This window comes from Actinomyces sp. ICM47 (assembly GCF_905369875.1).
Taxonomy (GTDB): Bacteria; Actinomycetota; Actinomycetes; order Actinomycetales; family Actinomycetaceae; genus Pauljensenia.
The window spans coordinates 1-82,982 of record NZ_CAJPJE010000005.1; the positions used below are offsets into that span (position 1 = coordinate 1).

Consider the following 82,982-nt stretch of genomic DNA (forward strand, 5'->3'; position numbering starts at 1 on the left):
ATCATGAGGATCTGGAACGGGCCGATCATGGCCACCATCCACACGCCGGGGAGCGTGTTGTACAGGTCCAGCTGCACCATCATCTTGAACAGCGAAAGCATGATCGACTCGAAGGGGAAGATCATGGCGGACAGGACCACGAAGTACATGATGGTGCGCCCGGTCCACCCACGCCTCGACAGCATGTAGCCGCCAATGCACGACAGGATGACGTTCGAGGAGACAGTCAGGGCCGCAAGAATCGCGGAGTTCTTGATGGATAGCAGGATGTTGGTCCGCTCGAAGAGGACGTAGAAGGAGTCCAGCGACCACTGCTGCGGCAGCATGGTCGCGCCCTGACCGAAGACGGATTCGCCGGGTGCCTTGAAGGCCGCCATAAGGGGCAGCACGAGGGGGCCGACCAGGATGAGGGCGACGACGACGAGGAGGGCGTAGCGGGCGACGAGGGCGCCACCGCGCATCTGACGCGAGGCAACGTTGCGCCCCTGGCGCTCGAGTCGGCGTTCCTTGCGCCACTCGGCGAAGCGCTCACCGAAGGTCGCGGTGCTCGAAGTTGCGGTGCTCATGAGTCTTCAGCCTTCCTCTGCAGGCTCTGCGAAGCGATGATGAAGCCGAAGGTGATGAGGAATAGGCACACCGACGCGGCATCGCCCTGTCCCAGCGACCCGAAGGTCGGGTCGACGATTCGGTCTCGGATATACATCGTGAGGGTCTTCGTGGGCGAGGCGGAGCCACCCAGCAGGTAGACCTCGGTAAAGATCTTCAGGCAGCCGATCGTCGTCAGCGTGGCGACGAGGAACATCATGACCTTGACGCCCGGAACGGTGACGGTCAGGAAACGACGGATCGGCCCGGCGCCGTCGAGTTCAGCGGCCTCGTACAGTGACTTATCAACGTTGGCGAGGGCCGACAAGTACAGGATCATGTAGTAGGGCAGGCCCTGCCACAGAGTGATGAGCATGGCGCAGAAGAGAATCAGCCACTGATTCGACAGGAATGGAATCGGGTCGAGTCCCCAAGATGCCAGCATGTTGTTGATGGGTCCGCGCTGGTCCAGCAGGTAGCGCCACGCGAGCGAGATGACGACCAGGGAGGAGATGGCCGGCAGGTAGTAGAGGGCCCGGAAGAAGCCGATGCCGGGCACGTGCGACTTGACGAGGAGGGCCAGCAGCAGGGGCAGGAGCACCATGAGCGGCACGACGCACACCGCGTAGATGAGGGAGTTCCTCAGGGCTTCCCAGAACTCTGCGTCCCCCAGGACGGCCGCGTAGTTGTCGATTCCAACGAAGCGGCCGATTCGCCCCATCGGTTTTGTCTTCGTGAACGACACGTAGACGGTCGTTATAAAGGGATAGATGTAGAACGAGATGATGGCGAGGACCGGCAGGGTGACCCACAGCCAGGGAACCCAGCCGGGGCGGAATCGGGCGGCGCCATTGAGGGAGCGCGACTGCGCGCTCGTACGTATCGGCATACCAGTGTCCTTCATGAGGGGCGCGCGACCGTGAGCCTGCGGCGTTGCGCGAGGTGAGGGGTGCGTCGGGGGTCGAGGCCTGGCCTCGACCCCCCGCGTTCAATCAGTCGTCGAGAGCCTTGAGCTTCTCGTTCATCTGATCCTGCGCGGTCTTGAGGGCGGTCTTGGGATCAACCTCGCCGCGGATAGCCTTGTTGACGTTCTCGATGAGGGCATCCTTCACGGCGCCAGTCGCGTAGAAGACGTCGGTGTAGGCCTCGGCGTCCTTGGCGGCCTTCGCGGCTTCCTCGTAGGCGGCCTTGAAGACCGGGTCGTCAGCGATCTCCGGCGGGTTGGCGACGAGCTTGTCCAGAGCATCGGTGGCCGCGGGGAAGATGATCGCGCCGCCGTCGTGCGTCCAGGCGTACTCGTTCTCGGCGTTGGTGATCCACTCGGCAAACTTCATGGCCAGCGGAGCGTTCTTGGTTGTGACCGAGACTCCGATGTACTGTCCCTCGAAGACGGGCTTGATGCCGGGGTTGGTCGGGAAGGGACCAACGCCGGTGTTCTCGTAGACGGTCGCGTTGTTGCTCTTGACCGACTTCAGGAACGAGGCGTTGGGGGTACCGAAGGCAAGGTTACCGTCGGTGTAGGCCTTACCCGGGTCGGGTTCACCGGTCAGGGAGTCCTTCGGAATGGCACCGGCAGCGTAGAGGTCGGAAAGCTTGGTGACGTAGTTGATCGCAGCCTCATTGTCGGCGAAGTTGAAGGCGGTCTTATCCTCGTTGAGGAGGGTGACGCCCATGCCGTGCAGCTGAGCGACCATGTACCACTCGGGTGAGCCGTAGATGCCGTAGTCACCCTGCCCGTCGGCCCCTACCTTGGCTGCGGCGTCGAAGAGTTCGTCCATCGTTGCGGGCGGCTTGTTCTCGTCGAGACCAGCGCGCTTGAAGACTTCCTTGTTGTAGGTGGTGATGTAGGGGCCGAAGTACCAGGGCAGCGCCGTGTTGTGGCCACCCGCACCCAGGGCGGTGGAATCCCAAATGGATGGCACGAACTTGTCGCCGATGCCGGGGGCCTTCACGTCGTAGTCCATGAGGAGGTTGGATTTGGACAGCGCGAGGATCGTGGAGGAGGGAACGTTGACGACGTCCGCCATCTTGCAGTTCGAGGCCTGGGCCGTGATGGTCTGGTCGAACTCGGCACCGCCGCCCTGGTCGGTCCAGTTGATTGTGACGCCGGGGTTGGCGTCCTCGAATTCCTTGATCTTGGCCTTGAAGAAGTCGCCGAAATCATTCTGTAGGCCCTGGGTCTGGAAGGTGATCTCGCCTTCCACCTTCGAGGTGTCGATTGCTGAGCCGTCGATGTTCCCAGCGGGAACGTCACAGGCGACGTCGGGTGCTGGGATGGAACCGGAGGCGGATCCACCGCCACCGGAGCCGCCACTGTCGCAGGCGGCAAGGCCGAGGGTGCTAAACATGGCAAGGGCAACGATGCCGGCGGCCATCTTCTTCTTCAACATGCGAAACCTCCATTGGTCCGTTTTTGTTGGTCGATCGATGGGATCGAGTCACTAACTATCTCGTGTTAGTTGATGTATGAATCATAGCGACTTCGTGTGTGCTACGCATCATTTGTCAGAACGCTGTCGTATCGTTATCAAGACGCAACATACGCGGCACAGGCTTAATCACCCCTAACCTGGGCAATCACCACACGGACGTCAACGTCGCGCATGCGCCCGGCAACTTCGGGCCGCGCATCGGGGCCGCACGAGCGGGTCCCGATGCCGTCCTGGAAGACGTCGAGCCACAGAAACAGGCGCTCCGAGTCGGGCAGGTCCTCCCAGTGCGAGGCCTGGGCCAGTTCGCGCTCGCTCCACCGGCTGACGCTCCATCCCAGGGGCGAGGCGGGGAGGATGAGGAACTCCCCGGCCTCGCCACGAAGGGAGAGGGCCTCAAGGCCCTGGCGATGCCCGCCTTCCTGGGGACGCACGCACACATCCCACAGGTCGCAAGCATCGCCGCTGCCGCAACCGCGAGCGCCCGGCACGCTCATGTCGGCGTATCCGATCATGGTGTCCCCCAGCCAGGTGGCGTGCCACGTGGATCCCGGCAGCTCGAGGCGCAGGCCGAGACGCGGGACGCGGGGCAGCCAAGTGCCGTAGGGCACGACGCGCAGGGAGACGGACAGCGCGTTCGGTCCCTCCCCACCGAGGCGCACGGGCGCGTATTCCCAGGTGAGAGTGACACCGAACTGGGCTGCCGGTGGTGCCCAGCGTTCGACGACGCGGCGAACGACCCCGTCCTCTTCGATAGAGACGAGGCGCCGGCGCAGCAGGTGCAGGCGCGCGCGCTCCCAGCGCATGGCGTGCGAGGTTCCAGCTTCACCGCGCCCGACGCCCAGGGGTCCCAGGTCCGTGGCGTCGACACCCCAGTAGTCGATGGGACCGCGGCCTCGGTCATTGTCTGTGGGCGCGCGGAACACGCTGAGGTCAATACGCACGGGCATGTCGCCGATCCGCGCCACGCGCCCGCTTTCGTCGAGAGCATAGGGTGAGTTGACCTCGTCAACGCAGGGGAAGAGTAAAGCGTCCGCGAGCGCGCGCAGGCGATCCCGCTCCCCCACCGAGCCGGAGTCGGCTTCCGCAATCGCGTGGGCAAGCGCGGGAGCGTCGGGGGCCATCGCCGCCACCCACGCCCAGGTGCCCGCGTAGGGGCGAGACAGGGCGTCGACGAGTCCGTCGCACACGAAGTTGCCGTCGTGGACCTCCTCTCCGAAGTCACCGCCGTAGGACAGGGCGCGGCGTCCGTCCGGCAGGGTGCGCCACAGGGCATGGTCGCGCCATTCCCAGACGAATCCGCCGGCGTGGCGGGGATGGCTCATCTGCGCGGCGTAGCCGAGCGCGCCCGCGGGGCCGGTTCCCATGGCGTGCAGGTATTCGCACATGAGGTAGGGGGCGCGGCGGATGCGTTCGCGCGCCGCGTCGTCGACCTGCGCTGCCACGTGCGTGGGCACGGCGACCTCTGCGTGGAGATCGCTATCGTCAAGGACGGCGGCGACCTCCTCGAGCGTCGGGTACATGCGCGAGTAAATATCCGTGTATTCCAGGGCATGGTCGCCCTCGTAGTGGACAAGGGCTCGCCCACCCGTGCGCTCGTGGATCCAGCGCGCGCAAGCGGCCAGGTTCGCCCCGGTACCCGACTCGTTGCCCAGGCTCCAGCTCATGATCGAGGGGTGGTTCTTGTCGCGCTCGAACGCGCGCATCGTGCGGTCCAGGTAGGCGTCGGCCCAGCGCGGGTCGTCGGAGGGGTTGTCGATCCACTCCCCCGACCCCTCGAAGCCGTGCGTCTCGATGTCTCCTTCGAGCATGACCCACAGCCCGATCTCATCGGCCAGGACCAGCAGACGCGGGTGCGGCGGGTAGTGGGAGGTGCGGATCGCGTTAATGCCCATGGACTTCATGAGCGCCAGGTCGGCGCGCGCCCACTCCTCGTCAAAGACGCGGCCCTCGTCGGCGCGCACCTCGTGGCGGTTGACGCCGTTGAGGCGCAGGGGCTTCCCGTTGGCCGCCAGGACGCCGTCCTCGATGGAGACGCGCCTAAATCCGATGCGCAGGCGTCTCTCCCCATCGACGAGGCCGTCTCCCCCATTGATGCTCACGCGCGCCTCGTAGAGGGCGGGGTCCTCCGGGTTCCACGGGCGCACGTCTCCCACCTGGAGGCGGTCGGAGCGGTAGCGCCCGTCGTCGCCTTTCTCGAGGGCGAGCAGGCAGGTGCCGAGGCCGTCGATTGCGAGGCGACCGACCAGGGAGGCCTCGCGGGCGCCGAGCACCCGGGCCTCGACGGTCGCATACCCGACCCCGGCCTCGTAGTCGGTGTCGATCCAGAGGTCTTCGATGCTGCCTGGGGCGAGGCGGCGCAGACTGACGGATCGGAAGATGCCGGGTAGCCACCACTGGTCCTGATCTTCCAGGTAGCTCCCGGGGCTGAACTGGTGGACGCGCACGGTGATCGTATTCTCTCCGGGGTGCACGCGGTCGGTGATGTCAAACTCGTGGGCGAGGCGCGAACCGCGGACCATGCCCACCCACGCGCCGTTGACCCACACGCTCGCCTGGCTTTCGACGCCGTCGAAGCGCAGGGCGACCAGGTCGTCCTCCCACCCGTCGGGCAGCTCGAAGGTGCGGTGGTAGTCGCCGACGGGGTTCACCTCGGGCGGGTAGGGCGGGTCGACCGGGAAGGGGAAGTCAACGTTCGTGTAGGCGGGGCGGCCGTAACGCCCGTTGCCTCGCAGCACCCAGTGACTAGGCACGTCGATCGTGTCCGCGTCGTCGCCGACGGCTGGCTCATCCCCGGGTTCTTCAACATTCGCCCAGGGAGTCGGGTCGGTGCGGTGGTAGACGAAGGACCAGGTACCGTCGAGGCTCAGAACGCCGGGATCATCGGCCAGATGCGCGCGCGGCGGCAGGAGCGCTCCCGCACCGGGGGCATAGGAAGGTAGTATCGATTTCACGTCTGCGTGCCTTTCGGATGTCATCGTCGAAACTCCGATCGTCACCTATAAGACTAACACGTTATAGTTATTGTGTTTCTTCGAACACATACGAGGATTGGGAGTCCGTCATGGAGCGCGCAACCCGGGCCGATGTCGCCCGCGCAGCAGGCGTCGCACCCTCCACTGTTTCACTCGTCCTCAACGGTCGCGGCCGTGATGTCAAGATCGCTCCCGCGACCATTGATCGCGTCAAACAGGCCGCCCAAGACCTCAACTACATCCCCAATGCCGCCGCACGTTCGCTGCGCCGCGGCAAATCCCACCTCATCGCGCTCCTCATGGCCGAACTGCCCGACGACCCCTTCGTGCCCGTCGTCCACACGGTTCTCACGACCGCGATGATCGACATCCAGCGCCGTGGCTACCTCCTCCTCCCCCTCTTCCAGGCTGGCGACGGCGCCTCCGACGCCGAAGTCATCCGCGGGGTCCTGGGCGACACTCAACTGGCCGGCATCATCCGCGAGACCACGTCAGCTGAGGCCTTCACCTCACGCCTCCTCACGAACCTCGGGATCCCCGTCGTCGCGATGTCCATGATCGAGGCCGACCCCACCGGCTCCGAGTCCTCCCTCATCCGCATCGACGAAGGCGCAGGCGTCCACGACATCATCTCCTCCTGCGCCCTCGTCGACCCGAACACCGGCATCGGCTCGGGCCGGGCCGTCTTCCTCGCCGGCCCCAACACCAACCACGCTCGCCAACACCCCATCGCACGCGCCTTCGGCACCAACTTCACCTTCTATTCCCTGCCCGACTGGGAACCCGCCACCGCCTACCAGGCCACCCTTCGCCTCCTGACCGAGAACCCCGACATCTCTCTCATCGCCGTTGCCGACGACTCGCAGGCACCCGGCGTCTTCCAGGCCGCCGCCGACCTCGACCTGTCAGTCCCCGCCGACCTGTCCATCCTCGGATTCGGCAACCAGGACCACCGCAGTGCCGAGGCCCTGGGGCTGACCACCGTCGACTGGCCCCTCACAGACATGACGTCAGCAGCCGTCGCCTCCATCATCAACGTCATCGAAGGACGCCCGCCCACTGCTTCCCTCCTCCCCGCCTCCCTGGCCGTCACCGAGGAAGCCACCCAGGCCTCGTCCCAGACGATCCCCGTGGCCACGATCCCCACGCGCCCGGTATGGCGGGCATCGGTCGCCCGACGGCGCTAACGCGCCCGCCGACCCCGGCGGCATTTCCGCGAAGCTCCGCCGACTACCACGTCAGCACACGCACATACCTCTCCCCCTCCCCCGCCTTCGAGCAACGTTTCTTCTCCCACTAGGCGACCGCACTCCGCGCGCGGCACCGCGAAAGTACCCAGGCCTCGTTCTAAATTCCCCCGACTATCCCCGTAGAATCAACCCATGGACCGCCACGAGCTCACCGAACGCGCCCTGCCTTTCCTCCTGCGACGGCTACACGACGCGGGGATTTCCGCGACGTCCCACACGGACGAGCACACGGGTAGCACCCACCTGGAAATCGACGGGTGGAGGCGCATCAACGTGGAGAACCTCATCGACGAACTCGCCCAGACGGATCCCTCCAAGCACGAGGTCAGAATCGAGCGATGGGTGGCGTTCATCATGGAGTCCGGCCGCATCGCCGAACAGTCCATCACCGACCCCGACGAGCTACGCCAACGCGTACGCACCCGCATCATTCCGGCGGACCTGGCCGCCGACCCCCACCTCAGCTACGCGCGCCCCTTCCCCGGTGGCCTCGTCCTAGCCCTGTGCCTCGACTTTCCTAACACCGTCACAACCGTCACCAACGAGCACCTCGACAAGTACCCCCTGAGCCTCGACGAGCTCTACCACTGGGGGCAGATCAACACCGACAACGAAGCCATCGACGAGCACACCGCCTGCGGCCCCTTCACGGGAATCGCTGGGGAATCACTCTTCATCGCATCGAAGGCCGCGCACATTGCTTCCCTGGTCTCCACGCTCCGCATCGATGCGCCCCACGGACTCTTGTTCGCGATCCCTGATCGTTCCGTCCTCTTCTACGCACCCGCCGACCCGACCGTCATCACCGAGCAGTACCTCCGCCTCCTCGACTACCTCCGCATCGACTTCATGCGGCGCCTCCGGTCCACGCCCGCTCACACGCTCAGCAAGGACCTGTTCTACTGCTCGCCCGACGGCTCCTTCGGTACCATCACGCGAAGCGACCACCCCGACGTGCAGGAACTTTTCACAACGCCGGATCTGGACGCGGATCGTCTCGTGGAACTCGCCGTGAAAAACATGAACTTCTTCGAGGGATTCCGCACCCGCTTCTATCCCTCGAACATGTGACGCCTGCGGGCGGCCCGCGACAACTGCGCGAGACCAGCACCCGTCAGCACACTGCCACCATGAAGGCCGAACCGGGCCACGGCCTCGTCACACTCACAAACGATGAGGCCATGGCCCGGTTAACCGTCACCCCTGGAGGTGGCAGGCCCTGTAGATCCCCGTCAGCATCGCGAGGCGCTGTTCGAGGGAGGCGTCCTTGGGGACGCAGACCTTCGCACCGAGGTACTCGACACCGCGCGCGATCGCTGCCTGCGCGCAGCGTCCGATCTGTTCGGCGTCCATGAGAGAGGTCGGCTCGTCGGCCTGGGCGGGCAGGTGCCCGTCGATCCAGGAGTAGCCGTATTGAGTTTCCTCCGGCCCGGCACCCGAGAATACGATGCCATCAAGCACCCCGCGTTCCCCGGCCTCGCGAACATGCTCGAAGGCAGTCTCCGCGCTGCGCCCCTCCACGGCGGAGCGGCCCCAGTTGAGGTGAATGCCGATGCCAAGCTCGGCGACGATGTCGATCTCATCCGCGAGAGACAGGAAGCCCTTCTCGGGGTTCTGCTCGGGGATGTACGCGTCGCAGTGCTCAACAACGAGCGTCGCGCCGCACCAATCCCAACCCAGGACGTCCTCGAGAGAACGCTTGAATGCGTCGGCGTTCGCCAGACGCGTGGGTGCCGAGTGCAGCTGCACCCGCCCGACCAGTAGGCGACCCGCCTTGTCGCACAGGTCGTCGAGGTCGTCGCAGAGGCGTCGGGTAAAGGCGAGGGCCGCCTCGCGTCCCGCCTCGTCGGGCGAGGCCAGACCGAAGGTCTCATCCTTCCAGACGTTCTGCATCGTGCCGGGGATCGCCGTGATGGTGTTGAAATCCCAATGCGGCGACAGGTGGCTGGCCAGCACGTCGAGCTGTGTTGCGAGCTGCCCGGGGTAGGGAATCTCGACACCGGAGACCCACGGCTGGTCGGCGAGGAGCTGGTAGTAGTCCGCCTCGAGTTCAGGTGCCGGGTGCGACGCGTAGGCGCCAATGATGAATGGACGTGCCATGATGATCAGCCTTCCTTGATGATCTCATCGTTACCGTCTTCAGGACGAACATACTGCGGCCCAATCTTCTTTTGAAGCAGGCGCGGCACGTTCGCACCGATCGACACCATGACGACCGCGGCAAAACCGAAGGACAGGATCGCCAGGGCGAAGCCGAGGGAGAACTGCGCGGCGATAGCAGCACCGAGAACCGGGCCAACCGCGCCACCGAGGGCACCCACGTTGTAGCAGAAGCCGAGACCCGCAGCGCGCTTGTCAACCGGGAAGTAGGACGAGACCCACTTGGGCAGCAGGCCCGAGACGCCCTGGCCGAACATCTGCTGGAAGAAGAGCATGCCCGCCACGAGCGCCACGTACTTGCCGTTCTGCATGAACAGGGGGAAGACGATGATCTGCGAGAGCAGCAGGGAGATGGCGTACTAGCGGCGCATGCCGAACTTATCACCCGCGAAGCCAGCAATGATGTAGCCGCAGCGTTACCGAGGCCAGCGAAAGACACCACGTTGGCAACAACCGTCTGGTCCATGCCCACCCCGCGCAGGTAGGTGGGGAGCAGGCCCTGGATGGGCCACGTGTACATGAAGGAGGCGAAGATCGTCAGCATGATCGCGATGCCGATGATCCAGCGTTTGGAGTCGAACTGGATGATGAGGTAGATGAAGATGACCGCACACAGGGCACCGAGCACGCTCACGGCCACGACGCCGCCGACCTGCTGGGTGAAGATCAGGAGTAGGGCGACGAACGCGATGGCTACAACGACGTAGTTGAGGATCTTGCGTTCCCCGCCGAAGAGCACCTGAAGCATGTCGTTCTTTTCGACGTGCCCGTTCTCCTTGGCTTCGCTCCAGTCGGCGGCTTCGGGCAGGGTCTTTCGCATGTAGATCGCGACGACGATCGGGATGATGCCGGTGAGGAACAGGGCGCGCCAGCCCCATCCGGGGTGCATCGAATCGACCCATGTCACGAAGTACTTGTCGACCTGGGCGGCGGCGATGACGCCGAAGGCATAGCCCGACAGCAGGAAGCCCGAGGCCTTGTTGCGCATGTGCTTGGGCCACGACTCGATGACGTAGGCTGCGGAGGCCGAGTATTCGCCGGCCATCGCGAAGCCGATGATGAGTCGCAGGACGAAGAGGACCCAGAAGTTCGGCGAGAGCGCGCAAGCGATGGATCCGAAAGCGAACATGAAGATCGACAGGATCATGGCCGGCTTGCGCCCGTAGCGGTCGCCGATGGCTCCCAGGACGAGGCCACCGATCCATCGGCTAATAAACGCGGCCGAAATCAGGGATGCGCTTTGGACGAGCGACAGGTCGAATGCTGCCTTGATCGCGGGCAGGGCAAAGGAGATGAGGACGAAGTCGTAGCCGTCCAGCAGCACGCCGATCCAGGCAGCGAAGAACGCCTTGCGGTCTTCTTTGGTCAGGTATCGGTACCAGGGCTTTGTCGGAAGCGCCTGTACGGGGGACGTACTCATGATGAGTGCCTTCCTGAAATTTCATCGTCGAATAACGAGGGGCTTGAGTCCAGATGTCTAACTAGCAAGTTGTCAGACAACTTGCGATAATGTTAGCTCTCTCTCATCCTAGAACCAACAGCAAGTTTCACCTTAACGTGCATATTGCCAACAAAAGGTCGCAATGATAATCTGTCTGACAACTTGTTAACTGTGACCAATCACATGCTCCAATTCGTGATGATGCGAAGCGAAACTAACAACTGACAGAAAGGTGTCAAACATGAGCATCGACGCAGGTCACCCGGGAATCTCCTGGGCCTTACAGTTCCGCGCACTCATCGACGGCTCACTGCTGCGCCTGCGTAGCCCCGAGGGCATCGGCTGGGATCTCTTCATCCGAGCGGGTGCGCTCTTCCTCGAAGGATCGACCTCCTCCATGTCCCTCGCTCTCGACATGGAGGACACCGCGTACCTGACCGACGGGACCTGGCACAGCCTCGCGATCACGGCGACGGCCGCCGGTTCCAAGATCTTCCTTGACGGCTACCAGTGCTTCTCAACCTGCGCAGACCTCTCTCCCGCCGGAAGCAGCCCCGAAGCTGCACTCACCCTCACCCCGGGCGCTGGCATCGAAATCCGATCCTTCGCGGAGCACGGTGCTGTCCTCTCCGCAGAAGAGATCCTTGCTCTCTCCCCCGCACCGACTCCCCTCATTGAATTCGCCGCAGCCCACCTGTCCGACTACGACGTCACCGAGCTGTCCGAACTCACCTCGGGCACCGTGTTTGCCCGCTACCGCGTACGAGGCCCCGGACAGCACGGCACGATCCTCGCCGCGGGCGGGTCCGGGCGCGAGCAGCTCAACCTGTCCGTGACGGAAGAAGGCATCGAATACCGAGTCCTGGGCCGCAGGGGCCAGTGGCGCACATTTACGGCCCATGGGCACTGGGACCAGGGGCACTGGCACGACGTCGTGGTGCGCGTCGGTCACGGCGCGGTCCAGATCTACGTGGACGGCTACCTCGAAGCCCACCTTCCGGGCCAGGTGTTCTTCGCGGGCGTCGACGGCCTCGACGAGGTCGTGATCGGGCAGGACACCTCCGGGTCGCGCCTCTTCGGCGAGGTTCGCAACGCTGCGGTCTACTCGTCGATCCTCAATGACGCGCAGATCAAGAAGCTATCGTCGGTCGTACCCCTCGACACCCAGTGTCTCTTCGACGCCGGTTTTCACGACTCGATCAGCTACCGCATTCCCTCGCTGATCACCCTGGCCTCGGGGGTCGTCGTCGCGGGAGCCGATCAGCGAGAGACCATCGCGAACGACTCTCCCAACTCGATCAACTTCACGGTCCGCCGCTCCTTCGACGGCGGGCACACGTGGGGCGATCTCCAGACAGTCATCACCTACCCCGGTCACGGGGCAACAGGCGCGTCCGTCATCGACTCCTGCGTCGTCCAAGATCGCCGAAACGGACGCCTCGTCGTCCTCATCGACCACTTCCCGGGAGGCATCGGTCAGCCGAACGCCGAGGCCGGCCTCGGCGTTGACGAGAAGGGCCGCTACATCCTGCACGACGCCGAGGGCGCGACCTACACGTGGATGGAGGACGGAGCCATCACGGACGCACACGGACACGAGACACCGTTCAAGGTCTCGGAGCGCGGTGACGTCACCGTCACCGAGGGTGGGGAGGAAAAGCCCGGCGGCAACGTCTTCCTGGCCGACGGCGAGGACCCGAACCAGACGCTGCTGACCAAGCGCACCTGCTACCTGCAGATGGTCTACTCCGACGACGACGGCGAGACCTGGGAGGGGCCTTTCAACCTGAACCAGGACGTGAAGGAAGAGTGGATGTCCTTCTGCGGGACCTCCCCGGGCACGGGCGTGCAGCTGCGCAGCGGACGCCTCGTGATCCCGATCTACTACAACGGCGACCACAAGCGTCACTTCTCCGCGTCCGTCGTCTACTCTGACGATGGGGGTGCCACGTGGAAGCGCGGCAAGTCTCCCAACGACGGGCGTATCTTCGAAGGCCGCCGGATTGACTCGCGCACGCTCGACACCGAGGCCGCGGCGACGCACGAGGCCACGCTCATCGAGCGCGCCGACGGTTCGCTCCTCATGCTCATGCGTAACCAGCATCCGAGCGGAAAGGTGGCCGCAACCGTCAGCACGGACGGAGGCGAGACCTGGGGCGACGTGTATTTTGCGCGCGAGATCACGGAGATCTTCTGCCAGCCCAACGCCGTGCCCTGGCCGACGGAGGACTGCCCTGAGCGGGTCGTTTTCGCCAACGCCTCACAGATGCGGCCGTATCGAGGCCGTGGTGTCCTGCGCCTGTCGGAAGACGGGGGCCGCACCTGGATCGCGTCGCGCACCTTTAACCCGGCGCACTACGTCTACCAGTGCATGACGATCCTGCCCGACGGAGCACTGGGCCTTCTGTGGGAGCGCGAGATGCAGGGCCTGTATTTCACACGCATCCCGCTGGAGTGGATCGAGGCCGCCAAGATCTGACACCGCCGTGAGGAGGCCGCCTGCCGTTGGCACCTTCCCCGGCCTACGGCAGGCAAAAACCTCCTCAGCGTCCCACATATGTGAGGACCGAAGAAAGAAAGAGGGCGGGCACCAACCGGTGCCCGCCCTCCGCGTACGTATTTCAGGCGTTCACAGCGCCAGGTGTTCCTTCACGACGTCCGCCAGCGAAGAGGCCACGGAGTCGGCCTCCTCCTGGGTGGCAGCCTCGACCATGACGCGCACGAGGGGCTCGGTGCCCGAGGGGCGCAGAAGAACGCGGCCGGTGTCGCCCAGGCGCGCCTCGGCGGCGGCCACAGCGTCCGCAACGGCCTGGTTCGTGGAAGCGGCCGCGCGATCCACGCCGCCCACGTTGATGAGGGTCTGCGGCAGGCGCTGAACGAAAGAGGTCAGGTCGGCCAGGGAGCGGCCGGATTCCTTCACCATGCGCGAGATGAGCAGCGAAGAGAGAATGCCGTCGCCAGTCGTTGCATGGTCGCGGGCAATGATGTGACCGGACTGCTCGCCTCCCAGGGAGTAGCCGGAGGCCAACATTTCCTCAAGGACGTAGCGGTCACCGACGCCGGTCTGTACGGTCTTGATACCGACCTCACGCATGGCGAGGATCAGGCCGAGGTTACTCATGACGGTCACAACGAGTGTGTCGTTGGCGAGAGCGCCGCGGTCGCGGGCATTGACGGCCAGCGCGCCCATGATCTTATCGCCATCGATGAGGTTGCCCTCACGGTCAACGGCCAGGCAGCGGTCCGCGTCGCCGTCATAGGCGACACCGAAATCACAACCGGCCTCGACGACAGCGGCCTGCAGGCCTTCGGGGTGCGTCGAACCAGCGTTGCGGTTAATGTTGCGGCCGTCCGGCTCGGCGTTGATGACCGTGATATCGGCACCGAGTTCACGGAACACGGCTGGCCCGAACTCGTAGGCGGCACCATTCGCGCAGTCGATCGCGATCTTCATGCCGCGCAGATCGGTGCCTGTCGCCTCGATCAGGTGCGCGATGTAGGATTCGCGGGCCCACGCATGGTCCGCATTGACCTCACCGACGCCGTCGCCGGTAGGACGTTCCCACTCAGTGTTCACAAGCGCCTCGATCTGATCCTCGACCGCGTCCGCCAGCTTGTAGCCGCCGTGCGCGAAGAACTTGATGCCGTTGTCGGGCATGGGGTTGTGAGACGCGGAAATCATGACGCCCAGGTCCACGGTGTCTTCCGTGGCCGTCAGGTGGGCGACGGTCGGGGTGGTCACGACGCCGATGCGCGTGACGTCCATGCCGGCGCTGGCAAGGCCCGCAGCGAGGGCATGATCCAGGAATTCCCCCGAAATACGCGTGTCACGACCGATGATCGCGCGGGGCTTGGAACCATCCGCGCGCCGATCACAACCGAACTGGCGGGCAGCGGCCTCGCCGAGCTGTAGCGCGAGGTCCGCGGTGATGTCAACGTTTGCCAGTCCTCGCACGCCATCCGTGCCGAACATTCTGGGCATAGTATCTCCGTTCAGTGGGTCAAACGACTGGTCTAAGCGTACCGCTACTGCGCCCGTCACCTTGTACGAGGCCGGGGCCATAACTGCGTCAGCGCTCACATCCTGGGCAGGGTTGACGGGAGACGAAAGTCGCGCCCCGCAGGAGCGGGGCGCGACCAACAGAAAAGATGCTGAATGAAATCAGCGCTTCGAGAACTGCGAAGCCTTGCGGGCCTTCTTGAGGCCTGCCTTCTTACGCTCGGTGGCGCGGGCATCGCGGGTCAGGAAGCCAGCCTTCTTGAGGGCCGGACGGTTAGCGTCGCGGTCGATCTCGTTGAGGGCGCGCGACACGCCGAGGCGCAGGGCACCGGCCTGGCCGGAGACGCCGCCGCCATTGATGCGGGCGATGACGTCGAAGCGGCCGTCAATGTCGAGCAGGACGAAGGGGGACTTCACCAGCTGCTGGTGCAGCTTGTTGGGGAAGTAGTCCTCGAGGGTGCGACCGTTGATGGTCCACTTGCCGGAGCCGGGGACCAGGCGAACGCGGGCGACGGCCTCCTTGCGGCGGCCCAGGCCCGCGCCGGGCGCAGTGATGGACTGACCGGCGCCGGCGGGAGCCGACTCGGTCTCGGACGTGTAGGAGCTGGGGACGACTTCCTCGTCCAGCTCAGCGGAAACGATGGTCTCAGCCACGGTTCTCCTCAGGGTCAAAGGCGTTCAGTGACCAAAGGTCACTGAGCCACCTGGGTCAGTTCGTAGGGAACCGGCGACTGGCCGGCGTGGGGGTGCTCCGGGCCAGCGTAGACGTGCAGCTTCTTGAACTGCGCGCGGCCGAGGGAGTTGTGGGGAAGCATGCCCTTAACGGCCTTCTCGACGGCGCGCTCGGGCGTCGCGGCGAGGAAGTCACGGTAAGCGGTCGCGGTCAGGCCGCCGGGACGTCCGGAGTGGCGGTACGCCATCTTCTGGTCCAGCTTCTTGCCGGTGAGGGCAACCTTGTCCGCGTTGATGATGATGACGTAGTCGCCCATGTCCATGTGAGGGGCGAACGTCGGCTTGTGCTTCCCACGGAGGAGGGCAGCGGTCTGAGCTGCCAGACGACCGAGGACGACGTCGGTGGCGTCAATGACGTACCACTTCTTGTCCGCGTCCCCAGGCTTGGGTGAATAGGTGCGCACGGGCGTAACCTTCAATTCTTGTTTGGTCATGGGACGCCGCGCCGGTTTTTCCGGGGGCATCCACGATGAAACGGTTCGCGCGAGGCGTCAGCGAGCGCTCCTAGCGAGTGGGAGACACTAGGTACTCTGCCAACGCACAGCACTTGCCATATTATCGGCACGCGGGCCGACGGTCAAAGCGCGACGGACACTGTGTCACATTCCTCAGCACTTATCACCGCAGCATGCATCGCGCCTGGCCCGGGCCTGCTTGGCGCGCGCGGCCCACTGGGAAGGCTCGGGGTAGTCAACGCCTTCGAGGGTAAGGCCATGGGCCGGCGCGATGGGTGCGGCGTCCGCACGGGAGCGGGCGCGCAGAATCTGCGCCGGGTAGTCGGTGTCACGTACCCCCTGCCCCACGAGGAGGAGGGCACCGACGAGGGAACGGACCATCGAGTGGCAAAAAGCGTCGGCCTCAACACGGAAGACGAGGGACCCCTCGGCGTCTCGTTCGGCGCGCAGGGTCCGCAGGGTACGAATCGTCGTTGCACCCTCGCGCGGACGGCAGAACCCGAGGAAGTCGTGTTCCCCGAGGAGGCGCGCCCCGGCCTCGTTCATGGCCGCCTCGTCCAGTGGATCCTCGACCCACAGTCGATCCCAGCGCCCGAGCGGCTCGGGGTGATCCGACACGCGGTAGGCGTAGCGGCGGCCGAGCGCGGAGAATCGCGCATCAAAACTCGCATCGACGACTTCTGCCGAGAAAATGCGCACGTCGCAGGTCCCGCGCGCGGCGGCCAGGTCACGCCCGCGTGCACGCTCGCCGTAGCGCCCCGAGAGGATCTTGTTCAGTCTGCGCACGATGAACGAGGCCGTGGTCGCCTCCGCGCTCTGCCCTCCCCTGGGCGTCAGCCGCGCCCAGGCCTCGTCGCTGAGGTCGACGTGACAGACCTGATGGCGCGCGTGCACGCCCGCGTCGGTGCGCCCGGCGACGGTCGTCGTCGTCTCTTCACGCGAGGCCATGGCGAGGGCCGCTTCGATCTCCCCCTGGACGGTACGCAGGCCCGGCTGGGCGGCCCACCCGCGAAAGTCAGTGCCATCGTAGCCGAGGTCTAGGCGCAGGCGGCGTGTCACAGTTCCCACGCCCGAACACCACCGATGATTCCCGCGTCGTTGGGGACGACGATGACGTCGTCGCCCATGAGCCGCAGGTTCGAAGCCGTGATTCGCTTCGAGTTACCGCCACCCAGGTACAGGCGATCCCACATGTACATCGGGCGCAGGCCGTCTACGACGCGGCGGATGCGGCGCGACCAGTGCACGTCGCCGAGGCGCAGGCGCTCATGCTCGCCGATGTAGTCGTCGTAGGTCAGGCCCCAACGCACGGGCCCCTGGGAAACCTCGACGTGGGGGGCCAGTTGGCCGCCGTCGAAGACGGCGTTGCCCAATCCGGTCCCCAGGGTGATGATCATTTCGAGGCCGCGGCCCGTAATCGCGCCCGCGCCGGCGACCTCGGCGTCGTTCAGGACCTTCGTCGGCAGGCTGAGCGCCTGCTCGATCGCGCGGCCCATGTCGAAGTGATCCCAGCGCTCGACCAGCTCGGGAAGCACGCGCGAACGCGGCCCATCGCGGGTGATGTAGTGAGGGGTCGCAATGACGACGCCGTGACGGATCATGCCGGGCATGCCCATCGTCACGCGGGTCGCGGGCGGCAGCTCCTTCGCGAGGCCCACCGCGGTCTCCACGAGCAGCTCCGGGGGCAGCGGGTACGGTGTCGGTACGCGGTGTGCCGGAGCCATCATGGTTCCGCGCTCATCCACAACAGAACCCTTGATGCCACCCCCGCCGCAGTCAATAGCCAGCGTCATCTCACGTGTCATGGCTTCAGGCTACCGGATACGGCAAGGGCCGGATACCCCTCGCGGGGTATCCGGCCCTTACTCGAGTCGATCAGTGACCAGGCGTCACTTCTCCTCGGCGGCCTGCTCGGCGGCGTCTTCAGCCTTGCCGGCCTCCTCGGCGACTTCCTCTGCCTCGTTGGCCTTGGCGAGATCGCCTTCCTCGCGAGCCTCTTCAGCGCGCTCGGCGGCAGCCTCAGCGGCTTCCTCAGCCTCGGCCGCAACAGCCTTGGCTTCGGCGGCCTTCTCAGCCGTCTTCTCGGCGGCCTTGACGACGGCCTTCTTTTCGACCTTCTCCATGACGAGCTCGATGCGCATCAGGGGGGCGTTGTCACCCTTGCGGTTGCCGACGCGGATCAGGCGGGTGTAGCCGCCAGCGCGCTCGGAATCCATCGCGGGAACGAGTTCCTCGAAGAGGATCGCGACGATGCCCTTGTTGGGGATCTTCTTCAGGACCGTGCGGCGAGCGTGCTGGTCGCCGCGCTTGGCCTTGGTGATCAGCTTCTCGACGTAGGGGCGCAGCATCTTGGCCTTCGCCTCCGTGGTCGTGAGGCCGCGGTGTTCGATGAGCTGAGCCGCCAGGTTCGACAGAATCAGCTTCTGGTGTGCCGGGCTTCCGCCCAGACGAGCACCCTTCTTGGGGGTGGGCATGTGTTTCTCCTACGGATTCAATGCGTCCATCGGACGCACGGGGTCACATGGACTGGTCGTCCGAAAAGATCGCGGCGGACTCCGAGTCGCCGAAGCTCGGCATCACCGAGTCCTTCAGCGTCATACCGAGAGCCGCCAGGGACTCCTTGATCTCTTCAATCGACTTGGTACCGAAGTTGCGGATGTCGAGCAGGTCGGCCTCCGAGTGAGCAACCAGCTCGCCGACGGTCAGGATGCCGCGGCGACGCAGCGCGTTGTAGGAACGCGACTGCAGGTTCAGGTTCTCGATCGGGAGAGCCAGATCGGCTGCGAGGGTGGCGTCCGTCGTGGACGGACCCACCTCGATGCCTTCCGCTTCCTCGTTCAGTTCACGCATGAGGCCGAACAGCTCCACCAGCGTCTTGCCGGCCGAGGCCAGGGCATCGCGCGGGGTGATCGCCGGCTTGGTCTCCACGTCGATGACGAGGCGATCAAAGTCGGTGCGCTGCTCGACACGCGTCGCCTCGACCTTGTAGGTCACCTTGACGACGGGCGAGTAGATCGAGTCGATCGGAATGCGGGAAATCTCGGCCTGCGGATCCTTGTTCTGAGCGGCGGAGACGTAGCCGCGGCCACGTTCGACGGTCAGTTCGATCTCCAGCTTGCCCTTCTCGTTGAGGGTGGCAAGATGCAGATCGGGGTTGTGGATCTCGACACCCGCGGGAGGCGTGATGTCTCCGGCGAGAACCTCGCCGGGGCCAGCCTTGCGCAGGTACATGACGACAGGCTCGTCATTCTCGCTGGACAGGACGATCTGCTTGATGTTCAGGATGATCTCAGCGACATCTTCCTTCACACCTTCGATCGTGCGGAACTCGTGGGGGACGCCATCGATGCGGATGGACGTCACCGCTGCACCCGGGATCGAGGACAGGAGGGTACGACGCAGGGAGTTACCCAGCGTGTAGCCGAACCCGGGCTCGAGGGGCTCCAGGGTGAAACGGGAGCGCAGGTCGCTGACCTTTTCTTCGGTCAGGATGGGTCGCTCTGCAATGAGCACGTCTATTCCTTTCTGACCGGTGCCCGCTATATGACACCGGATGTGGGAACCTGCGTGAGCAGGCTAAGGGAGTGTGAACGCGAAGGTTCAGACGTGGGGAGGGACACGCCCTCCCGTCCACAAGTCAGCCGCGGCGGCGCTTCGGCGGGCGGGTGCCGTTGAAGGCCTGAGGCGTGACGTCCTGGATCGAGCCGATCTCGAGGCCGGCGGCCTGGAGGGAACGGATCGCGGTCTCACGGCCGGAGCCGGGACCCTTGACGAAGACATCGACCTTCTTCATGCCGTGCTCCTGGGCGCGACGAGCCGCCGCCTCGGCCGCGAGCTGCGCGGCGAAGGGGGTGGACTTACGCGAACCCTTGAAGCCAACCTGGCCGGAGGACGCCCAGGCGACAACCGCGCCGGTGGGGTCCGTAAGGGAAACGATGGTGTTGTTGAACGTCGACTTAATGTAGGCGTGGCCGTTGGTGACGTTCTTCGAAATCTTGCGACGCGGCTTGCGGGCACCGCCCGAGCGCGAGGTCTTTGCTGCTGCCATTTCTGGTTCAGTTCCTTCTTGTCGCGGAAAGCTACCCCGAGGGGGTGGGCTTCCCTAGGCCTTACTTGGCCTTCTTCTTGCCTGCAACGGTGCGCTTGGGGCCCTTGCGGGTACGCGCGTTGGTCTTGGTGCGCTGACCGTGGACCGGCAGGCCACGACGGTGGCGAAGGCCCTGGTACGAACCGATTTCGATCTTGCGACGAATGTCGGCCTGAACCTCACGGCGGAGGTCACCCTCAACCTTGAAGTTTGCCTCAATGTAGTCACGAAGCTTGACGAGATCCTCTTCCGTCGCGTCCTTGACGCGAGTGTCCGGGCTGACGCCGGTGGCGGCGAGGGTCTCTGCCGCGCGGGTGCGGCCGACTCCGTAGATGTATGTGAGCGCGATCTCGAGCCGCTTCTCGCGGGGGAGGTCGACGCCGGCAATACGTGCCATGGTGATGTTGCTCCAGTTGTTCATCGGAGGTCGTCATCGCTCAGTCCGGGCGAGCAGCCCGGCCCCGGCCTCCGAACCGAGGGTCGCCCACGGGTGGGCGCTCAGAGTGATGCTGTGGGGCGTGATGCCCCGCGGGTCGCAGCGGGTCTCAGCCCTGGCGCTGCTTGTGCCTGGGGTTGTCGCAGATGACCATGACGTTGCCGTGGCGACGAATCACCTTGCACTTGTCACAGATCTTCTTGACACTCGGCTTGACCTTCATGGTTGTTACCTCCACTGCCCGTCGGGCAGTTTGTGTCGGGTCACTTGTAGCGGTAGACGATACGGCCTCGGGAGAGGTCGTAGGGGCTCAGCTCGACGACAACTCGATCCTCGGGCAGGATGCGGATGTAGTGCTGACGCATCTTTCCAGCAATATGGCCGAGAACCACGTGGCCATTCTTGAGTTCCACACGGAACATCGCGTTAGGCAAGGCCTCAACGACCGTGCCTTCCATCTCAATGACGCCGTCTTTCTTCGCCATATCCTCCGTTTATCCTCTACATGTCTCGGATAGGTTGCGGCGGATGCCGCTGGGCGCACCCCTGTCAGGGATGACATGTGGATACGCCCAAGGAACTACTCTACGGCATGCACACCCCGGGCGATAGTGCTATGCTCTGTCGGTTCGCTCACGTTCAATCCGTCACATTTTTCGCACACGCCGTCGTGTGCACAGTTATTCTGCGCCGAGGCCGTGGATCCGCCACGTTGGGGCCTGACCGCTCACGACACACCCGCGCCGCCAGTACGGAGGGTGCCGAAGGGCCAGGGTGCATTCCCGGGTGACTGAGGGCGGCGGCAGGGCCTGGCCGGGCTTCGAGATCGACCACTCCGAGCCGCAGGCTCGCGTGTGGCGATCTCGCGGGCGGGCCGCCGCCCTCAGGCACCAAGACAGGCTCACCAGGACCAGAAGGCACCGCGAACCCGGACGGCGAGCGGGCGGCGGACCCGACGGCGCCCGGAGTCCCGGTGACGCAGCCACGACCTCGTCGCTGTAAGACTCAGGCCCGGCACTCCACCGAGTACCGGGCCCGAAGGCGTCTGTGATGTCAGTCGAGCGAGACTGGCGTGACACCGTAGGGTGCCAGGCCTGCCACTCCCCCATCGCGTGCGGTTAGGACGCTCACGCCGTCCGCCGTGATGGCAATCGAGTGCTCCCAGTGGGCTGCGTCGCGGCCGTCGACCGTGCGTACTGTCCACTCGTCGTCATCCGTTTGCGAGGCGATGTCTCCGCGTGTGAGCATCGGCTCGACTGCGAGAACCATGCCGGGCTTGAGGCGAGCCTGGATACCGCGAACGTTGTAGTTGAGGACGTCCGGAGGCATGTGCATCCTCGTGCCGATGCCGTGTCCCACGAACTCTTCGACGATGCCGGCCTCCCAGCCGTTGATGAGGGCGTTCTCGGCGACAACCGTCTCGACCGCCTTGCCGACGGCGCTGATGCGTTTGCCGGTCGCGAGGCCCGCGAGGGCGGCCCACAGTGACTCGCGCGTCACGGCATCGAGTTCGCGACGTTCCCGGAGCAGGTCCTGGTCGACTCCGGCGATTGCGCCAGTGGCGCGCGTGCCAGCCGCGAAGTCCGCGTCCTCAATGAACTGCTCGCCGACGATGACGCTGAACGCGGCGTCGCCGTGCCACTGCTTGCCACCTCGTTCGATGAAGGCACCACAGTCAAAAGACACGATGTCACCGGGTGCCAGCTCGTAGTCGCCGGGGATGCCGTGGACGATGACGTCGTTGACAGAGATGCACACCGTCGCCGGATAGCCGTAGTAGCCGAGGAAGTTGGACGCGCCGCCGCCGTCAGCAATAGCTTGAGCGCTCACCTCGTCCAGCTCACGGGTCGTAATCCCCGGGCGAACCGCAGCCCGCAGCGCCTCATGAATAGACGCGACGACCAGTCCGGCCTCACGCATCCAGCGGAGCTGCTCGACGGTCTTGAGCTCGATGTGAGGCATCGTCTACTTCGCCACCGAGTCCAGGATCGCGAAGATACGCTCCGTCACCTCGTCGATGGTGCCGCGTCCGTCCACGACCTCGAGCAGGTCCTGGTCCACGTAGTACGTGGCAACGGGCTCCGTCTGCTGGTGGTAAACCTCGAGGCGGTGGCGCATGACGGGCTCAGTGTCGTCGGCGCGGTGCTGCTCCTGCGCGCGCTTGAGCATACGGTCCACGACCTCGTCTTCATCCACCTGGATCTCCAAGACGACGTCGATGGACGTGCCCAGATCCAGGAGCATGTCGCGCAGCACGTGAGCCTGCTCCACGGAACGCGGGTAGCCATCCAGCAGGAAGCCCTTCGCGGTGTCGGGGGCTGCCAGGCGGGCCTTCACCATGGCATTCGTGACCGAGTCCGGAACGAACTCGCCGCGGTCCATGTAGGCCTGCGCCTGCTTGCCGATCTCCGTGCCCTCCGCCATGTTCGCGCGGAAGATGTCACCCGTCGAAATGGCGGGGATATCCAGGCGCTCAGCGATGCGCGAGGCCTGGGTGCCCTTGCCAGCTCCGGGAGGGCCAAGGAGGATGACGACTGTCATTTCAGGAATCCTTCGTAGTGATGCTGCTGCAGCTGGGTGTTGATTTCCTTCACCGTCTGCAGACCAACGCCGATGATGATGAGGAGCGTCGTGCCACCGAAGGGCATCTGCGAGCTCGACAGCTTCAGCGGGATGATAGCCAGCGACGGCAAGAGCGCGATGATCACCAGGTAGAGGGCACCAGCGGACGTGATTCGATTAATCACGTAGTGCAGGTACTCGGCCGTGGGGCGACCCGCACGGTACCCGGGGATAAAGCCTCCGTACTTCTTCATGTTGTCCGCGACCTCGTCCGGGTTGAACGTAATCGCGGTGTAGAAGAAGGCGAAGAAGAGTGTCATAAGGGCGTAGATCGTCAGGTAGAACGTGCTGCCCTGCGTGAAGTGGCCGGAGATCCACTGGACCCACGCATCCTGAGGCTTGCCGAACTGGGCAATCATCGGAGGCAGGGCCAGGATCGAAGAGGCAAAAATGACGGGGATAACGCCCGACATGTTGATCTTCAGCGGGATGTACGTCGTCGTCCCGCCGTACTGGCGGCGACCGATCATACGCTTGGCGTACTGCACCGGGATTCGGCGCTGTGCCTGCTCAACATAGACAACGGCGATGGCCACGAGGAGCAGAAGCGCGACGATAGCGGCGACCGAACCCCACTTGCCGGCCTGGCCGATCGACAGCAGCTGCTCGGGCAGACGGGCCGCAATCGAGGTGAAGATCAGGAGCGACATGCCGTTGCCGATGCCACGCTCCGTGATGAGTTCGCCCAGCCACATGATGACGCCGGTGCCGGCCATCATGACGATGATCATCATGATGAAGGTCAGCACCGTCTGGTCACGAATGACCGGCTCCGAGCACGACTGGAAGAGCTGGCCGCTACGCGCCAGCGAAATCGTCGTCGTCGCCTGAAGGACTCCGAGGAAGATCGTCAGGTAGCGCGTGTACTGAGTCAGCTTCGCCTGTCCCGTCTGTCCTTCCTTGTGCAGGTCGTCGAATCGGGGAATCACGACCCGCAGCAGCTGGATGATAATCGACGCGGTGATGTAGGGCATAATGCCCAGCGCGAAGATCGAGAGCTGCAGCAGGGCACCGCCCGAGAACAGGTTCACGAGGTCAAGCAGCGACGCCTGAGACTCCTGCGCCATACAGCGCTGCACAGCCTGCGAGTCGACGCCCGGCGTCGGAATAAACGAACCGAGCCGGAACGCGGCCATGATGAACAGAGTAAAGAGCAGTTTCCGACGCAAGTCAGGGGTACGGAACGCCTGGGCAAATGCACCGAGCAAGGCTTCCTCCTACGGGAAATGGGCAGCGGGGCACAGCCCCTAGACTGACTTAGCTTACCCGACACGGGTAAGAAATGGCGAGATCCAATCATTAAACAGAACGCACATCCGCGTATTTAACGAAACTCGGCGTGCGTGCGCCCCGGACGCCCGGGGCTACACGTTCGCGCGTGAGCGGTCGTTTGACAACCTTCTTCAGGCGCGAGCGGGCAAAGATAACGGGGGTGGTCCTTCACAGGACCACCCCCGTCTGACCTCAGCGGGCCGAGATGGACCCGCCAGCGGCAGTGATCTTCGCCTCGGCGGAGGACGACCAGGAGTCGACCTCAACCTCGAGCTTCACGCTGAGTTCGCCGGAACCGAGCACCTTAACGGGCGCGGAGTCGCGAACGGCGTGCTTGGCGATGAGATCCTCGACCGTGACCTTGCCGCCCTCGGGGAAGAGTTCCCCGAGCTTGCCAACGTTCACGACCTGGTACTCAACGCGGAAGGGATTCTTGAAGCCGCGAAGCTTCGGCAGACGCATGTGAATCGGCATCTGGCCACCCTCGAAGCCGGCAGCAACCTGGTAACGGGCCTTCGTGCCCTTGGTGCCACGGCCAGCGGTCTTACCCTTCGAACCCTCACCGCGACCCACGCGGGTCTTCGCGGTCTTGGCTCCCGGGGCAGGACGCAGGTGGTGCAGCTTAACGATCTGCGTCTTCTTCGTGGAGTCCGCCATTGTCAGTCGACCTCCTCAGCGGTCACCAGGTGACGCACGGTGCGAACGGCGCCCAGAACGGCTTCCGTCTGCTCACGCACGACACTCTGGCCGATCTTGCGCAGCCCGAGGGTGCGCAGCGTGTCCTTCATGTTCTGCTTCGCGTGAGCAGAGGACTTGACCTGCGTGATCTTGATGTTCTTCGCCATCACTTAGCCTCCCCTGCAGCGGCCTTGTCGGCCTCGGCGGCCTCGGCAGCCGCGCGCTTCTCGGCCTCGCCCTCTGCGCGAGCGCGCAGCATAGACGCGGGAGCAACGCGCTCGAGGGGCAGGCCGCGTCGAGCGGCGACAGCCTCGGGCTGCTCGAGCTGCTTGAGTGCGTCAACCGTCGCATGGACGATGTTGATCGCGTTGGACGAGCCCAGCGACTTGGTGAGCACGTCGTGGACGCCCGCGGCTTCCAGGACGGCGCGCACCGGGCCACCGGCGATAACGCCGGTACCGGGAGCAGCCGGTCGGAGCAGGACGATACCGGCGGTATCGCGACCCTGCACCACGTGCGTGATCGTGCGGCGGATCATCGGGACGCGGAAGAAGTTCTTCTTCGCCTCCTCGACGCCCTTGGAAATAGCCTGGGGAACTTCCTTGGCCTTTCCGTAGCCGACGCCCACCGTGCCTTCGCCGTCACCCACGACAACCAGAGCGGTGAAGGAGAAACGACGTCCACCCTTCACGACCTTGGACACGCGGTTGATCGTAACGACGCGCTCGATGTACTCGTTCTTGTTCTCGTTGTTCCGGCGGTTATCGCGATCGTTGCCGCGGCCGGAGCGGCGCTCACGGCGATCGTTGTTCTCGCCCGCGCCCGAACCGTTCCTGTCTCGCTGCTGTGCAGCCATCAGATGATCTCTCTTTCTTTCGGCTCGTTCACAGCTCGAGTCCGCCCTCACGGGCGGCCTCGGCAACGGCCGCAACGCGACCTGCGTACTTGTTACCACCACGGTCGAAGACGACGGCGGAGATACCGGCGGCCTTCGCACGCTCGGCGATCAGCGCGCCGACCTTGCGAGCCTTGTCGGTCTTCGTACCCTCGGCACCGGCGACGTCGGCCTCGATGTCGGAAGCCGACACCAGGGTGTGGCCAACCGTATCGTCGATGACCTGAGCCACCATGTGGCGGTTCGAACGGGTGACGACCAGACGGGGACGCTCGGGCGTGCCGTTGATCTTCTTGCGGAGGCGGAGGTGACGGCGCTTGCGAGCGACGAACTTGCCCTTGCCCTTGATCGAGTAAGCCATCACTTACCAGCCTTTCCGACCTTGCGACGGATGGTCTCGCCCACGTAGTGGATGCCCTTGCCCTTGTAGGGTTCAGGCTTCTTCAGCTTGCGGATGCGAGCAGCAGTCTCGCCGACAAGCTGCTTGTCGATACCGGACACCGAGAACAGCGTCTGGGACTTCGGCGCAATCGTGAACTCGATGCCCTCGGGCGGGGTAATGGTGATCGTGTGGGAGAAGCCCAGGGAGAACTCAAGGTCCTTGCCCTTGGCAACCACGCGGTAACCGGTACCCGTGATCTCGAGATCCTTCTTGTAGCCTTCAGTCACACCAACGATCATGTTGGCGATCAGGGTGCGGGACAGTCCGTGGAGCGAACGCGAGGTGCGCTCGTCGTTCGGACGCTCGACGACAACCTGGCCGTCCTCGATCTTCGCGGTGATCGGCTCGGCAACAACGTGAGAGAGGGTGCCCTTGGGACCCTTCACGGTCACGTTCTGGCCGTCGATCACGACGTCGACGCCGGCGGGGATAGCGATGGGGTTCTTACCAATTCGCGACATTGTTCAGCCTCCTCATCACCAGATGTAGGCGAGGACTTCCCCACCCACACCCTTCTCGGCTGCCTGACGGTCGGTGAGCAGGCCGGAGGACGTGGACAGGATAGCCACGCCGAGGCCGCCGCGGACCTTGGGCAGGTTGGTGGACTTGGCGTACACGCGCAGACCGGGCTTGGACACGCGCTTGAGCCCCTGTATCGCAGCCTCACGGTGCGAGCCGTACTTTAGGTTGATCGTCAGGGTCTTGCCCACGCGGGCATCCTCGACGGTGGTCGAGGCAATGTAGCCTTCCTCGACCAGGATGTTCGCAATCGCGTTCTTGAGCTTCGAGTACGGCATGGAGACCGTATCGTGGTGCGCACGATTCGCGTTGCGCAGACGCGTCAGCATGTCTGCAATCGGGTCTGTCATTGTCATGGGGGTTTATTCCCCTTCCTCGTCGCGGTTTCTCCAGTTACCCGGGACCTGCGACGTTCGTTTTACCAGCTGCTCTTGGTGACACCGGGGAGTTCGCCACGGTGGGCGAGCTCGCGCAGGCACACGCGGCACAGTCCGAACTTGCGGTACACCGAGTGCGGACGACCGCAACGGTTGCACCGGGTGTAGGCACGCACGCCGAACTTCGGCTTGCGGGCAGCCTTGACCTTCAGGGATGTCTTGGCCATGGGTCAGTCCTCCTTGAACGGGAAGCCGAGGTGACGGAGAAGGGCGCGACCCTCTTCGTCGGTGGTGGCCGAGGTGACAACCGTGATGTCCATGCCGCGCACTCGGTCGATCGAGTCCTGGTCGATCTCGTGGAACATCGACTGCTCCGTGAGACCGAAGGTGTAGTTACCGTGACCGTCGAACTGCTTGGAGGACAGTCCGCGGAAGTCACGGATACGGGGAAGCGCCGTCGAGAGGAGGCGGTCCAGGAACTCCCACATGCGGTCACCGCGAAGCGTGACGTGCGCACCGATCGCCTGGCCCTCACGCAGCTTGAACTGCGCAATGGACTTCTTGGCGCGGGTGGTCACGGGCTTCTGGCCGGTGATAGCGGTGAGGTCGCGGATCGCGCCCTCGAGTGCCTTCGAATCGCGAGCGGCCTCGCCGACGCCCATGTTGACGACGATCTTCGTCAGTCCGCCGACCTGCATGACGTTCTCGTGCTTGAACTCAGCACGGAGCGCCTCGCGGATCTCGGAGACGTACTTTTCCTTCAGACGCGGGGCCATGCTCAGATCTCCTTGCCCTGCTCAACGCCGCGCTTCGCGCCGCCACGGGTCACGCGGACTCGGACGGTGCGGGTGCGGCCGCCGCGCTCAACGGTGTCCTCGCGGAAACCGACGCGGACGCGCTTCTTGGTCTCGGGGTCGACCAGAGCGACCTTGGACAGCGAGATGGGGGCCTCGATGGTCTCGATGCCGCCAGCGCTACCCTGCTGGCCCTGGCGCACGTGGCGCGTCTTGAGGTTGATGCCCTCGACGAGGACCTTGCCCTCGGCCGGGAACACCTGGATGACGCGGCCCTGCTTGCCCTTGTCGCCGGGCTTCAAGGGCTCGAGGCCCTCCTCGGCGCGGCGGGCGTTGCGCTTGGCCAGCGCCTGCTCGTCGGACGTGCGTCCGCGAACGACCTCCACGAGGTCATTCTTACGAATCTTGGCTGCCATGGATCAGATCACCTCCGGAGCGAGGGAGACGATACGCATGAACTTCTTGTCGCGCAGCTCGCGGCCCACGGGGCCGAAGATACGCGTGCCACGCGGCTCGCCATTGTTGTTGATGATGACGGCCGCATTCTCGTCGAAACGAATGTAGGAACCGTCGGGGCGGCGGGTTTCCTTACGCGTGCGAACGATCACTGCCTTGACGACTTCGCCCTTCTTGACGTTGCCGCCGGGGATGGCGTCCTTCACGGTGGCGACGATCGTGTCGCCGATACCCGCGTAGCGCCGACCCGAGCCACCGAGAACACGGATGGTCAGGATCTCCTTGGCCCCTGTGTTGTCGGCGACCTTCAGTCGCGACTCCTGCTGGATCATTTTCTATTGACTCCTGTCGTCGTGCCGGTTCTCTCCCGGGTTGTACCGGTCGAGCCTTGCCGAACGGATTTCGGTCTGTGAGCGAAGGTCACTTCGCCTTTTCGAGGATCTCCACAACGCGCCAGCGCTTGGTGGCCGACAGCGGGCGGGTCTCCATGATGAGGACGAGATCGCCGACGCCGCACTCGTTGTGCTCGTCGTGAACCTTGACCTTCTTGTTCTTGCGCATGACCTTGCCGTAGAGGGCGTGCTTGACGCGGTCCTCGATCTGGACGACAACGGTCTTGTCCATCTTGTCGCTGACGACGTAGCCGCGACGGACCTTACGCTCGTTACGAGCGGTGGTTTCTGCCATCAGGCTCACTCCTCAGTGCTCGGGGCGGTGCGGTAGCCAAGCTCCCGCTCACGCGCGATGGTGTAGATCCGGGCAATGTCGCGGCGCACGGTCTTCATGCGACCGTGATCCTCGAGGTTGCCAACGGCCTGCGCGAAACGCAGGTTGAACAGCTCGGCCTTGGCCTTCTCCAGCTCCTTGGTGAGCTGGGCATTGTCCATGGCGTCGAGTGCCTCGGTGGTCAGACCCTTATCTGCCATCAGATGTCACCACCCTCTCGGACCACGAAACGGGTCTTGATAGGAAGCTTGTGCTGGGCACGGCTGAGGGCCTCGCGAGCGAGCTCCTCGGGGACGCCTGCCAGCTCGAACATGACACGTCCGGGCTTGACGGGGGCAACCCACCACTCCGGAGCACCCTTACCGGAACCCATTCGAGTTTCGGCGGGCTTCTTGGTCAGCGGGCGGTCCGGGAAAATGTTGATCCAGACCTTACCGCCACGCTTGATGTGACGGGTCACGGCAATACGAGCCGCCTCAATCTGACGGTTGGTGATGTAGGCACCCTCGAGAGCCTGGATGCCGTAGTCGCCGAACGCCAGTTCGGTGCCACCGGACGCGAAGCCAGTGCGGTGAGGACGGTGCTGCTTGCGGTACTTAGTCCGACGGGGAATGAGCATTGGGCTCAGGCCTCCGATCCGGTCGTGGGCGCAGCTGCCTCGGAGGCGGAAGCCTCACGGGGGGCCTGCTGCGCAGCGGTCTCCTGGTTGGGGCGTCCACCGCGGCGGGGGCCACGGCGGCCATCGCGGCGTCCACCACGCTGGGCCTGCTCGGCCTGCTGGCGAGCGAACTCGCGCTCGGTGATGTCGCCCTTGTAGATCCACACCTTGACGCCGATACGACCGAAGGTCGTGCGGGCCTCGTGGAATCCGTAGTCGATGTTCGCGCGGAGGGTGTGCAGCGGCACGCGGCCCTCGCGGTAGAACTCGGAGCGGGACATTTCGGCGCCACCCAGGCGGCCGGACACCTGGACACGAATGCCCTTGGCGCCAGCGCGCTGCGCGGACTGAATGCCCTTACGCATCGCACGACGGAAGGACACGCGGGCAGCGAGCTGCTCAGCGATGCCCTGCGCAACGAGCTGCGCTTCGAGGTCGGGGTTCTTGACCTCGAGGATGTTCAGCTGAACCTGCTTGCCCGTCAGCTTCTCAAGCTGAACGCGCAGGCGGTCGGCCTCGGCACCACGGCGACCGATGACGATACCCGGGCGGGCGGTGTGCAGGTCGACACGAACACGGTCACGCGTACGCTCGATTGCCACCTCGGCGATGCCGGCGCGCTCGAGGTTGTCGGTCAGGAACTTGCGGATCGCGACATCTTCGGCCACGTAGTCCGCGTAGCGCTGTCCCTTGGTGGTGGAGTCGGAGAACCAGCGAGACCGGTGGTCAGTCGTGATTCCCAGACGGAACCCGCGGGGGTTGACCTTCTGACCCATATCAGCGGTCTCCCTTCTTCTTGTCTTCCTTGGTCCCCACCACGATGGTGATGTGGGAGGTGCGCTTGAGGATACGACCGGCGCGTCCCTGAGCACGGGGACGGATGCGCTTCATGGTCGGGCCCTCGTCCACGTATGCCTCGAGCACGAGCAGATCGGCCTCGTTGAAGGTCTCGCCGGCGTTCTCAGCCTTGACCTTCGAGTTGGCGACTGCGCTCAGCAGCACCTTGCGGACATCGGTGGCGACGGCCTGCGGGGCGAACCGCAGAATGTCGGCGGCCTCCAGAACACGCTTGCCGCGAACCTCGTTCACAACACGGCGGGACTTCTGGGGCGTGACGCGGATGAATCGCGCCTGCGCCTTGGCTTCCATGTATCTGCCTCTTCTTCCGTGGGGCCGGCTCAGCGCCGACGTCCCTTACGATCGTCCTTGTCGTGGCTGCGGAAAGTACGCGTGGGAGCGAACTCGCCGAGCTTGTGGCCCACCATCGACTCGGTGACGAAAACGGGCACATGCTTACGGCCGTCGTGGACGGCGATGGTCAGACCCAGGAAGTCCGGGGTGATGACCGAGCGACGCGACCAGGTCTTGATGACGTTCTTCGAGCCGGATTCGTTCGCGGCGTCGACCTTCTTGAGCAGGTGGTCATCGACGAACGGGCCCTTCTTCAAACTACGCGGCATTTCAATCGACTCCTACTCAGCGGTTCTTGCCGGTCTTGCGACGGCGGACGATCAGACGATCGGACGCCTTCTTCGGACGACGCGTACGGCCCTCGGGCTTGCCCCAAGGCGACACGGGGTGACGACCACCGGACGTACGGCCTTCACCACCGCCGTGCGGGTGATCAACCGGGTTCATGACGACACCACGGACGTGCGGACGCTTGCCCTTCCAGCGCATGCGACCGGCCTTGCCCCAGTTGATGTTCGACTGCTCAGCGTTACCGACCTCGCCGATGGTGGCGCGGCAGGTGGCCTCGACGTTGCGGATCTCGCCGGAGGGCATACGCAGCTGAGCGAAGCGGCCTTCCTTAGCGACGAGCTGCACGGAGGTGCCAGCGGAGCGAGCGATCTTGGCGCCGCCGCCCGGGTAGAGTTCAACGGCGTGCACAACGGTACCCAGGGGGATGTTGCGCAGCTGCAGCGAGTTGCCTGGCTTGATGTCGGCACCAACGCCAGCCTCGATGTGATCGCCCTGCTTGAGGCCGGACGGAGCGAGGATGTAGCGCTTCTCGCCGTCCGCGTAGTGCAGGAGAGCGATACGAGCGGTGCGGTTGGGGTCGTACTCGATGTGAGCGACCGTCGCCGGAACGCCGTCCTTGTCGTGACGACGGAAGTCAATCACGCGGTACTGGCGCTTGTGGCCGCCGCCGCGGTGGCGGGAGGTCACGCGACCGTTGTTGTTACGGCCACCGGTCTTGTGCAGCGGGCGCAGCAGCGACTTCTCGGGGGTGTCGCGCGTGATCTCGACAAAGTCAGAGACAGACGAGAAGCGACGGCCCGGAGTCGTGGGCTTGTACTTGCGAATTCCCATTGTTCAAATGTCCCTTCGGTCCTCAGGCCTGATCGCCGAAGATGTCGATGGTGCCCTCACGCACGGTGACGATGGCACGCTTGACGTCCTTGCGCTTACCGATCCCGTTGCGGGTGCGGTAGGTCTTGCCCTTGCGGTTCTGGGTCGCGATGGAACCGATCTTGACGCCGAAGATGCGCTCCAGGGCAATCTTGATCTCGGTCTTGTTCGCGCGGGGGTCAACCTCGAAGGTGTACTTGCCCAGGTCCATCAGGGCGAGCGACTTCTCGGTGGTGACCGGCTTCAGGATGATGTCGCGGGGGTTCTTGCCCGCTTCAATCGTGCTCACTTGGTCTCCTCCTTGGTACCGAGGAAGGACTCAAGGGCGGCCTGCGTGAAGACGATGTCATCGGCGTCCAGGACGTCATACGTGTTCAGCTGGTCGGCCCACAGGACGTGAACCTCGGGAACGTTGCGCAGGGACAGCGCGGTCAGTTCGTTGCCACGCTCGAGGACGACGAGAGCCTGACGGTCCTCGACGATGGCGCGCAGGGCGGCCAAAGCAGCCTTAGTCGAGGGCTTCTCACCTTCGAACAGGGCGGTGACAACGTGGATGCGGTCGGCGCGCGCACGGTCGGACAGAGCGGAGCGCAGCGCGCCCTGCTTCATCTTCTTGGGGGTGCGCTGGTCGTAGTCACGCGGCTGAGGGCCGTGGACGACGCCGCCGCCGGTGAAGTGAGGCGCACGGATGGAGCCCTGGCGAGCGTTACCGGTGCCCTTCTGGCGGAACGGCTTCTTGCCGCCACCAGCGACATCACCGCGGGTCTTCGTCGCGTGCGTGCCCTGACGAGCGGCCGCAAGCTGAGCGACGACAACCTGGTGCATCAGCGGAATATTGGTGGGGACGTCAAAGGTCGAACCGGGGAGAACGACGGTACCCGCCTTCTTGCCCTTGAGGTCGATGACGTCAACGTTACGATCGTCAGCCATGATCACGCACCCTTCACGGAGGAGCGAACCAGGACCACGCCGTTCTTCGGACCCGGGATAGCGCCGCTGATGAGCAGCAGACCCTTCTCGGTGTCCACGGCCTGGATCGTCAGGTTCTGAACAGTACGACGGTTGCCACCCATGCGGCCGGCCATGCGCAGGCCCTTGAAGATGCGACCGGGGGTCGCGCAAGCGCCGATAGAACCGGGCTTGCGGTGGTTGCGGTGCGCACCGTGGGAGGCGGAAACACCGGCGAAGCCGTGACGCTTCATAACGCCGGCAAAGCCCTTGCCCTTGGTGGTGCCGGAAACGTCGACAGACTGGCCAGCCTCGAAGGTGGCGGCGTCGAGTTCCTGACCGAGCTCGTAAGAGTCCTGCTCGGACGTGCGGACCTCAGCGAGGTGACGGCGGGGGGCAACCCCAGCCTTCTCGAAATGGCCCTGCAGGGGCTTGGTGACCTTACGGGAGTCAATCTCACCGAAGCCAAGCTGAATAGCGGAGTAGCCGTCGACCTCTTCGGTACGAACCTGGGTCACGACGTTGGTGCCGACCTGCACGACAGTCAGGGGCACGAGGTGGCCGTCGGCATCCCAGACCTGGGTCATGCCGAGCTTGCGGCCGAGCAGCGCCTTGATGGGCGCGCCAGCGTGCTGCTTCTTGTTAGTCATTGCAGATGTCCTCAGAGCTTGATCTCGATGTTGACGTCCGCAGGCAGGTCGAGGCGCATAAGCGAGTCGACGGCCTTGGGGGTCGGGTCGATGATGTCGATGAGCCGCTTGTGCGTGCGCATTTCAAAGTGCTCGCGGCTGTCCTTGTACTTGTGGGGCGACCGAATAACGACGAACACGTTCTTCTCGGTCGGCAGCGGCACCGGGCCCACGACCGTGGCGCCAGCACGCTGTACGGTGTCCACGATCTTGCGCGCGGAGCTGTCGATGACCTCGTGGTCATACGACTTGAGCCGGATGCGGATCTTCTGTCCCGCCATGCCGTCTTACCTCTTCTCGTACAGATTCGCCGCCGGTCCCCGCACTCGGGCGTGTCGCAGCCGTTGTGCTCGCGATCCCTCGCGCGGACCGACGTCTTGTCCAAAGATCTTGGGCATATTGCCCGACCCATACGTGATGGCACGCATGGGCCACCCCAGATACGCTGGGGCAACCGTGCCATTCTGTCAGAGTTCCACCCACGGGCACAAACCCAAGGGGGCGTTCTCGCATGTGAAACCACCGACAGAGTGGCGCACGCGACGATCAAATCCGCAGATACAGCCCTGACCGTCACCAAGAAACTACCGTACCCCGCACTCGGGCGTGTCGCAACTGGGGATGCGTCACAGCGTCACGAAAATCAGCGTTATGGCCTGCGGTGACAAGGGGTGGTGTGCGCGAATGCACCATCCTCGCGCCCACTCCCCCGCCCTCCACCACTGGCTACCCCCTCCCCCCATAGGCGGCTCGATTCGACGAACACACGACGCGAGGCAATCCGCTACGAGGCCGTGGCTGCGCTGGCCTCCCGCGCGCCACGCACCCCGTCCTCGTACCCACACCATAGGAACAAGGCACCCACCCGCGCTGGTATAGCGAAGGGTCCCACCTCCTTGCGGAGGTGGGACCCTCAATGCCGCTGGATCAGCAGCGAATCAGACCTGAGACAAACTCAGAGGGTGATTCACTTGATGATCTTGGTGACACGACCGGAACCAACGGTGCGGCCACCCTCACGGATAGCGAAGCCGAGGCCGGGCTCCATGGCGATGGGCTGGATCAGCTCAACGGAGATCTCGGTGGTGTCGCCAGGCATGACCATGTCGGTGCCCTCGGGGAGGGTGATGACGCCGGTCACGTCCGTGGTACGGAAGTAGAACTGCGGACGGTAGTTCGAGAAGAAGGGGTTGTGGCGGCCGCCCTCTTCCTTCTTGAGGATGTAGACCTGGCCCTCGAACTCGGTGTGGGGCGTGATGGAGCCGGGGCGGGCCACAACCTGGCCGCGCTCAACCTCGTCGCGCTTGGTGCCGCGGAGGAGCAGACCACAGTTCTCGCCAGCCCAGGCCTCGTCCATGGACTTGTGGAACATCTCGATGCCGGTAACCGTGGTCTTCTGGGGCTCACGGATACCGAGGATCTCGACCTCGGAGTTGATGGGCAGCTTGCCACGCTCAACACGACCGGTGACGACGGTGCCACGACCGGTGATCGTGAAGACGTCCTCGATCGGCATGAGGAAGGGCTTGTCCATGTCACGCTCGGGGGTGGGGATGTAGGAATCCACCGCGTCCATGAGCTCCTCAACCTTGGCAACCCACTCCGGGTCACCCTCGAGGGCCTTCAGAGCGGAAACCTGGATGATCGGGGCGTCGCGATCGAAGTCCTGGGACTCGAGCAGGTCGCGGCACTCTTCCTCGACCAGTTCCATCATTTCCTCGTCATCGACCATGTCAGACTTGTTGAGGGCGATGAGGATGGTGGGAACGCCGACCTGACGGGCGAGCAGAACGTGCTCGCGGGTCTGCGCCATGGGGCCGTCGGTGGCGGCGACCACGAGGATCGCGCCGTCCATCTGGGCAGCGCCGGTGATCATGTTCTTGACGTAGTCGGCGTGGCCGGGGGCGTCAACGTGAGCGTAGTGACGCTTCTCGGTCTGGTACTCGACGTGGGAGACGTTGATCGTGATACCACGATCGCGCTCCTCGGGAGCGTTGTCGACCTGATCGAAGGGGGTGTACTCGTTCAGATCGGGGTACTTGTCGTGCAGCACCTTCGTGATAGCTGCCGTCAGCGTCGTCTTGCCGTGGTCAACGTGACCAATCGTGCCGATGTTGACGTGCGGCTTGGTGCGCTCAAACTTGGCCTTCGCCACTTGTGTCCTCCTGGACTCGGGTAGATATTCTCAGCCTACGGCTAGGTGTCAGCTTAACACCCCTAGGGCTTGAGACCTACTGGGTTTACTTGTGTGTGAGGCGGCTCGCAGGGGCAGGTCACCCTGCCCCCACGAACCCCCGGTGGGACTCAGTTGCCCCGAGACTTGCCGACGATCTCATCCGCGACGGCGCGCGGAACCTCGGCGTAGCTGTCGAACTCCATGGAGTAGACAGCGCGGCCCTGCGTCTTAGAACGCAGGTCGCCCACGTATCCGAACATCTCGGACAGCGGCACCTGAGCCTTGACGACGCGGACGCCGTGCTGCTCATCCATCGAGGAGATCTGGCCACGACGGGAGTTCAGGTCACCGATGACGTCGCCCATGTACTCTTCGGGAGTACGGACCTCGACAGCCATGATCGGCTCGAGGAGGACGGGGCTCGCCTTCTTGGCGGCTTCCTTCAGCGCCATCGAGCCAGCAACCTTGAACGCCATTTCGGAGGAGTCAACCTCGTGGTAGGCGCCATCGAGCAGCGTGGCCTTGATGTCAACCATCGGGTAACCGGCGAGAACGCCGGACTGCATGGCGTCCTTGATGCCCGCATCGACCGAGGGGATGTACTCGCGCGGGACGCGGCCACCGGTGACCTTGTCCTCGAACATGTACTCTTCCTCGGAGTCGGCGGGGAGGGGTTCAAGGGCGATGATGACACGCGCGAACTGGCCGGAACCACCGGTCTGCTTCTTGTGCGTGTACTCGTACTTCTCGACCTTCTTGCGGATGGTCTCACGGTAGGCAACCATCGGGTTACCCACGTTGGCCTCGACCTTGAATTCGCGACGCATACGGTCGACGATGATGTCGAGGTGCAGCTCGCCCATACCACCAATGATGGTCTGGCCGGTCTCGGGATCAAGCTCGACGGTGAACGTCGGGTCCTCTTCCGCGAGCTTCTGGATGGCAACGCCCATCTTCTCCTGGTCAGCCTTCGACTTAGGCTCGACGGCGACCTGGATAACGGGGGCGGGGAAGGTCATCGACTCGAGGACGATCGGCTTGTCGATAGCGGCAAGCGTGTCACCCGTGGTCGTATCCTTCAGGCCGATGACCGCATAGATGTGGCCAGCGTGCGCCACGTCGACGGGGTTCTCCTTGTTGGAGTGCATCTGGAAGATCTTGCCGATGCGCTCCTTCTTACCCTTGGTCGAGTTGAGGACCTGGGAACCGGACTCAACCTTGCCGGAATACACGCGGATGAAGGTGAGCTTGCCGTAGAAGGGGTGCGCGGCGATCTTGAAGGCGAGAGCGGAGAAGGGTTCCTTCTCGTCGGGCTTACGAACCTCGGTCTCTTCCTCGGTCTCAGAGCCGGGGAGGAAGCCGCGAACGTCGCCGATGTCGAGCGGCGAGGGCAGGAAGTCCACGACGGCGTCGAGGACGGGCTGCACACCCATGTTGCGCAGAGCGGTACCGCAGTACACGGGGAAGGCGCGAGAGGAGATGGTCAGGAGGCGGATACCTTCCTTGATCTGCTCGAGCGTCAGGTCGCCGTTCTCCAGGTACGCCTCGGTCAGCTCGTCCGAGCCCTCAGCGGCGGCCTCGACGAGGGCCTCACGGTACTCCTCGGCCTGCTCCTGGTACTCCTCCGGGATGGGGCCGCGCACAACGAGGGAGCCGAGCGTGTCGTTGCCCTTGTCGTCCTTGGCCGGGTAGGTCAGCGCCTCCATGGTCAGCAGGTCGATGTTGCCAACGAAGTCGTTCTCGGCACCCATCGGGAGCTGCATGACGATCGGGGTCGCGTGAAGACGATCCTTAATCGTTCCAACCGAGAAGTAGAAGTCGGCACCCATCTTATCCATCTTGTTGATGAAGCAGATACGGGGGACGTCGTACTTGTCGGCCTGACGCCACACGGTCTCGGACTGGGGCTCGACGCCCTCCTTGCCGTCGAACACGGCGACAGCGCCGTCGAGGACGCGCAGCGAGCGCTCAACCTCAACGGTGAAGTCAACGTGACCGGGGGTGTCAATAATGTTGATCTGGTTACCGTTCCAGAAAGAGGTGACTGCGGCGGACGTAATCGTGATGCCGCGTTCCTTTTCCTGTTCCATCCAGTCGGTCGTCGAGGCACCGTCGTGCGTCTCGCCGATCTTGTAGTTGATGCCCGTGTAGAACAGGATTCGTTCCGTCACGGTCGTCTTGCCGGCATCGATGTGAGCCATGATGCCAATGTTGCGGACCTTGTTGAGATCCGTCAGCACCTCTAGTGCCACGAGTGTGGTTCCTTCGTTCGAAGTGATAGGTGTTATTGCTGCGTGAGACGAGGCCCGGTTGCCCAGGCCTCGTCTTTACATCACCAGCGGTAGTGCGCGAAGGCGCGGTTGGACTCAGCCATCTTGTGCATGTCCTCACGGCGCTTCACAGCGGCACCGAGGCCGTTGGAGGCGTCGAGGATCTCGTTGGCGAGACGCTCGGTCATGGTCTTCTCGCGACGCTGACGCGAGAAGTCGACCAGCCAGCGCAGGGCCAGCGTCGTGGCGCGCGCGGGGCGAACCTCGACGGGGACCTGGTAGGTCGCGCCGCCGACGCGGCGGGAGCGGACCTCAAGGGCCGGACGGATGTTCTCGAGGGCACGCTTGAGCACGGAGACGGGCTCCTGCTCAGTGCGCTCGCGAACGGTCTCGAGTGCGCCGTAGACGATGCGCTCGGCGACGGTCTTCTTGCCGTCGAGGAGAACGCGGTTGACCAGCTGGGTCACGACCTTGGAGCCGTAGACCGGGTCATCGACGAGGGGGCGGCGGGGAGCGGGGCCCTTACGAGGCATTACTTCTTCTCCTTCTTCGCGCCGTAACGGGAACGGGCCTGCTGACGGCCGCGGACACCCTGGGTGTCCAGCGAACCGCGGACGATGCGGTAACGCACGCCGGGCAGGTCCTTCACACGACCACCGCGCACGAGCACGATCGAGTGCTCCTGCAGGTTGTGACCCTCACCGGGGATGTACGCGGTGACTTCGATGCCGGACGAAAGGCGCACACGAGCGACCTTTCGCAGAGCCGAGTTCGGCTTCTTCGGCGTGGTGGTGTACACGCGGGTGCACACGCCGCGACGCTGGGGGGAGCCCTTCAGCGCGGGGGTCTTCACCTTCGCGCGCTTCGAGACACGTCCCTTGCGGACGAGCTGCTGAATGGTAGGCACTGGGTCTCCAGTTTCTTTCCGTCGGCGGCCTCCCCTCACTTCGAGGGGCTGCCCTGATTGTCAGTCTTCCGCGACCGTAAAACCCCGTGTGGGCACACGTGTCCGCAGGGGGCCGGTGCGCCATGATAACCACGCGGGTCAGAGGATGACGCCCGGAGCTCCGACGGACGGAGCCCGCTCCCGGTTGCCCGGGCACAGAGGTTCCACAGAAGCGGGAACCACCCTCAAGGATAGCGGGGAACCTCGTCGGGCGTCAAAGGGTGTGCCTTGTGTTTCGCCACTCATTGACGAGGCCGGGGCCGGTTTCCTGGGGTCGTCTCCCATGCGCAGCGCTGAGGCTTCCTGTTATCCGCAACGATCCCTGTGGTGCCGAGATTTCACATCTGCACTGCTGACAGTTTCCTCTCGCCACGTTGTGCTCTCACATGTTGTGCCGACTCCCTGTCTCTTGTCCGCACGTTAACCCGCTATTCCGCACGTGGGCACCCTTGCCCACACTCCGATGAGAGGGTTCGCGTGCGGATTAGAGGGCCGAGGTTCAGAATAGCGGAGCGTGTACGTCACGAAGTAGAGGGCAGCCACGCTGTCCACAGGCTCTTCTTTACGCGCTTCTATGCACAGGCGACTCGCCAGCACGATGACTATCCACAGGTGTCCCGTCGCGGCTGGAACTCTGTTCTTCCCCGGGATAGATCTAGAGCATGATCAGCATTGAAACTCTTCGAACCCATCGGCACAGCCGCGCCGCGATCCTTACAGACCCCGATATTCTCCTTATCAGACGAGGCTATCGCGTTCGCCTGCACGGCGATCAGGACGCACGACCATGGGAGATCTGGCAAAGTATCAACATCGCGCGTCTGCATGCACTCGACTATCAGTCGTCGCAGCGCCTGGTTTTTACTGGTAACAGCGCATTACTTCTCCATGGAATCCCAACATGGTCGACCAACTCCTGTGTCGAGGCGTGGCCAAGTAAGTCTGATTTCCAGCTCCGTCCCTATCCTGCAGTACAGCACCGACACACGGTCGTGCCCGGTGTTCCCGTCATTTGCCGAAACAAAGCTCCTCAGAGCATCTCGCAGATCGACGGCCTCGAAGCCGAATCACCGGTTGAAGCCGTCGTTCGTCTTACCCTCAACGAGCAACCCCGCGACGCTTTCGTCGCAGCATGCATGGTGATGCACTCACTGTCAGGTTTCGACAGGTTCAACCTTGGGGACTCGCGGGAAAAGTGCGAGCATATCCGACGTGACATGCTCGCTCAGCTCGGCAGATGCCCGAACCACTCGGGATATCTGCGCGCTCAGGCGCTCATCAAGGCAGCTGATGGTGGCTGTGACAATGTTTTCGAGGCCTCGGTTCTATGGATTATCAAAAGCCTGTACTCGGGGCGCGTCGTCACGCAGTATCCGATCATCATAGGAGACAACACCTATTTCGGGGACATTGTCCTTCCTGACCTGAAGATCATTGTCGAACCTGATGGTCGTACGAAGTTCGGCGATAACGAGCAGGAGGTATGTGAGAACACTGGGAAGTGGCTCAGCCGCCAGCACGACCTGGCCAATGCGGGCTGGAGAGTGATCCGCGCACGCTGGCATGACACTGATGACATGGCTTCTTTCCGATCCAGCATGGCGACGCTTTTAGGAATTCGACATCTTCCCGTCACTCAGGAGTCTCTACGTCTGTGGGCGAAGCCTCGACAACCACATGTATCCCGAAAGCATCGATCTCAGCCGCAGTAGCACGGCTCGAGCATTCGTCCTTGACAAGTACGCCTTCGCCTCCGACGCCTCCCCAAACTCTCGTGCGATGTGTCTCCGCATGCTAAGCCGCTACCTGCATTTCAACCGTCTCTTCCACACGCCGACCCCCTAACCCGCACGTGGGCGCGGTTGCCCACACTCAGATGAGCGGGTTCACGTGCGGAATAGGCGGCCAAGGCTCGGGTGAGGGGTTCGACAAACAGGTGACCACCACCACGAAGGCGGGCCAGGCACGACGCCCCAGCTCACCCCGGGTGGCATCACAACACAACAAGCAGAAAACCAACACGCAACAACACGAAAGGAAACGACCTCAACAAGTCTCCACACAACCCGGGACTTGACTACCATCCACCAGCCCTTCCCCTGCCGTACACCCGCCACTGTGCCCACGCAAAGGACCCCGGCCTCGTCACGTGTGTACGGACGAGGCCGGGGTCCCAAGCGGTCACGAAACCGGATTACTCGCGGAAGTTCATGCCGAAGTCGATGGCACCCAGCGCGTCGAGGAAGTCCTCGGACACGGAGCCGTCGCCGAAGTCGGCCTCGGTGTAGTTCGAGTTCGCCATGGCCTCAGCCGTCGGCTCGACGATGACGTCGTTGTAGCGCGACAGACCGGTGCCAGCCGGGATGAGCTTACCGAGGATGACGTTCTCCTTGAGGCCCACCAGGGAGTCCGACTTGCCGTTCATGGCGGCCTCGGTCAGGACCTTGGTGGTCTCCTGGAAGGACGCGGCACTCAGCCACGAATCCGTGGCCAGCGACGCCTTCGTGATACCCATCAGCATCTGGCGGCCGGAGGCAGGCTGGCCGCCCTCGGACGCGACGCGGCGGTTCTGCGTCAGGTACGCCATGCGGTCGACGAGTTCGCCGGGCATGAACGTGGTGTCGCCGGGCTCCAGGATGGTGACGCGGCGCAGCATCTGACGGACGATGACCTCGATGTGCTTGGCGTGGATGCCCACGCCCTGGTCGCGGTACACCTTCTGGACCTCGTCTACGAGCATCTTCTGGGCCACGTTACGGCCCATGATGCGCAGGATTTCCTTGGGGTCCAGCTGGCCCTCGGTCAGCGGGGTGCCGGCGGCGATGTGCTGGCCCTCGGACACGAGGAGCTTCTGGCGACGCGACACCTCAATGACCAGGTCTTCCTTGCCATCGTCGCGGGTGATGATCACCTTACGAGCGCTGGGATCCTCGTCGTCGATGTGGACACGACCGGCTGCCTCGTTCATCTTGGCTTCGACCTTCGGGCTGCGCGCCTCGAAAAGCTCCTGAACACGGGGCAGACCCTGCGTGATGTCCGCGGCGGAGGCGGCACCACCGGTGTGGAACGTACGCATCGTCAGCTGTGTGCCGGGTTCGCCAATCGACTGGGCGGCGATAATGCCGACCGCCTCGCCGATGTCGACCTGCTTGCCGGTGGCCAGCGAGCGGCCGTAGCACTTTGCGCAGGTGCCGACCTGAGACTCACAGGTGAGGACGGAACGGCACACGATCTGCGAGACGCCGGCGGCAACCAGCTCGGCGAGCTGATCGTCGCCGAGGTCGGTGCCCGCGGGCATGACGACCTCTCCGGCCTCGTTCACGGCGTCGCGGGCGAGGTTACGGGCGTAAGCGGTCGTCTCGATGGTGTCGGACGCCTCCCACTCACCGAACTCGTTCTTCTTCGCGATGTCGATCTTCAGACCGGCGCGGGTGCCACAGTCGGCCTCGCGGACGATGACGTCCTGGGAGACGTCGACCAGACGACGGGTCAGGTAGCCCGACTCGGCGGTACGCAGAGCCGTATCGACCAGGCCCTTACGGGCACCGTGCGTGGCGATGAAGTACTCGAGAACGGTGAGACCCTCGCGGTAGTTTGCCTTAATGGGCTGCTCGATCAGCTTCTGCTTCGGGTCGGACACGAGGCCACGCATACCGGCGATCTGCTGAACCTGCGACCAGTTACCACGGGCGCCCGAGTTCACCATGCGGTACACGGTGTTGCGCTCGGAGAAGTTCGCGCGCATGTCCTCGGCGACCTCTTCGGTGCACTGCAGCCACAGCTTCACGAGTTCCTCGTAGCGGGTCTCCTCGAGGATGATACCCGTCTCGAACTGTTCGACGATCTCAGCGGCCTTGGCCTCGTAGCGGGCCAGGATCTCGCGCTTGCGCGGCGATGCCTGAATGTCGGAGAACGCAATCGTGATGCCCGACCAGGTCGACCAGTGGAAGCCGGCCGACTTGAGGGCATCGAGGCAGTCCGCGACGAGCACGTTCGGGTAGCGCTGCGTCAGCGTGTTCACGATGTTGCCGAGCTGCTTCTTGCCGACGACCTCGTTGACGAACGGGTAGTCGGTGGGCAGCAGTTCGTTGAAGATCGCACGGCCAAGGCTGGTCTCGAGGATCAGCTCGTCGCCGCTCTCCCAACCCTCGGGGGCTTCCCAGCCCTCGGGGGGCACGGTGCCGTCGGCGAAGCGGATGCGCGCGGTCGCATTCAGGTCCAGGTTGCCGGCGTCGAACGCCATCTGGGCCTCCGCCTGGCTGGAGAAGTACGGGACCACGGGGTTGCCGTCTTCGTCCGTCTCGACCGGGATCGACGGGTCGGGGTTCGAGGTCAGGTGGAACAGACCGATGATCATGTCCTGCGACGGCATGGCCACGGGGCGACCGTCGGAGGGCTTGAGGATGTTGTTCGTCGACAGCATGAGGATGCGGGCCTCGGCCTGCGCTTCAGCGCCCAGCGGCAGGTGGACAGCCATCTGGTCGCCGTCGAAGTCGGCGTTGAACGCGCCACAGGCGAGGGGGTGCAGCTGGATGGCCTTACCCTCAATCAGCTGCGGCTCGAACGCCTGGATGCCGAGGCGGTGGAGCGTAGGTGCGCGGTTGAGCAGCACGGGGTGCTCGCGGATGACGTCGTCGAGGACGTCCCACACCTCGGGGCGCTGACGCTCGACCTTGCGCTTGGCGGCCTTGACGTTCTGCGCGTAGTTCTTCTCAACCAGGCGCTTCATGACGAAGGGCTTGAACAGCTCCAGGGCCATCTGCTTGGGCAGACCACACTGGTGCAGCTGCAGCTGCGGGCCGACGACAATAACGGAACGACCCGAGTAGTCGACGCGCTTGCCGAGCAGGTTCTGACGGAAACGACCCTGCTTGCCCTTGAGCATGTCCGAGATCGACTTCAGCGGACGGTTGCCCGGACCCGCGACGGGGCGGCCACGGCGACCGTTGTCGAAGAGGGCGTCAACGGACTCCTGAAGCATGCGCTTCTCGTTGTTGACGATGATCTCGGGGGCACCCAGCTCGAGCAGACGCTTGAGTCGAGTATTGCGGTTGATGACGCGACGGTACAGGTCGTTGAGGTCGGAGGTCGCGAAGCGACCGCCGTCCAGCTGAACCATGGGGCGCAGGTCCGGCGGGATCACGGGGATCTTGGTCAGTACCATCGAGGCCGGCGAGTTGCCGGTGGCGACGAAGGCGTTGATGACCTTCAGACGCTTGATGGCGCGGGCCTTGCGCGGGCCGGAATCAGAGGAGATGGTCTGACGCAGGGCGGCCACCTCGGCCACCAGGTCGAAGGTCTCCAGGCGCTTCTGGATGGCGGACGCGCCCATGTCACCCTTGAAGTAGGTGCCGTAGCGGGCCACCATGGCGCGGTAGAGGCGCTCGTCGCCCTCGAGGTCGCCGACCTTGAGGTCCTTGAAGCGCTCCCACACGGCCTCGAGGCCGTCAATGTCGCCGTCGAAGCGGCGGCGGATCTTAGCCATCTCGCGCTCGCCCTGCTTGCGTGCGCGCTCGCGCTCCGCCTGCGAGGCACCGTCGCGTTCAAGGGCGGCGATGTCGGACTCGAGCTGCTCCGCGAAGTCGTTGATCGTGGCGTCGCGGTTGTTTTCCATCTGCTTCTTCTGCACTTCGAGTTCGGCGCGCAGTTCAGCCAGATCCTCGTGGCGACCCTTTTCGTCGACCTCGGTGATCATGTAGGCAGCGAAGTAGATGACCTTTTCGAGGTCCTTGGGCGCGAGGTTGAGCACGTAGCCCAGGCGCGAGGGAACACCCTTGAAGTACCAGATGTGCGTGACGGGGGCGGCGAGGTCGATGTGACCCATGCGCTCACGGCGGACGCGGGAGCGAGTGACCTCAACTCCACACTTCTCGCAGATGATGCCCTTGTAGCGCACGCGCTTGTACTTGCCACACGCGCACTCCCAGTCGCGGGTGGGACCGAAGATCTGCTCACCGAACAGGCCGTCGCGCTCGGGCTTGAGCGTACGGTAGTTGATGGTCTCCGGCTTCTTCACCTCACCGTGGCTCCAGACGGCGATGTCGTCGCCGGTGGCCAGGGTGATCTTCAGGCTGTCGAACGTTTTGGCGTCCAGCAAAGTTATCTCTCCCTATCAGATCGCATCGATGGTCGCCGCAGCGTTCGGACGAGCATCGAGGGTGATGCCCAGGTCCTCACGCGCATTGAAATCTTCGTCCTGCTCACGCAGGTCAATGACGTTGCCGGCCGCGTCGAGGGCTTCGACGTTCAGGCACAGCGAGCGCATTTCCTGGATGAGGACTCGGAAGGACTCGGGGATGCCGGGCTCGGGGATGTCCTCGCCCTTGACGATGGCCTCGTACACCTTGACTCGGCCGGTGGTGTCGTCGGACTTGATGGTCAGCAGCTCCTGGAGGGCGTAGGCGGCACCGTAGGCTTCCAGGGCCCACACCCCCATCTCGCCGAAGCGCTGGCCGCCGAACTGGGCCTTACCGCCCAGCGGCTGCTGCGTGATCATCGAGTACGGGCCCGTGGAGCGGGCGTGGATCTTGTCGTCGACCAGGTGGTGGAGCTTGAGCATGTAGGTGTAGCCCACCGAGATCGGGTACGGGAACGGTTCGCCGGAGCGGCCGTCGAACAGGCGCGCCTTGCCCTCGTAGTTGGTGAGGACGTCGCCGTCGCGGTTCGGGTTGACGTTGCGCAGCAGGCCGGCGAGTTCGTCGGCTTCGAGGCCGTCGAACACGGGGGTGGCGACGGGCGTGCCGGGCTCGGTCTTGATGCCGTCGGCGGGCAGGTGCGCAGCCCACTCTTCGCCGGCCTCGACAGCGGTCGAGGCATCCCAGCCCTGGTGGGCGAGCCACCCGAGGTGGTACTCGAGCACCTGGCCGACGTTCATTCGACCGGGGACGCCCAGCGGGTTGAGGATGATGTCGACGGGGGTGCCGTCGGCGAGGAAGGGCATGTCCTCGACGGGGAGGATCTTGGAGACGACGCCCTTGTTGCCGTGGCGGCCGGCCATCTTGTCGCCGATCGTGATCTTGCGTCGCTGGGCGACGTAGACGCGCACGGTCTGGCGGACGCCGGGGTTGAGGTCGTCGTCGTCATCGTTGAACTCGCGGACGCCGATGACGATGCCCTCTTCGCCGTGGGGGACGCGCAGGGAGGTGTCGCGTACCTCGCGGGCCTTCTCGCCGAAGATGGCGCGCAGCAGGCGCTCTTCGGAGGTCAGCTCGGTCTCACCCTTCGGGGTGACCTTGCCGACGAGGATGTCGCCGGCGGTGACTTCGGCACCAATGCGGATGATGCCGCGCTCGTCCAGGTCAGCGAGGGATTCCTCGGAGACGTTGGGGATGTCGCGGGTGATTTCTTCCTCACCGAGCTTGGTTTCGCGAGCGTCGACCTCGTACTCCTCGATGTGGATCGAGGTGAGGATGTCCTCTTCCACGACGCGGCGGCTGAGGATAATGGCGTCCTCGTAGTTGAGGCCTTCCCACGACATGTAGGCGACGAGCAGGTTCTTGCCGAGCGCGATCTCGCCGTTGGAGGTGGCGGGGCCGTCGGCCAGGACGTCGCCGACCTCGACGCGGTCGCCCTCGTCCACGATAACGCGCTGGTTGGTGCAGTTACCGGGGTTGGAGCGCTCGAACTTCTCGAGGCGGTAAGAGTCGCGGCCGCCCTCGTCCGTGGAGACGACGATCAGGTCCGCGGAGACCTCGGAGACGACGCCGGAGTGGGCGGCGAGGATCATTTCGCCGGAGTCGTGCGCGGCGCGCAGCTCCATGCCGGTGCCGACCAGCGGGGCTTCCGTGGTGAGCAGCGGCACGGCCTGACGCTGCATGTTCGCGCCCATGAGGGCTCGGTTCGCATCGTCGTGCTCGAGGAACGGAATGAAGGCCGCGGCAACGGACACCATCTGGCGGGCGGAGACGTCCATGTAGTCGACGCGATCACGGGCGATCAGGGTCGGGTCTTCGCCGGCGACACGGCACAGGACATCGTGCTCGGCGAAAGAGCCGTCGGCCTCGAGGGGCGACGAGGCCTGGGCGATGAAGTGCCCCTTCTCGTCGTCCGCGGTGAGGTAGCGGATTTCGTCCGTGACGCGGCCGTTTTCGACGACGCGGTAGGGCGTCTCGATGAAGCCGAAGGGGTTGATGCGCGCAAAGGTTGCGAGCGAGCCGATGAGGCCGATGTTCGGGCCTTCAGGGGACTCGATCGGGCACATACGACCGTAGTGCGAGGGGTGGACGTCTCGAACTTCCATGCCCGCGCGATCGCGGGACAGGCCGCCGGGACCCAAGGCCGACAGGCGGCGCTTGTGGGTCAGGCCGGCGAGCGGGTTGTTCTGGTCCATGAACTGCGAGAGCTGGGAGGTTCCGAAGAACTCCTTGATCGCGGCCACGACGGGGCGGATGTTGATCAGCGTCTGGGGCGTGATCGAGTCCGTTTCCTGGGTGGTCATGCGCTCGCGCACGGTGCGTTCCATGCGGGCGAGGCCGGTGCGGACCTGGCCCTGGATGAGTTCGCCGACGGCGCGGATGCGACGGTTCGCGAAGTTGTCGATGTCGTCGACCTCGACGCGGACCTCGACGGGTTCGCCATTTCGGGTGCCGCCGAAGGTCTTGTCGCCCTGGTGGAGGGCGAGCAGGTACTTGACGGTGGCGACGATGTCCTCGAGGGACAGGGTCGAGGCCTTGGGGTCGGCTTCGATGGCCAGCTTCTTGTTGATCTTGTAGCGGCCGACCTTTGCCAGGTCGTAGCGACGAGAGTCGAAGTAGAAGTTGTTGAGCAGCGTCTGGGCGGCGTCGACGTTCGCGGGTTCGCCGGGGCGCAGCTTGCGGTAGATGTCGAGCAGGGCCTCTTCCTGCGTGGCGACCGTGTCCTTTTCGAGGGTTTCGAGGAGGACCGGGTAGGCGGCGAAGGTGTCGCGAATCTCGGATTCGGTCATGCCGACGGCCTTGAGGAAGTGGGTGACCGACTGCTTACGCTTGCGGTCGATACGCACGCCGACGGCGTCGCGCTTGTCGATCTCGAACTCGAGCCATGCGCCGCGCGAAGGGATGATCTTCGCGCCGAAGGTTTCCTTGTCGGTCGAGCGGTCCGAGAGCTTCTCGAAGTACACGCCGGGGGAACGCACGAGCTGAGAGACGACGACACGCTCGGTGCCGTTGATGATGAAGGTACCGCGGGGGGTCATGAGCGGGAAGTCGCCCATGAACACGGTCTGAGATTTAATTTCGCCGGTCTCGTAGTTCATGAACTCGGCAGTCACATACATGGGTGCCGAGTACGTGTAGTCCTTCGCCTTGGCTTCCTCCATGGAGTACTTGGGGGATTCGAGGCGGTGGTCGTGGAACGACAGGCTCATGGTGCCTGCGACGTCCTCGATGGGGGAAATCTCGTGGAAGATTTCTTCGAGGCCGGAGACGTCGGGGACGTCACCTCGGCCGGATGCCTGTGCGGCTTCGACGCGGGCCTTCCACGCGTCGTTGCCCAGCAGCCAGTCGAAGCTCTCGACCTGCAGGCCCAGCAGATTGGGTGCCTGGAGGGGTTCGCGGAGCTTCGCGAACGAAATGCGGTGGCTGGGCTGTTTGGCGGTGCTGTTGGCAGCCAAAGGGGGTCCTTCCCTGCTGTTACGGTGCGCACGCTTCCTTATCACCCATTATCTGACGCGTCCTGGTCCGTCAAGCGCCTGTTACGACGGCTGGATACGGGTCACCTCGGGCATGATAAGGCGCAAATACTCAGCCTACCTTGACTCCCATCGCGAGTCAAGGCTGGATGTGATATGTGCAGGGATTCACGACGACGAGGCCGTGGTCGGCTTGCCCGTCAGGCGCGGCGGGCGCAGCTCCCAGTTGTGGCTGGCGGTACCCCAAGTCGGGCGTGAACCGACGACCGACATCAGGGCAACTGACGACCAATCGCTACGCTTGCAATTGGTCGCGGATCACTATGTTAACGACGGACTACAGGTGCCGCCACCACGCGAGACAGGCTGGACAATCGTTTCACGGTTTATGAACAACGCTGATAAGGGGTACCCGCGCGCATCGCGTAGGCGAGTTCAGCACGTTCAAGCTGTTCCTCAGCGCGCTCCTCCAACTCACATTCCCGCGCCAGTTCCTCGGGCGTGTATGTGGCACGTGCTTCGCGCACCACCTCGTCAAAGTCGTAGAAACCATCGGGAATTTCGCAGCTCATACCGCCTCCACCTAGCGACCTCAAAACCCACCATACAAAAGATCAACAAAACCGCAAGGCGCTATCTGAGGTCGTCTCCATCGACGAGGCCGTGGCTGACTTGCCCGTCAGACGCGGCGGGTGCGGCTCCCAGTTGTGGCTGATGGTGCCCCAAGTCGGGCTTGAACCGACGACCCACGGATTATGAGTCCGCTGCTCTGACCGACTGAGCTATTGGGGCGTGGCCATCTTAGCGGAGGAAGACGCTACCCTTCCACCGACACCCTCCCTGATCCGTCAGTCACGTCACAGCGACATAGGACCTTAGTCATGCCTATGGTGGTTTTACAAGGTCACAGCCAATAATTTTAAGGAGATGGCATGAACGTCGCGGAACAGATCGTGGCCCAGCTCGTCGACGCGGGAGTCCATCGGATCTACGGCATTGTCGGCGATTCGCTCAACCCCATCGTCGACGCCGTGCGCAAGACCGGCGGCTCGAAGAAGGGCGGCATCGACTGGATTCACGTCCGCCACGAGGAGGCGGCGGCGTTCGCTGCTTCGGCCGAGGCTCAGCTGACCGGCAAGCTCGCCGTGTGCGCGGGTTCATGCGGCCCGGGCAACCTGCACCTCATCAACGGCCTGTACGACGCGAACCGCACGGGCGCGCCTGTCCTGGCCATTGCCTCGCACATCCCGAGCGTCCAGATCGGCTCCACCTACTTCCAGGAAACGCACCCGGACCGCATCTTCGAGGAGTGCTCAGTTTACAACGAACTCATCTCCTCCGCGGCACAGTCGCCGCGCACCGTGAACTCGGCGATCCGCCACGCGGTCGGTCTGGGCGGCGTGTCGGTCATCACTCTGCCCGGCGATGTCTCCGACCTCAAGGCCGTCGAGCACGTTCCCACCTACGCGCCCGCTCGTCCCGCGACGCTGGCCCCGAACCCGGCGGACATCGACGAGGCCGCCGCCCTCCTGAATAAGGCGGACAAGGTCGCGATCTTCGCCGGCGCGGGCGTCGAGGGCGCCCACGACGAGGTCATCGCCCTGGCGGATGCGCTCAAGGCTCCTATTGGCCACTCTCTGCGCGGCAAGCACTTCATCCAGTACGACAATCCCTTCGATGTGGGTATGACGGGCCTGCTGGGCTACGGTGCGGCCGCGGAGGGCATGAACGACGCCGATGTGCTGATTCTGCTGGGCACCGACTTCCCCTACGACCAGTTCCTGCCCGATACCCCGACCATTCAGGTGGATACGCACGCGGAGAAGCTGGGTCGCCGCACGGACGTTGGCCTCGCGATTCACGCTCAGGTCAAGCCCTTCATTGAGGCGCTCCTCCCCCACTTACACGCTGGCCGCTCTGATTCCTTCCTGAAGTCCAAGATCAAGAAGCACTCGGAGATCATGCACGCTCCCGTGGGGGCCTACACGCGCAACGTGGAGAAGATGCGTCCGATCCATCCCGAGTACGCCGCTCATCTCCTCAACGAGACGGCTGCGAAGGACGCGATTTTCACCGCGGATACGGGCATGTGCAACGTGTGGACTGCCCGCTACATCGATCCGCTTGGCACGCGCCGTCTCATTGGTTCGCTCCTGCACGGCTCGATGGCGAACGCCCTGCCGATGGCCCTGGGTGCCCAGGTCGCCTACCCGGATCGCCAAGTCGTGTCGGTATCGGGTGACGGTGGCCTGTCGATGCTGCTCGGCGAGCTGATCTCCGCGAAGATGTACAACCTGCCCATCAAGGTGGTTGTCTTCAACAACTCGACGCTGGGCATGGTGAAGCTGGAGATGCTGGTCAACGGCCTCCCGGACTTCCAGACGGATGTCCCGGATACGAATTACGCCGAGATCGCGCGCGCAATTGGCTTCCACGCGGAGCGTGTCGAGGACGCGTCTCGCCTGGAGGCCGCGTACCGCGAGGCCTTCGCTGCGCCCGGCCCAGCCCTCGTCGAGGTCATCACGGACCCGAACGCCCTCTCCCTCCCGCCGGCCATCACAGGCGGCCAGGTCGTCGGTTTTGCGACCGCGATGAGCAAGATCGTCCTCAACCGCGGGATCGCCGAGGCCTTCTCGATGGCGACCTCCAACATGCGTAACATCCCGCGCCTGTAGGACCCTCCCCTCGGGAGGCTCTCTAGGGACGAGGCCGGAGCTGAGTCGCGCGGCGCGACCTGGCCCCGGCCTCGTGCTTAGGCGTACCGCCGGGCGATCGCCACCGCGTCGGGCACGTAGGAGCGACCAAAGACGGCGCAGTGGATCATGATGATGTGCGCCTGGTGCAGGGTGAGGCGCTCGCGCCAGCCGTCCTCCAGGGGCGAGGCCTCGTTGTAGGCGGCGAGGATGCGCTCATAGTAGGGGCAGCCGAAGACGGCGAGGGCAGCAAGGTCCTCCTCGGCGTGCCCGCCCTGCGCAGCGGGGTCGATGAGGACAGCTCCGCCGGGCGTCCACATGACGTTGCCGTTCCACAGGTCGCCGTGGGTGCGCGCGGCACCGACGTCCTCGCGCCGAGCGATCGCGTCGGCAACCAAGCGCGGCTGGCCGTGGTCGAGGTCGCCGGAGTCGAGGCGCTCGCACAGCCGCTCGATAAGACTCCGCTCGGAGGCGGTGAAGACGCGCGCGTCCAGGTACGGCGCAATCCGCTCGCGTGCATAGAACGCTCCCCACGACTCGCGAGGAGACGAGGCCGAGGTAGCCTCGGCACAATCCGCGCGGTTCGCGCTATCCGCTTCGCCGCGAGCGCTTGGACGTTCGGGGAGGGAGAGGTGAGCCTCCCCCATCCAGCCGTCACCCGCGTACCCGTCGGGGGTGGCACCCAGGTGCGTGGCACCGGCAGCGTGCGTGTAGGCAAGGGCACGGCCAAATGCTTCGGCATCCTGCGCCGATGGTGATACCGAGACCACACGAGGTTCCTCCAGCCACGTCGCCCCGTGATCAAGCACGGGCACAACCGCTGCCCCAGGGTCCGAGGCCTCGGCGAGCCAGGCGAGGCCCGCGACCTCGTAGGCGATCCGCCCGCGACGGCTATCCGTCTTTCTTATCGTCTCCATCGACGCGTCCCCGTTCCGTTCCACTGTCACCGCGCGAGAGGCTCCCGCCACGTACGCACCCATGCTATCCCCACCCTGCCACACACAGGGCGCGCGGAGGAGCGAGGGTGCCCAAGCCTCGTCCCCCTTAGACACATACCAAATAAACATCGTTATACTTCCGAGTAGAGTAAAGTCCCCCGACGAGGATGTAGGCCTCCATGACCCTCACGACGACACAGAAGTCCATCGACGCCCTGCTGACCGGAGACAGGCAGTACCAGATCCCCGACTTCCAGCGCCCCTACGTGTGGGAGGAACCGCAGGCAATCGCCCTGGTCAATGACCTGCTGGGCGCATGGCGCACGAACGACGGCGACTACTTCCTGGGTTCTGTTGTGCTCGTGCAGCACCCCAGCGGCGACGACGTGGATATCATCGACGGGCAGCAGCGCATGACGACGCTGTGCATCCTCTTGGCGCTCCTGCGTCACCTGGCGGGCATCGGTTCCGGGCTGCACGGCGACCTCAGTAAACGCCTGAGTATCGCTGAGTCGACCTTCAAGGGCTTGGACGAGCGGCCGCGCCTGCTCGTGCGCGAATGCGACCGCGAGTTCTTTGATACGTTCATCGTCGACGACAATATCGATTCTCTGCTTGACGTCGACGCGAGTGCGCTGACCCCGGCCTCGGTGCGCCGCATCAATGACAACGCGCGGGCGATGCTCGACGTACTGAGCGACCCGGATGTGCTGGCACCGGACGAGGTCCAGAGTTTCGTCCAGTACCTCATGCTGCAGGTCTCCCTCATCGAGGTGTCGACCGACTCCTACCAGGCCGCGCACCGCATTTTCGCGGTGCTCAACACGCGCGGCGTCCCCCTGTCGGCCGCCGACATCTTCAAGGCGCGCGTCCTCGCCCACGTCGAGTCCGACGCCCGGGTGCGCTACGCGGCCCTGTGGGAGCAGAGCATCGACTCGCTGGGCACAGAGAACCCGGACGCCTTCTTCGGGCACCTGCTGACGCTCGTGTTGCGCTCGCCCGCCAAGCGCGCCCTCATCGACGCGTTCGGCGAGCAGGTCCTCACCCCCTTCCTCACGTCCAAGAGCGGCGAGGAATTCATCGACGAGGTCGTGGTTCCCAACGCTCACGCGTACTCTCTGGCGACGCTGGAGCCCCTCGCCGGGCACCCGGCCGCCACGTCCCTGCAGCTGCTGCGCCTGTACGAGGCGTCCGACTGGAAGCCGGCGGCCATGGCGATTTTAAGCGTGGAGCGCAGTGACGAGGAGGTTGCCTCTCTCATGTCCTCGCTTGAGCGCCTGTACGGCACGGCAGTCGCCGCGCGCTTGGTCCCAAGTTCCCGCGAGTCGATCATCGCCAAGTTCATCGCCGCCGTCGAGGACGGCGAGTCCATCACTACCGCCTGCGCGATCTCGGACGATACTCGCCACCGGGCGGCCAAGACGCTGTCGAGTGCCCTGCCTCAGTCCTCTCTCCGCAAGGTGTTGCTCTACCACGCGATGGTCGCCGACCAGGGTGGATTCCCGGCACGTCTGCCACGCAGCCTAGGAGTCCTGGCGGGGCTGCCCGCCACTGCGATCCGCGGCGTCGCAGCGGACGTGGATCCTCGTATTTGGAACAGGCGTCTGGGAGGCCTGGTTCTGACGACCATCAAATCACGCTCCGTCAACCAGGCACCCGACTGGGACACCGTGTCACGCGCACTCCACGAAGCACCGACGGTCGGCGCGCTCATCGTCGGTACACTACCCTCCGACAGGGGCGAGATCAGCAATGCCGCCCTCGAGCTGCGTCAGACCCACCTGACGCGCAGCATCTTGGACTATTGGGACATTCGCCGCGATTCCGATGGCGTGGATCTGTCTCTCTTGTCCAGCTCCGAGCTGGAGGCCGCCGTCGACAAGCGTTCCGCCGCGCGCGGCCGCCAAGTGCGCCTAGCCGACGTCGTCGCGACCGGAATCATCTCCCCCGGTGACACTTTCGTGTGGCGACGCCGCAACCTCGGCAGCGTCTACGTCGTGACGATCTCAGCCGAAGGCACCATCGTCCTGCCCGACGGCACAGACGTCGCCTCTCCTTCCGCGGCCATCAAGGAGTTGACCGGCAACAGCTCTGCCGCCGCCCTCGACGTCTTCGTGCGCGAGTCCGACGGCAAGAAGCTGCGCGACCTGTGGGACAAATACAGGAGCCGCTTCGCCTCGTGAGTGGTGACGGCTGGGGCCGCCCGTGCCCGCAATGCCCAGAAAACCCCGATTCACGCCATCTGATCGCACGTAATCCGGCCACGCTTTATCCGCACGCTAACCCGCTATTCCGAGCCTGGGCAACCCCTCCCACATACGGAACAGGCGGCCCACGCGCACAATAGCCGACCCACGTACGAGCGAGGCATGGCACCTGGCCACGAACAGCCCCGACCACATGCCCACACACACCAGCCGCTCGTCCCCAGGGACTATCCCAAAACGCAGACCGCCTCACACACAAGAAATCATTGTCGACATGTTTCTCCGAGATGGTCTGCACTTTGGGCGGCTCAGCCTTCACTCTTGGCCACTACACGGGGGAAATGGCGACATTAGAACCACGACACGCCGATGACACGTCGACAGACGGATCCTAATGCTGCAAAACCCCCACTGCCCCTCATCGGAAGGCACAACGTAACCCACAACGAAAACTCAATGCGTATGGAACATGATGCGTCCGCCTTCATAGTTGGGCTCAACCAAGTTCAATACAGACTTTCCCTTACCAACAAGCCGAAAAGTTGCCACAAAACCCACACGTTTTGTCCTTTAACCCTAGTACTGGCACACCCACACCAGCCTTGCGGTACACGAAACCAGGTCGATACCAGGCCCGCACATACGAAAAACCGACACCCACTATCGGATGCCGGTCTGTGGTGGAGCTAGGGGGATTCGAACCCCCGACCTTCTCATTGCGAACGAGACGCGCTACCAACTGCGCCATAGCCCCAAGGACGGATATACCTTAGCACCCTCCGAAGCCTTCACGCAAGCCGACCATAATCAGCGAGGCTTCGCACCGAAGACTGCACGACAAAACGACCGCTAAGCAGTCGGGATATACTCCCCCACCTTCATTCAACAGGCAACAGGCAACAGGCAACAGGCAACAGGCAACAGGCAACAGGCAACAGGCAACAGGCAACAGGCAACGAGACCACACGCAACCACACCGCACTCGTCAACGCGCCACAGACAAGCGGATACCTCACATGTCTACTCCACCTGCCACCTAGCCCCGGAATGAGGGGACAGCACAGCGAACCACCCCACGTCACCAATGAGCGACAAAAGAACCGCGCCGCGAGCCTGAGGCTCGCGGCGCGGCAACGACAGCAATCAGCAGCCCTACTGTGCCCGACGCGCATCCAGGACGGCGTCCAGGTCAAGGGCGACGATCTGGTCGGCGACGACCTCTTCAGTGGAGCGGGCACCCACCTGGGCGGTCTGAGCGATCGGACGCGCCGGGATGGTGGCCGTGATACGCGGGATACCACGCAGGTCGGTGTCGGCGTGGACAATGCGACCGCGAATGCGATCACGCGACGCGTAGGTGGGCGCGGGGATCGGGGCGACGGTCCACGCGCGAGCAGGAGTGTCGGCAACCTCAACGGCCTCTGGCACCTCGACGTTGAACACGAGGGAGGGAACGGAACCGGTCTGGGTTGCAGGCTCGTCACCGCCAGCACGAGGAGCGGACGCAGACGGAGCAGAGGCAGCGGACGACGAGGACACGCGCGGAGCAACCACGGCCTCGTCGCTAGCCTTCGTGGCCTCAGCCTTGCGAACCTTAGGGGCGGACGACGCGGGTCGCCCACCGCGCACGTCGGCGCGCAGCTTCGTGAGCTGCGCGAACTCACGCTCGGACGCGCGCTGCGAACGCACGGCCGCGACGCGGGAGGTGAACAGCGACGCCACCAGCGCGGCAATCGGGACAAGGATCCAGGTCCACGCGATCGAGGTGGCAGCAATAACGATGGTAAGGATGACCATGGACAGCGCGCAAATACCCGTCATCACCATGCGGCGACGGCCGGCAGCGATCTCAGCGGCCAGGCGGGCAGCACGGCGCGCGCGCAGCCGGGCGATGTCTCGGACAGCCTTATTGTTGCGGCGGTCAATGACGGGCCGAGTGCGTCCAGTGGCGACTGTATGCATGCTTCCTCCGCTCGTCAGTGCGCGCCGCGCCAAGATCGTTCCGGTGGCACGATCACACATGTCCAATTCTGACGCATCCATGTGAATCATGCGCAAGCTCGGGGAGAATCGGTCGATCTCACGCGACTCAACGATGGCCATTCTGCGTTCGACCAACTGCGGTACGGTCGCGAGAAGCGACACAAATACCGCTGCGATGACGAGTCCACCAATTTCCACCCTTTCAACGTAGGATGGTTAGCGAGTAGCAACTTCGCCGAAATCGGGCGTGTCGGACTCTTAAACCTAGTGGTAAGTATGAAATAAGCAATAACTGTCGCGTTCATAACACCTGCACTATGCGCACCAGCGAGACGGTGGTAATCAGCGCCGCGAACACCCCCGAGCACCACCACAGTCACACAGTCGTCAAACAGGAAGAACACCACAGTGACATACTTGACAATTCTCACAATTGGTTGACATCACAAGAAAACACCGCATGACCACGACATCACCCCCGCCACCCGCCCACGCGCAGCAACCGCACGGCGTCAAGCCCCGAAAGACGCACCAACCCGCTCAGGAAATCGCGGGACTACCCCACCGCCGCTGCACGAGGCCCCCCTCAGGCAGCGACTCGGAGTCAATAAAGAACGCAACATGATCGGCCCACTGGCCCGCAATGTGCATGAAACGAGGGCGCAACCCCTCCTCAATCAGGCCAAGGCCTCGACACACGCCGAGCGAACGCTCATTCTCAGGGCGTACGCACACCTCGACCCGATGCAGGCCCAGCTCCCCCACCACCAGATCAAGGACGAGGGCCGCGCACAGGGAACCCAGGCCTCGTCCCGCCCAATTCGACACAATCCAGTAGCCCAGCATCCCCGACGACATCGCGCCCCAATGGACGTTCGAAATGCTGAACTGCCCGACGAAGCGACCGTCGATTCGGACGCCAAAAATCAGGCCGGTCCCCTCGCGGTGATCGCGATCAGCGCGGCGCATGTACTGGGAGAAGGTGGGAATATGCTCGAGTGTGTCCGGGGGCAGAGTCGCCTCCCACGGGCGCAGCCAGTGCCCGTCAGCGCGGCGCACAGCATCAAGGTCGCGGTGCTCCTGGCCGAGCACGGGGCGGATGACGAGCTCGCGCGGATTCGGGCCACCCGCAGGGTCGGGGCGCAAAAACCCGCGCCCCACAGGATCCGTCACGCGCAGCGTGAGCATCTCGATGTCGCGCCCCCACACGCACGTGGAGCGCCGCAGCAGACACCTCATTCGAGGACCAGGCACTGCAAGGTATCCCCCACGCGCACGTTCGTCACGTCCTCGGGGACAACGGCCAGCGCATTGGAGTCCGCGAGCGCAGAGAGCAGCAACGAGGCCGGGGTCCCCATGACGGAGGCGTTGTAGCCGGCGCGCGGGGAACCCGTGAGGCGCACGCGCACGAATTCACGGCGACCGCGCGGGGAGTACCAGGAGCGGTCAATGACGGCTCGCACGACCGGACGGTTGACGGTGGTCCACCCCTGCATGTGGCGCAGCGCGGGGCGGACGAAGACCTCAAAGCAGACCTGCGCGGACACCGGGTCACCGGGCAGACACACGATGGGAGTACCGGGACGCTCATCGTCGCCACCGACGGTACCCACACCCATAATGTGGCCAGGCCAGGCGGCGACGCTATCGAAACGGACGGTACCGAGGGCACCGAGGACCTCGCGGACGGTGTCGCCGCTGCCGTACGAGATGCCGCCGGTCGTCAGGACGAGGTCGGCGCGCACCAGCTGGTCCTCGATCGTGTCGCGCAGGCGGCCTCGCTCGTCGGGGACGGCGGCGACGCGGAAGGTTTCAGCGCCGGCGTCAGCAACGGCCGTGGCCAAGGCGTGACCGTTGGCGTCGAAGACAGTACCGGGGCGGGCCTCGCCGCCGGGTTCGACGATCTCGTCGCCAATGGAGATGATGACGACGCGCGGTCGCGGGTGAACGAGCACGTGGTCACGGCCCACGCCGGCCAGGAGCGCCATTTGGCGCGCGCCGATACGCGTACCGGCGCGCAGCACGGTCTCGCCCTGCGCAACGTCCTCGGCGCGGCGGCGGATATTCTCTCCGCTGGCGGGGGCGGTGCACAGGGCGACCTGAGCGACTCCGTGGTCGGTAAACTCGAGGGAAACCACGGCCTCGGCACCCGTGGGCATGGGCGCGCCGGACGCGATACGGATCGCGGTGCCGGGCACGAGGGCGGCGGGGTCGACGGCCCCGGCGCGGATCTCCTCGGTGACGGGAAGCGTCACCGGCGTCTCCAGGGTTGCTCCCTCACAGTCGCGCACGCGCACGGCGTACCCGTCACACGCGGACAGGTCGGCGACCGGAAGGTTGAAGGGTGCCTGCACGTCCTCCGCGAGCACGCAGCTCACTGCGTCGGCAAGCTTGACGTCGAGCGGGGGCACCGCGTGAGCGACGGCCTGGCAGTCCTGGTAGAAGTCGGCAACGCTTCGCATGGTTCTCAGTCCTCGAGCTTGGAGCGCAGGAACTCCCTGAGTTCCCCTCCAAGCGCCGGGTCCTCAAGGGCGAGCGTCACGTTTGCCTCGAGGTAGCCGAGTTTGTCCCCGGTATCGAAGCGACGCTCGTCAATAACTACACCGTACAACCCTCCACCCTGTTCTTCGGGGAGGCCGATCATGCGCGCGTACCCGTCTGTGAGCTGATACTCACCGCCGGCACCCGGTTCGATGTTTTCGAGGGCAGTGAACACGGCCGGGTCCAGCAGGTAGCGTCCGACGACGGCGTACTCGGACTTGACCTCGTCGAGCGGGGGCTTCTCGGTGACGTCGGTGATGCGCATGAGCTGCCCCTCCTCCAGGTCGACGCCCTCGGGCACGGGCAGCACCTCAACCGCGGTAGAGGCGTAGGCGGTGGCCTGCTCGGGCGTGACCTTCAGCAAGGCGACAACGCTGCCGCCCAGGGCCTCGCGGACCTGGATCATCTTGCGCAGCAGCTGCGAGCCGGGTTCCATGAGGTCGTCCGGCAGTAGGACCGCGAAGGGGGCGTCGCCCACGTGGGACTTCGCTTGGAGGATCGCGTGGCCGAGGCCGAGGGGGTGCCCCTGGCGCACGGAGTGGACACGCGCATACTTCTTGTACTCGTTCACGTACTCGAGGGCCTTTTCCTTGCCGGCCTTCTCGAGGTCGGCCTCGAGGCCGGGCTCAGCGTCGAAGTAGTCTTCGATGGCCTGCTTACCCGCGCGGGTGACAAACAGGACGTCTTCGATGCCAGCGTCGGTGGCCTCACGAACGATGTATTCGATCGAGGGGCGGTCAACGACGGGAAGCATCTCCTTGGGGACCGACTTCGTGATGGGCAGGAAGCGGGTTCCGCGACCGGCCGAGGGGACAACGGCGTGCACTACAGGCTGGTTTTTCTCTGACATACTGCAAGAGTAGCGAAGAAACGACCGAAGAGGGAGACGATGGCCACAAAAACAACTCTCCGCGCGGAGATTCGAGGTCGGCGCCGGGGTCGCCGAGCACTCCCCGGCACCTCGATTGGCGCACCGTCGTCAGATACTGACCAAACTCCCCTGCCAGTACGTCACCGTGCCGAAGCGGAAGGGATCGCCTTCCAGGTGCGCGCCCTGGCCTCGTCGATGGGGTCCGTCGCCTTGCCCGCACTCTTCGTGCCCACTCCGCTTGAGCCGGACCTGTCCCTGACGCTCGGCCTCTTTCCCCGCGCGCTTCTTCCGGTCCTCGTTGACGAGGCCGGGGTGGCTCTGAGCGGACCGCGCTGGGGACTGTGGGAGGCAGGGCAGGCGTTGGTGATGCCTGGGAGGCCTCCCGCTCAGCCATCGGGCGAGGCATTGGCGTCGGAAGCGCTGGCTCGGGCCGACCTGATTCTCGTGCCCGCGCTGGCCGGGGGCCTGGACGGGACGCGCCTGGGGCAGGGCGGCGGCTGGTACGATCGCACGCTCCCCCACCGCTGCCCCACCGCGCCGGTCGTCGCCGTCATTTTTGACGACGAGGTGCTGGAACCCGGCCAGATCCCCCTTGAGGCGCATGACATGCCCATCGACGCGATCATCACGCCCACGCGCACGATCCGTGTCACGAGGCCCTAACAAACGCACTAGGCCACATCGATCAATCGTTTGTCACCTATCTCTCAGAGGCCCGTTATCTGCGGCATTGCCGTAACGCCGCCGCAAATTGGCGATACTGCGACGAATATTACCCCCCTGCTCGCTATCGTCACGACGAAAGTCCCCCTAATGTTCTCCGTGGTAACAGCGCGCCCGCGTGGCGCCAGCCCCGGCGGCTCCCGCCCGCCACGCCGAGTTTCCTCGGCGGTTCAGACGTGTCGGCTCAGCCGACCTTTCACACAGGAGAACCCATGCTTAAGGGCTTCAAGGAATTCATCTCTCGCGGCAACGTCGTTGAGCTGGCCGTCGGTGTCATCATCGGTGCCGCCTTCAAGAACATCGTCGACGCCCTCGTCGACGGCATCATCAACCCGCTGATCGCCGCCGTCATCGGCAAGCCCGACTTCTCGGATGCCTTCATCCTCACCCTCAACGGCACCGACGTGAAGTTCGGCGTCCTGATCACCGCCGTCATTAACTTCCTCCTCATGGCCTTCGCGATCTACTTCTGCATCGTTGTGCCCATGAACGCCCTCAACGCCCGCCGCAAGAAGGATGCGGACGAGACCCCCAAGGAGGTCTCCGAAGAGGTCCAGCTCCTCACCGAGATCCGCGACGCCCTCGCCAAGGGCGACCGCGCCTGATTCTCTTGCCCTCTTCGCGAGGGAATGCGGGGCCGATGCGTGCATCGGCCCCGCATTTTTGTATCCACCAACGTGCCCCGGCAACTGGGTTATAGGACACTACTCCACCTGGTTCTGCACGCGGGCCGCCGCCACCGGGCACCGACACCCGGACAGGCCCGGGGAAAGCCGCCGAGCGGGCGACCTCGCTCCTACGCGCGGGCCTGGGCGTGCGGGGGCACGTTTTCGAGCAGGCGCGCGTCGTTGGCACCGTCGCCCCGGTCGGGGGCGTCGGCCATGGAGCCGGGGCGCGTGTCTTCGGGGCGCACGCGGTCTTCCCAGGAAGGCGGCAGGCCCTCGGCGATGAGGCGTTGGTCCACCTCTGAGACGAAACGCGCGACGCGGCGGCGCTTGCGCGGGGTGGGAGCCTCACTCACCGGAGGGATCCTGATCGCCAGGCTCGGCCTCGTCACCGGGAGCAGCGTCCTCCGAGGAAGCGGCAGGGGCCTCCGGCTTGGTGCGGCGCACGACGTTGCCGAGCACCGCGTCGGACTGGAAGCCGCGGCGCGTGATGCCCAGGGCTTGGCGCAGTTCTTCTGCGGTCTCCAGGTCGGTGCGTTCGACGCCGTCGGAGCGGACCCAGGCGGCCATTTCGTCGAGCTGGTCGTCGGAGTAGGCGGCCAGTGGCAGGCCCTTGGCAATCGCGGGACGCGGGCCGCGGTTTTTCTCGAAGGCGCGTTCCTTTCGTTTGATTTCCAGCAGCATGCCGGTCGTGTCTTCGTCGGCTTTCTTGCGGCGTTTGGATTCTTCGTCGAGGCCGTCGTCCAGCATGGGCGGGCGCGGTTTAGCGGGCGCAGACGGGGTATCGTCGCCAGACTCGGAGGCGGGTTCCGTCGCAGATGCCTGAGCGTCCTTCGCGGCGACGGGGGTCGAGGCCTCAGCGGAGCCAGCACTCACCGCCGAGTCGTCCGCACCACCGGTTGCGGACGAGGTGTCGGCCTCGTCGTCGTCAACGTGCGCAGGCACGGCGACGGCGGGCGTGTCGGAGCTGACGTTGAGTTCATCGAGGGCGTCGAGGACGGCGTCGACGATTGTGTTGGTTTCCTTTTCCGGGTCGATGAACAGGGCCATGGACAGGGCAGTGTAGACGTGCCAGCCTTGGGCTTCGAGCCAGCGGGGGCGGGCGCGGTCGCGCACGCGCTGGCTGGGCTCGGACAGGTATTCCTCGTCGTCGGTGAGGATGGCGAGTAGGAGGCGGCCGGGCGAGGCGGGGTGTCCGATGGCCAGTGGGACACGCATGCCGCCGGGAATGCCGACGTTGGCGACGACTTCGAGGCCTCGGGAGTAGATGTGGTCCGCCAGGTCGACGAGGAGTCGGTCGGGTTCGCCGGCGAGGACCGGCCAGGCGTCCATTCCTTCGCCCGCGTGCCCCTCGGCGATCTCGAGGAGGTCGACGAGCATCCGGGAACCCTCGTGGTGCAACCGGTCGCGGTCGATTTCGTCGGAGCGCAGTGAGGACACGAGCGTAAGGTCGCCGCGCACGATGCGGAGGACCTCAGCGAGCGCGTCGGCTCCCTTCTCGGTGGAGAGGATCCCGAAGTCGTGGATGACGCGACGGTGCGGAGTTTTCGCGAAGCCGACGGACAGGATCAGGGACTCGCGCGTCAGGCCGAGGGCCTGCTGCGGGCCGATGACGACGAAAGGTTCGGGCGTTGCTGGGTCAAAGAACGAGGCCAGCCCGGGTTCCTTCGAGCGCACGGCTGCCAGGGCCTCGGAGATGCGCTTGGCGTGGCGGTCGGACAGGGCGACAACGGCGAGGGACCGTTCGGGGGATTCGACAGCGTGCTCGATGACGGCGTCGACGACGGCTCGGACCTCCGCGGACGTCGATTCGATGGCGTGGGCACCGGGGGCGGGCATGCCGGTGGCCTCGACCCAGCGCGCGGATACGGGAGCGTTCGCGGCGGTCCACGGCACGGGGATGCCGGCGTGCTCGTAGCCGTAGCGAGCGAGGAGCAGCGCGACCTGGTCGTTGAGGCGGCGCGGGCCGGGGTCGACGCGCAGGGTAGGCAGGACGTCGGCGAGCGCGCGAGTGGCACCGCCTTCGGAGGCGGCGGCGAGGTCGTCGATGACGACCAGCTGGTGGCCGCGCGCGATGATGGGCGCGAGTTCGGCGAGGGGCAGGCCGTCTGCGCCGTCGAGCACGACGATGTCGACGGTACGCCCGGTGGGTGCGAGCATGGGCACCATGGCGGGGACCGTCATGAGGACGGGCAGGAGGTGGCGCACGAGCGGGTAGGCGATGAGCAGCTCGAGGTCGGAGGGGGCGCGCCCGTCTTCGAGGAGTTCGCGCAGTGCCTCGTACTGTCTGGGCCTCGCGGCGAGGGCGTTGGCGCGGATTCTGCGCACGCCGGTGATGGCCTGCGGGATGAGCGACGCGACCTGGGCTTCGTCGAGCTCACGGCCTTCGCGGGCGAGGTCTTCAAGGGAGGCAGGGTCGAGGCCGCCGAGGGCGGGCTGGGAGGCCAGCATGGAGCGCAGCAGGGAGGCCCACCAGGCCAGGTCGAGTTCGGTGTCGATCTGGGATTCGTCGACACGTCGGTCGGCGAGGTCCTGGGCAAGGGCGTCGAGGCCGTGGGCTGCCAGGCGCGAACGCATCTCCAGGCGGGCGGGGATCTCGCGGGCGGTGCTCGTGTCGCCGGCCCAGCGTTCAATGAGGGTGGACAGGCGCTGCACGTGGGTGGCGACCAGGTCCGGTTCTTCGTCCACGAACACGGGGGCGATGGCGTCGAGGTCGTCGCGCACGGAGTCGGTCAGGGCTGAGATTTCGCCGATTTTAGCGGGCAGGATCGGCCAGGAGTCATCGCCGCACACGGCGCACCAGGCGTCGCGGCGTTCTTGAACGCGGATGAGAGCACGGTGCAGGTCGGGCACGTGGACGCCGGGGCGGACGAGGTCTTGGGCCTGTTTGACCAGGCGGGTGCGCTTGGCTCGGCTCATGGCAATGCCGTGGTCCTTGCGCCACTGCTTGGGGGCGGTAGCGATCACCATGTCAGCGGCGCTGCGTTCGAACACGCGGGGCTTGAAGACGTCGAGGACGTCGGCGATTCCGTCGAACATGGCGAGCTGGCGGTCCCACTGGGCGAGGGTGCCCGCGGGCTTGATGCCGGCCTCGCCTGCGACGGAGGAAATGTAGACGCGCAGCTCGGGCAGCGTTTGGGACAGGCGCTTGACGCGCGTGAGAGCATCGGAGGCCTGTTCGTCGGAGGTCAGGATGGCCTTTGCCCAGGCGGAGGATGCGCCCCCGGCCAGGCGTCCGGAGGCGATGGCCTCGCGGAGGAGGGCGCGGGCGGACTTGCCCTGGTCCATGGCGATCTCGAAGAGGGTCTGATCAGACAGACGGACGCGGGTCGTGGGCGCGCCCTCGCTGCTGGTGAGGTCAGTGAGCGCACGCAGGGCATCGGCCGCGCATACGCCGTAGCGTCCGTAGGGTTCGTGCAGGGCCTTCGCGTAGGAACTCAGCGAGGAACGCACGTGGCGCAGGCGGGCGCGCATCGCGTCGACGCTCACCTGGTCGACGACGGGAGCCATGTCGTCCATTGCTTCCTTGACGCGCGGGGCAAGGCTGCGCCGCGCGTCGGAGTATCCATCGATGTTGGCGATGATGTCGGACAGGCCCAGGTCGGCTAGGCGCGAGTAGGCGGCAATCGAGCGCGAGGGTGCGGTGGACACGTGCAGGACGGAGTGCCCGGTGGCAGCCGCGTCCGCGAGGATGGCGGCGACGATGGAGGCGTCGTCGGCGTATGCGGGCACGTCGATGAGGACGCTGCGGCCATCGGATGCGGCCTCGACCGCGTCCTGCTGAGTGGGGAGCAGGTCGCCGATCCCCTTTTCGGCCCACGGGTCGCGGTCGCCGGGATTGCGCGTGAGCGGCGTGGCGGTCAGCTCTCGGCGAGCGTCCTGGTCGCCCGCGAGCGCGCGGATAACCGCGGAGTCAGCCAGGGCCTCGACGTCGGTGTCGAGGCTGGCGGCGAGGGGGCCGGCGGGGTGGATGAAGAGGCCGATGACTAATTCGTCGCGCAGCTCAAAGCGGTTGAGGACGCTGCATGCCTGGCGCAGGGCGCTCATGGCCTGCGAGGAGGAGAACCCGTGGTGTCCGCTGGCCTGGGCGAGAATATCGCGTCCGTCGATGTCTTCTCCGGCCGCGCGCAGGGCATTTTCGAGCTCGGGTGTCAGGAGGGCACCATGCCCCATGGCGATGAGGACGTCGTCGTTGCGGCGCACGAGGCGTACGGGGCGTAGCAGGGCGGGCGCGGTGATGAGTTCGGTGCCGTGGCGCCACGTGGCGGTTCCAATGGCCAGGTGGATCGAGCCGGTTCCGTGGCTGGCGGCACGTTTCTCAGAGCGGGCGATGATCGCGCGGGCTCGGTCGAGCGCGCGGCCCAGGGCGATGGGTTCGCGGATGAGTAGGCTCAGGCGGATGGGGTGCTCGGTGAAGAGCTGGGCGAGGCCGCCGGGGTGGGCCTCGGTGAGCGAGAGCGTCGGCAGTTTTTTGTTGTCAGCAGCGATGGTCTCCTCGAGTCGTGTGCGCCACGCGGAGCGCGCCTGACCGACAAGGGTGTTCGAGTGCGTCGATGTGGACGAGGCCTCGGGGGCCTCGGATTCGGGGGCCTCGGATTCGGGGGCGGAACGGCGCGAAAAGATACTAGGAACCACGATTCAACCCTACGGCAGCACCGCCTTATTGTGTGACGCGGCGCGCCCGGATGAGGTCGACAACGGAAATGGTCACAACGGCACTGACGATGAGGGTCATGCCGACGATGTCGGCACCCGTGTAGGAGCTTCCCATGATGAGGGCGGAGAACACGGTCGCCGCGATGGGTTCAGCGCAGCCGACGAGGCTGGCGCGCACGGGTCCGATGCGGTCGACGCCCCACAGGTAGGCGGTGAAGGCGACAGCGGTGCCCAGCACGACGGTGATTGTCATGGCAAGGATGACGTCGGGCGTCCACGTGATCGAGTAGCGCCAGACTCGCCCGACGAGGCCGACCCCGGCTCCGGCGATGGCCAGGCCGTAGCCGACGACGAGTTCGGCACCGTATGCGGCGATGAGGCGGGCGGGTAGCAGCGTGTAGGTCGCCAGGGTGAGGGCGGCGACGCCACCCCACGCGAGGGTCACGGGGGTCAGGGCGAGGGTGCCTGGGGTACCGTGCGTGGACAGTAGGAACGTACCGATCAGTGCCAGGATCATGGCGATCAGTTCGGAGGCACGCGGCCAGCGCCGGTGGCTCAGGCATACCCACACGACAATGAGGATAAGACCCAGGTATTGCAGGACGGTGCCGGTGCCAGCGTTGGAGGCGCGGATGACGCTCATGTAGCTGAGTTGGCAGGCCGCCAGGCCGAAGATGGCGTAGGAGACGAGCGGAAGCCAGTTACGCCTCGTTGTCACCAGCTCGCGGTGTTGGGTGGTGATCCTGCGCGAGCGGGCGAGCGCACAGCCGAGGATGAGGATGCCAGCCGTAAACGTGCGGAAGAAACTGACGAGGGTCAGTTCGACGCCGTGGGACGTCATCAGATAGTCGGCGGAGACCCCGGAAGCACCCCAGCACAGGGCGGCCACGACGGTCACGATATATCCGATGGCGTTACGCATGAGGTCCCCTCACAGTGCCCCCGAGACGATTCGAACGTCCGACACCCGCTTTAGGAGAGCGGTGCTCTATCCCCTGAGCTACGAGGGCGTGACACTTTGTCCGGGCCAACTCTAGCAAAGTGGATGCCTGCCCGTCGCGTCACCCCGCCCACGAACGAGACTATGGGGGCGGGGATATTGAGCACACACGGACGAGGCCGGGGTGAGCGCGTGGGGTCCCCGGCCTCGTCCGTGGTGAAGCGTTAGCGCCGCTCCCACTCCGTGTGCACCGCCGTCGTACCTTCGCCCAGGTGGGCGGAGGGTACGACCATGACGGGGCAGGTCGAGTGGTGCAGGACGGTCTGCGAGGTCGAGCCGAGGAGCACGCCGGCCAGGCCGCCGCGCCCTCGAGTGCCCACGACGACGAGGTCAACTGCGGTCGAGAACTCAATGAGTAGCGAGGCCGCGGAGCCGTCGAGGGCGTGGCGTGACACGTGTACGTTACGCCCGTCCAGGGCGGCGTCGACAGAGGCATCCATGCCTTGACGAACCTGGGCGAGGAGGGCCGAGTGGTCAATGCCCGTCGGGGTCCACGCCATAACGGAGGGACCCGCAGCGATGGGGACTGCCGAGACGGCGGTTAGGCGGGCACCCCACAGGTCGGTCTCGCTGATCGCGCGCTTGAGGGCGCAGGAAGGCTGGTCGGTTCCGTCAATGCCGACGACGATGCGTTCGATGGGCGTGAATTTCTTGCCCGAGGTGTGGCGAGGCACCACGACGACCGGGCACTTGGCGTGCGCGGGCAGCGCAGAGGAGACAGTACCGAGGAGACGATCCGCAAAGCCACCGCCTCCACGCGAGCCGACGACGATCATGTCGACCTCGGCGGAGAAGTCGATGAGGACGCCCGCCGGGTCGCCCGGCTCCGTCGAACCGGACACGTGCGCGGCGCCGCGCTCACGGGCCAGCGCCTTGGCTTCCTCGACGACCTGTTCGGCACCGGCCTTGAGGGCCTCGTCGTCGAGAACGGCGTACCCGCCGTCGAGGGCGGCGGCAGAGTAGGAGGCCAGCGCGTAGGTGCACAGGCAATGGATGCGCGCTCCGGTGCGCGCGCCGCGATCAGCGGCCCATGTGACGGCGGCAAGGCTCTCCTTCGAGCCATCGACACCGACCAGAATGACTTCGGTGGAACTCATCATGTCCTCCTCGTGGTGGCAGTCACTTATATTGTGCCGCATTTTGACGGTGGGCGAAAGCCCAAGTGGAGGAAGATAAAACAATCGCCGCAACCCCTCGGGGGCTGCGGCGATCACCTATCGTTCAAGCGGCTCAGTAGCGCACGTAGGTCGCGCCACCGCGGACCGGCGAAACCTTGGAATTGTAGCCGGGCATAGTCGCCTCAACCATCTGACCGCCGCCGATGTAGATGGCGACGTGGCCGGGGTAGGCCACGATGTCGCCGGGCTGCGGGTTGGACACAATGGTGCCGCCAGCGGCCTGAGCGGAGGAGGAGTGCGGCAGGTTGATGCCAGCGGCCGCGTAGGCGTACTTGACCAGGCCGGAGCAGTCCAGGCCGCCGAGGGTCTCGCCACCGTAGACGTAGGGAATGCCGGTCAGGCCGAGGGCGACGGAGACAATGTCCGATCCAGCGGCGTTGACAGCGGCCTGACGGGCCGAGGTGTCCGAAGACGCAGTGGACATTTCGCCGCGGGACTCGGAACGCGAGGCAGCGCCATCAGAGGCGTTCGCGTCAGTCTCATCGGCGGGGGCCGCCTCCGGCTCGGGGGCTGCGGGGGCCTCGGCGGTGACGGACTCGGCGATGCCATCCTCGGCAGTCCACGCGATATCCGGAACCTCAACCGTGGTGACGTCGTCGACGGCAATGGTCGTGGTGTTCAGGTCCGCGCTCTGCGGCTCGGACTGGGGGGTGGCCGGCGCGGCGTTTGCAACACCGGCAGCAATCGCGGTCAGCGCAACACCGGCGGCCGACGCGAAGGCGATCGGGCGAGCGGCGTTCATAGGGGTGACACCCTCGACCACAGCAGCGGCGATGGGGCGACGTGCCTGGCGGTGACGCGGAGCAGGCTTAGAAGTCTTCACTCGTTTTCTCCCTGTTTCCCTGCGAGGTTAGCTGTCGGGTTCGGGCGGGAGGCCCGGCTCGGCATGCGAGCTTCACCCCTAGGCTACGAGGAGCCGGTGATGGGTTCCCCGCGTGAGACGCTTTTTCCGCGTCATCCGTTGTCTCACTTCGGGTACCGGATGAGCGGTTGGTCTGATGACCGGTTCTCACTATACCCTGCACAAGCGGTCAGTGTCACGTTCCTATAACACCCCAATCCTCGACCGTTACCATTTCGTGACATTTATGCCGCGCAACAACAGGAAAAACTCAGCCAATCACCGACTCGTCACACTCATTCCACCATCCGAGATACCCTCGATTCTGGGCATAACGAAAGCCGAGACCCCACACGGACCCCGGCCTCGTTACGGTTGCGCTTACTCGCCGCGAACGAACAGGTGAGCGGCCAGTGCCATCGGGATCGTCAGATACCCGCTGACCTCCCCCGCCTCGTCCAGCGCCGCTACCCGCACGATGTCACCGTGCGCAGACAGACCCACGCGCACGCCCGGGCGCAGTCCCAGCTCACCGAAGGAAGCCAGGAGATCAGCCTGGGCCTGGATCGGCTCGCCGATACGCGCCAGGGTCAGCGCACCCGGCTCGAAGGAACGCACTGCGAGCTCCGCGGATTGCAGACGCCCACTCTCACCCACGCCGGGCAGCGGGTTACCGTAGGGGTCCACGCTCGGGTCATGCAGCAACTCCACCAGGCGTGCTTCAACGGCGTCGCTCATGACGTGCTCCCAGCGGCAGGCCTCATCGTGAACCTGCGCCCACTCCATGCCAATCACGTCGAGAAGCAGACGCTCAGCCAGGCGGTGCTTGCGCAGCACCTCGGTCGCGCGGCTGCGACCCTCCTCGGTCAGCTCGAGGCGCCGATCCCCCATCACGTGCAGCAGGCCGTCACGCTCCATGCGGGCGACCGTCTGCGACACCGTCGGCCCCGAATGGCCCAAGCGATCCACGATGCGGGCGCGCAGGGGCGTCACCCCGTCCTCTTCCAACTCGAGAATGGTCTTGAGATACATCTCGGTGGTGTCGATCAGGTCTGCCACGGCATCCTCCTTTGACGGCTATGAACTAGCAACAGGATAGGGTGACCTTCCTTTTCTTGGAAGCAAACGACACAATGACGCGAAAAAGTACGCGTGCCCACGTGTGCTTCTTCACGCTAATTCGATTAATGAGCATGATGGAAATAGCGCGCCAAGGCGGGTTACGCTGTGTTCATGGTGGTTTTCCCCGACATTGACCCGGTCCTCTTGCCCGCCGACGGTCGCTTCGGTTGCGGTCCCTCGAAAGTGCGCCCCGACCAGCTTCAGGCGCTCTTCACACCCCTCCTCATGGGCACCTCCCACCGCGCAGCGCCCGTGCGACACGTCGTTGCTTCCTTCAAGGACGGGCTGCGCTCCCTCCTGAGCGTCCCCGAGAGCTACGAGATCGTGCTCGGTAACGGCGGTGCCTCCGCCTTCTGGGATGTGGCCTGCGCGTGCCTCATTGACTCACGCGCGGCCTTCGGTTCCTGGGGAGCATTCGGCGCAAAGTTCGCCTTAGAAGCGGAACGTGCGCCGCACCTGCGCGCGCCCCTCATCGACGAGGCCGAGGCTGGCTCCCTGGTCACGCTCGCACCGCGCGATGCCTCGGAGGGCGTCGATGCCTATGCCTACCCGCACAACGAGACCTCGACGGGCGTGGCCTCCCCCGTCTACCGCGTCGACGCGCCCGGAGCGCTCACTCTCGTCGATGGCACGTCGATTGCGGGTGCCGCGCCCGTGGACCTCACCCGGGTCGACGCCTACTACTTCTCCCTACAAAAGGCCCTCGGGTCGGACGGCGGCCTGTGGGTCGCTGTTCTCTCCCCCGCCGCCATCGAGCGCGCCCGGCGCATCGAGGCTGCCCCCCAAGGCCGCTGGATCCCGCAGTTCCTATCACTGTCCGCTGCGATTGATAACTCGCGCAAGGACCAGACGCTCAACACCCCCGCGGTCGCGACCATCATCATGGCGCAGCGTCAGGTCGCGTGGCTCAACGAACGCGGCGGGATGGATGCCGTCGCCGCCCACTGCGCCCAGGCCTCGTCCCTCATTTACGACTGGGCGACCGCGCACCCGGCGCTCTCCCCCTTCGTCACCGAGGAGGCGTGGCGTTCCCCCGTCACCGCGACGATCGAGATCAACGCCGACGTGAAGGCCACAGACCTGGCGGCGCACCTGCGTGCCCACGAGATCGTAGACATCGGCGCCTACCGCGGCGTGGGCACGAACCAGCTGCGCATCGGCACGTGGCCCAGCGTCGAGATCGGCGACGTCGAAGCCCTCCTGGAGTGCATCGACTACTGCCTGGAGCGGGTCCTCTAAGCGCCTCGCGCCGCCGCGCGGTCCCCGACTCTCAGCTCGCTCGGGTCGACCGAGCGGCGCGGTGCGTCCGCAGAGGAACCACCCTCCACGCCCACCCACGGGAAAGAGGGACGGACCACGACGCGCCCCTTCCAGTGGATCATTGCCCACGCACCGCAGATGAGCGCGATACCCAGGGAGGCGACCCCGCCCACCAGGATCGCCCAGCGAGCTCCAAAAACCGCGCCCACACGGCCAATAATCGGGGATCCAATCGGCGTCGCACCCAGGTACACAAGCGAGTACATCGCCATGACACGCCCACGCATCTCCTGATCCGTACGCGTCTGCATGAGGGCGTTTGCACTCGTGTTCATCGTCAGCATCCCAAAACCCGTCGGGATCGACAGGAGAGCGAACCACCAGTAAGAAGGGGACAGGCCCAGCAGGATCTCGGCGCACCCGTAGAAGGCGGCACCCAGGATGATCGTGCGCAGGCGAGGGATGCGGCGTGCGGCACCCGTCGCCCCCAGAATCGAGCCGAAAGCCATGAATGAGGAGAGTATCCCAAAGGAGCCGGCCGTCTTGCCAAACACGGTGGTCGCCATGAGCGCGCTGGTCATCTGGAAGTTCATACCCAGGGCGCTCACGATGGCAATCAGCACGAGGATGATAAGGATGTCCGTACGCCGGCGGACGTAGGCTACGGCTTCGCGCAGCTGGCCGCGGGCGCGCGGCACGAGCGTGCGCGGGTAGAGGCGGTCGCCGCGCATGAGCATCAGCGCGATGACGGGGGCGGCGAACATACCGGCGTCAATAAGGAAGACGGGGCCAACCCCCCACCAGTCGATGAACAAGCCCGCGGAGGCCGGGCCAATGAGACGCGCCGCGTGGAACGCCGTGGAGTTCAGAGCGACAGCGTTCGCCATTTTGTCAAGCGGAACGAGTTCGCCGACGAAGGCCTGACGCGCGGGGGTATCCATCGCGGAGATCGTTCCCGAGACGAATGCCAGGACGTACTGATGCCATAGCTGCCCCGTTCCCGTCAGGACGACGAGACCCATGATGAGAGAGACAACGCCGATGCCAGTCTGCGTGCACTGTAGGAGACGCCGCCCCGGGATACGGTCCGCGAGCACGCCCGCCCACGCGGAGAACAGGATGATCGGCAGGAACTGTAAAGCGGTAACGATGCCGACCTGCGAGGAATCGTGGTCGGTGAGGACCGTGAGCACGTACCAGTCTTGAGCCACGCGCTGTAGCCACGTGCCCGTCGATGCAATCAACGTTGCGGCGAACCAGTACCGATAGTTGACGTAGCGCAACGATGCAAACGTAGCCGACATGTCTTTCCTCCTCGTCCTATACCCCTCCACGAACGAGGCCTGGGCGAAGCGCGCGATCCTCGTTCGTACGCGTTCTTTCAGAATACGACTGCCCCGTCGCAGCGACGCTGCGACGGGGCGACAAGTACTCGATAGGTGAGCAATCAGGCGACGCCGAAGAGACGCTGGATCGGACCCATCAGGAAGTAGATGATGAACAGGACGGAGACCAGCCACATGAGCGGGTGGACCGTACGGGCTTTGCCCTTGACGAGCTGGATGAGCGCGTAGGTCACGAAGCCCACGCCGATGCCGACGGACACTGAGTAGCCGAAAGGCATGAAGGCCATCGTCATGAAGGACGGGATGGCGACCTCGGCGGACTTCCAGTCGATGTCAGTCACCTGGGTCATCATGAGGAAGCCGACGAACACGAGGGCCGTGGAAGCGGCCTCGGTCGGGACCAGTTCGACGAGCGGAGCCAGGAAGGTCGAGAGCAGGAAGAGGACACCGGTGACCACGGAGGCCAGGCCGGTGCGCGCACCCTCGGCGACGCCCGAGGCGGACTCGACGTAGGAGGTGTTCGAGGAGACGCCGCCGACGCCGCCAGCCACGGCGGCCAGGGAGTCGATGATCAGGATCTGGCGCGTCTTGGGCGGGTTGCCATCCTCATCAAGCAGGTTGCCTTCGGCACCGACAGCCACCATGGTGCCCATCGTGTCGAAGAAATCGGCGAGCATGAGGGAGAAGACCAGGAGGATCACGGAGACAACGCCGAGCTTGCCAAAGCCGCCGAAAAGGTCAACCTTGCCAAGGGTGTCGAAGACGGGGACCGCAATCGGGGAACCCTTGAGCTCCGGAACGGTCTGCCCCCAACCAGTCGGGTTCGTATCGGAGATCCGATCGATGTGCGCGAACGCCTGGACGATCACCGCGAGGACCGTGGCCGAGATGATCGAGATGAGGACCGCGCCCTGCACGCCCCGCACGTACAGGATGATCATGAGGAACAGGCCGAAGACGAAGACCAGGGCAGGCCAGCCATCGAGCGAACCCGAGATGCCGAACTGAACGGGTGTCGCACCCGTGCGCACAATACCGGCGTTGACCAGGCCGATGAGGGCCACAAAGAGGCCCAGGCCGAGCGTGATTGCGGTCTTGAGGGCGGCGGGGACGGCACGAAACACGGCCTCGCGGAAGCCCGTGAGGACCAGCAGGAAGATGAGGATACCCTCCCACGCGATAATACCCATGGCTTCGCCGTAGCTCAGGCCCGCACCGAGGACCAGGGTGAAGGCGACCACCGCGTTCAGGCCGAGGCCGGCGGCGAGCGCCAGCGGGTAGTTCGCAACAACGCCCATGAGGATCGTCATGACGCCTGCGACCAGCGCGGTGCCCGCAGCAATACCCTGGGTGGTGATGGATCCATCGTCAGGAATGGCGTTGCTCAGGATCGCCGGGTTAACGACCAGAATGTAAGCCATCGCGAAGAAGGTGACGATCCCGCCGCGGATTTCATGACCGATGGTCGAGCCGCGCTTGGAGATCTGGAAGAACGAATCAAGTGACTGTGTGAAGCCGCCGCGGGAAGGGGCGGTCTTTTCTTGGGTGTTCACTGGTTAATCGTGCCTGGTCACGCCCTGGTACGCAAACATACCCGCTGTGTTCCCACTTGTTGAGAAAGCACCCGGGGACCTCCCCGAGTGCTTTCCCACTGCCTATGGTCCACGAGGCCTCAGTCGGCTTCGCTCTGCGTCGCTTCCTCGCGCTCTCCCTCGGCGTGCGTCGCATCCTGCGCCTGTTTCGCCCCGGCCTCGTCACTGTCCTTCTCGGCGGCGCGCGGCATCGGCTCAGCGTCGAGCGCCCCCTCATTCACACGCGAAGGACGCACCGGCCACGCCGTACCGTTCTTCGGAACGTCGGTTTCCGAATGGGAACCGCACGTGTGATCCAGGGAAACCACGGCCCCGTCATCGGTCGCCCACTCATTCGCACACACGCCGAACATCGTGCGCATGCCGCCGCTCATCTTCATGAGAAAGCCGCAGGTTGAACAGGTGTTGCGCGGGCGACGACCCGACTTCGGGCCGCGCTCCGACTCGTACCAGCGCTTGGCCGCCTGGCTCCGCCCAGTCTCGGACAGGACTCGGGGACGCCCCAAGCCCAGCTCGCGCACGACCGGCAGGTCCGGATCCTCACTGGTGTCCTCGAAGCCCTGCTCGAGACGCTCATCATCCGCTTTGTACGGCAGGACATCGTCGCGAGAAACGTCCGAGGGACGCAGGCGTTCCTCCCACGGAACCCACTCGGGGGCGAGAAGTGCACCCTCACGAGGGGTCATGTCGACTTCACACACGGTGGCGACACGCCCGCGCGGCACGCGGGCGACGGTGACGGCCCAGCACCAGCCCACGTACCCCGCGTCCGTGGACGCGAAAAAGTGGGTGGCCAGGCGCTCCGACACCATCTCGAAGCCCACATGCTCACCGACCGGGCGCGGGTACGCCACGGCCTCGGCCCCGGCGCGTGCGACATCGACGGCTGCCTCCAGGACAGCGTCCTTCTTCACTGCCCGCGTACGGGCACCAGTCTTAGGCATCAAATTCCTCTGCGACGGCGCGCAGCACCTTCGCGATCTTGGTCGCGTTGTCCGGGTAGGAACCGCGGCGCAGCGAGGCACTCGAGGAGTCGAGGAGCTTAATGAGGTCCTCGACAACCGGCACCATCGCCTGCGGCTTGCGGCGCTTAGCGCGGGCAACGGAAGCTGTTTCCTTCAGAAACCGCACACTCAGCGCCTGCGGCCCCTTACGTCCGTCGGCCACCGAATACTCCACGCGAGCACCCACCTTGGGACTGCGAGCATCGGACGGTAGCGCGGACGAGTGGAGGAAAACATCCGCCCCGTCGTCTCCTGTGATGAAGCCGAAACCGCGATCAGCGTCGAAGAACCTCACTTTACCGGTGGGCATGGTCTCCTCCTTCTCTCCATAGTCTGTAGGCCCAAAGGACTCCCTCTATATCATAAGGTGCGCGCCCGCCCGGCGTCTGAGCGTGCTAGTGCCTGTAGCGAACAGCACCGCCGCCCCCTCAATCACGTAGACTGACCTCACGGCAGCGATCACGTTTCGTACTCTGTGTCACATTGTCAACAAATACGCGCCGCGTGATGTACGTTTGCCTGTTCGCCACAACGCAGGAGGACCCCGTGTCACGCACCCGCCGCTTCAGCATCGCTGTTCTTCTCTCCACGTTCCTGATCGCGCTCGGCGCTCCCGCGTTCGCCACCTCACCCGTCACGACCAGCGGCATCGTCACCGATCCGGGCAGCTGGCTGTCCGACTCGGATCGATCAGCCATCGAGACCGCTGCGCGCACCGCCAGAACCAAGGGCATCACCATCGACGTCGTGGTCGTCCCCGATTTCTCCGGGCAAAAGCCCGACGCATGGTGCAAGGCCTCCGCAACAGCATCCTCCTCCAAGGACAGTGACATCCTGTACGCCATCGCCTACAACGAGCGCTCCAACGTCTTTTGCTCGAAAAAGGCCCCCGTGTCACAGACCGTGCTGGACAACGCCCAACGACAGGCCGAGGCCACGTTGACCAGCAATCCTCTCACGGCTTCTGATACGGCCATCGGCGCACAAACATTCATCAACTCCGTCGTGTCGGGGTACCAGTCGCCGTCAGGCACTGGAAGCTCGTCGTCGCGCTCATCCTCATCCAGGACCTCATCGCCGGGCAGCGGCAGCATGCTCGTCATGCTCATCATCGTCGGCGGCGGTGTCATTGCGCTCCTCGTGCACAACAACTCGCGCCGATCCCGGGGCGCAGGTACCGCGCAGACTCCCGCTCAGGCCGCGAACATGCCCGGCATGAGCGTGGCCGAGACGGTCACCCTGGCGAATCGTCAGCTCCTGTCAGCCGACGAACAGGTCCGCAGCGCCGCGGACGAACTCGACTTCGCGCGCGCCCAATTCGGCATCGCCGCGACCGACGAATTTGCCCGGACCCTCGAGGCCGCCAGGGCCGCCGTCGCGCGCGGTTTCGAACGCCAAAAGCAGATGGAAGACGCCACGGGCGACGCCGAGAAGAGAAGCATGGCCTCCGCCATCATGCGCGACCTCGGCGAGAACATGAACCCCCTGAGCGCCGTCCAGGCTGCGTTTGAACAGCGACGCTCCGAGCAGGCAACACTGCCCAGCCGCCTCACCGAGGCCAGCGAACGCCTCGTCGAACAGCGCGGCGACCTGGAGCGGGCGACCGCCGAGCTCGCCGCCATCGCGGGCATCTATCCCGCCCAGATGCTCACCTCCCTCCAAGACAATCCCGAGCAAGCTCACGCACTCCTGGAGACGGCGGCGACCGCCATCGAAGCGGCGAAGCAGGCGGTCGACACTGACCGTGCCCTCGCGGAAAGCACGCTTGACACCGCCCACCGCGCGCTCATGATGGCCAAGCACCAAACCGATGCGATCTTCTCTGCCAAGTCCGACCTAGATGCGATCCGCGACCGCCTCGGCGCGGCAATCGGCTCTATTTCTGCCGATCTTGCCGACGTCACGAGTCTGAGGGCGGAGCCCACCGTCTTCGATCCACTCGTCGCGGACGCGCGCGCCGCCATTGCCGAGGGCCAGGCCGCCCTCATGAACAACGGCGACCCGCTCGCCGCCCTCGAGCACCTGCGCACCTCCGAAGCGAATATCGACGCGGCGCTTGCTCCCCTGCGCTCGCAGCACGAAAACACCGAGAAGGCACGCGCGAACGCTCAGGCTCAGATCTCCCTGGCCGAAACTGCCTTCGAGCGAGCCGAACGCTACGTGCAGGGCCGGCGCGGCGCTATAGACCTCAGCGTGCGCTCGACGCTTCACGACTCCGAGCAGTCCCTGAAGGCCGCCCGTGCAGCGATCAGCAACGACCCCGCCAAGGCGTCCGCCCTGGCCTCGGATGCCCGCGCCAAGGCGGACCGCGTCCTTGCGACGCCTCTGCCCAGCGCAGCCGACTCCTGGAACGCCGGTTATTCCGGCAGACCCACCTCGCCCGGATACTCGATCGGCTCCTCGCTTGGCGAGGCCCTCCTGTGGTCGATCCTCTTCTCCAACACAGGCTCCTCCTCCCACCACCACAGGAGCAGGTGGGACGATAACGACTCGTGGAGTTCCGGCTCCAGCTGGGGTGGCTCGTCCGGCGGCTCATCCGATTCTGGGTGGACGACGGGGTCCGGGCGCTTCTAAGATCCTGTTATGTGACGTACATTATATAGAATAATCAATGTCAGACGCCGGGAGAGTGTATTTTAATCTGTTCGCCATCAACACGGACAGGGCCCCTCCCAGCAGGGGCGGGGATAATGACGCCCCTGCTGCGGCAGACGGCACCCACCCACCGACCTGCGGGGCCATGGCCTCGCGCTCAACCCGCGCACGAGCGCACACCACACCAAAGGAGAACATCATGGCTGAGAAGCAGACGATCATGGGCCGCATCACCCAGCTCGCCAAGGCGAACATCAACGCGCTCCTCGACAAGGCTGAGGACCCGCAGAAGATGATCGACCAGCTGGTCCGCGACTACACCAACTCCATCGTCGAGGCCGAGAACGCGATCGCTCAGACCCTGGGCAACCTGCGCATGGCCGAGAAGGACTACGAGGAAGACGTCAAGGCCGCCGCAGACTGGGGCCAGAAGGCCGCCGCCGCCTCCGCGAAGGCCGATGCGATGCGCGCCACCGGTGACGAGGCCGGGGCAAACAAGTGGGATAACCTGGCCAAGGTGGCCATCGGTAAGCAGATCCAGTTCGAGAACGAGATCAAGGCCGAGGAACCCTCCCTGAAGGCGCAGCGCGAGGTAGCCGAGCGCCTCAAGCAGGGCCTGGCCCAGATGAAGGACAAGCTTGCCGAGCTGAAGTCCCGCCGCGACCAGCTGATCGCCCGAGAGAAGACCGCCAAGGCCCAGGCTCAGGTCACCGAGGCTCTCGGTGCCATTAACATCCTGGATCCCACAAGCGAGCTCGGTCGCTTCGAGGATCGCGTGCGTCGCCAGGAGGCCCTGGCCCAGGGCAAGGCCGAGCTGGCCGCCTCCAGCCTGGACGCCCAGTTCGCGGAGCTCGAGACCGATTCTTCGCAGCTGGAGATCGAGGCTCGCCTCGCCGCTCTGAAGAACAAGCAGTGAGCGGCGCGGCCCTCGCCGCGTGACAGACGCACGGTCGGGCGGTCCCTCGCGGGGCCGCCCGACCGTGTTGCGTCGCGTGAGCGGGAGTGCCCGCTCCCCCGCAGTCCTTACAGGAAGGACATGGGGTCGAAGTCGTCGATGTCGATGATGTGGAGCCTGGGCAGACGGACCTGGAAGGCGTGCACGTCGTATTCGAGGTCGATGATTTCCAGGCCTCGCTCCTCCAGATCATGGAGCTGGGAGGAGAGGAACTCCTTGAAGCACATGACCGCGACGCGGCGGCCCTGGTCCAGGAGGGCTTCAATCTGGGGCAGGAAGTCAGCGTCGTGGCTGGCGAGGATAACGTCACCCGAGCCAAGCTGCGCAATCGCGTCCATCGTGCGCTGCAGGCCGACGTCGACGACCTTCATGTCGGCGGGACCCGACAGGGGAATCACCTGATAGTCCATGGCGGTCAGGGCCTGGACGAAGCCCATCGGCAGGAAGCCTGAGGAGCCGTTGAGGAAGAACAGGCCCTTGGCGCGCTGATTCCAGCGGCCATGCGCGCTCTCGAGGACGCGGTCCCAGCGGGGACGTTCCTCGGGGTTCGGGCGTCGATCCAGGACCGACAGTCCCAGCGTCGCGTCAATATTTTCGCCGTCAACGACGAGATATGTCGTTTGATTATTAGAGCTTTCCATAGGGTCAATTGTAGACGACGCGGCTAAGGCCACTGTCGGCCTTGGGTCCTAGGAAAGCACCTCGGCGCGCCGAGAATCGTGACTGATCGTGGTGCCCTGAGTGAAGTAGGGGGCATCGATGGCGTCATGAGCGAAGCGCTGCACCTCATCGCCAGCCCCGAGGGCGGACGGACCGTCTAGGACGAGGGTCGCGAGGCCGTGGATGTACGCCCACAGGGTGACCTCCGCGTAGGGATCCTCCGTTCCATAGGCGAGGCGGGCCAGGAACCGCAGTTGCGCGCGGGCGGCCAGGCTGGCCTCGCGCAACTGCGGGTGAGCGTCGAAGTCGTACATATCAGATCGAAACATGACCCGAAAGACGCCGGGGTTGGCCAGCGCCCACGTCAGGTAGGCGTGTCCCGCGGTGCGAGTCACCGCGTCCGGCGACGCACCCGCACTACGCCGCCGTGCCTCGCGCAGCGTCGTTTCTAGGGCGAGGTACCCCTCCTCGACGAGGGCAGCGAGAATCCCTTCTCGTCCCTTGAAATAGTGGTAGGGAGCCTGGTGGGTGCAGCTCGCCCGGCGGGCAACCTCACGCATGGACAGGGAGGCCGGCCCGCCCTCGTTGAGCAGGTCGCGACTGATGGCGAGGATCGCTTCGCGCAGGCCCTCGGGATCGGTAGAGCGCGTCATGATCACAGTGTAACCGAGAGACGACCCCGACTTGACAGTGTCTAGATGGCATGGTCCCATAATTAGACACTGTCTAGTTTTGGGGACCCCATGTACGACGCACTCAACATTGGCTCCGGAATCGGCTCACTCACGACGGCCGGCCTACTCGCACAAACCGCCGGATTGCGCGTTCTCATCCTTGAGAAACACTCCACCCCCGGCGGACTCACGCACTCCTTCCGCGCAATGGGAGCATCATGGGATGTGGGCCTGCACTACGTGGGAGACATGGAACCCGGTTCGCGCCCATGCCAGCTGCTGGACTACCTCACCGGCGGAGCCTTGTCATGGACGCGCATGCCGACGGGCTACGACCGTTTCTACCTGCCCGGCCACGGCCTCGACGTGACGATCCCTTCCAGCCTCCAGGAGTACCGCCGCCTCCTCACTTCCCTGTTTCCGCGTGAGAAGAGAGCGATTCGACGCTACTGCGCGGACGTTCAACGAGCCTATTCCTGGATGTCGCTCGGGTATGTCCGGGAGATGGTTCCCCCGCGCGCAGCCCCCGCCGTTCGCCTCGCCCAGCGAGCGCTCGCAGGCTGCGCGCTCGAGCTGACGGAACACTACATGGAGCGCCGATTCCAAGACCCCGCCCTACGTGCCCTCCTCACCACACACTGGGGTGACTACGGTGTCGAGCCCGCGCGCAGTGCGTTTGTCGCCCACGCGATGATCGTCTGCCACTATATGAACGGCGCATGGTTCCCCACCGGCGGGAGCGGTCAGATTGCACGCATGATCGAGGAGGGGATCGTGAGCGCCGACGGTCAGATCCGTCTCGCGCAGGAGGTCGAGGAGATCCTCGTCGAGGACGGGACCGCCGTCGGTGTACGCGTCACCGACAGCTCGGGTCCTGCCCCCGTCTCCTACGAGGAGCGGGCCCCAATCATTATCTCCGGCATCGGTGCCCGAGAAACATACACCCGCCTACTGCCCACGACCGGGCCGACCGCCGCACTCACCGCGCGCGTGCGCGAGAGGATCGCCCGCCTCGGGCACGGTGCTTCGGCTGTTACGCTCTACCTTGCCCTCGACCGTTACCCCGATGGCGTGGACGGGTCGAACGTCTGGATCAACACGGCCACGGGCCACGCCGACCCGGCCCAGATGAGTGCCGACCTCCTCGGCGGGCACCCCCACTCGGCGTTCGTCTCCTTCCCTGGCATCAAGTCCGGAAATACGCACGCGACGGCCGAGATCGTGTCGTTCGCACAGCCCGAGGCGTTCCAACGCTGGGCGGGGACGAGGCCAGGGCTGCGTGGAGAGGATTACGAGGCCCTCACGTCGGCCATGTCTCAAGGACTCATCGATCTCGCGGATACAGCCGTACCGGGCTTGAAAGACGCCGTCCGCTACGCCGAGGTGGGCACGCCGCTGACCATCGAGCACTTCACGTCCCACTCCCTCGGCTGCTTCTACGGCCTCCCCCTCACCCCCGAGAGATTCAGGGCCGACCTGGCCACCCCCTCGACCCCCATCACCGGACTCTTCCTCACCGGGCAGGATGCGGGAATGCCCGGAATTGTCGGGGCTGCTCTGGCGGGCATGTCCGCTGCCTGCAAGGTCCTGGGGCCCTCGGGGTATCCGCGCATCAACCGGGCGCTGCGAGCGGAGGGTACCAAGCGAACGAACCCCAAACACTCTCAGGGGTTCGAGGCTCAGCGCAGCGCCGGAGCGAGGCGCTATCGAGCAACAGTGCAGCGCGCCAGCTGGATCACCCCAACTACCCGCGACATCACACTCCAGCTCCCACAGGATGAAACCTGGGATGCGGGTCAGTACGCGCTCGTGCGGGTCGCCCCTTTCGAGTGGCGACCCTATTCCATCGCCTCCGCGCCCGGGAAAGCCGTGCGCCTACTGGTGGACGTGCGCACCCAGGGGCATGGTGCGACGTGGGCACGCCACGCGCAAAGCGGCGACGAGGTGGATCTTGAACTCCCGTACGGGCACTTCCTCCACGACACGGCGGCAGGAGGCACGCACGCGGACACTCCCCCAACCTGCCGCCGCGTTTTCGTCGCCACTGGAACAGGTATCGCACCGTTCCTCGCGGAATTCGAGCAGAGCATACGAGCAGATGACATCCTCCTCCTCGGTCTGGCAACCACGAGCGACGACCTGACAACACGCCTGGATGCTCCTCTCCCCCACGTCATCCGCTGCGTGAGCCGCGAGAAAACACCCGAAACCTTCCACGGCCGCGTCACCGACTACCTGCGCGCCACAGGCATCGACCCCCAGGCCGACTACTACGTTTGCGGATCGCCCCTCATGGTCACCGACGTCGCCCACCTCATACGAGCCGCAGGCGGATACGTTCACACCGAATCCTTCTAGCTCCTCACCCCGCCCCGCGCACGACGAGGCCGGAACCGCCTGCGCAGTCCCGGCCTCGTCCCTACTACAGGGACGTCCTCACGTCACGTCGTCATCCACCCAGGCCAGGGTGCGGGAGACATCCTTATTCCACTGGCGGGAGG

At 64.9% G+C, this 82,982-nt stretch carries 75 protein-coding genes, 3 tRNA genes, 2 pseudogenes and 1 riboswitch; of the genes and pseudogenes, 12 read left to right on the top strand and 68 right to left on the bottom strand.

What is annotated here, in order from left to right:
• The 4 genes and pseudogenes from QZ149_RS01785 to QZ149_RS01800 all read right to left on the bottom strand — a co-directional run.
• A pseudogene (locus tag QZ149_RS01785) lies at positions 1-566 on the bottom strand (carbohydrate ABC transporter permease); the annotation flags it as partial.
• Positions 563-1,474, bottom strand: coding sequence for a sugar ABC transporter permease (locus QZ149_RS01790; protein ID WP_291449234.1), 912 nt, complete (start codon positions 1,472-1,474; stop codon positions 563-565). The pseudogene QZ149_RS01785 and the gene QZ149_RS01790, both read right to left, overlap by 4 nt.
• Before the next feature lie 103 nt (positions 1,475-1,577).
• Entirely contained in the window at positions 1,578-2,975 is a 1,398-nt protein-coding gene (locus tag QZ149_RS01795) for an extracellular solute-binding protein (protein WP_291449236.1), read from the bottom strand.
• Between the two features lie 164 nt (positions 2,976-3,139).
• Complete coding sequence (locus QZ149_RS01800) at positions 3,140-5,968, bottom strand: glycoside hydrolase family 2 TIM barrel-domain containing protein (RefSeq protein ID WP_291449238.1); 2,829 nt, start codon at positions 5,966-5,968, stop codon at positions 3,140-3,142.
• 110 nt (positions 5,969-6,078) lie between these two features.
• Between QZ149_RS01800 and QZ149_RS01805 the strand changes: the two genes are divergently transcribed.
• Entirely contained in the window at positions 6,079-7,176 is a 1,098-nt protein-coding gene (locus QZ149_RS01805; RefSeq protein WP_291449240.1) for a LacI family DNA-binding transcriptional regulator, read from the top strand.
• A gap of 195 nt (positions 7,177-7,371) precedes the next feature.
• Positions 7,372-8,310 carry a hypothetical protein gene (locus QZ149_RS01810; RefSeq protein WP_291449242.1) on the top strand — a complete coding sequence of 313 codons (939 nt, stop codon included), beginning with the start codon at positions 7,372-7,374 and terminating at the stop codon, positions 8,308-8,310.
• A 126-nt stretch (positions 8,311-8,436) separates the two neighbouring features.
• On the opposite strand, the gene QZ149_RS01815 is transcribed toward QZ149_RS01810, so the two are convergent.
• Both QZ149_RS01815 and QZ149_RS01820 read right to left on the bottom strand, forming a co-directional pair.
• Positions 8,437-9,339, bottom strand: a complete 903-nt coding sequence (locus tag QZ149_RS01815) for a DUF4862 family protein (protein ID WP_291449244.1) — start codon at positions 9,337-9,339, stop codon at positions 8,437-8,439.
• 5 nt (positions 9,340-9,344) lie between these two features.
• Positions 9,345-10,819, bottom strand: a pseudogene (locus QZ149_RS01820) (MFS transporter).
• Between the two features lie 262 nt (positions 10,820-11,081).
• Here QZ149_RS01820 and QZ149_RS01825 point away from each other — a divergent pair.
• On the top strand, positions 11,082-13,319 hold the full coding sequence (locus tag QZ149_RS01825) for a sialidase family protein (protein ID WP_291449249.1): 2,238 nt from the start codon (positions 11,082-11,084) through the stop codon (positions 13,317-13,319).
• A 150-nt stretch (positions 13,320-13,469) separates the two neighbouring features.
• On the opposite strand, the gene glmM is transcribed toward QZ149_RS01825, so the two are convergent.
• The 39 genes from glmM to rpsL form a co-directional block, all read right to left on the bottom strand.
• Positions 13,470-14,822, bottom strand: a complete 1,353-nt coding sequence (gene glmM, locus QZ149_RS01830; RefSeq protein WP_291449251.1) for a phosphoglucosamine mutase — start codon at positions 14,820-14,822, stop codon at positions 13,470-13,472.
• A gap of 180 nt (positions 14,823-15,002) precedes the next feature.
• Positions 15,003-15,494 carry a 30S ribosomal protein S9 gene (gene rpsI, locus QZ149_RS01835; protein ID WP_009054763.1) on the bottom strand — a complete coding sequence of 164 codons (492 nt, stop codon included), beginning with the start codon at positions 15,492-15,494 and terminating at the stop codon, positions 15,003-15,005.
• A 38-nt stretch (positions 15,495-15,532) separates the two neighbouring features.
• Positions 15,533-15,976: a 50S ribosomal protein L13 gene (gene rplM / locus QZ149_RS01840; RefSeq protein WP_291449403.1), complete on the bottom strand. Its 444-nt coding sequence runs from the start codon at positions 15,974-15,976 to the stop codon at positions 15,533-15,535.
• Between the two features lie 204 nt (positions 15,977-16,180).
• Positions 16,181-17,086 (bottom strand): tRNA pseudouridine(38-40) synthase TruA, encoded by a 906-nt coding sequence (gene truA, locus QZ149_RS01845; protein WP_291449405.1) that lies wholly within the window; start codon positions 17,084-17,086, stop codon positions 16,181-16,183.
• Positions 17,083-17,832: an ROK family protein gene (locus tag QZ149_RS01850; RefSeq protein ID WP_291449263.1), complete on the bottom strand. Its 750-nt coding sequence runs from the start codon at positions 17,830-17,832 to the stop codon at positions 17,083-17,085. The genes truA and QZ149_RS01850 overlap by 4 nt, the downstream gene beginning before the upstream one ends.
• Positions 17,833-17,916: 84 nt before the next feature.
• Entirely contained in the window at positions 17,917-18,501 is a 585-nt protein-coding gene (gene rplQ / locus QZ149_RS01855) for a 50S ribosomal protein L17 (RefSeq protein ID WP_009648078.1), read from the bottom strand.
• A 43-nt stretch (positions 18,502-18,544) separates the two neighbouring features.
• Complete coding sequence (locus tag QZ149_RS01860) at positions 18,545-19,540, bottom strand: DNA-directed RNA polymerase subunit alpha (protein ID WP_291449265.1); 996 nt, start codon at positions 19,538-19,540, stop codon at positions 18,545-18,547.
• 124 nt (positions 19,541-19,664) lie between these two features.
• Positions 19,665-20,075, bottom strand: a complete 411-nt coding sequence (gene rpsK, locus QZ149_RS01865; protein WP_003790556.1) for a 30S ribosomal protein S11 — start codon at positions 20,073-20,075, stop codon at positions 19,665-19,667.
• Between the two features lie 61 nt (positions 20,076-20,136).
• On the bottom strand, positions 20,137-20,511 hold the full coding sequence (gene rpsM, locus QZ149_RS01870) for a 30S ribosomal protein S13 (RefSeq protein WP_034504845.1): 375 nt from the start codon (positions 20,509-20,511) through the stop codon (positions 20,137-20,139).
• A gap of 148 nt (positions 20,512-20,659) precedes the next feature.
• Positions 20,660-20,773: a 50S ribosomal protein L36 gene (gene rpmJ, locus QZ149_RS01875; RefSeq protein WP_003790577.1), complete on the bottom strand. Its 114-nt coding sequence runs from the start codon at positions 20,771-20,773 to the stop codon at positions 20,660-20,662.
• A 40-nt stretch (positions 20,774-20,813) separates the two neighbouring features.
• Positions 20,814-21,035, bottom strand: a complete 222-nt coding sequence (gene infA, locus QZ149_RS01880; protein ID WP_003790580.1) for a translation initiation factor IF-1 — start codon at positions 21,033-21,035, stop codon at positions 20,814-20,816.
• A 568-nt stretch (positions 21,036-21,603) separates the two neighbouring features.
• A complete protein-coding gene (locus QZ149_RS01885) occupies positions 21,604-22,512 on the bottom strand; it encodes a M24 family metallopeptidase (RefSeq protein WP_291449297.1) in 909 nt (302 codons plus the stop codon).
• Between the two features lie 3 nt (positions 22,513-22,515).
• A complete protein-coding gene (locus QZ149_RS01890; RefSeq protein WP_291449300.1) occupies positions 22,516-23,091 on the bottom strand; it encodes an adenylate kinase in 576 nt (191 codons plus the stop codon).
• The gene (gene secY / locus QZ149_RS01895) at positions 23,088-24,380 is read right to left on the bottom strand and encodes a preprotein translocase subunit SecY (RefSeq protein ID WP_291449303.1); all 1,293 of its coding nucleotides are present in this window, start codon (positions 24,378-24,380) and stop codon (positions 23,088-23,090) included. Before secY ends, QZ149_RS01890 begins: the two co-directional genes overlap by 4 nt.
• Before the next feature lie 256 nt (positions 24,381-24,636).
• Positions 24,637-25,101: a 50S ribosomal protein L15 gene (gene rplO / locus QZ149_RS01900; RefSeq protein WP_009649091.1), complete on the bottom strand. Its 465-nt coding sequence runs from the start codon at positions 25,099-25,101 to the stop codon at positions 24,637-24,639.
• 2 nt (positions 25,102-25,103) lie between these two features.
• Positions 25,104-25,289 carry a 50S ribosomal protein L30 gene (gene rpmD / locus QZ149_RS01905; protein WP_034505670.1) on the bottom strand — a complete coding sequence of 62 codons (186 nt, stop codon included), beginning with the start codon at positions 25,287-25,289 and terminating at the stop codon, positions 25,104-25,106.
• Entirely contained in the window at positions 25,289-25,978 is a 690-nt protein-coding gene (rpsE, locus tag QZ149_RS01910) for a 30S ribosomal protein S5 (protein WP_009054680.1), read from the bottom strand. The genes rpmD and rpsE overlap by 1 nt, the downstream gene beginning before the upstream one ends.
• 28 nt (positions 25,979-26,006) lie before the next feature.
• Positions 26,007-26,378 (bottom strand): 50S ribosomal protein L18, encoded by a 372-nt coding sequence (gene rplR / locus QZ149_RS01915; protein WP_009649074.1) that lies wholly within the window; start codon positions 26,376-26,378, stop codon positions 26,007-26,009.
• Positions 26,378-26,920, bottom strand: a complete 543-nt coding sequence (rplF, locus tag QZ149_RS01920) for a 50S ribosomal protein L6 (protein ID WP_009649093.1) — start codon at positions 26,918-26,920, stop codon at positions 26,378-26,380. The genes rplR and rplF overlap by 1 nt, the downstream gene beginning before the upstream one ends.
• 15 nt (positions 26,921-26,935) lie before the next feature.
• Positions 26,936-27,334 carry a 30S ribosomal protein S8 gene (gene rpsH / locus QZ149_RS01925; RefSeq protein ID WP_009649076.1) on the bottom strand — a complete coding sequence of 133 codons (399 nt, stop codon included), beginning with the start codon at positions 27,332-27,334 and terminating at the stop codon, positions 26,936-26,938.
• Between the two features lie 62 nt (positions 27,335-27,396).
• Positions 27,397-27,582: a type Z 30S ribosomal protein S14 gene (locus QZ149_RS01930; protein WP_003790603.1), complete on the bottom strand. Its 186-nt coding sequence runs from the start codon at positions 27,580-27,582 to the stop codon at positions 27,397-27,399.
• A 3-nt stretch (positions 27,583-27,585) separates the two neighbouring features.
• Positions 27,586-28,131 carry a 50S ribosomal protein L5 gene (gene rplE / locus QZ149_RS01935; protein ID WP_009058550.1) on the bottom strand — a complete coding sequence of 182 codons (546 nt, stop codon included), beginning with the start codon at positions 28,129-28,131 and terminating at the stop codon, positions 27,586-27,588.
• Between the two features lie 2 nt (positions 28,132-28,133).
• A complete protein-coding gene (gene rplX / locus QZ149_RS01940) occupies positions 28,134-28,565 on the bottom strand; it encodes a 50S ribosomal protein L24 (RefSeq protein WP_291449318.1) in 432 nt (143 codons plus the stop codon).
• Positions 28,566-28,568: 3 nt separating this feature from the next.
• The gene (gene rplN, locus QZ149_RS01945; RefSeq protein ID WP_003790609.1) at positions 28,569-28,937 is read right to left on the bottom strand and encodes a 50S ribosomal protein L14; all 369 of its coding nucleotides are present in this window, start codon (positions 28,935-28,937) and stop codon (positions 28,569-28,571) included.
• 88 nt (positions 28,938-29,025) lie between these two features.
• Positions 29,026-29,292, bottom strand: coding sequence for a 30S ribosomal protein S17 (gene rpsQ, locus QZ149_RS01950; RefSeq protein ID WP_003790611.1), 267 nt, complete (start codon positions 29,290-29,292; stop codon positions 29,026-29,028).
• 5 nt (positions 29,293-29,297) lie between these two features.
• Positions 29,298-29,531, bottom strand: a complete 234-nt coding sequence (gene rpmC / locus QZ149_RS01955) for a 50S ribosomal protein L29 (protein WP_009649092.1) — start codon at positions 29,529-29,531, stop codon at positions 29,298-29,300.
• The gene (rplP, locus tag QZ149_RS01960; RefSeq protein WP_009649094.1) at positions 29,531-29,950 is read right to left on the bottom strand and encodes a 50S ribosomal protein L16; all 420 of its coding nucleotides are present in this window, start codon (positions 29,948-29,950) and stop codon (positions 29,531-29,533) included. The genes rpmC and rplP overlap by 1 nt, the downstream gene beginning before the upstream one ends.
• Positions 29,951-29,955: 5 nt before the next feature.
• Positions 29,956-30,765: a 30S ribosomal protein S3 gene (rpsC, locus tag QZ149_RS01965; protein ID WP_291449319.1), complete on the bottom strand. Its 810-nt coding sequence runs from the start codon at positions 30,763-30,765 to the stop codon at positions 29,956-29,958.
• Between the two features lies 1 nt (position 30,766).
• On the bottom strand, positions 30,767-31,138 hold the full coding sequence (gene rplV, locus QZ149_RS01970) for a 50S ribosomal protein L22 (RefSeq protein ID WP_003790620.1): 372 nt from the start codon (positions 31,136-31,138) through the stop codon (positions 30,767-30,769).
• 29 nt (positions 31,139-31,167) lie between these two features.
• Positions 31,168-31,449, bottom strand: coding sequence for a 30S ribosomal protein S19 (gene rpsS, locus QZ149_RS01975; RefSeq protein ID WP_003790621.1), 282 nt, complete (start codon positions 31,447-31,449; stop codon positions 31,168-31,170).
• A 16-nt stretch (positions 31,450-31,465) separates the two neighbouring features.
• Positions 31,466-32,302: a 50S ribosomal protein L2 gene (gene rplB / locus QZ149_RS01980; protein ID WP_009649090.1), complete on the bottom strand. Its 837-nt coding sequence runs from the start codon at positions 32,300-32,302 to the stop codon at positions 31,466-31,468.
• Between the two features lie 22 nt (positions 32,303-32,324).
• Positions 32,325-32,630, bottom strand: coding sequence for a 50S ribosomal protein L23 (gene rplW / locus QZ149_RS01985; RefSeq protein ID WP_003790626.1), 306 nt, complete (start codon positions 32,628-32,630; stop codon positions 32,325-32,327).
• Positions 32,627-33,271: a 50S ribosomal protein L4 gene (gene rplD / locus QZ149_RS01990; RefSeq protein ID WP_291449320.1), complete on the bottom strand. Its 645-nt coding sequence runs from the start codon at positions 33,269-33,271 to the stop codon at positions 32,627-32,629. Before rplD ends, rplW begins: the two co-directional genes overlap by 4 nt.
• Positions 33,272-33,273: 2 nt before the next feature.
• The gene (gene rplC, locus QZ149_RS01995; protein WP_009649101.1) at positions 33,274-33,939 is read right to left on the bottom strand and encodes a 50S ribosomal protein L3; all 666 of its coding nucleotides are present in this window, start codon (positions 33,937-33,939) and stop codon (positions 33,274-33,276) included.
• An 11-nt stretch (positions 33,940-33,950) separates the two neighbouring features.
• A complete protein-coding gene (rpsJ, locus tag QZ149_RS02000; RefSeq protein WP_003790631.1) occupies positions 33,951-34,259 on the bottom strand; it encodes a 30S ribosomal protein S10 in 309 nt (102 codons plus the stop codon).
• Between the two features lie 686 nt (positions 34,260-34,945).
• Positions 34,946-36,133 carry an elongation factor Tu gene (gene tuf / locus QZ149_RS02005; protein WP_291449323.1) on the bottom strand — a complete coding sequence of 396 codons (1,188 nt, stop codon included), beginning with the start codon at positions 36,131-36,133 and terminating at the stop codon, positions 34,946-34,948.
• A 149-nt stretch (positions 36,134-36,282) separates the two neighbouring features.
• A complete protein-coding gene (gene fusA, locus QZ149_RS02010) occupies positions 36,283-38,406 on the bottom strand; it encodes an elongation factor G (RefSeq protein ID WP_291449325.1) in 2,124 nt (707 codons plus the stop codon).
• Positions 38,407-38,486: 80 nt separating this feature from the next.
• Positions 38,487-38,957: a 30S ribosomal protein S7 gene (gene rpsG, locus QZ149_RS02015; RefSeq protein ID WP_003790637.1), complete on the bottom strand. Its 471-nt coding sequence runs from the start codon at positions 38,955-38,957 to the stop codon at positions 38,487-38,489.
• A complete protein-coding gene (gene rpsL, locus QZ149_RS02020; RefSeq protein WP_003790639.1) occupies positions 38,957-39,331 on the bottom strand; it encodes a 30S ribosomal protein S12 in 375 nt (124 codons plus the stop codon). The genes rpsG and rpsL overlap by 1 nt, the downstream gene beginning before the upstream one ends.
• Before the next feature lie 701 nt (positions 39,332-40,032).
• On the opposite strand from rpsL, the gene QZ149_RS02025 reads away from it, so the two are divergent.
• Positions 40,033-41,082: a hypothetical protein gene (locus tag QZ149_RS02025; RefSeq protein WP_291449332.1), complete on the top strand. Its 1,050-nt coding sequence runs from the start codon at positions 40,033-40,035 to the stop codon at positions 41,080-41,082.
• A 482-nt stretch (positions 41,083-41,564) separates the two neighbouring features.
• On the opposite strand, the gene QZ149_RS02030 is transcribed toward QZ149_RS02025, so the two are convergent.
• The 4 genes from QZ149_RS02030 to QZ149_RS02045 form a co-directional block, all read right to left on the bottom strand.
• A complete protein-coding gene (locus QZ149_RS02030; protein ID WP_009649080.1) occupies positions 41,565-45,467 on the bottom strand; it encodes a DNA-directed RNA polymerase subunit beta' in 3,903 nt (1,300 codons plus the stop codon).
• A gap of 15 nt (positions 45,468-45,482) precedes the next feature.
• Positions 45,483-48,959, bottom strand: a complete 3,477-nt coding sequence (gene rpoB, locus QZ149_RS02035; RefSeq protein ID WP_291449335.1) for a DNA-directed RNA polymerase subunit beta — start codon at positions 48,957-48,959, stop codon at positions 45,483-45,485.
• A gap of 404 nt (positions 48,960-49,363) precedes the next feature.
• Positions 49,364-49,549, bottom strand: a complete 186-nt coding sequence (locus QZ149_RS02040; protein WP_291449337.1) for a hypothetical protein — start codon at positions 49,547-49,549, stop codon at positions 49,364-49,366.
• Between the two features lie 143 nt (positions 49,550-49,692).
• Positions 49,693-49,769 (bottom strand) — tRNA-Ile (locus QZ149_RS02045).
• A gap of 140 nt (positions 49,770-49,909) precedes the next feature.
• Here QZ149_RS02045 and QZ149_RS02050 point away from each other — a divergent pair.
• Entirely contained in the window at positions 49,910-51,652 is a 1,743-nt protein-coding gene (locus QZ149_RS02050) for a pyruvate dehydrogenase (RefSeq protein ID WP_291449340.1), read from the top strand.
• A 77-nt stretch (positions 51,653-51,729) separates the two neighbouring features.
• Here the strand turns inward: QZ149_RS02050 and QZ149_RS02055 are convergent, their stop codons facing one another.
• Complete coding sequence (locus QZ149_RS02055; RefSeq protein ID WP_291449410.1) at positions 51,730-52,587, bottom strand: fructosamine kinase family protein; 858 nt, start codon at positions 52,585-52,587, stop codon at positions 51,730-51,732.
• 200 nt (positions 52,588-52,787) lie between these two features.
• Between QZ149_RS02055 and QZ149_RS02060 the strand changes: the two genes are divergently transcribed.
• Positions 52,788-54,791, top strand: a complete 2,004-nt coding sequence (locus QZ149_RS02060) for a DUF262 domain-containing protein (RefSeq protein ID WP_291449341.1) — start codon at positions 52,788-52,790, stop codon at positions 54,789-54,791.
• A 702-nt stretch (positions 54,792-55,493) separates the two neighbouring features.
• Here QZ149_RS02060 and QZ149_RS02065 read toward each other — a convergent pair.
• From QZ149_RS02065 to QZ149_RS02085, 5 genes are all read right to left on the bottom strand, one after another.
• A tRNA-Ala gene (locus tag QZ149_RS02065) sits at positions 55,494-55,569 on the bottom strand.
• Between the two features lie 398 nt (positions 55,570-55,967).
• Positions 55,968-56,777 carry a hypothetical protein gene (locus QZ149_RS02070; RefSeq protein WP_291449343.1) on the bottom strand — a complete coding sequence of 270 codons (810 nt, stop codon included), beginning with the start codon at positions 56,775-56,777 and terminating at the stop codon, positions 55,968-55,970.
• 561 nt (positions 56,778-57,338) lie between these two features.
• Complete coding sequence (locus QZ149_RS02075; RefSeq protein WP_291449345.1) at positions 57,339-58,037, bottom strand: GNAT family protein; 699 nt, start codon at positions 58,035-58,037, stop codon at positions 57,339-57,341.
• The gene (gene glp / locus QZ149_RS02080) at positions 58,034-59,260 is read right to left on the bottom strand and encodes a gephyrin-like molybdotransferase Glp (RefSeq protein ID WP_291449348.1); all 1,227 of its coding nucleotides are present in this window, start codon (positions 59,258-59,260) and stop codon (positions 58,034-58,036) included. Before glp ends, QZ149_RS02075 begins: the two co-directional genes overlap by 4 nt.
• Before the next feature lie 5 nt (positions 59,261-59,265).
• Positions 59,266-60,189, bottom strand: coding sequence for a UTP--glucose-1-phosphate uridylyltransferase (locus QZ149_RS02085; RefSeq protein ID WP_198002824.1), 924 nt, complete (start codon positions 60,187-60,189; stop codon positions 59,266-59,268).
• Positions 60,190-60,228: 39 nt separating this feature from the next.
• On the opposite strand from QZ149_RS02085, the gene QZ149_RS02090 reads away from it, so the two are divergent.
• The gene (locus QZ149_RS02090; RefSeq protein WP_291449354.1) at positions 60,229-60,873 is read left to right on the top strand and encodes a 5-formyltetrahydrofolate cyclo-ligase; all 645 of its coding nucleotides are present in this window, start codon (positions 60,229-60,231) and stop codon (positions 60,871-60,873) included.
• 272 nt (positions 60,874-61,145) lie between these two features.
• Positions 61,146-61,538 (top strand): large conductance mechanosensitive channel protein MscL, encoded by a 393-nt coding sequence (gene mscL, locus QZ149_RS02095; RefSeq protein WP_291449357.1) that lies wholly within the window; start codon positions 61,146-61,148, stop codon positions 61,536-61,538.
• A gap of 191 nt (positions 61,539-61,729) precedes the next feature.
• Here mscL and QZ149_RS02100 read toward each other — a convergent pair whose 3' ends face one another.
• The 7 genes from QZ149_RS02100 to QZ149_RS02130 form a co-directional block, all read right to left on the bottom strand.
• Entirely contained in the window at positions 61,730-61,954 is a 225-nt protein-coding gene (locus QZ149_RS02100) for a toxin (protein ID WP_291449360.1), read from the bottom strand.
• The gene (locus tag QZ149_RS02105) at positions 61,947-66,233 is read right to left on the bottom strand and encodes a prevent-host-death family protein (protein ID WP_291449362.1); all 4,287 of its coding nucleotides are present in this window, start codon (positions 66,231-66,233) and stop codon (positions 61,947-61,949) included. The genes QZ149_RS02100 and QZ149_RS02105 overlap by 8 nt, the downstream gene beginning before the upstream one ends.
• A gap of 25 nt (positions 66,234-66,258) precedes the next feature.
• The gene (locus QZ149_RS02110; RefSeq protein WP_291449364.1) at positions 66,259-67,176 is read right to left on the bottom strand and encodes a DMT family transporter; all 918 of its coding nucleotides are present in this window, start codon (positions 67,174-67,176) and stop codon (positions 66,259-66,261) included.
• Positions 67,177-67,191: 15 nt separating this feature from the next.
• Positions 67,192-67,264: transfer RNA gene (locus QZ149_RS02115), tRNA-Arg, on the bottom strand.
• Between the two features lie 154 nt (positions 67,265-67,418).
• Positions 67,419-68,351, bottom strand: coding sequence for a universal stress protein (locus QZ149_RS02120; RefSeq protein WP_291449367.1), 933 nt, complete (start codon positions 68,349-68,351; stop codon positions 67,419-67,421).
• Between the two features lie 133 nt (positions 68,352-68,484).
• Positions 68,485-69,255, bottom strand: coding sequence for a C40 family peptidase (locus QZ149_RS02125; RefSeq protein WP_291449370.1), 771 nt, complete (start codon positions 69,253-69,255; stop codon positions 68,485-68,487).
• 2 nt (positions 69,256-69,257) lie between these two features.
• A riboswitch (cyclic di-AMP (ydaO/yuaA leader) is annotated at positions 69,258-69,396 on the bottom strand.
• Between the two features lie 258 nt (positions 69,397-69,654).
• Complete coding sequence (locus QZ149_RS02130) at positions 69,655-70,332, bottom strand: metal-dependent transcriptional regulator (RefSeq protein WP_291449373.1); 678 nt, start codon at positions 70,330-70,332, stop codon at positions 69,655-69,657.
• A 174-nt stretch (positions 70,333-70,506) separates the two neighbouring features.
• Between QZ149_RS02130 and serC the strand changes: the two genes are divergently transcribed.
• Positions 70,507-71,634 (top strand): phosphoserine transaminase, encoded by a 1,128-nt coding sequence (serC, locus tag QZ149_RS02135; protein ID WP_291449376.1) that lies wholly within the window; start codon positions 70,507-70,509, stop codon positions 71,632-71,634.
• Here the strand turns inward: serC and QZ149_RS02140 are convergent.
• The 4 genes from QZ149_RS02140 to QZ149_RS02155 all read right to left on the bottom strand — a co-directional run bounded on the left by QZ149_RS02140 (position 71,631) and on the right by QZ149_RS02155 (position 75,907).
• Positions 71,631-72,959, bottom strand: a complete 1,329-nt coding sequence (locus QZ149_RS02140; RefSeq protein ID WP_291449379.1) for an MFS transporter — start codon at positions 72,957-72,959, stop codon at positions 71,631-71,633. The genes serC and QZ149_RS02140 overlap by 4 nt on opposite strands.
• Positions 72,960-73,102: 143 nt before the next feature.
• A complete protein-coding gene (locus QZ149_RS02145; RefSeq protein ID WP_291449382.1) occupies positions 73,103-74,554 on the bottom strand; it encodes an NCS2 family permease in 1,452 nt (483 codons plus the stop codon).
• 119 nt (positions 74,555-74,673) lie between these two features.
• Positions 74,674-75,537, bottom strand: a complete 864-nt coding sequence (locus QZ149_RS02150) for a DUF3027 domain-containing protein (RefSeq protein WP_291449385.1) — start codon at positions 75,535-75,537, stop codon at positions 74,674-74,676.
• Positions 75,530-75,907, bottom strand: coding sequence for a cold shock domain-containing protein (locus QZ149_RS02155; protein ID WP_291449387.1), 378 nt, complete (start codon positions 75,905-75,907; stop codon positions 75,530-75,532). The genes QZ149_RS02150 and QZ149_RS02155 overlap by 8 nt, the downstream gene beginning before the upstream one ends.
• Before the next feature lie 236 nt (positions 75,908-76,143).
• Here QZ149_RS02155 and QZ149_RS02160 point away from each other — a divergent pair, with 236 nt between their 5' ends.
• Both QZ149_RS02160 and QZ149_RS02165 read left to right on the top strand, forming a co-directional pair.
• Entirely contained in the window at positions 76,144-78,171 is a 2,028-nt protein-coding gene (locus QZ149_RS02160; RefSeq protein ID WP_291449390.1) for a TPM domain-containing protein, read from the top strand.
• A 220-nt stretch (positions 78,172-78,391) separates the two neighbouring features.
• A complete protein-coding gene (locus QZ149_RS02165) occupies positions 78,392-79,108 on the top strand; it encodes a PspA/IM30 family protein (protein WP_291449393.1) in 717 nt (238 codons plus the stop codon).
• A gap of 107 nt (positions 79,109-79,215) precedes the next feature.
• Here QZ149_RS02165 and QZ149_RS02170 read toward each other — a convergent pair whose 3' ends face one another.
• Both QZ149_RS02170 and QZ149_RS02175 read right to left on the bottom strand, forming a co-directional pair.
• Entirely contained in the window at positions 79,216-79,788 is a 573-nt protein-coding gene (locus QZ149_RS02170; RefSeq protein ID WP_009648561.1) for an NYN domain-containing protein, read from the bottom strand.
• 48 nt (positions 79,789-79,836) lie between these two features.
• Complete coding sequence (locus tag QZ149_RS02175) at positions 79,837-80,460, bottom strand: TetR/AcrR family transcriptional regulator (protein WP_291449397.1); 624 nt, start codon at positions 80,458-80,460, stop codon at positions 79,837-79,839.
• Positions 80,461-80,550: 90 nt separating this feature from the next.
• Here QZ149_RS02175 and QZ149_RS02180 point away from each other — a divergent pair, with 90 nt between their 5' ends.
• Entirely contained in the window at positions 80,551-82,839 is a 2,289-nt protein-coding gene (locus QZ149_RS02180) for an FAD-dependent oxidoreductase (protein ID WP_291449400.1), read from the top strand.
• Positions 82,840-82,982 lie beyond the last annotated feature (143 nt).

What these genes read in the sequence shown, in the direction of transcription:
- mscL (WP_291449357.1), top strand. Translation starts at nt 61,146, where the DNA reads ATGCTTAAGGGCTTCAAGGAATTCATCTCTCGCGGCAACGTCGTTGAG.
- QZ149_RS02180 (WP_291449400.1), top strand. Translation starts at nt 80,551, where the DNA reads ATGTACGACGCACTCAACATTGGCTCCGGAATCGGCTCACTCACGACG.
- QZ149_RS02085 (WP_198002824.1), bottom strand. Translation starts at nt 60,189, where the DNA reads ATGTCAGAGAAAAACCAGCCTGTAGTGCACGCCGTTGTCCCCTCGGCC.
- rplE (WP_009058550.1), bottom strand. Translation starts at nt 28,131, where the DNA reads ATGGCCCCGCGTCTGAAGGAAAAGTACGTCTCCGAGATCCGCGAGGCG.
- QZ149_RS02040 (WP_291449337.1), bottom strand. Translation starts at nt 49,549, where the DNA reads ATGAGCTGCGAAATTCCCGATGGTTTCTACGACTTTGACGAGGTGGTG.
- QZ149_RS02150 (WP_291449385.1), bottom strand. Translation starts at nt 75,537, where the DNA reads ATGCCTAAGACTGGTGCCCGTACGCGGGCAGTGAAGAAGGACGCTGTC.
- rpmC (WP_009649092.1), bottom strand. Translation starts at nt 29,531, where the DNA reads ATGGCAGATAAGGGTCTGACCACCGAGGCACTCGACGCCATGGACAAT.
- rplV (WP_003790620.1), bottom strand. Translation starts at nt 31,138, where the DNA reads ATGGAAGCCAAGGCGCAGGCGCGATTCATCCGCGTCACGCCCCAGAAG.
- rplC (WP_009649101.1), bottom strand. Translation starts at nt 33,939, where the DNA reads ATGACTAACAAGAAGCAGCACGCTGGCGCGCCCATCAAGGCGCTGCTC.
- QZ149_RS01930 (WP_003790603.1), bottom strand. Translation starts at nt 27,582, where the DNA reads ATGGCCAAGACATCCCTGAAGGTCAAGGCTGCCCGCAAGCCGAAGTTC.
- QZ149_RS02060 (WP_291449341.1), top strand. Translation starts at nt 52,788, where the DNA reads ATGACCCTCACGACGACACAGAAGTCCATCGACGCCCTGCTGACCGGA.
- QZ149_RS01825 (WP_291449249.1), top strand. Translation starts at nt 11,082, where the DNA reads ATGAGCATCGACGCAGGTCACCCGGGAATCTCCTGGGCCTTACAGTTC.
- QZ149_RS01795 (WP_291449236.1), bottom strand. Translation starts at nt 2,975, where the DNA reads ATGTTGAAGAAGAAGATGGCCGCCGGCATCGTTGCCCTTGCCATGTTT.
- rpsM (WP_034504845.1), bottom strand. Translation starts at nt 20,511, where the DNA reads ATGGCACGTATTGCCGGCGTCGACCTCCCCCGCGAGAAGCGGCTCGAG.
- QZ149_RS02175 (WP_291449397.1), bottom strand. Translation starts at nt 80,460, where the DNA reads ATGACGCGCTCTACCGATCCCGAGGGCCTGCGCGAAGCGATCCTCGCC.
- rplD (WP_291449320.1), bottom strand. Translation starts at nt 33,271, where the DNA reads ATGGCTGACGATCGTAACGTTGACGTCATCGACCTCAAGGGCAAGAAG.
- rpsG (WP_003790637.1), bottom strand. Translation starts at nt 38,957, where the DNA reads ATGCCTCGTAAGGGCCCCGCTCCCCGCCGCCCCCTCGTCGATGACCCG.
- QZ149_RS01815 (WP_291449244.1), bottom strand. Translation starts at nt 9,339, where the DNA reads ATGGCACGTCCATTCATCATTGGCGCCTACGCGTCGCACCCGGCACCT.
- QZ149_RS01805 (WP_291449240.1), top strand. Translation starts at nt 6,079, where the DNA reads ATGGAGCGCGCAACCCGGGCCGATGTCGCCCGCGCAGCAGGCGTCGCA.
- QZ149_RS02055 (WP_291449410.1), bottom strand. Translation starts at nt 52,587, where the DNA reads ATGGAGACGATAAGAAAGACGGATAGCCGTCGCGGGCGGATCGCCTAC.
- QZ149_RS02140 (WP_291449379.1), bottom strand. Translation starts at nt 72,959, where the DNA reads ATGTCGGCTACGTTTGCATCGTTGCGCTACGTCAACTATCGGTACTGG.
- QZ149_RS02090 (WP_291449354.1), top strand. Translation starts at nt 60,229, where the DNA reads ATGGCCACAAAAACAACTCTCCGCGCGGAGATTCGAGGTCGGCGCCGG.
- QZ149_RS02170 (WP_009648561.1), bottom strand. Translation starts at nt 79,788, where the DNA reads ATGGAAAGCTCTAATAATCAAACGACATATCTCGTCGTTGACGGCGAA.
- QZ149_RS02110 (WP_291449364.1), bottom strand. Translation starts at nt 67,176, where the DNA reads ATGCGTAACGCCATCGGATATATCGTGACCGTCGTGGCCGCCCTGTGC.
- QZ149_RS02120 (WP_291449367.1), bottom strand. Translation starts at nt 68,351, where the DNA reads ATGAGTTCCACCGAAGTCATTCTGGTCGGTGTCGATGGCTCGAAGGAG.
- QZ149_RS02025 (WP_291449332.1), top strand. Translation starts at nt 40,033, where the DNA reads ATGATCAGCATTGAAACTCTTCGAACCCATCGGCACAGCCGCGCCGCG.
- rpsQ (WP_003790611.1), bottom strand. Translation starts at nt 29,292, where the DNA reads ATGGCAGAAACCACCGCTCGTAACGAGCGTAAGGTCCGTCGCGGCTAC.
- rpmJ (WP_003790577.1), bottom strand. Translation starts at nt 20,773, where the DNA reads ATGAAGGTCAAGCCGAGTGTCAAGAAGATCTGTGACAAGTGCAAGGTG.
- QZ149_RS02165 (WP_291449393.1), top strand. Translation starts at nt 78,392, where the DNA reads ATGGCTGAGAAGCAGACGATCATGGGCCGCATCACCCAGCTCGCCAAG.
- rplN (WP_003790609.1), bottom strand. Translation starts at nt 28,937, where the DNA reads ATGATCCAGCAGGAGTCGCGACTGAAGGTCGCCGACAACACAGGGGCC.
- QZ149_RS01790 (WP_291449234.1), bottom strand. Translation starts at nt 1,474, where the DNA reads ATGCCGATACGTACGAGCGCGCAGTCGCGCTCCCTCAATGGCGCCGCC.
- rpmD (WP_034505670.1), bottom strand. Translation starts at nt 25,289, where the DNA reads ATGGCGAAGAACATCAAGATCACGCAGGTCAAGTCCTCTGCTCACGCG.
- QZ149_RS01850 (WP_291449263.1), bottom strand. Translation starts at nt 17,832, where the DNA reads ATGACACGTGAGATGACGCTGGCTATTGACTGCGGCGGGGGTGGCATC.
- QZ149_RS02155 (WP_291449387.1), bottom strand. Translation starts at nt 75,907, where the DNA reads ATGCCCACCGGTAAAGTGAGGTTCTTCGACGCTGATCGCGGTTTCGGC.
- rpsC (WP_291449319.1), bottom strand. Translation starts at nt 30,765, where the DNA reads ATGGGTCAGAAGGTCAACCCCCGCGGGTTCCGTCTGGGAATCACGACT.
- rpsS (WP_003790621.1), bottom strand. Translation starts at nt 31,449, where the DNA reads ATGCCGCGTAGTTTGAAGAAGGGCCCGTTCGTCGATGACCACCTGCTC.
- glp (WP_291449348.1), bottom strand. Translation starts at nt 59,260, where the DNA reads ATGCGAAGCGTTGCCGACTTCTACCAGGACTGCCAGGCCGTCGCTCAC.
- QZ149_RS02070 (WP_291449343.1), bottom strand. Translation starts at nt 56,777, where the DNA reads ATGCATACAGTCGCCACTGGACGCACTCGGCCCGTCATTGACCGCCGC.
- QZ149_RS01810 (WP_291449242.1), top strand. Translation starts at nt 7,372, where the DNA reads ATGGACCGCCACGAGCTCACCGAACGCGCCCTGCCTTTCCTCCTGCGA.
- QZ149_RS01890 (WP_291449300.1), bottom strand. Translation starts at nt 23,091, where the DNA reads ATGACAGTCGTCATCCTCCTTGGCCCTCCCGGAGCTGGCAAGGGCACC.
- glmM (WP_291449251.1), bottom strand. Translation starts at nt 14,822, where the DNA reads ATGCCCAGAATGTTCGGCACGGATGGCGTGCGAGGACTGGCAAACGTT.
- rplP (WP_009649094.1), bottom strand. Translation starts at nt 29,950, where the DNA reads ATGCTCATTCCCCGTCGGACTAAGTACCGCAAGCAGCACCGTCCTCAC.
- infA (WP_003790580.1), bottom strand. Translation starts at nt 21,035, where the DNA reads ATGGCGAAGAAAGACGGCGTCATTGAGATGGAAGGCACGGTCGTTGAG.
- rplR (WP_009649074.1), bottom strand. Translation starts at nt 26,378, where the DNA reads ATGGCTTACTCGATCAAGGGCAAGGGCAAGTTCGTCGCTCGCAAGCGC.
- serC (WP_291449376.1), top strand. Translation starts at nt 70,507, where the DNA reads ATGGTGGTTTTCCCCGACATTGACCCGGTCCTCTTGCCCGCCGACGGT.
- rpsH (WP_009649076.1), bottom strand. Translation starts at nt 27,334, where the DNA reads ATGACAATGACAGACCCGATTGCAGACATGCTGACGCGTCTGCGCAAC.
- rpsK (WP_003790556.1), bottom strand. Translation starts at nt 20,075, where the DNA reads ATGGCAGCAGCAAAGACCTCGCGCTCGGGCGGTGCCCGCAAGCCGCGT.
- QZ149_RS01885 (WP_291449297.1), bottom strand. Translation starts at nt 22,512, where the DNA reads ATGCCTCACATCGAGCTCAAGACCGTCGAGCAGCTCCGCTGGATGCGT.
- QZ149_RS02050 (WP_291449340.1), top strand. Translation starts at nt 49,910, where the DNA reads ATGAACGTCGCGGAACAGATCGTGGCCCAGCTCGTCGACGCGGGAGTC.
- rplF (WP_009649093.1), bottom strand. Translation starts at nt 26,920, where the DNA reads ATGTCGCGAATTGGTAAGAACCCCATCGCTATCCCCGCCGGCGTCGAC.
- rpsE (WP_009054680.1), bottom strand. Translation starts at nt 25,978, where the DNA reads ATGGCTGCACAGCAGCGAGACAGGAACGGTTCGGGCGCGGGCGAGAAC.
- rpsJ (WP_003790631.1), bottom strand. Translation starts at nt 34,259, where the DNA reads ATGGCGGGACAGAAGATCCGCATCCGGCTCAAGTCGTATGACCACGAG.
- rplQ (WP_009648078.1), bottom strand. Translation starts at nt 18,501, where the DNA reads ATGCCCACCCCCAAGAAGGGTGCTCGTCTGGGCGGAAGCCCGGCACAC.
- QZ149_RS02075 (WP_291449345.1), bottom strand. Translation starts at nt 58,037, where the DNA reads ATGAGGTGTCTGCTGCGGCGCTCCACGTGCGTGTGGGGGCGCGACATC.
- rplX (WP_291449318.1), bottom strand. Translation starts at nt 28,565, where the DNA reads ATGGCAGCCAAGATTCGTAAGAATGACCTCGTGGAGGTCGTTCGCGGA.
- rplO (WP_009649091.1), bottom strand. Translation starts at nt 25,101, where the DNA reads ATGGCGGACTCCACGAAGAAGACGCAGATCGTTAAGCTGCACCACCTG.
- rplB (WP_009649090.1), bottom strand. Translation starts at nt 32,302, where the DNA reads ATGGGAATTCGCAAGTACAAGCCCACGACTCCGGGCCGTCGCTTCTCG.